Below are 92,625 nucleotides of genomic sequence, written 5' to 3'. Positions count from 1 at the left end.
GAACCTGTACCCTTCTAAGAGCCCGATTGAATGCAACCTCACCTTGATCATTGATACCGTGAATTTGAAAAACATTCTTAGCCAAATCTAGGCCGATTGTTGTAACCTGCATTGGGTGGCTCCTCTCATAAGCAGTTTATGACAACTGCACTATGGCGCATTGCGACGCCGGTTGATGCAGGAGCCATCCACCCCATCCGCTCTGCTGACCTTTGCGCACCGTGCAGCAAAGGTCAGCAGAGCGGACTTTTCGAACTTTCAATGCGGGTTCTCCAATGGCAGATATCTGCACATTGCGACCGCAACGAAAGACCGCGCGCGCAGAAGTAGGCCTTCGCAATTATCGGCTTTCTACTAATCTCGACCGGGCATAGGTGATTTTGGGCTCCTTCCTGCGGAATTCAGGTGACCTCGAACAACGCTGCAGCGCCCATGCCTCCGCCAACACACATGGAGGTCACCACGTATTTTACGCCACGACGCCTCCCCTCAAGCAGAGCGTGCCCGACTTGTCTCGCACCTGTCATGCCATAGGGGTGGCCGATGGAGATAGCTCCGCCGTTTACATTGTAAATCTCGGGGTCAATTCCAAGATGATCGCGGCAATAGAGAACCTGGCAAGCGAAAGCTTCGTTGAGCTCCCAAAGCCCTATGTCTCCGATACTGAGCCCTGCGTTCTTTAGTAACTTGGGTATGGCATATATCGGGCCGACCCCCATTTCTTCCGGTGCGTTGCCTGCAACGACCATGCCTCGGTAAATGCCAAGTGGCATGAGACCGTGCTGGTCAGCCATTTTCCGTTCCATCAGTACACAGGCCGAAGCCCCATCTGAAAGCTGACTTGCGTTGCCAGCGGTGATCACACCTCCTTCGACAACCGGGTTCAGAGCCGCGAGTGTTTCGGCCGTCGTACTCGGCCGGTTCCCTTCGTCTTTCGATAAGGTCACCTCTTCCGGAGTTTCCTCCCCGGTTTCGCGGTTCTTGACCCGTTTGGTCGAGGTAATCGGAACGATTTCGTCGTCGAAAGCGCCAGCCGCCTGTGCCCGTGCGGTCCGTTCCTGAGAAAGAGCAGCGTACTCATCCTGAGCCTCGCGGCTTATCCCATAAACTCGCGCCACATTTTCTGCCGTCATCAACATGGGCATGTAGGCATGCTCAGACTGAGCGATGACGTCCGGATCTTTTTCGTCTCCGGCCCATTTCAGATAAGCATTCTGAACCGCTGAAATGTTTTCCTGCCCACCGGCAACGGCGACGTTCTGTCCATCCACGATGATCTGTTTTGCAGCCGTCGCAATGGCCGTCAGCCCCGATGAGCATTGCCTGTCGATCGTCTGGCCTGCCACGGTGTTGGGAAGGCCAGCCGCAAGCGCGGACAACCGACCAACATTTAACCCGCCCGTTCCACCTGTCAGGACCGACCCGATGACGACATCTTCAATCGTTCCTGGGTCAACACCAGCGCGGTTAACCGCATGCGCAATGGCATGGCCCATCATGGTCGGTGACTTGATGTTGTTCAGCCCACCCTTGAAGGCGACTCCTATTGGTGTTCGAGCGGTCGAAACGATAACGGCTTCTCTCATGGTTTTTCCTTTTTGGCATTAAAGTGCCCAGCAAGTGTCATACCCTTGGAACCCAGTTCTTTCAGCAAACTCGCTGGGGTGAACCACATCTCGCCGTAGGCACCAAGCGACTGCCGATAGTGGTGCATTCTCTCCAGAACATGGCCCAAACCAATCTCATCGGCGAAGTGCATTGGACCCCCGCGCCAGTTCGGGAAGCCATAGCCATTGACCCAGATCAAATCACAATCACCGGGCCGCACCGCGATTTCTTCTTCAAGGATTAGAAAGCCCTCGTTGATCAAGGGATACAGGCACCGTTCAAGGACCTCCTGATCCCCGATTTGTCGGCGCGTCACGCCATGCCGTTCTGCCAATTTTGTGCTGATTTGAACAATCTCGGTGTCTTCAACCCGTGTTCGGCCCTCGTATATATAGCTTCCACGTCCGGTTTTCTGACCCAGTCGACCCAATTCAAAGAGTTTATCCTGAACTGCCTGGTATGTTGGATCATGTGCGATTTCACTTCGCCGTTCCTGGCGCACGCGGGCGCCCACATCGACCCCGGCCAGATCCGCCATCGCGTGAATGCCCATGGCCATGCCGAAGTTCTCAAGGACGTCATCCACGCGTTTCGGCGTCGCCCCCTCAAGCAGCATACGGGACCCCTCGCGGAAGTATGGCTCCAGCATCCGGTTTCCGACAAAGCCGTAGCAGACGCCAACCGTGACAGGGAGCTTTCGGATCTTCTTGGCAACCGTGATTGCCGTTGCAATGACGTCAGGAGCGGTCTTGGCGCCACGCACCACCTCCAGCAAGCGCATGACATTGGCCGGGCTGAAAAAATGGAGACCAATCACATCCTCCGGGCGGGACGTGACCGCAGCGATTTCATCAAGATCCAATGTCGATGTGTTCGAGGCCAGCATCGCGCCAGGTTTTGCGTGCCGGTCCAGGGCCTCAAAAATCTGGCGTTTGACAGTCATGCTTTCAAACGCCGCTTCAATGATCAGGTCAGCTTTCGCAAGGTCGCCGTAGCTGAGCGTCCCGGTGGCGTTGGCGGCGATTGCCTCTGCCCGATCGGCACTGAGCCGCCCTTTTTGGGCCGCACGCTGGAAATGCTCCCGGACCTTTTCCAGCCCCAGTTCGAGCGCGCCTTGCGTAGTTTCAAGAAGCGTGACCGGATACCCCGCCTGCAGAAAGGCAATGGCAATGCCGCGCCCCATTGTTCCGGCACCGATCACGGCAACCGATGAAATGCTACGTGGTCGGTCAGCACGGGTAACGCCCGGAGCCTTGGTGCATTCACGCTCTGCAAAGAACAGGTGCCGCCCCGCGCGCGATTGAGGTGTGTCGAGTAGTTCGGCGAAACCTGCCTTCTCTTGTACCAACCCCTCGGCCAGCGGCAACTCGCACGCGGCCTCGATGGATACCAAGCATCGTTCAGGGGCGACAAGGTTTTTGGACTTTGGTGCTTTCTGGTCTCGGAAACCCGCGAGAAACCCCTTTGGATCAGGGTGTGTGACGGTCATATCCGCGCAACTGCGTTTCGGATCGCCCTTATGGCTGACACGGGTGGCGAAACCCAAAACATGCGCACGAAAATCCTGGTCGTTCTCAAACAGCGCATCGACCAGCCCACACGACAGGGCATATTCGCCTTTCACCGGATCACCCGAGAGGATCATTTTCGTTGCCACTTCCAGCCCGGCAATCCTTGGCAATCTCTGGGTCCCACCGGCGCCGGGCAGCAGACCCAGCTTGATTTCGGGGAGGCCCATCACCGCATCCGGAGTGGCAACACGGTAGTCACAGGCAAGCGCGATCTCCAGAGCGCCTCCCATCGCGGCACCACCAATAGCCGCAACAACGGGTTTCCTGCACGCCTCAATCGCCAGACACAGGTCCGGTAGGTCGGGTTTGTCCCACACTTTCCCCGTGCGAAATTCCACGATGTCAGCACCTCCACAGAAGAGCGGCAGGGCTGAGCACAGAACGACAACCGCAATCTGGCCATCGGCTTCCAACTCGTGAATAGCAGAAGAAAGCGCCTGTCGCATCTTCTGGCCAAGTGCGTTCACAGGCGGGGCATTCAGTTCTACGAAAGCGACGTCACCCGTGCGTTCAATGGAAATCATGTTCGGCAACCTTAATTTTTCTCTTGGGCGAGATCTTTTTCGATCTCTGCCCAATCGTCGAAATGGATCACGTTGCAGCGTGAATTTACGTTCTCAAGCCAGACAAAGACCGAGATGAATGGCTGGTCATAGACACGGGTGGCATGTGGCTCGCCCGCTTCGTTCCAGATAAGCGACCCGGCCGGATAGTCCTGCCATTCGCCAGATTTGAACCGCCAGCCCGATTTTTCGGACAGGTTCAGGTATAATTCGGGCGCGTCGTGGTCATGGTCCCGATAAAGTGTGCGCGGTCCAAGCATGAATATGCCCAGGCTGAAGTCCGGATGGTGATATCCGCAAGCGTCAGGCCCGATGAGCAGAGTGTGCAGGTTGCACTTTGTGTATCCCTCCCCCAAATCAGCGCCGGGGGGATAGAACTGAGCGTTGTCTTCGCGCCAAACCAAATCATCTCTGGAGGCCGCCAGACAGCTTGCGATTTCGTGCAATTCGGGGGCCGCAATCCCGGCGATGGCGTCTTTCAGGATCTCATCATGCCTGGTTCCTTGAGGCGGAGTGTCAATGAGCCGGCTTTCGCACAGGTCCATGCCTGCCAGCTTTTTCAACGTGAGATCAACTCCGCACGCGTTACTGCGGCGAGTTTCCAAATACCTGATGATTGAATGGATGAGCGCCTGAATTCGGGACTGTTTGTCTGTCATGCTTTTATGTCCGAACGACTTGAAATATCTTGCCGAACGACCTTTTTGTCGAGTTTGCCGACGCTGGTTTTGGGAAGTTGCTCTACGAAAAAAATCTCGTCCGGAACCGCCCATTTCGAAAGCTCGCCAAGGCCGACACGTGACTGAATTTCTTCCATGACAACGTCGCGCACGAGGTCCGGGTCTGCATCTTTTGAAAGCTGAGCGACCAGAACCGGCCTTTCGCCCCACTTAGCATGAGGCAGTCCAATCGCAGCAACTTCTTCAATGCCGATGCAAGAAGATGCAAAGCCTTCAAGTGCCAGCGAGGATATCCATTCGCCACCGGTTTTGATCACGTCCTTGAGGCGGTCGGTGATCTGCAACGATCCATTCTCGCGGATATATCCAACATCCCCGGTGTGCAGATACCCACCCGACCAAAGCGCATCCGAGGCTTGCGCGTTGCCCAGATAGCCTTGTGTCAACCAGGGAGCTCGAGCAACAACTTCGCCGGTTGTTTCACCGTCATGAGGTACATCCTGCATATCAGGTGTCACAACGCGCAGATGGACAAGCGGGCCGGGAAAGCCGGTTTGCGCCTGTACCTCGGGATCATCGCTGGACAAATCCGCCACCGTTAGAAACGGACAGGTTTCGGACATCCCATAGGCTGCATGCAATGATATGCCCACCGTCGCAGCGCGGTCCTGCAGGCTCCGTGGCAAGGCAGCCCCGCCAATGATAACTTTCCATTGACTCAGGTCAGTTTGCCGGCAATCGGGATGATCAAGCACCATTGACAAAATGGTGGGCACGCAATGGGAAAAGGAGACACCTTCGGCCGCAATCAATCGCAGAATTGTATCAGGCGTGTAGCGACCGGGATAGACTTGACGCAGCCCCAACATCGTCGCGGCATAAGGAAATCCCCATCCATGGACGTGAAACAGGGGCGTCAGCGGCATGTAGACATCACCGCGATGAAATCCGCCGTTCCCGGGACATGCGCCAAAACCAGCGATCAGCCCTAATGTATGAAGCACCAGCTGACGGTGTGAATAACTTACCCCCTTGGGGTTGCCAGTGGTTCCGGTCGTATAGAACAGCGTGGCGGTTCGGTTTTCATCGAAGTCCGGAAAGTCAAAGTTGGACGGTGCATCCCCTGTCCAGTCTTCGTATCCTTCACCGTTTCCGATCGGGACAATGGTGATGTCCCGATCAAAGCCTGATTTGATTTCATCAATGAGCGGCATGAAATCCTGATGCACAATGATCAGGTCCGGCTCGCCGTGATTGATCGTGTAAAGAACCTGCGTGGGTGACAAACGTACGTTGATGGTGTGCAGGACCGCGCCCATCATCGGAACCGCGAAGAAACACTCAAGATAGCGGTGAGTATCCCAATCCATGACGCCGACGCGCATGCCTTCGCCAATCCCGCTGACCTTAAGGGTATTGGCAAGTCGCCCAATGCGTTCGTTGAGTTCAGCATAGCTCAGTCGCATATCGGTGCCGCTGACGATCTCTTGCGTGGCTGACACGAGCCTCGACCGTATCAACAATTGTTTGATCAGCAGTGGGTAGCCATATGCATTTGACGAAGGTAATGTGAGGGCCATGCAGGCGGAATCCTTGGGTTTCTTCGCCTGCCAATCTGGCACTTCTTATTGAGTTGAAGAATTGAAAGATTTTTGCTTTCATCAAGATTTTCTAACCGATTCATTCGCGTTGTAATTTGCGTTTCATCCTGTGAAAAGATAAAAATACAGATGACCATCTGGACTCACAGGTTCAGATGTCAGTTAATCCTGCTAAATGATGAGCGGGGTGCAATTCATCAAGGAGGCCCATTGGTGACTACCCATATGCCCACTTTGGTTTCGCTCCGCGCCTTTGAGGCGGTGGCGCGTCATAAAAGCTTCCGCAAGGCAGCCGACGAGATATGTGTGACGCACGCGGCGGTCAGCCACCAGATCAAAGCACTGGAAACATCAATCGGCGTTAAACTGCTGGAACGCACAAGCCGTTCGGTCGAACTGACACCGGCTGGGGAGCAATATTACCCGCCGATCCGCGAACACATTCAGGGAATCATCAAAGCCACGCGGCGCATCCAGACACCTGAGGAACCGGACGTGTTGCTCGTTCAGTCCTACGCAAGTTTCAACACGATGTGGCTACAGCCTAGATTGGCAGATTTTCTTCAAGATAACCCGGACACGCGCGTGCGCATTATTTCTACCTTTGAGGATGGTGATTATGACATGCACCGATTTGATGTAGGCGTGTTCAATGCGCCACCATTTGACAAACGGTTCGACTATAGCCCCTTTTTCGAAACTGATATCTACCCGGTTTGCGCGCCAGAGGCTTTGGGCTCGTCAAACGGTGGATTGCCGCTGGAAGAGCTAAGAAATTTCCAATTGTTGAGTGTCCCAAGCACATGGAATGAGCCGGATGACTGGGACTGTTGGTTGGATGCGGCAGGCTTAGACCGCGGCACTATGAAATTCGGCTCGATTTTCGACAATTACCCGCTTGTCCGTGAGGCTGTTCTGAACAATCGCGGGATCAGCGTCGCAAGGGCACCATTTTGCGCCCGTGATCTTGAAAGGGGGCGTCTGGTCAGACCGTTCGACATTACGGTGCCAGAGCCAGGCCGCTGGTATCTGGCGACGCAAAAAGAACGTGCACCCAACCCAAAGCTCGATACGTTTGTTGACTGGCTGTTCGAACACATCGAGGCCGACCCAACCATCCGGTTCTTCCGGGCCTGATCTGTTGAATTCCAGCTCTGCCATCAGCGCGCGTCAGGACTGACGCGCACCTGCTTCGGATGCGACGCGAGGGACAAGAGCGCGAACCAGTTCGGTCATATCCAGGGTGCCGACCGTCTGCTCCCCATCTTTGACAACATAGGCGTGTGACGTATCCCCGCCGGACAACGCTTCAACATGCGGGATGACCCCACCATCCACCTTCCCTCTGCGCAGATGCGCGCGGCAATATTGCAGCCAAAAAAAATCCCGTGGCCCTTCAATTCGGACAGTCCGGTATCCAGAATGGCGTCTGTGAATAACGTGTCGTTCTCAGGTGAAGTCCCACTGCCGGTCAGCGCTTTCCGAATCAACGCTGACCGTCCTGGGGTGTCATCAAATCACTCATTTCGTGTGCATGCGCTTTTTGGTTTCGCGCACACGTTCCGTTGCCTCCGGGCTGCCGTCGTGAAAGCTGCCGAACCAGTTGTCCCAGGGCATTTCCGGGCCGCCATAATTGCATTCGAAATATCGGTGATGCAGTTGGTGGTGGAACGACCCGATCTTCAGGTGGGCCTTGTCCCCAAGCACCAGGTTTTCAAACCCGGCATGCGACGTGGCTGAAGCAAGTGCCAATGAATATCCGATGAAGAGGAAGTGGATCGGATGCGCGGGCACAACCAGGAAGATAAGCAGCAGACTCATGTAGCCGACATGCTCGATCGGATGCATGGAAAAGCCCGACCACGGTGCAACTGAAACACTACGGTGATGCACAGAATGCACACGCTTGTAGATCCATGGGATGTGCAGTGCGCGGTGTAGCCAGTAGAAATGGAAGGATTGTACAACAGGCAACAACAGGAACAGGGCAAAAAACCAGATCGGATTGCTCCGGGCCGTGATCATCGGTGCCCATCCGTTGGCGTAAGCCATCCAAACGATGGCATCATACAACGTCCAGACCGTCACGCCAGATAGGAGCGCGTAGGTGACATTGTCCCAATACTGGTCGTTCCACAGGAAGATGCGCGCATTCTTGGCCGGTCCGCGCCGGTCAAACTTGTAATCGTCGCCTTGCTTCTTCCACCCGTAAAGCCACAGGTGCAACCCTTGGGCAAAGAAGGTCATCAGGATCAGGTTGCGCGCCCAAAGCTGTAACACCCAACCCCAACTCAAGCGCTGCATCTGCTCCAAGGGAGGCACCAGCCACGCCCAGATGGCCCAAGCCATCAGCACGTATATCAGGTATTCGGTGATCGGCAGCCAGTTGGTCGCAAACCACCGGAGCGTTGCCATCGGCCGTGGCGGCCAAGAGAACAGCGGCGTTACGGCGACAGGCAGGTCTGGATGCCAGTTCCATTCCTTGCTGGTGCCAGCTTTCAGCTGCTCATCCCTGGCCGACATGTGCGTTCCCCTATCCGTCCAACCAAATCTTATCCATGTGGATTTCAAAGGTCGGGTGCATGCCCATTCCTTTCACGTGAGGGCGGCTGTGATTGTAAAGGGAACGCCAATAAGGTTGCGTCACCACACCTTCCTCCAACATGATGTTCTCCAGCTTGGCCATGATGCCACGGCGCGCGTCTGCATCAGGGGTTGCCAGCGCATCTGCCAAAAGGCTGTCGAACTCGGCATTGTCGAAACCCGTTTCGTTCCAGGCCTCACCGGACCGATAGGCCAGCGCCAGAATTTGAACGCCGAGCGGGCGCATGTTCCAGTTGGTCGAACTGAACGGAAACTTTGCCCAATCATTCCAGAAGGATGCACCGGGGATGACGGTTCGCTTCACCTTGATGCCCGCGTCTCGCAATTGCGCCGCCATGGCATCGGTTGTGTTCTTGCGCCAGTCATCGTCAATCGAGACCAACTCATGCTCGTAGTCGCCCATTCCAGCCTCTTCCAGGAGAGCCATGGCCCCAACGGGATCATAGGGCAGCCGATCTACTTCGGCATATTCAGGATGGATGGGGCAGACATGGTGGTTCTGCGCCGGGATGCCCAGCCCGTTGACACCAAGTTCAAGCAAGACCGAGTTGTCTACCGCCATTGACAGGGCGCGACGCACGCGCGCGTCGGCATAGGGTTTTTCACCGTTTACTTCGGTGGATTGATTGGGCCGGATGACAATGGTTGCCGCCGTCACGGCTTCATTCTGCTCCAGACCCAGCCCGGTCAGAATGGCCACATAATCGCCGCTGGATTCGTAGTTTGCGTCGATTTCCTCGGCTTCGTAAGAGGAAACGATGATGGTCGGGTCAGTGCCGACGTCGATGTATTCGATCCGGTCGAGATATGCGCCATGGCCCTCGTTCCACCACGTGTGTCCGTCTTTGCGGACCAACACGGCCTTCACGCCGACTTCGTGGCTTTCCAAGGTGTAAGGACCAGTGCCCAGCGGTGCCTGAAAAGGATCCGCGCTTCCCGCGTCGGGATGCACGATGGCCGCAGGATAGTCAGCCATGCCCGCGATCAGGGTGATGTCCGGTTTGGGTAGATTCAGACGGACGGTCAAGTCGTTGACTACTTCGATGGCACCCTCAGCAGCTTTCCCCGTATTGGTATCAATCAGCGTCCCGAACCGGCCCGCCATAGAGTTACCCTCGGCATCCTTTTCACACCACCGGTCAATATTGTACGCCACGTGCTCTGCTGTCAGAGGATCTCCGTTGTGCCAGGTCACCCCAGGGCGTACGTTCAGAATGTAGGTTGTTGCATCATCGCTGATTTCCCAGCTCTCCAGAAGCATAGGCTCAAAGGTGAACTGGTGCGTGTAGCGCACAAGGTATTCAAGCCAGCCCCGGCTGATGTTGGCTTGTGGGCTGTCATCATAAGAACGCGGATCCTTGCCATCACGTACAACCATTCCGATCCGGATCGTTCCACCGGTCTTAGGAGTTTCAGCGGCCTGCAAAGGTGAGCTCATACCCAGCATGGTGTATGCGGTCGCGGTTGTGGCACCAAACGTCGTCGCCATAGCAAGAAATTCGCGCCGGCTGACATCGTCATTTTTGCGTCTCACATCCCGAGCGGATGCTTCGATGCGGGTTGGCAGGGTATCACTGCCGGACTTGAAAAGTTTCATTTCTTCCTCCCGTGTTTGGCGGGGAGTGTGCGCCTTGACCAGAGCCCGAGACTAGCTGAAATCTTGAACATCTTTTTCCCCTTGCTGTTGGCACATTTAGAATGGAGAGAAACCCCAAACTAAAATCAGCCATGTTTGTAGTGGAAATTTGTATCGGCAGGCATATGTACAAAGAACTGAAAAGAATTTTGAATCATGTACGAATAGTAACCGTTGGCAGATTGATCTTCGGCATATGTGCGAAAAGCGCTCGTTCCAACGAAGCCTCTCAGGCGCAATAATGATTTCAGCCGTTTTCGAGCAAATTTGCATTCACGGGCCGAAGGCTTGTGTTCACAAGCCAGTGACTGGCAGGCCGATCTCATCTTCGGCTTTGCCCGACGGTCGAAAAGAGGCGCTTTTGCACGTGAGGATGTCCGCTTTGCGCTCATCGCGCCCGTTCTTGCGTTACGCAGCAGTCGACACAATGGGCTGATTTTGTTGAAAAAGTCGTTCGATTTTGTGCTTTTGGTTTTGGTTCGGCCCATATTTTGTTTGGCAATTTGAGGTTGTGCTGCCCTGTTATCCTGTGGTGGACACCAACGGCTTGAGCTTTGCCAATTTGCGTAGGTTTTGGGCGGTTGCGGCGAGGGTAAATTCGTCTTGGACGCCACATGGACCTCGTAATCGGAGTCTACCTAACCCGAGGATGCGTTTGAGGTGGGCGAAGAGCATCTCGACCTTCTTTCGTCGCTTCTGAGCGGTGGGGTTAAATTCAGATGCTGTGCATTGTCGGGCAAAGTCTCTGACGATCTCGTATTTCTCGCGGCTGACGCTGCGCGTGGCGGTGTTTGGGCAGCACTTGGCTTTTGATGGGCAAACCTGACATTCGAGTTTGAGACTGCTATATTGGCGACGTCCGGCTTTGGTCTCGCGCCTCGCAGGGTCGGAATAATTTCGTCTGGTGTGGCGGAGCTCTTTTCCTTCCGGGCAGATGTATCGGTCATTGTCTTCGTCCCAGGTAAAATCAGATCGCGACCACGTGCCGTCCTTACGTTTGGAATTGTCGAAGATCGGGATAAAGGGGAGTATTTGCCGCTTCAGTGTCAGCCACATAAGATTATCAGCAGAGCCATATGCCGTGTCTGCAGCTACCCAGTCGGGCTTGAGACCAAAGCGCTCTTCAGTGCGATAAATCATCTTCCGCATCGCGCCCACTTCCGCCTGTCGGATCGACCTTGAGGCATCCACATCCACAATGATCGCGTGATCTGTGTCGATGAGGTAATTGGTAGAATATGCAAAGAATGCTGGGCCTTTGCGGGCAGCAGTCCATTGACTGGCTGGGTCAGCATGAGCGGTAAATTTGGGCGTGACCTCACTTGCTCCGCCAAAGGCCTCATCATCAAGAGTGCTGAGATACTCACGCACCGCGCGCGGCGCATCTTGAGGATCAGCATCTCGGGCCGCCCAGTCGTCGGGATTGCTGGAGTTCTGTTTCTGAACATCCGCAGAAATTAAGCTGGCATCCACGGCAAAGCCCTGACCGCCAACCAACCCTTCTTCCATACAGCGCGCAACCGTCGTCTCAAACACATGGCGCAGCAGTTCACTCTCACGGAAACGCCCGTGGCGGTTCTTTGAAAAGGTAGAATGATCGGGGATGCGGTCCGCCAGATCCAGGCGACAAAACCATCTGTATGCCAGGTTCAGATGCACCTCTTCGCACAGCCGCCGTTCGGACCGAATGCCAAAGCAGTAGCCCACCAGAAGCATCCGGATCAGCAGTTCTGGATCGACAGAAGGACGGCCTGTATGACTATAGAAATCCGTCAGATGGGCGCGGATGCTGCTCAGATCAACAAACCGGTCAATCGACCGCAATAGGTGGTTTTGAGGGACGTGCTCCTCCAGCGAGAACTCGTAAAACAGTGCTTCCTGCGCTTCCTGCTTTGGTCCCATCATCGCAAATCCCCCGTTCAATAAACAGATTGAATCAGCAGCTTGTCCTTTGATCAAGAAATAGTTTTTCAACAAAATCGGCTCAGAGCGGTAGTTCGCTGCTCTCAACATGTATGTTCGCTCAGCGGACTTTGCCGCCGTAGCTCTTTCGTGTGTGTGCTGACGCAGCATTCGCTCGCAGGTGCGGCACAAAACACGCAGCGAAGCGCCAGATTTCTCTAAGCTGGCCGTTCAAGAGCAGCAAACCCGCAGGACTCTAAGCCAACCTCTCGTTGCGATCATTTTCAGCCCGCAACCAATCCAAGAATGCCTCCGAGCCCTGAGACATCGGCTGATCCGTGAAAAGGATAAAGTAGCCCGCGTTTTCAACTCTGACATCGGACAATCTGACAAGCGTTCCGTCGCCGAACTCAGGCGCGACCAGATCATCCCAAAGGGCGATCCCCTGGCCATCCACCACCGCCTGGACGCGGCTGTTGGAGTCCGGAATCGTCAAGCTGGAACGTCTGGGTGCGTACGGCAGCCCTGCAGCTTTGTGCCAGGCCCGCCAACCCGCATCGCCGGAACTGTCCCCCAAGAGCGGAAGCTGCCTGACCGCCTCGGCCAATCCAAGCTGCCTTACCTGCTCTGCGACTGCGCGGTTGGCGGTTGGGACGGCAGGTAAGGACAAAAAAAGCTCACTCTGATAATCTTTCCAACCGCCAATGCCCCAAAGTATTGCCATGTCCACCCTGACGTTCTTCAGCATGCCCGCGGAATTGATCGGTTCGATGCGCAGGCTGATGCCGGGATTGGCCTCGAAGAAGCGTGTGAGCCTTGGCGACAGCCAGCGCAACGAGAAGTAGGTCAGTGCGCCAACGGTCACGGCACCTGAGGCTGTGCCACGCAGGTCTTCGATTTCACGGTCGATCTGGCTCAGGGCCGTTTGGGACACATGCCACAGCCTGCGCCCTTCTTCTGTCAGTTCCAGTTTTGCGTGCGCGCGCTCGAACAGTCGAAATCCGAGCTCCGCTTCAAGCTTGTTGATTTGGTAACTGATCGAGCCTTTCGATTGATGGACCTCGTCCGCCGCCTTGGTCATCGACAGATTGCGGGCAACTGCATCAAAGGTCTTGAGGGAATCATAGGAACGAAAGCGCATAGGAATTGTCTAATTTTTTCGAACGACTTGTGCAAATCATTAGATTTGCGCCAAGCGCAGATGGCCCAATATCTTAATCACAATGCGTGGCATCCATCTGTCCTTGTCGAAGATCACCCGCAGATGTCTAATAACTCTGAACGGTGAACAATATGACAACCGACCTCTCGCACTATCGTTTCGTCGCCAAGGCTTTGCTGAACAAGGGCGCGCGTCCGCGCGAGCTTGCCCGCACCATGCCGGCCCATCCGCTGAGCTACATGGAACTGCCCTATGATCCCGAATACACGCTCTACAATTCGCGCCTGACACCCGAGAAACTCGACACGGCCACAGATGACGAGATGTATTGGGCCGTACGCACCAATGTCATTTTCCGTCACACCGGTGAATTGCCGATCGAAATCAGCGGCGCTGACGCCGAAACGTTGCTGAACAAGGTGTTCACCCGGAGTGTCAGCAAGGTGAAGCCAGGCCGCTGTTCCTATCAGTTTGCCTGCTACCATGATGGAGGCATGATCACCGATGGGGTCCTGTTGCGGTTGTCGCAGGACAGGTTCTGGATGGCCCAGGCCGACGGCGATCTTTTCAGCTGGTACAAGGCGCATGCCGAGGGTCTGGACGTAAAAATCCACGACCCGAATGTCTGGGTCAGCCAGATTCAGGGTCCACGGTCACTCGAATTACTAGCCGCTGTTCTGGACGGGCCAATGCTCGATCCCTTCCGCTATTTCGACTGTGCCGAGGTTTCCATCGCGGGGCAGACCTGCTGGATCAGCCGGTCAGGCTTCACCAATGAACTGGGCTGGGAAGTCTACTTGCTGCCTGACACTGACATAGCAGCCATCGGCGACCGGATCATGGAGGTAGGTACTGCGTTCGATATCCTGCTGACCGGCACGCCGGTGTTTCGGGCGCGGCGGATCGAAGCCGGGTTGCTCAATGCCGGGTCGGATTTCGGGGCGGACACCACGCCGTTCGACGCAGGGCTTGGCGGTTTTGTCGAGTTCGACGACCGCGATTTCATTGGCCGCAAGGCGCTGGAGGCCGCTGATAAACCCTGCCGCACCTGGGGCATGCGGGTAACTGGCGGCGTGGCGCAGCTTGGTCGCGTTATGACCGTCGGTGGCAAGGATGTCGGTCGAGTTTGTTCCTCGGGCTATTCGCCTTACCAGGGCTGCGGTGTTTGCATGGTACGAATGGATGACCCCGCACAGGGTCCGGGCACCCAGGTCGATGTGCTCTGCACTGATGGCTCTACCCGACGCGGTGAGCTCTGCACCCTGCCGATGTACGACGCCGACCGCCTGATCCCACGCGGCAAGTTGGTTGACATCCCGACCAAACGGGTCGCGGCGGAATGACCATGTATAACCTAACGCTCTCCACCTCGCACTTCCCGGCGCAGAATGACGCGGAAATTCGCGACGTCACGGTTGGCGGGCTGCTGCGAGAGGTGGCTGCCACCCATCCGGATGCCGTAGCAATGGTGGATGTCGCGGACGGTGGTGACTGTGGCCAGTCATGGACCTATGGCGAGCTGCTGACGCGGGCCGAGAGCCTTGCGAATGCCCTCGTCACCCGGTTTGAGGCGGGTGAAAGGGTCGTCGTCTGGGCACCCAATATCCCTGAATGGATCTTCATGGAATATGCCTGCGGATTGTCGGGGCTGGTTCTGGTTACGGCCAACCCGTCCTTTCAGGCCTCCGAGCTCAAATATGTGCTGGAGCAATCCGGCGCCGTCGGCCTGTTCATGGTTGATACCTTCCGAGGCAATCCGATGGCGGCAATTGCGCGCGAAGCAACAGACGGCAACACAGCATTGCGCGAGGTCGTCAATCTGGAAGATGCGGGTGCGCTTTTCACCATCGGAGGCCGACCCGCCAAACTGCCAGATGTCCAGCCGGATGATCCCGCGCAGATCCAGTACACCTCGGGGACAACTGGTTTCCCAAAAGGCGCGGTTCTCAGCCACAAGAACCTGGTGAACAACGCGCGGCTTTTCTGCGCGCGCAAGCAGGTTGGGCCGCAGTCTGTCTGGGCCAACTTCATGCCGCTCTTTCATACGGCAGGCTGTGCAACGGGGGCATTGGGGTGCCTTCAGGCCGCAGCCAAGATGCTGCTGATCAAGCGGTTCGACGCGGATGTCTTTGCGCGACTGATCGAGGAACAAGGCGTCACAACCTGTTTCGCCGTTCCCACCATGCTGTTTAACCTGCTGGAATCGCTTGACCGGACCCCGCGCGACATGTCCTCGCTTGAGGTCATCACGACAGGCGGCGCGCCAGTGCCACCCGATTTGGTCCGCCGGGTGCGGGACCGTCTGGGCTGTCACCTGCTCAGCGCTTTCGGGCAGACGGAGCACAGCCCGATGATCTGCCTGAACCCTGTCGAGGCAACGTTGGAGCAGATCGTGGAAACGGCTGGCCAGCCGCTGCCACAGACCGAAGTTTCAATCCGTTCGCCTGAAGACAATCGGGTGCTCCCAATAGGTGAAGTAGGCGAGATTTGCGCGCGATCCTACGCAGTGATGATCGGGTATAACGATAACCAGGAGGCCACTGCCGCCGCCATCGACGCAGACGGTTGGCTGCATACCGGCGACCTGGGCACGATTGACCGCCAAGGTTTCGTGCGCGTGACGGGACGTGTGAAAGACATGATCATTCGCGGCGGTGAAAACCACTTCCCGGCCGAGATCGAGGCGGTTCTTGTCACCCATCCGGACGTGGCACAAACGGCCGTGGTCGGCCTGCCGGACGAGAAATGGGGGGAAGTGATCGCGGCGTTCATCCTGTCTGACACGGCACCTAACGTGGAACATCTGCGCACCCACTGCCGGGCGCATTTGTCGGCGCAGAAAACACCGTCGGTTTGGGTGCATGTGCCGTACTTCCCCCTGACAGGCTCTGGCAAGGTGCAAAAGTTCGTCCTTCGTGAGAGGTTCCTCGAAGGCAGTTACGGAGAACGTCTGGAATGAGCGTACGCATTGAAAAGAACGGCCCCGTCTGGACCGTAATCCATTCCCGCCCCGAGGCGCGCAATGCCATGGACCCGGAAAGCGCCGAGGCGCTCTATGACGCATTTCGTGCCTTCGACGCCGACGATACCGCAAGCGTTGCCGTGTTCTGGGGCGAAGGCGGGGTCTTTTGCGCCGGGTGGGACCTGAAACATGCAGCCTCCCTTGCCGGGGCAGAGGCGCTCGATCCGTTTGACTTTCCCGACGAGGACGAACTGCCGATGGCGGCCATGGGCCCCAGCCGGTTGGAGTTGTCCAAACCGGTGATCGCCGCTGTTGCTGGACCAGCAGTTGCGGGCGGTATGGAACTGGCCCTCTGGTGCGATATCCGGGTTATGGAAGAGACCGCGTTTATGGGTGTCTACTGCCGCCGTTGGGGCATTCCGCTGATCGACGGTGGCACGGTGCGCCTGCCGCGCTTGGTGGGCGAAGGTCGCGCGATGGATCTGATCCTGACCGGCCGCCGCGTGAATGCAGACGAGGCTCTGCGAATTGGCCTGTGCGAATACGTGGTGCCTGAAGGCAACGCGCGGACTAAAGCCGAAACGCTGGCCCATGACATCGCCCGTTTTCTCCAAAGCTGCATGCGCGCGGATCGCCGGTCCGTGCAGGCACAGCACGGGTTGCCGCTGCGCGATGCGTTGCGGCAGGAGTGGCAGGGCAGCAAAGCCGAGGTCACCAAAGGCATCGAAGGCGCCTCCCGCTTTTCCGGTGGCAAGGGGCGGGGCGGCGATTTTAGCGATGTATGACCTGACTCTCACCACCTCCCATGTTTTGGCCCAATCCGACATAGAGGCGCGCGAGATCACTATTGGCACATTGCTACGTGAAGTCGCCTCGGCGCGGTCGTTCTGTTCCTTGTCGACGAGTTTCGCGGCAATCCGATGGGCCGGATCGGGGATGAGATCGCGGCGAATATCCCAGCGATGCACGAAGTCGCAGACATGGAAAGCGCCGTCCTTAACGCGCAAGGGTCGCACAAACATGTCCCCGCAGAAAACCCCGAATGTCTGGGTGCAGGTCGAAGACTTTCCCCTGACCGGCTCGGGCAAAATCCAGAAATTCATCCTCCGCGACCGGTTTGTCGCAGGGGAATTCACCGAACTCTGAACAACAGGACACGCCATGCAAGATTCCACACAACATTACATTAATGGGCAATGGGTTGCCTCTATAGACGGGCGCGAGATGGCCGTGGAAAACCCCTCCACCGAAGAGAAGATCGCAACAATCACGCTGGGCGGTGATGCGGATGCCGATGCGGCTGTTGCCGCGGCCAAGACTGCCTTTCCGGGGTGGGCGGCGACAGAACCCGAGGCCCGGATCGACGCGCTGGAACGGCTGATGGACATCTACAAGGAACGTGCGGGAGAAATGGCAGAGGCGATAAGCCACGAAATGGGCGCTCCGATTGCTTTGGCGCAGATGGCTCAGGTGGGGGCCGGGGCCGGGCATCTGAAAAACACCATCCGCACGGCGAAGGGCTTTGCCTTCGAACGGCCACTGGGCGACCACGCGCCTGATGACATGATCCTCTATGAACCGGTCGGCGTCTGCGCGTTGATCACGCCGTGGAACTGGCCGATGAACCAGGTAATGCTCAAGGTGGCTCCGGCGCTGGCCGCAGGATGCACGATGGTGCTGAAACCAGCTGAACAGGCACCGCTCAGCGCCATGCTGCTGGCCGAGATGATCGAAGCAGCCGGTTTCCCGCCCGGTGTGTTCAACCTTGTGAACGGCGATGGAGCGGGTGTGGGCGCGCATATCACAGCGCATCCGGATGTAGACATGGTCAGCTTCACGGGTTCGACGCGAGCAGGTGTGGCGATCACCAAGAGTGCCGCGGATACCGTCAAACGCGTCAGCCTCGAACTGGGTGGCAAGGGCGCCAACATCATCTTCGCTGATGCAGATGAAAAGGCGGTCACTCGAGGTGTACGCCATTGCTTCAACAATTCGGGCCAGTCCTGCAACGCACCCACCCGGATGCTAGTGGAAAGGTCTGTCTATGATAAAGCCATCGATACAGCACGGAGGGTCACGGAAAAAACCGAGGTCGGACCTGCAGAAATCGAAGGGCGCCAGATCGGTCCAGTCGTATCCGAAACCCAGTTCAACAAGATCCAATTCTTGATAAAACGCGGCATTGATGAAGGCGCCACTCTGGTTGCGGGTGGTCTGGGTCGCCCCGACGGATTGAATCGGGGGCACTTTGTCCGCCCCACCATCTTTGCTGATGTGACGCCAGAGATGACCATTTGGAAGGAAGAAATCTTCGGGCCGGTCCTTTGCATCACACCCTTTGACGGTGAAGACGAAGCCATCGCATTGGCGAACGACACACCCTATGGCCTGACCAACTACGTCCAGACCACTGATAAGTCCCGCGCCCGCCGTGTAGCTCGTCAACTGAGGTCCGGTATGGTCGAGATGAATGGCAAGCCCGGCGGGGCCGGGTCTCCATTCGGCGGAATGAAGCAATCTGGCAATGGCCGTGAAGGCGGGGTCTGGGGGCTGGAAGAGTTCCTCGAGGTCAAGGCCGTCAGCGATTGGGGATGAGTATGGCAAAGGTTCTGCACGGGCGAATGACGGGAAAGTCCCGCGGCCTGTGAATTGGCGATCGGACACACGCTGCAATGTGCATCAACGACCGGTCTTTTCGCCGCAATGCGGAACGATCCATAATGCGGTTGCAGCATATTTCGTGCTACGAGCGCACGTAGCGCGAAAATCGAATTCACGGAGCGGGCTCCAAGCAAAAGTTCGCCGCGTTCAACACCAACGTCCGCTCAGTGCCGAAAACAGCTATGGGCATCGAGTAGTGAAAACAGCTAAGGGACGAATTTAGTTTTCAAAGGCCGATTAATTCACAGGTGCTTATTGACCATGCCGATACAGTGGATTATGCACTGCTGAGCACGAGCGGGCGTTGTGTAGTGGTAAGACCTTAGCCTTCCAAGCTAATGACGCGGGTTCGATTCCCGCCGCCCGCTCCAAAAAATATTTTCCGACACATTACCTACAAAGAAACTTTATTAAGTTACCCATCTAATTGTAATTAAGGATAAATTAAGGATTTGCGCGCAAGTCTTCCAAGCTAATGACGCGGGTTCGATTCCCGCCGCCCGCTCCAGAAAACTAATCCCCTTGCAGCAGAGTTAAGATCAGTTTCAACTTTTTGATATTAAAGGTGGAATTTTTGCGCTCCGCCAGACTCCCATGTCCTGAAACATGGTTTCGTTTTCAACATCATTCCATTCTCAAGGTGCACTCTAACCATATCGTCTTGTTGATTGGACCCATGGGTTCTAAGACGTTGTTTGAGCAAAGGGAAAATGACCATGGCAGCACCCGAAGTGCACAGCGAAAAAGAGCGTGCAAAATCCAAGAAAATTGGACCGATAGCGGGGCTATTGCCTTTCATCACACCTTACAAAGGCCTTGCGATGCTTGCGGGTTTTGCGCTTGTCTTGACGGCCGGACTTTCTTTGGCAATGCCTTTGGCGGTGCGTCGCGTGATCGACGGTTTTGGCTCAGACGATCTTTCCCTGCTCGACAAATATTTTTTCGCGGCTCTTGCGATTGCCGGGTTGTTGGCGCTGGGTACGGGCCTGCGGTACTACATGGTGACACGGCTTGGTGAACGGGTGGTTGCTGACATTCGAAAGGCTGTCTTTGCGCGCGTCATCGGGCTTAGCCCTGGTTTCTATGAAAATATCATGACCGGCGAAGTTTTGTCCCGGATCACGACAGATACAACATTGATTTTGTCGGTAATCGGCTCTTCCGTTTCTGTGGCCCTCAGGAATGTTCTGATCTTCCTCGGAGGAATGGTTTTGATGCTTTTAACCAGCGCAAAACTAACCGGTCTTGTGTTGTTGATCGTGCCAGCAGTGCTTGTGCCAATCATTGTGCTCGGCCGTAAGCTGCGCGGTCTGAGCAGGGACAATCAGGACTGGATCGCCGCCAGTTCCGGAAATGCATCGGAGGCTCTGCTGTCGGTTCAAACGGTACAGGCGTTCACGCACGAAACTCAGACACGGGAGAGTTTTTCGGAGGTGACAGAGCGTGCGTACCATTCTGCGAAAAGTCGTATAGGTACGCGTGCCCTTATGACTGTAATCGTAATATTTCTGATTTTTTCCGGTGTCGTTGGCGTGCTTTGGATAGGTGCGCGTGATGTACGTGCTGACCAGATGAGCACCGGAGCACTTGTGCAATTCGTAATTTATGCGGTTCTGGTTTCTGGTGCAGTGGCGGCATTGTCTGAAATTTGGGGAGAGTTGTTACGGGCGGCAGGTGCAACAGAACGTCTTGTTGAGCTTCTGAACGCCGAAGATCAGGTGACTGACCCAGCATCGCCCGTTCCTTTGCCTGCGGATGTTAAGGGAGCGATCACATTTGAGGAAGTGACTTTCCACTATCCGGCGCGTCCGGAACAGGCGGCCCTGAACGGCATATCGGTTGAGATTAAGCCAGGAGAGACCGTGGCTTTGGTTGGTCCGTCAGGTGCGGGAAAGTCAACGGTCCTGCAGCTTTTGCTTCGGTTTTATGACCCGGAACAAGGCACAATCCGGATTGACGGAGTTAAAATAAAGGATATGGCACGCAGCGATTTCCGCCGCGTACTGGCGCTGGTTCCGCAGGACCCGGTGATATTTGCGGATACAGCTCGGGAAAATATTCGCTTCGGGCGCCCCGACGCAACGGACACCGAAGTGGAAAATGCAGCTAAAATGGCCGCAGCACATGATTTTCTTACGGCATTGCCGGATGGGTACGACAGCTATGTTGGTGAGCGTGGCGTGATGCTTTCTGGTGGTCAGAAACAGCGTATCGCAATTGCTCGCGCTGTTTTGCGCGATGCAGCCATCTTGCTATTGGACGAGGCAACTTCGGCGCTTGATTCAGAAAGCGAGCTCGCTGTTCAAAAAGCGGTAGAGGAAATGTCTGCGTCCCGGACAACGTTGATTGTGGCGCACCGACTGGCGACAGTTAAAAAGGCCGATCGCATTCTGGTGTTCGATCAGGGTAAAATTGTTGCGAGCGGCAGCCATGACGATCTTGTTGCAGAAGGGGGGCTTTATGCGCGTCTGGCACGGCTTCAATTCACCGAAGGTCTGGCCGCTGAATAGGAGTCGCGCAGCGTCACTCTTGCACGATGTTAAAAATCCCCGCATCTTCGAGATAAGAATACAGGACCCGGAGAGGAAACGGGACAGGGGAGGAAACAGCCTATGGGCAAATTTGCGACCAAAGCGGATCGTGATGCAATTGAGAATGAATCTGCGTGGGAAGATAGGAACCTTCCTACAACGCTCTATCAGTTTGTAACGAATGCCAGAGACAAATACGGTGCGCGCAATGCCGTGAGTTACCAGATAACATCTGGTCCAAATGATAAAGCTGAAACGCTGACATGGAACCAGTTGCACAGCAAAACGGTTCAGGCTGCAAATCTGTTTCGGAGCTTGGGTATCGGTGAGAACGATGTCGTCGCTTACTTGCTTCCCAATGCGGTTGAAACGGTTCAATCGCTACTTGGTGGCGGAATTGCGGGCATTGTAAATCCAATCAACCCACTAATGGAACCCGAGCAAATTGCTGCAATATTGCGTGAAACCGAGGTGAAGGTTTTGGTCACGCTTAAAGCTTTCCCAAAAACAGACGTGCCACAAAAAGCAGCGGAAGCTTTGGCTATGGCACCAAATGTCGAAACAGTACTTGAGGTAGACCTGCTGAGGTATCTGAGCCCGCCGAAAAGCTGGATCGTACCACTAATTCGCCCCAAGAACCCTGTAAAGCATAAAGCCAGGATTCTTAATTTTAACGCAGAAGTCGAAAAACAAAACACGACCTTGGACTTTGAGGACAAGTCAGAAGATCGTGTCGCGGCTTATTTTCACACTGGCGGGACAACGGGTATGCCGAAGGTTGCGCAGCACAAGTATTCAGGCATGGTTTACAATGGTTGGCTTGGGCATACGCTTCTTTTCTCTGAAACAGACACCATCATTTGCCCGCTTCCATTGTTCCATGTGTTTGCAGTCTATCCAATCCTGATGTCGATGATCGCGTCCGGAGCGCATGTTGTTTTTCCGACACCTGCCGGTTACCGCGGTGACGGTGTCTTTGACAATTTCTGGAAACTCGTTGAGCGTTGGAAAGTGACCTTTATCATCACCGTGCCGACCGCATTGTCAGCCTTGATGCAGCGTCCGGTAGACGCGGATGTTTCATCGCTGCAAACTGCGTTTTCCGGATCGTCGCCTCTGCCGATCGAGCTGTTTAATCGGTTTGAAAAAGCGACCGGCATTGAAATCGTTGAAGGCTATGGATTGACTGAAGCAACCTGTCTAGTGTCATGCAACCCACCGGCAGGATTGAAAAAAGTCGGATCTGTCGGTTTGCCGTTCCCGCATACAGATTTGAAAATAGTGCGGAATTCTGCGAACGGCCCGGTGGAATGCGAGATAGATGAAGTCGGTGAGATCTGCGTAAGTAACCCCGGAGTTTTCGCAGGGTTTACCTATACGGAATCTGAAAAGAACCTCGATTTGTTTCACGATGAAAAATTCTTGCGCACGGGTGATTTAGGGCGGCTGGACGCGGATGGATACCTTTGGATCACCGGACGCGCCAAAGACCTTATTATTCGAGGTGGGCACAATATAGATCCGGCTGAGATTGAAGAGGCGCTGGCCGGGCATCCAGCTGTTGGCTTTGTTGGTGCCATTGGGCAACCAGATGCGCATGCAGGTGAGTTGCCATGCGCTTATGTTGAGCTTGTTGCCGGTGCAAGCGTTACGGTTGAAGAACTGAGGGCCTTCGCAAAAGAAAACATTCACGAACGCGCGGCGCACCCTAAGCATGTGGAGATTTTAACAGAGCTGCCAAAAACAGCTGTTGGAAAAGTCTTTAAACCGGATTTGCGCAAAAGAGCGATCACGCGTGTCTATGATGATGCGTTGGAACAACTTGGTCTGGCCGCAGCTATCGATGAGGTCGTCGAGGATAAAAAGAGAGGTCTTGTTGCGCGTGTGCGTAGGAAGGACCATGTTGATGAAGAGGCTGTTCTGCACTGCCTTGGGAATTTCACAAGGCCATGGGAGTGGGTGGATTAACGCGGGCCTTAAACGAATAAAAAACGGGCGCTCGATTGAGCGCCCGTTTTTTTTACTGGGAAGGGAAAGGATCAGTTTGTACAGGTGATCGGAATTTCCACAACCTCGGCGCCTCTGCGCGTGCGAATGGTGCAAACACGTTCCTGCTCGACTTCAACCCGCTGTTGTTCAACGATGCCGAGCAGCCTGTTCTGATCTACCTCAATTGCTGTCGCCAGTGTGTCATCATTGTTCCCAACTAATGAAAGAGAGAGCCTGCCCGTTGCTTGAGCCTGAGCGAGTGATGCAACCTGTTGCGGCGTGATTTGTACGGTTACGGTCCGTGCAACACGGGCGCTCTCGCGCTCTTCGTTTGCAGATTGGTCAATTGCGATAACGTCAATACCAGAGTCGATAAGTTTTGTGACCTCCTGGTTTTGGCTTTGGCCAGACCAGTAAACGTCAACACGGTGACCGGGGCGCAAGAAGCCCGAAACACCTGTGCTGGCATCCACGTCAATCGTGAAAGCGCGCATTCCAGGCTGAAGACGTGATGTAATGCCAGCAATCTGGCCAGTTTCCGTCAGCTTAGATTGCATGACAGCTTCGTCTTTTTCGATCGTGCGAACGGCAGTCCGATACTTGGCTTCACCTTCGGGGAAGATTTCTTCCATTGTATGAAATGTTCCCTCAGGGATAGCCGTTTCAGGCCACTTAACGGCGCGCAGGTCTTCAACGGTGACGCGCTCTCCGTATTTGATTTCGCGGGTTACAACGTAAACATCCACGGTGGGGACAATCGCAGCCCGCGCAGCCCGCTCACGTGCGAGTTCTGCCTGGTAGGTACCCATATAGCCTTTGGCCATATAGACCGCAAAGCCAGCAAGGCCTATTCCCAAAATCAAGACCAATCCAAAAATTAGCCGCATAGCGAACCCTTTCCACTCTCAATATTAGATCTCAGCTTTTTTAGCTGATTGTTCGATCCTTTGTTGCCCTTATTGTTTCCAACAAATACGGCAAAACGATGGTCAAAGGATGATGTTATGGCGAAGTTTTTAAACAGTTTTTGCAAGAAATCTTGCAATAAAATTTAGGGGTTGATCAGAACCGATTGGTGATGGCCTGAGAACTGATCGTACCGGAAATATCACCTGACATGTCGGTTGTGCCTGCCCCTACGGCAACCATGACGCTAATGCAAAGGCCGACAATTGCGGCAGTTATCACAACCCAATCAACAGTGACTGCGGCGCTCTCTTCCTCTTTGAACTTTGCAATCCGTAATTGCATATTGTTCTCCAGTAACTGGGTTTTCCGCCATTCGGTCACTTAAGTTTCACTCAGCTTACACGCGATATCGCTTTAAAATATGGCGATTTATTGGGTAAAACAGGGTTTCATTAAGCATTTCATCTGCTAAAGGCTCTTAAAAATATGAAAGGCCGCGCTAGTGAAGCACGGCCTTTCAATGTCTTATGTATCAACTTAGTAAGTTGCGATGCCCTGAGTTGCGAGGCTACCAGAGATCAGGTCACCGAGATCCGCAGTTGCACCACCAACAGTGGTCATGATTGCGATACCGAGGCCAACGATGGCAGCGGTCAGAACAACCCAGTCAACAGTGACTGCGCCGGATTCGTCTTTTGCGAAGTTTTTGATGAAGTTCAGCATTTTATTGCTCCTAGTGAGTGTATATTGGCGTTCGGCCAAAGATTAGTAGGTTGCGATACCCTGAGTTGCGAGGCTACCAGAGATCAGGTCACCGAGATCCGCAGTTGCACCACCAACAGTGGTCATGATTGCGATACCGAGGCCAACGATGGCAGCGGTCAGAACAACCCAGTCAACAGTGACTGCGCCGGATTCGTCTTTTGCGAAGTTTTTGATGAAGTTCAGCATTTTTTAGCTCCTAGTGTGTTGAGTGGCGCTCGGCCAAAGATTAGTAGGTTGCGATACCCTGAGTTGCGAGGCTACCGGAGATTACGTCACCGAGATCCGCAGTTGCACCACCAACAGTGGTCATGATTGCGATACCGAGGCCAACAATGGCAGCGGTCAGAACAACCCAGTCAACAGTCACTGCGCCGGAATCGTCCTTTGCGAAGTTTTTTGCAAAATTGAACAGTTTCATTTTGTATCCTCTGAAGTCTGGTTCGTCGTTTCCACTACCTAGACGGAGACTTAAATTGATATGATCAACTCGGTTCCGCTTTGGTATGAGAGAATAAAGCCCTCGGAATGGGGCAAGAGTTTGGCGCGCATCGTACTTTTTTGGTGTTCCTTAAGATTTTTGCGAAAAATTATTAATACGCTGAAAAATAATAACTTTTTTTTTACTTAAAGTGCCCGCACTGTGTCAAAGATGCTAAATATTGAGCAAATATGTCGAATTTGCCTAAGTGTGGTGCCTTAAAACTGGTTTCGGCGGCTTTTTTTTGCGAGAACAAACATGCAAACAACAACGGGGCAGAGCAGGTACCGCATGAAGCGGCGCTTCGTATCATCAATATTAATAGTCGCTTCGATATTGGCGACTGAGGCACTTGCTACCGAGCCAGTGTCAGGGACAGATTTTACCTTTCGGCGCGTTAAAGTACCCGAAGCTGGCAGCACAACGCCACGCATCAATGTTCAGATCGATCCCGAGGCTCAGATAGCGGCGCAAGCGCTGCGTCAGCCGGAACCTTCTGAAACAGAGGCGCCAGAGCTCGGCGTGCTGGAATGGTACTGGGCAGAAGTTTCACCGGATCTTGCTGACGCGAGTCCCGGTCGATTAGAGGAAGCTGTTTCTCACCTAGGCAATGCGCCAGAAGGACAGGCTGTTGCTGTTCCCAGGATTCAAAACCTTCAGAACATCGCTGAAGCCCACGGAACGGAGATTCTGCTGGCGACAGTTGGAACAAATGTCTCTCCGGCACTCGTACTGGCGGTGATCGGAATCGAATCTTCTGGACGCATAGATGCTTTAAGCAGTGCCGGTGCAGCAGGTCTGATGCAGTTAATGCCGGCAACCGCTGAGCGTTTCGGTGTTGCAGACCGCAACGTTGCATCTGACAATATTAGAGGAGGCGTGGCCTATCTGAACTGGTTGATGGAAGAGTTTGACAACGATCCAGTAATGGTTCTTGCCAGTTACAATGCCGGCGAAAACGCTGTGCGAACGCATAGCGGCGTTCCTCCTTTCGCTGAGACCCGCGCATATGTGCCTAAAGTTTTGGCAGCATGGTCTGTCGCAAAGGGTTTATGCGTGACCCCACCTGAGTTAATTTCGGACGGATGTGTTTTTGCAGTAAGAGGCGCGAGCACAAATGGCTGAAGTAAAACCATTGGTGCTGGATGTTGATGGCACCTTCCTGCGAACTGATATGCTATACGAGTGTTTTTGGGCCGGCTTAGGCAAGCACCCGATTAAGACTCTCAAAACCGCAATGCGGTATTTCACACGACCGGCAAAGCTTAAAAGCGCTTTACTTGAGATTGCAGACATTCGAACTGATTTGTTGCCCGTGAATCAAGAAATGAAAGCCTTGGCAAACAAAAGTATTGCAGTAGGACGGGACGTGGTTCTTGCTTCTGCTTCAGATCAGCAATTGGTCGCGCGCCTGGCGTCGGATCACGGCCTAAGCACGCGTGTATTCGCCTCGGACGGCGAAACCAATCTAAAAGGGAAGGCCAAAGCAAAGGCCCTGGTTGATGCGTATGGCGAAGCTGGATTTGACTATGCGGGCGATAATAAAGCAGATCGTGCAATCTGGGAGCATGCGGAAAATGCGCTTGTTGTAGGGCATCATGATGCGATCGTCGCCAAGCTGAGTGCGATGGGGAAAACGGTTACTGAATATCCCAATCGTTTGCACATCACGGATTTGTTTCGAGCGATACGCCCCCATCAATGGGTTAAGAACATTCTGCTGCTTTTACCAATGATTGCAGCGCATAGCTTCAGGCTGGATAATTTGTTCATGGTCCTTCTGGGCATGGTATCTTTCTCAGCAGCGGCGTCATCTATCTATGTTGTCAATGATCTTCTTGATCTTGAGGCTGACCGTTTGCACCCCACCAAATGCCGTCGCCCGTTTGCTCAGGGGACCGTTCCGATCAGCGTTGGAATGGGGATGCTTGTTGTTCTCGGTGTTTTAGCGATTGGCCTTGGCGCGTTGCTTGGCCCTGCATTTCTTGCTGTTGTAGTTGTCTATATAATACTGTCGCTGGCCTATTCGCTTCGGCTGAAACGCATGCGATGGGTGGATATCGCGGCGTTAGCGGGGCTTTATACATTGAGAGTCGTTGCCGGAGCCGCAGCAAGCAAGGTCGATGCATCTTCTTTTATGCTTATCTTTATCTTTCCGGTCTTTATCACGCTGGGATGTGTGAAACGACTGACGGAACTTTCGCTCACGACGACGGACGATAATTTGCCTGGGCGAGGCTATGGTCGCCAGGATCGTGGTGATTTACTTAACATCGCGGGTCTCGGGATGTTTTTTGCGCTGCTGATTTTCTTCCTTTACAGTTTTAGCGAACAGGCACGAACATTATACCCAAGCCAATGGGTGCTGTGGATTGCCCTTGTTCCGATTGCTGCCTGGCTGTTTCGCATGGTGCGGTTGGGCTACTTTGGTAAGCAGGATTACGACCCAATCGTCTTCGCGATGAAAGATAAACGCGGCGTTGGCCTGCTACTGCTCACACTTTCGCTCATGTTTTATGCCGCAGGTTTGTTTCACCAATGGTTTGGAATCTGATCGTGCAAAATTCTAGACCGACAGTTTTTTGAATATCCCTTCGGGGATCGAGCGAATGATCAGCATAATGTAGCGCCAGAAGAACGGTGTGTAGATCACGTTCTTTTTCTTATCCACGGCACGCAGCAGGTCGCGGGCAACCTTCTCTGGCGGCGCAACAAGAAACATTCCCTCTATGCCCCATGTCATTGCGGTGTCCACAAAGCCGGGTTTCACGGTAACAACGTGGCCCCCGGATCGGTTAAGCCTATTACGCAGACCCGACAGATAGGTGTGAAACCCAGCTTTGGCTGCACCATAGACATAGTTGCCAATCCGGCCCCGATCACCTGCAACAGACCCAACACCGATAACAGTGCCAGATCCGCGTTCTTCCATAAGAGAGGCGAGACCTTGCAAGAAACGGGCAGGGCCTGTGAAACTGTCCGTCACGGTGCCGTCGATCAGGCTGGGTTCTGCGTCAATCGCGTCTTGTGGTGGCATTGAGCCGACGAAAACGGCCACATTGATTATTCCTTCTTCGGCGGAGACGCGGTCGTAGATCGCTGAAAAGCTCTCAGGCTTGCGTGCGTCAAAGAAAACGGGTTCCGCCACCCTGGCGCCTCTGACGGCGCTATCAGTGGCGCTGCGCTTTAGGTCATCCATGTCGCGGCCAGCAAAAAACACTGCGTCACCGCGTTCTGCAACGGCGCGTCCGAAGGCTCGTGCCATGGAAGATGTTGCGCCAAGAATAATCCAACTCTGCATCATAGTGTCGTCCTCAGGTCTAGTCGGCGGATCAGGTCGGTTGCGAATTGTCCCTCAGGGTCTGCTTTTTCAACTTCATCAACCCACGCAGCATGTTCCGGATACATCGACTTGATACGCGCACCCGTCGCCAGAGAATCTTTCGCAAGATAAAGGCGCCCACCCGCGAGTTGGGTCATCTCTTCAAGCCGGCTGATCAGAATTTCGGCTTGTGGACGGTTCGGAAAGTCGACGGCCAGCGTATACCCTTCCATCGGGAAGGACATATTGCCAGCCCGGCCAGCGCCCATACGTTTTAAAACAGCCAGGGGTGACGCAAGCCCGGACCGTGCGATCAGCTCAAGCATCTCTCGCAGGGCAGCTGCCTTCTCAATCGGAACGACACATTGGAACTGATGAAAGCCGCGTTTTCCGTAAAGCTTGTTCCAGTCATGAATTGCATCCAACGGAAAGAAGAAGTCGTTTATCGGCTTGACCGAAGTGCGCCCGCTTTCAGGAACACGCCGATAGTAGGCTGCGTTAAATGCCTTTACGATTGGTTTTGAAAGCGCGAAAGCAGGTGCATTGAATGGAACGGACTTGGGCTTCTTTTGTGCGGGCATCAGGCCAGAGCCTGTTTCAGCCTCTTCAAGTATACCACGCCCAAGGTTATTCCCTTTGGCCGTTGCATCAATCCAGCCGACTGAATATGTCGCTGTTGAATTGTCGAGAAGCGTCAGGAAGTCCTCGTAAGATTCCGCACGACGCTCTGTCACCATCATGACATCACCCTTGCAGGGCAGCATCTGTAACTTGACCGATACAATAATGCCGGTTTGTCCAAGACCACCGACTGTGGCCTGAAACAGCTTTGCAGATTTCTTCGGCCCAATGACTTTCTTGCCAGAAGGTGTCATCAGAACAAGACTAATCACATGTTGCCCGAATGAACCGTTGCCATGATGGTTTTTACCGTGCACGTCATTTGCGATACAACCAGCAACGGTGGCAAATCCAGTGCCTGGCATAACGGCAGGCAGCCAGCCACGTGGTGCAAAGAGGCGTGCAAGTTCACCAATCTGGCATCCCCCTTCGACCTCTAGAGTGCCTGAATCAGGATCAAAGCCGATGATACGGTCCAACCGGGTCATATCTATTGCGGCCCCACCATCATTCAAAGAAGCGTCGCCATAAGACCTGCACATGCCTATTGCAGGTGCGGGCGTCTCCTTTAACGCAGCAACTAGATTGGAGACGCGCTCCGGTCGTGCAACCTGGCCAGTTGCAGTGTGGACCCGGCCCCAGCCAGCGTATTCAGTTGTTTTCCAGAGCATACTTAACCTTTAATGAATGGCGTTCCGCCAGTGGAAAAATGAGAAGCCCAACGCAAACCACGCAACAGATAGTTGATAACCGATAATCCGAACAGCGCCAGAAACAGTATGAAAGACAGGCGCAAAATCTGCGCTTTGATCTCTTCCCATTCAGTTGTCGTTGCAAGCGCGACAAGGCCGGTCAGAACCAACGCAAGTAATCTGCCAAACAGCAGAGTATCGCGCCATAGCCGTGCGGCACGCGGTAGGGAAGGGCCTGTATTTGCGTTGCTCAATGTCATTGCCTGCGAACTAGCGACACAATAGGGCGAGATTATGTAGCTGATTGGGGCGAGAATATGGACCAGAACCTTAAAAAACAACAGGTGCAGGCGTTTAAAGTGCAGATCGAATGAAGGTTCGGGCATTATTAATGCACTGAATAAAAAACCGGGAGCGATTGGCCCCCGGTTCAAGTATTCGCGATGATATCACTAAATCAGTTCACGAGCGTCGCTTCTGTTGCTGCGCGCGCTTCTTCCTCGCTGACGCCGTCTGCAAGCTCAACCAACTTCAGTCCACCTTCGACAACATCAAAAACACCCAGGTTAGTTATGATCCGATCAACAACGCCTTGGCCGGTCAGCGGAAGCGTGCATTCCTTAAGCAGCTTGGACTCGCCGTGTTTTGAGGTGTGATCCATCACAACGACAACACGACCGACACCAGCCACCAGATCCATTGCACCACCCATTCCCTTGACCAGCTTGCCCGGGATCATCCAGTTCGCAAGATCGCCGTTTTCGGCAACCTCCATCGCACCCAGAATGGCCATCGCGATTTTCCCGCCGCGGATCATGCCAAAGCTTTGCGCCGAGTCAAAATACGAGGTTTGCGGAAGTTCGGTAATAGTTTGTTTTCCGGCATTGATCAGATCAGCGTCAATGTTTTCTTCGGTCGGAAACGGGCCCATGCCCAACATTCCGTTTTCTGATTGCAGCGTTACTGTTACACCTTTTGGAATATAGTTTGAAACCAGCGTCGGAATACCGATGCCAAGGTTCACATACCAACCATCCTGAAGCTCTTGCGCCGCACGGGCGGCCATTTGATTTCGATCCCACATGGTCTGTCCTCCCCTTAAGCTGCGCTGATGGTGCGTTGTTCGATACGTTTCTCATGCTCACCCTGAATCAGGCGGTGCACGTAAATTCCGGGCAGGTGAATGCTGTCCGGGTCGAGTGAGCCGGTTGGCACAATCTCTTCGACCTCTGCCACGCAGATTTTGCCACAGGTTGCGGCGGGTGGGTTGAAGTTGCGTGCTGTCTTGCGAAACACAAGGTTACCGGTCGCATCCGCCTTCCAGGCCTTCACAATCGAAAGATCAGCAAAGATGCCGCGTTCTAAAATGTAGGTTTCACCGTTGAAATCCTTGTGCTCTTTGCCGTCAGCAATAACTGTTCCAACGCCCGTTTTTGTGTAGAATCCCGGGATACCGGCGCCACCGGCACGCATCCGTTCAGCGAGTGTGCCTTGTGGGTTGAACTCCAGCTCAAGTTCACCGGACAGATATTGACGCATGAACTCTGCATTTTCACCAACGTAGGAGGAGATCATTTTCTTGACCTGTTTGGTTTGCAGCAAAATGCCAATCCCAAAATCGTCAACACCTGCGTTGTTAGAAGCAAAGGTCAGATCCTTGGTGCCGGCTTCCTTGATCGCTTCAAGCAAAAGTTCCGGAATGCCGCAGAGGCCAAAACCACCAGCTGCAATAAACATGCCATCGTGAAGGATACCTCCAAGTGCTTCGGCCGCCGAGCCGTAGACTTTTTTCATCTTTGTCTCCTTTGCAAATTTTGCGTTGGATGGATTTGTGGCGACAGCGTGAGCGAGAGTCAATGAATTGCCGCACCGCAGCGTCAGTTTGCTGCGCTCTAAATAGTTGCTGCTATCCGTCCGGGTTTATTTTGCAGCAGCCTTTTTAGCGGGCGCCTTCTTTGCCGCTGGTTTTTTCTTCGGAGCAGCCTTTTTACGTGTTGGCTTTTTACCCGCTTTTTCGGTGATCAGTTGCAGTGCAAGCTCCATTGTTACTGATGTGGGTTCCACATCTTTGGGCAATGTTGCGTTGACTTTCTGCCATTTTACATAAGGGCCATAGCGGCCCTCCATGACATTAACTGGTCCGCCTTCGGGGTGTTCTCCAAGTTCAACAAGGGGTTTCGCCGCTTTGCGTGCGCCGCCTTTTGCAACTTTCTGCGCCAATACCTCAACAGCCCGGTTCATACCTATTTCGAAAACCTCGTCGATGTTTGGTAAGTTCGCATAAACCTTGCCGTGTTTGACAAAGGGGCCATAGCGGCCAAGTCCGGCCTCAACCATTTCGCTGTCATCCGGGTGCGGACCAAGTTCGCGCGGCAGGCTTAGCAACTGCAATGCTTTCTCAAGATCGATGTCTTCCTGCGTCCAGCCTTTTGGAAGCGATGAACGTGGTGGCTTTGGCACCTCATCTGTCGCGTCGCCGCGTTGAACATAGGGGCCAAATCGCCCTTTTCGCAATGTGATCTTATCGCCTGCATCTTCGCCCAGGTATTTGCCATCTGGTCCAACTTCGCTTCCTTCAATGCCGGGGGGGCCGAAGGGGCGGGTAAAACGGCACTCTGGATAATTTGAGCAGCCGATAAATGCACCACCGGAACGCGCCGTCCGCATCGATAAGCGGCCAATCCCGCAGTTTGGACAAAGACGTGGGTCACCGCCGCCTTCGGTTGGGGGGAACAGGTGCGGCTCTAACACCTCATTGATTTTTTCCAGAACATCCGTGATGCGAAGTTCGGATGTTTCTGCAATAGCGGCTGAAAAATCGCGCCAAAACCGAGCAAGCACTTCTTTATAGTCAGCATTCCCCGCAGAAACATCGTCTAGCTGTTCTTCAAGGTCTGCGGTGAAATCGTATCCAACATATTTTCTGAAGTAGTTTGTAAGAAAGACAGTGACCAATCGGCCTTTGTCTTCTGGAATCAGGCGATTTTTTTCTTTTCGAACATATTCACGGTCCTGAATCGTCGTCACGACCGACGCGTAGGTTGACGGCCGCCCGATACCAAGCTCTTCCATCCGTTTCACCAGTGTTGCTTCGGTGTATCGGGGTGGGGGCTGGGTGAAGTGTTGTTCAGGTGTGACAGATTTTTTGTCAGCGGCTTCGCCCTGCATGATTTGGGGCAGGCGCTTGTCGTCATCATCTACGACAGTGTCATCACGACCTTCTTCATAGACTTTCATAAAGCCATCGAACATCACGACCTGACCAGTTGCCCGCAATTCAACCTGGCCGTCCGCACTGGCGACATCCACCGTGGTGCGTTCCATCCGGGCTGATTCCATCTGGCTCGCAAGTGTGCGCTTCCAGATCAAATCATAAAGCTTGCGTTGATCCGCTTCCAGACGGGCGAGTTTTGCAGCATCAACAGACATATCTGTCGGGCGGATACATTCATGCGCTTCCTGCGCGTTTTTGGCTTTGTTCTTGTACATGCGCGGATTCGCAGGAACGTAGCTGTCGCCATAACGGCTTTTGATTTCATCGCGGGCGGCGGACGCGGCTTCCGGGGCCATATCGATTCCATCGGTCCGCATATAAGTAATGTACCCGGCTTCATACAGGCGTTGCGCAGTGGACATGGTTTGACGCGCGCCAAAGCCAAATTTGCGGCTTGCTTCCTGTTGCAGGGTCGAGGTCATGAAAGGAGGTGACGGGTTGCGGCTGGCGGGCTTTGCCTCAACCGATTTAACCGTCAAATCGCGTGACTGGACGGCATGTACGGCAAGCTCGGCGGCTTCGGAGGTTGCGATGTCATGCTTATCGAGTTTCTGGCCTCCCAGAACGGTTAGCCGGACTTCGTAATCCTGACCGCGCGGCGTGGAAAGCTGTGCTTTTACAGACCAGTATTCGCGGGCGTTAAAGACCTCGATTTCCATCTCACGCTCAACGATCAAGCGCAGGCAGACAGATTGAACACGTCCGGCTGACTTGGAACCGGGCAATTTGCGCCACAACACCGGTGATAGGTTGAAACCAACAAGATAGTCAAGCGCGCGCCGTGCAAGATAGGCCTCGACCAAGGGGGCGTCGATCTCACGTGGGTGCGCCATAGCCTCTGTTACGGCTGATTTTGTAATGGCGTTGAAAACCACTCGTTTCACAGGCGTGGTTTTCTTTATTGCTTTGCGTTTTGTCAGGGCTTCCTGCAAATGCCAGCTGATCGCCTCGCCTTCGCGATCAGGGTCGGTTGCGAGGATCAGATCGTTGTCATCTTTCAGCGCATCAGCGATGGCTTTCACGTGTTTGCGGGAATCTGCGCCGATCTCCCAGATCATTTCAAATCCGTTGTCGGTATCGACGGACCCATCCTTTGGCGGCAAGTCACGCACGTGACCGTAAGATGCCAGAACGGTGTAATCATCGCCCAGATATTTATTGATAGTTTTGGCTTTCGCCGGGGATTCAACAACAACGACGGGCATGAAATTCCTCTCAACAATCCACTCAGAAATCAACGCGACTCGAGGGTGAGCTTATGGCGGCGCAAGATGTGGTGTGTTGCTGTTGAATGTCAATGGTATCTAGCGAGCTGATTATCGAACGATGGATAATAACCCTCCGGCACGACGTTCGATGCGGCCTTCCAGCTCCAGTGTTGTTATCTCTGGATTAATAGCTTTTGCAGGTAAAGCGAGGTCTCGGATGAGCTGATCTTCGGCAATCGGGCTCGGGCCGAGCCGCGATAAAATTTCTGTGTGTAGCTTCGAAATTTCCCTGAGACTGCGCTTTGGCAGTTTCTTTTTTGCCACTGGCTGAGGTTCCGGCGGTTGGTTGTTTACAGTGTGCGACTGGGAAATCGCTTCTATCACATCTTCCGCTGAGCGGACGAGTGTTGCGCCTTCGCGGATGAGCGCGTTGCAACCAGACGCGCGTGCGTCAATCGGATGTCCGGGAACTGCGAGAACTTCACGACCTTGGTCCAATGCGTTGCGCGCCGTAATCAGGCTGCCGGACTTGAGAGCTGCCTCAACCACGACAACTGCGTGGGACAGACCAGAAATAATGCGATTGCGCGTAGGAAAATGCCGCGCCTGTGGCCGCATCCCCATGGGTTGCTCGGACAGGCAAAGTCCTGTTTTGAAAATCTCGTCGGCTAATGCTGCGTTTTCCTGTGGGTAAATTACATCGACGCCACCGCCGAACACAGCAACGGTTCCGCTTGGCAGGGCCGCGAGATGAGAGGCCGTGTCAATACCCCGGGCGAGGCCTGAAACCACAACAAACCCGGCTTCTCCTAGTTCTGCGGCCAGTTTTCGGGCCATGCGCGTCCCGAGGCTAGAGGCATTTCTTGCACCAACAAGGGCGATCATAGGGCTGCTTAACAGCGTCGTGTCGCCCCGCACCCAAACAATTGGTGGCGCATCCGTAATATCCATAAGCGCGGCCGGATAATCCGGCGTGCCGTAACAGATCATCCGGACGCCCAGTTTTTGTGCCAGTGACATCTCTGCTATCGCCACGTTTTCCGGGCAAACCTCGTAGTCTTTAACGCCTGCACTGCGGGCAACTTCGGGCAATGCGACAAGCGCATCATCGGCTGTTTTATGTTCCCGCAGCAGCTTGAAGAAAGTGGTTACACCTACCCGACGCGAACGGATAAGGCGAAGCCACGATAACAAATCTTCGTCCGTCTGAGGGGGATGTAGGGTGTGGTTAGAAGAAAAAAGATCCTCTGCCATCGTGACTCCGTCTGCTAGTGGACTCACTATGCGCACGCTCGGTTAACACCGCGTAAACATCAGGAATGATCAGTTTAGCCACCAATACCGCGAGACTCTGTTACAGCGATGCGGGTGGCTGATCAGGCCGCAGAACCACCAACAGTTAGACCGCCAATCATCAAGGTTGGTTGGCCAACCCCGACTGGCACCCATTGCCCCGCTTTCCCACAGTTTCCTATGCCGGGATCAAGCGCCATGTCGTTGCCGATGGCGCGAATTTGTTTCATCGCTGTGGCACCGTCGCCTATCAGTGTTGCACCTTTCACAGGTGCGCCAACTCTTCCGTTCTGAACGCGGTAGGCTTCTGTGCAGGAAAACACAAACTTGCCATTCGTGATATCGACCTGGCCTCCACCAAAACCAACAGCATAAATGCCGTCTTTCAGATCGGCCAAAATGTCGGTGGGATTTGCATCGCCACCCAGCATGTAGGTATTCGTCATGCGTGGCATTGGGGCATGCGCGTAAGATTCGCGCCTTCCGTTGCCCGTTGCCTTAACGCCCATTAGCCGGGCGTTCTGACGGTCTTGCATGAAGCCGACCAAGACCCCGTCTTCAATTAGGGTATTTTTGCCGCTGGGGGTGCCTTCGTCGTCAAAGGTGATGGATCCACGCCTGTCGGGAATCGTTCCATCATCCAGCACTGTCACGCCCTTGGCGGCAACTTGCTGTCCCATCAGGCCGGCGAAGGCTGATGTTCCCTTGCGATTGAAATCCCCTTCAAGGCCGTGCCCGACCGCCTCGTGCAACAATATGCCCGGCCAGCCCGCACCGAGCACGACATCCATGACACCAGCCGGGGCAGGGACGGCAGACAGGTTCACCGCTGCGATACGCAACGCTTCACGAGCGGTGGTCTGCCAGTTGTCGCGAACCATGAGGTCTGAAAGGCCGGTACGCCCGCCGCCGCCGGTGGACCCAGATTCGCGTCGCCCGTTTTCTTCCACAATGACCGAGATGTTCAGCCTGGCCATTGGGCGTACGTCCCGAAGCAAAGCGCCCTCAGGGCGTAAAATCTCTACTTCCTGCAAAGACGCCGCAATCGTTGCCGAGACTTGTACAACGCGCGGGTCGAGCGCACGTGTGAACTCATCAATCTCACGCAGCACATCCAGTTTTACTGTAAATTCCGCCTGTTCAATCGGGTCTAGATCGGTATAGAGCCGCTTGTTTGTGAGAGCTGGCGCATCTGCGAGCGCTCCGCCGCCTGTACCAACCGCGAGCCGGGCCGTTTCGACAGCGCGTTTAAGCGCCGCTTCGCTGATATCGGTCGAATGAGCGTATCCGGCAGTTTCACCACAAACCGCACGCAAACCAAACCCTTCTGACGCATCGTAGCTTGCGTTTTTTACGCGCCCATCGTCAAATACCAGTGCTTCGGAGCGGCGGCGTTCCAGAAACAGTTCACCATCATCCGCCCCTCCGGTTGCTTGGCGAAGTAAAGCCAGTGCCACTGATTGATCCAAAGAGGTGTCAAAAGGGCGAAAGGGGGTATAAGACATACGGGCACTCCGGCTGAATTCGTTGCAAAAACGCAAAAGCGGCTGTTTGCCGCGCATGATTTGCTTGTTCCATCTCGCTTAATATGGTTTCAAGCGCACCGGACACAATGGGAATCCGGCTTATATTTGAGCCGGGCCTCCGGGCGGGTTGTTCCGTCGGGACGCGAACAGGATACAGATATGCGACTTCTGAGCTATTTTTCTGGCCTTATGGCCGCCACACTCGCAGTTTTCACCAGCTTTGCAGCGTTTGCCCAAGATGGAATCGATGGGCTGGAAATCGTTGGGGCACCAATTGACGGTGCTCTTGGGTTTCAACCTGCGGCGACTGAACTGGCCCGCGATCAACAATGGCTCGATGGTATGGTCCTCGTGATCATCACTGCGATTGTTGTTTTTGTCACAGCTTTGCTGGCGTACATTATCGTTCGTTACAACGCCCGTATGAACGGCACCCCAGCGCGGTTTACCCATAACTCCCCTCTGGAAGTTGCGTGGACACTGATTCCAATTGTGATTCTGGTTTTCATTGGGGCGTTTTCGCTTCCTGTATTGTTCAAGCAGCAGGAAATTCCAGAAGCTGACATCACCATCAAGGTCACCGGCTATCAGTGGTACTGGGGTTACGAATATGTCGACGAAGGGTTTGGCTTTGACAGTTATCTGCTTGGCCACCCTGCAACATTGGGTGACGAAGACGGCGATGTGGAGCCTTACGTGCTGAACGCTGCAATGGAAGCGCGTCTGGAACGTGACGGATACTCGCGCGATGAGTGGCTTCTTGCAACTGACAACGCGGTGGTTGTGCCGATCGGAAAAACGATCGTGATGCAGGTCACCGGAGCGGACGTGATCCACAGCTGGGCTATGCCTGCCTTTGGTGTGAAGCAAGACGGCGTTCCGGGCCGTTTGGCAGAACTTTGGTTTGCTGCAGAGCGCGAGGGTATCTACTTTGGCCAGTGTTCTGAATTGTGCGGAAAAGACCACTCTTACATGCCGATCACAGTTAAAGTGGTAAGCCAGGCTGCCTATGATGCCTGGCTACAGCGCGCAAAAAGCGAATTCGCGGGCGTGCCACAGAACGTCAACGTTGCATCGAACGACTGACACCTATCAGACGGGGCGTATAACAACGCCCCGCCTCTAGGAAGAGGAACGCCATGAGCGATACAAGCATCAACATGCAGGCAGGCTCTGACCCGGTGGAAGCCGGGTTTGGCGATTATTTCGCGTTGCTGAAACCGCGCGTGATGTCTTTGGTTGTTTTTACTGCTTTTGTCGGTCTGCTGGTTGCGCCGGTATCCGTGCATCCGATGGTTGGTTTTGCTTCTATCCTGTTTATCGCAATTGGCGGGGGCGCATCCGGCGCTCTGAACATGTGGTGGGATGCTGACATTGATCGCGTGATGAAACGCACGCAGTCACGCCCCATACCTTCCGGCAAAGTGACCGAAGGTGATGCGTTCGCAATAGGGATCACACTTTCTGCTATGTCTGTTGTGATGCTGGCGCTTGCCTCGAACATTGTGGCGGGGGCCTTGTTGGCTTTCACAATATTTTTCTACGTGGTGATTTATACCATGTGGCTGAAGCGCTGGACGCCGCAGAACATTGTTATCGGCGGCGCTGCCGGGGCTTTCCCTCCGATGATCGGGTGGGCCGTTGCCACGGGCGGTGTTTCAATTGAAAGCGTCCTGATGTTTGCGATTACTTTCATGTGGACGCCACCTCATTTCTGGGCGTTGGCGCTGTTCATGAAGGGCGACTATTCGAAGGCAGGTGTCCCAATGTTGACTGTCACGCATGGTCGCAAAGTGACGCGCACGCATATCCTCGTTTACACGCTGCTTCTTGCGCCTGTTGCGCTGGGCGCCGGATTTACATCTATCGGTGGTCCGATTTACATGGCGACGGCTATTGTCCTGAACCTGCTTTTCATCAAAGGTGCATATGGTATCTGGCGTCGTGACGAAACCGCCGCCGAGGCTGATCAATACCGCGTTGAAAAAGCGTTTTTCAAACTTTCGCTTCTCTATTTGTTCCTGCATTTCGGAGCGCTTTTGGTTGAAGGCGCTTTGAAACCCTTTGGTTTAGGGGGTTGGTGATGGCGATTGGACGCGAGCACGAATTGCACAAACGCCGGATGGGTCGCAATATGGGCGTCGGGCTGGCACTTGCCGGATTTGTCGCAATTGTCTTTGGTCTGACGGTGGTTAAAGTCAAGGTTATTGATGTGCCTTCTGCCTATGAGCAGAACACCGGGCTAGGGGCTGCAACATCTGGGGCAAGCGAATGAGTAAACTGACAAGCATTCAGAAAACCGTTTCGTTGTTGGTCGGAGTCGTTCTTGTCATGGGTGCGCTCGCCTGGGCGTCGGTCCCGCTTTACAACTGGTTTTGCAAAGTAACGGGTTACGGCGGCACGACAAATACTGCGACGACCTCATCAGACACGATTCTCGATCGAACAATCTCTATCCGGTTTGATGCCTCCGTCGACCGGAATATGGCGTGGGAATTCAAACCTGTTGCGCGCGAAATGGAATTGAAAATCGGCGAAACTGGGTTGGCCTTTTACGAAGCGTATAATCCCACGAACCGTGTTATCGCCGGTACGGCGTCGTACAATGTTGCACCCTACGCCGCAGGTTCTTTTTTCACCAAGATCGACTGTTTTTGCTTTGAATTGCAGGTTTTACAGCCCGGCGAACGGGTCATGATGCCCGTAAGTTTTTACGTTGATCCAGAAATGGTAGACGACCGCGAAGCAAAATATGTGCAGCACATCACGCTGTCTTACACATTCTACGAAACCGAATTACCCGAAGAGACGGCAAGCCTCTCGACTGCGGCTTCGGCCCCTGTTAACTAAGCCTCCAACGAGGGAACACGCATGGCACACGAAAAAAACCACGACTATCACATTCTACCACCGGCGATTGAGCCACTGCTTGGGGCACTTGGCGCGTTTGTCATGCTCTTTGGCGCAGTTATGTGGATGGCAGAAGGCATTCCCTATCTCTTCTTTATCGGCCTTGCGCTAGTGCTTTATGTCATGTTCGCATGGTGGTCCAAAATGGTCACCGAAGGCCAGACCGGTGATCACACACCTGTAGTGCGGATCGGCCTGCGTCTTGGGTTCATCATGTTCATCATGTCAGAAGTCATGTTCTTCTCGGCATGGTTCTGGACGTTCTTTAAACATGCAATGTACCCGATGACCGAAGGTTCGCCAGCTATTGATGGAATTTGGCCACCTGCCGGGATTGAGACGTTTGACCCGTTTCACCTGCCATTGATCAACACGCTGATCCTGCTGTGTTCCGGTGCGGCTTGCACATGGGCACACCACGCACTGGCTCATGAAAACAACCGCAAAGACCTGATCAATGGCCTTATCCTGGCGATTATTCTTGGGGCATTGTTCACGTTCTTTCAGGCCTACGAGTACAGCCATGCGGCATTTGGGTTCACCGATGGTATCTACCCATCGACCTTCTACATGGCGACTGGCTTTCATGGATTTCACGTTTTGCTTGGTACCGTCTTCTTGTTCGTCTGCTTGATGCGCGCATTGAAAGGTCACTTTACACCGGATCATCACGTAGGGTTCGAGGCTGCAGCCTGGTACTGGCACTTCGTTGATGTGGTCTGGCTGTTTCTGTTCGCTGCCGTTTATATCTGGGGCGCCTGAGCAAGGTCAGAGGTTGAAAAACCTGCACTAAAACAGATAATGCAAAACGCGGAGCCATCGGTTCCGCGTTTTTCAATTTGGGAGCTTCCGTTTGTCCAGACCAATGATTCTGCCTTTTCTTTTTGGAGTGATTGGCGTGGCGATTTTGTTGGGGCTTGGAACCTGGCAGGTGCAGCGTTTGGCCTGGAAAAACGGAATTCTGAACGAGATTATAACCCGAATCAAAGACACCCCGATTGCCATACCGTCCGAGCCAGATCCGGAGCGTGACAAGTACCTGCCGGTTCGGGCAACTGGAACTATTACGCAGGACGAGCTGCATATTTTGGTCAGCCTGAAACAAGTTGGCGCAGGCTATCGCATCGTTTCAGCGTTTGAGACGGATGGGCGGCGCATACTACTGGACAGAGGTTTTGTCGGCGTCGAACAAAAAGACGCCCCACGTCAGGCACTGGACGTTGAGGTAAAGGGAAATTTACATTGGCCGGATGAGGTAGACGGATACACCCCTGCGCCTGACTTAGCAGAAAACATTTGGTTTGCGCGCGATGTCGACTCTATGGCTCAAGCCCTGAGAACGGAGCCAATTTTTCTTGTGGTACGTGAAACGTCGGAATCGGACCCATCCGTGACGCCCTTGCCTGTCGACATTTCAGGCATACCAAATGATCACTTAGGCTACGCGATCACATGGTTTTCACTGGCTTTTGTGTGGTTGGGGATGACAGGCGCCATTCTGTGGCGTATCAGGCAACGAACGAAGTAAAGGCACCATTCAGGATGCGATATATCTCGACCCGGGGCAGCGCCCCGAGCTTAAGTTTTGAAGAAGCGATGTTGACAGGGCTGGCGCGTGACGGCGGGCTATATGTGCCCGAATCCGTACCGACGATGCCCAAGAGCGAAATCGCGGCGCTTGCCGGATTGTCGTATGAAGAGGTCGCCTATCGCGTCATGCGTCCGTTTATCGGTGATACCTTTTCGGATTCAGAATTTGGCGAGATTATTGAGAAAGCCTATGCAGGTTTTGGGCATGACGCTCGTGCACCGCTGGTGCAGCTCGCGCCAAACCATTTCCTGCTTGAACTGTTTCACGGCCCGACACTGGCGTTCAAAGATTTCGCAATGCAGCTTATTGGCCAGATGTTTCAAAAGGCTTTGGCGCGTCGGGGAGAACGTATCACGATCGTCGGGGCGACATCGGGCGATACCGGTTCTGCAGCGATAGAAGCGTTTCGTGGTCTTGAGGCGGTTGATGTATTTGTCATGTTCCCCCATGGCCGCGTCAGCGAAGTACAACGGCGTCAGATGACAACTCCGGTAGAAGGCAACGTTCATGCCCTTGCGGTCCACGGCGATTTTGACGACTGTCAGGCGCGTCTCAAAGACATGTTCAATGATTTTGAGTTTCGTGATGGCGTACGCCTTGCCGGCGTGAATTCGATCAACTGGGGTCGTGTACTGGCGCAGGTGGTTTACTATTTTAGCTCGGCCGTGTCTTTGGGTGCGCCGCATCGCAAAGTCAGCTTCACTGTCCCAACCGGCAACTTTGGCGATATTTTTGCAGGCTACATTGCCAAGAAGATGGGCCTGCCTATCGACAAGCTGGTGATTGCGACCAATCAGAACGACATTCTGCACCGCACACTGACCAGCGGGGCTTACACCACTATGGGTGTTACACCGTCAATTAGCCCTTCAATGGATATTCAGGTGAGCTCGAATTTTGAGCGCGCACTGTTTGATATATATGATTGCGAAGGCTCGGCAGTTGCACAGTTGATGGATGAATTGAAATCTGGTGGTAGCTTCAATGTTTCTCAAGGTGCATTGGAGCGACTGCGCGGACTTTTTGTTTCTGGTCGGGTCTCCGAAGAGGAAACCTCGGCAATGATAAAATCCGCCTTTAAACACACTGGCGAAGTACTTTGCCCCCATTCTGCGGTTGGTGTGAAAGTCGCTGCTGACCATTTGGGTGTGACGCCAATGATAACGCTTGCAACGGCGCACCCGGCAAAATTCCCAGCCGCAGTGAAAGCGGCGTGCGGACAGGATATTTCGCTTCCGCCGCGAATGGCTGATCTATTTGAACGAGATGAACGCGTGACCGAGGTTGCGAATGACCTTGGTGCGTTAGAAACTTTGATATGGGAGCGTTTGGCCCTTTGAGCGTAGAACTTCATACACTGTCTAATGGTTTCCGCATTGTCACAGAGAACATGCCGGGGCTTCAATCGGCTTCTCTCGGTATCTGGGTCATGGCGGGTGGCCGTGATGAGCGGCCCGAACAAAACGGCATTGCGCATTTTCTGGAACATATGGCCTTTAAAGGCACCAAAACCCGAAGCGCACTACAGATTGCCGAGGCCATCGAAGATGTTGGCGGATATATAAACGCTTACACCAGCCGCGAGATGACGGCCTATTATGCGCGGATACTGAAGTCAGATGTGCCTTTGGCGCTCGATGTGATCTCGGATATTTTGCTCGACCCCGTCTACGACCATGACGAAATAGAGGTCGAGCGCGGCGTGATCCTTCAGGAAATCGGCCAGGCGCTTGATACGCCCGATGACGTGGTCTTTGACTGGCTGCAGGAAGAGGCCTATCCAGACCAGCCTCTGGGACGGACAATTCTTGGCCCCGCAGAACGGGTCAGTGCTTTTTCGCGTAACGATCTTTCCGGGTTTGTAGGGGAACAATACGGGCCCGATCAGATGATTCTGGCGGCAGCAGGGGCAGTGGACCATGCAGACCTTGTTAGACGGGCTGAGGCATTGTTTGGCCACCTTCAGGGCAGTCAGTCACCTAAATCGCAACCCGCACTTTACACGGGTGGCGAAAAGCGTGTCGTAAAAGACCTTGAGCAAGTTCACATGGCGATGGCGCTTGAAAGCCCGGGCTACAGGGACGACGATATTTATACTGCGCAAATTTATGCGGCTGCGCTCGGTGGTGGGATGTCATCACGTCTGTTTCAGGAGATCCGCGAGAAGCGCGGGCTTTGCTACACGATCTTCGCACAGGCTGGTGCCTACGCTGACTCGGGCCTGATGACCATCTATGCGGGCACGAGTGCTGAGCAGATCGGTGAACTGTCCGGATTGACCATGGACGAACTGAAACGCTCTGCGGATGATATGTCCGAAGCAGAAGTCGCCCGCGCCCGTGCACAGATGAAAGCAGGGCTGCTGATGGGGCTGGAAAGCCCGTCATCGCGTGCAGAGCGCCTTGCGCGGATGGTCGCTATCTGGGGCCGGGTGCCGCTTGTTTCGGAAACGGTTGAAAAGGTAGATGCAGTTACGACGCGCGCGGTTCGGGAGTTTGCTGGCGCACTGGCGACCGGCATCAAACCGACCCTTGCCCTTTATGGCCCGGTTGATCATGCACCAACGCTTGAAGAACTACAGAACAGGCTTGCTGCCTGATGCTTGGATTGCGGCGCAAGGTTCGTATCGAGACGGAACGGATGACATTGCGTCCGCCCGTTCATAGCGACCATCGCAGTTGGGCTTCCTTGCGTCGTGAAAGTGCTGAGTTTTTAAAGCCGTGGGAGCCGACGTGGTCCACTGACCACCTAAGCCGCAAGGGGTTTACCAATCGGGTCTACTGGGCGCAAAGATCAATCGCGAACGGCTCGGCGGTTCCGTTGTTTCTTATTCACCGCGCAGAGAACAGATTGATCGGCGCTGTCACCTTAGACACCATTCGACGGGGCCCTGCGCAGGCGGCAACGCTTGGGTATTGGATTGGCGCCCCATGGGCGCGTCAGGGTTTCATGCGCGAAGCGATAGAGGCTGTTACGTTTTACGCCTTTCACGAACTTGACCTTAGCCGAGTGGAAGCTGCATGTTTGCCTGAAAACATCGCGTCGCGTGGTGTTCTGGAAAAGACCGGTTTCAAATATGAAGGCGTTGCGCAAAGTTATTTACAGATCAATGGGCGCTGGCGAACGCATGTTCTCTATGCGAACCTGCGTATTGACCGGCGTGGCAAGACCGAAGCTGGATAAGGGGTCCAGCATCGGATGTAAGCTTTGAGAGGCAGGAGTGTAGGATGCTGACCCCCGCAAATGACGCCTTTGAAACATTGCTTCGCGCTCAGCTCCCCGAGTCATCGTTCCGCCCGCTGACCCCCGCTTATCTGGAAGAACCCCGAGGAAGGTTTTCAGGTCAAGGGGGCTTACTGATTGCGCCACGTGATGTGGAACAGGTTTCGATAATCATCCGGGCCTGTGCGGCTGCGAAGGTCGGGATTGTACCCTATGGCGGCGGCACAGGGCTGGTCGGGGGGCAGGTCCTGCCCGAAGGTCCGGCACCCGTTATTTTGTCGCTCGAGCGTATGACGCAAATCCGTGCGGTGTATCCGGAAGAGAACGTGCTTATCGCCGAAGCGGGTGCGATTTTGCAAAACGTGCAGGCAGCCGCCGAAGAGGCTGGGCGTCTGTTCCCTCTTTCACTGGCGTCAGAAGGAAGTTGCCGTATTGGTGGTAATCTCGCGACGAATGCGGGGGGTGTAAATGTGCTGCGCTACGGAAATATGCGGGATTTATGCCTAGGGCTTGAAGCGGTTCTTCCAGATGGTGATATCTGGAATGGGCTCACGCGGCTTCGCAAGGATAACACTGGTTATGACGTTCGGAATTTGCTGATCGGGGCTGAGGGCACGTTAGGCGTTATCACCGCTGCGACATTGAAACTTTTTCCAAGGCCTGCAGAGCAGGGAACTGCACTTTTTGTCGTCACCAACCCGTCCGATGCACTGAAACTGCTCGCAATCGCGCAGGATATTTCGGGTGGTGGCGTCAGCGCATTTGAATTGATCCATCGCACGGGACTCGATTTTTTGGCGAAACATATGCCGGATGTTCGTGTTCCATTTGACCAGATGCCAGAATGGTCGGTTCTTGTTGACCTGGGTTTGCCAGCCGCTATGGGCGCGGCCGGAACTCTTGAAAATATCTTTGAACAGGGTCTGGATGCTGGTCTTGTCACCGACGGGCTTGTCGCGCAATCAGAGACACAAAGGCAGGAATTCTGGTCTGTACGTGAACATATTCCGCAGGCAAATTCACGGGTGGGCGCAATATCCAGCCATGATATTTCACTGCCGCTTGGCGCGATATCCGAGTTTTTGGAGGTGGCGGGGCAGGCTGTCTCTACCTTGGGCAAGTTCCGCATCAACAGTTTCGGACATCTTGGCGACGGAAACCTGCACTACAATGTGTTTCCGCCAGAGGGGCAGAAGAAAGAAGCGTACTCTGAGCGTCGGGACGAAATCAAAGGGTTGGTGCATGATCTTGTGCACGAATTCGAGGGTTCATTTAGTGCAGAGCACGGGATTGGGCGCCTAAAAACGGACGATCTGTTGCGCTATGGGTCACCTGCGAAAATTGCACTGATGCGCATGATTAAAACATCGCTTGATCCCCATGGAATAATGAATCCCGGTGTGATTTTTTCGAAGAACGATTAGCAATAAAAATGATCGCCCTGATGGCGAAACCAACAGGGCGATCAATGTCTTACGTGTGTACAAGCAGCGCCTGTTACTGTCAGGCAAGATCAGCTTTAGGTGGGTTTAGTTAATTTACGGTTTACAGCCCCGAGAATTCACAAAGGGCATAGACGTCCATTCCCATTGCTTCAAGCTTTTTGCGGCCACCCAGATCTGGCAAATCAATTATAAAGGCGCAACCAACAATCTCTGCGCCAAGACGCTCGATCAGTTTGATACCGGCTTCCGCTGTACCGCCAGTTGCAAGCAGATCATCCACAACCAAAACCGTTTCGCCGGGCAACAGTGCGTCATCATGAATTTCGACAATCGCTTCGCCATATTCCAGCTTATATTCCTCTGAAATCGTGGTTCCCGGCAGTTTACCTTTCTTGCGGATAGGGACGAAACCTACTGAAAGCTGGTGGGCAATCGCACCACCCAAGATAAAACCACGTGCTTCAAGACCAACAACCTTGTCGATCCGCATTCCCGCGTAGGGGTGCAACATCTGGTCAATTGCCATGCGAAACCCGCGCGGGTCAGCGAAAAGCGTTGTGACATCGCGGAACATGATCCCTTCATGAGGAAAGTCGACAATCGTGCGGATGTAGTCTTTGACAGTTTTGTTGTTGTTCATCCTGATCCCTAGTTAACAATTGTGCGGTATTGGGCGATAGTTGCGCTTAATTCCTGAACTGTCCAAAGGACAAGCATAAATATCACGATACACAGCAAAAAGTTCACAAAGCTTTGCAAAAGCCGCTTCCAAAGCTGATCCCGTGTTTGGAAAATTCGCAACTCCGGACGGAGAAGGAAGCGAGAGGACAAGTATCCGAACAGCAGCATCGCAAGCGCCCAGTAAAGCAAATCTAGCAGGGGCGAAGGAAACTCTGTCGCAAGAAACCGGGCAAAGCCAACCATCAACGTCCAGCGAAAAACGTGAAACACCTCGTCTGTCAGCGCTTCCAGGTGACGGCCAAACTTGTAGCGTCTGTCAGGTTGAGTCATCTGATCTAACCATCCAAGCATGAGCTAAACGAGAACCCGAGCAGCAACGGCATCCAGTTTGGCAACCAGCGCCGGATCGCGCGCATCGGGATGGGTCAGGATGGCATATTCAAGCGCCCGATCACAGCCATGCGGGCAGGGGGGCCGTTGAGCGCCCAAAAGCGCGGGTAGACGACGAACCATTTCCCGGCCTTTATCGGCGTTACCCATAAGTGTTTTGATAATCTCACTTACGTCCACTTCGCCGTGATCCGGGTGCCAGCTATCGTAGTCTGTAACCATTGCGACTGAGGCATAGCAAAGTTCTGCCTCGCGGGCGAGTTTTGCTTCGGGCATATTGGTCATCCCAATCACATCACACCCCCAGCTTTCCCGGTACACCTTGGATTCAGCAAGCGTTGAAAACTGTGGCCCTTCCATCGCCAGATAAGTGCCGCCCCGGTGTACATTGATACCCGCGTCTTTTGCAGCAGTTTCACAGGCGTCTGACAGGCGCGGACAGGTTGGGTGCGCAACACTTACGTGTGCTACAAACCCGGTTCCAAAAAAGCTTTTCTCACGGCCAAAGGTGCGGTCGATAAACTGGTCAATGACGACAAAATCACCAGGCGCCATTTCTTCGCGGAAAGATCCGCAGGCAGAAACAGAAATCACGTCTGTGACGCCAATACGCTTCAGCGCATCAATGTTGGCGCGGTACGGCACTGTTGTCGGGCTGTGGACATGACCCCGGCCATGCCGCGGTAAAAAAGCCATTTCCACCCCATCAAGAGAACCCGTCAAAATTTCGTCTGAAGGGGTGCCCCAGGGGCTTTCTACTGCCTGCCACTCAGCGTCTTTGAGGCCATCTATATCATAGATGCCCGAGCCGCCAATTATGCCGATTATTGTCTTTGCCATGAAGAATCCTCAGTCGTCCGGCCTGTTAAGGCTAAAGAGCTCTGTAACGCGTGCATAGTCACGATAACCAAGACGTGCGAGAGGGTGAAAGCTGGTGATGTCAAACCGGCCATCCTTCATGCAATCGTCACGCATATGAATGCCTGTGACCTCTCCGAACACAACGATATTTGCGGCACCGGGCAATCTTACAATCTGGGTCAGTTTGCACTCCAGATTTGCGGGCGCATTCGCAACGCGGCTGCATTTAATTGTCTCGCATTCGGATTTTTCGACTCCGGCAAGCAGAAACTCGTCTTTGCCAGCGGGATGTTCCCCTGAGCTTATGTTCATTGCATCGCGCGCCGCATATTCAACGATGTTCACGCAGAAAACCCCGGTATCCCGGATATTTGCAACACTGTCTTTCGTATCTCCACGATCCGCCTTTGCGCTGGAAGACGCGAACATGACTTGCGGCGGGTCATAGGCGACCGCGTTGAAAAAGGAATAAGGCGCAAGGTTATCGACCCCGGCACTGTCCCGTGTTGATATCCAGCCAATGGGTCTTGGGGTAACAATGGCGTTAAATGGATTGTGGGGAAGGTTGTGGCCATCTTCAGGTCTGTAGAACATCTTTGCTCCCAATGTTTGCCCAACTGGTAACGTCGTGTTAGGGGCGTTTCCAGAGAAAAGTTTGGTGACTTTAGGAAAGCGCTAGCGGTGTATCGGCTAACTGAAGAAACAGCAACGGATTGGTGGGAAGTAGAAGCGATCTATGACCTTTGCTTTGCACCGGGGCGTGAGGCGCTTTCGTCCTATCGTTTACGTGACGGGATTTCGGCGGTGCGTGAGCTATCTCTTGTTGCTCGGGACGAAGATGGAATTCTGGCAGGGGCAATTCGGTTTTGGCCAGTTCGTATCGGGAAACGCCCCGCCTTGCTGCTAGGGCCTGTCGCTGTCCACCCGACCCGACAGGGCGAAGGACTTGGGGGATATCTCATTCAGGAAAGCCTTGAAACTGCACGCGAAAATGATTGGAAACGCGTTATGCTTGTGGGGGATGCGTCCTATTACGGCCGTTTCGGGTTTAACAAACTCGAAGGTGTTGAGATGCCGCCGCCCACCAATCCAGAGCGGGTTCTAGGGCAAGAGTTGGTTGAGGGAAGCTGGGTAGGTGTTACAGGGATGGTCCAGAAAGCGGACGCTGAGTAGAATACGAGGTTCACCAGCCTGCAGATCGTATCTGCATTGTGCGCGACGCCCTCAGCTCTCTTTTGTCAACCAATCCAAGATCGCCGGGCGGACGGATTGATCGCCACGTGCACGTGCGGTTTCGATCACTTCTTTAACTTCAGCAAGGTTTGAACGACGCAGAATTGATTTTACTGGCCCAATTGAAGCCGGTCGCATCGAAAGCGCGCGAAGGCCTATCGCTGCAAAACACAGGGCTTCAACAGGCCGTCCTGCATCCTCTCCGCAAAATGAGAGAGGTGTGTCTGTCTCGTTGCAGCGTTGAACGATTTGCTCAAGAAACGTCAGGAAACTAACGTTCAATGTGTCATAGCGTCTTCGCACGCGTTCATTTTCGCGGTCAGCGGCAAAGAAAAACTGTTTAAGATCATTGCCCCCGATGGAAATAAAGTCTGCCATTTCGAAGAATTGGCGCGGCGCAAAGGCAAGCGAAGGTGTCTCAAGCATCGCTCCCACTTCCAAAGATTCTGGCAAGACGTGCCCAAGCTGGCGCTCTCTCTCCACTTCTTTGTACACAAAGGACCGAGCTTCTTTAAACTCTTCAAACTGCGCAACCATTGGAAACATAATATACATTGGGCGGCCATTTGCGGCGCGCAGAAGCGCCTGAAGCTGCATCCGCATCACACCGGGTTTATCAAGCCCGACCCGGATGGCGCGCCAGCCAAGCGCGGGGTTTGGCTCGTCCTGCGGTTTCATATAGGGCAGTACCTTGTCAGACCCTATGTCAAGCGTGCGAAAAATAACGCGCTTGCCGTGCGCTGCATCCATGACGCGCCCGTAAAGTGCAGCAAGTTCCCCACGGCGCGGCACCTTGTTTCGGACAAGAAATTGGAGTTCGGTACGGAATAACCCGACGCCATCTGCACCTGAATTGTCCAGTGACGGCAAATCCGCCATCAGGCCAGCATTCATTGTCAGGCTGATATTTGTTCCACAAAGAGTTTCGGCTGGTTTGTCCCGGATAGAGGTATAGCGTTCCTGTGCCTGAGCTTGCATTGCCATCTTGTCACGAAACGCGCTGACGACAGTATCGTCAGGCCTCAGATGCACAATACCTTGTTCGCCATCAACCATCACGTGGTCGCCATTCAGCGCTTCGTTGGTGATACGTTCTGCGTGAATAATTAGTGGAATAGCAAGCGCGCGCGCAACGATCGTGGCGTGCGAGCCAACGGACCCCTCTTCAAGAATGATACCTTTCAGCGATCGACCATATTCCAAAAGCTCTCCGGGGCCGATGTTGCGCGCAACCAGAATTGGGTTATCCGGCATTTCGGCACCAGTGTCCTTGCCTTGCCCGGTCAGGATGCGCAACAGACGGTTCGACAGATCGTCAAGGTCATGCAACCGGTCACGCAGGTAAGCGTCAGGAACCTGAGACAGGCGCGCGCGGGCCGTTGATTGTTCTTTTTCAACCGCGGCCTCTGCAGATAGGCCGCGCGCGATATCCTCCTCCATGCGGCGCATCCAGCCTTTGGAATTGGCAAACATCCTGTAGGCTTCAAGCACCTGCATCTGCTCTTTGTCACCTGTCCCTGCACTCGTCAGCATTTGATCCACGGAAACGCGCAACTGATCAATTGCTTCCTGCAGGCGTTGCAATTCGGCATGTGGATCGTCAGCGATAGGGTTTGTTACGACGACGCGGGGTTCGTGCAGAAATACATGACCTTCAGCCGTTCCTTCCTGTCCAACCCCACCTTTGAGCATGACGGGTTGCTGATGCCGCGCGGACAATGCTGCGCCTTCGCCAATGAAAGCACCAAGTTCGGTCATTTCAGCCAGAACCATTGCGACCACTTCCAGCGCGTAGACTTCGTCTTCAGAAAACTGTCGGGCTTCTTTGGATTGTACGACCAATACGCCAAGGCGTTCGCCCAGCCGCTGGACGGGTACACCCAGAAAAGAAGAATAAATTTCTTCGCCAGTTTCGGGCATAAAGCGAAAGCCCTTTTCCTGAGGGGCGTTCGCCGTGTTGATCAATTTTGTGAATTTCGCGACGCGCCCAACCAGACCTTCTCCAAGTTTAAGCCGAGTCTGGTGAACAGATTCAGGGTTCAAACCTTCTGTCGCACAAAGTTCCAGCGTCTCAGCGTCACGGAACAGATATATTGAGCAAACTTCCGTCTGCATCGAATCCGCAGTCAGATGCATGATCCGGTCCAGACGGGTCTGACCAGCACTGTCTTCCGCCAATGTATCGCGCAAACGTCTGAGAAGTTTGCGGCTTTCACTTTCTGTTTGTTCGGCCATGGGCCCCTTTAAGCGCTTTTTTCCAGTTCAAAAGCATCATGCAGGGCTTGGACGGCAAGTTCCATATATTTCCGATCTATTAGTACGGAAATCTTGATTTCAGAGGTTGTGATGACCTTAATGTTTATTCCTTCAGCATGAAGCGCATGAAACATTTGCGCGGCAACACCAGCGTGCGAGCGCATTCCGATACCTACAACCGACACTTTGGCAACATCCTGATCAGCAACAAGATCGTGGTAATTTATGCTGCCTTCCGCCTTGGCCCCCTGCAGGGCTTTCTCGGCACGCAAAACCTGATCTGTCGGGCAAGAGAAGGTCATATCGGTACGACCTTCTTCGGATATGTTTTGCACGATCATGTCAACGTTAACGCCAGCATCCGCCAGCGGTCCAAAGATGGCAGCCGCAATACCGGGCCGGTCAGCGACCGAGATCAGGGTCATTTTCGCTTCATCACGCGAATAGGCGACGCCGGAAACTGCATTTGATTCCATAATTTCCTCCTCGTCACAGACATATGTGCCGGATGTTTCTGTTTGTTCATCAAAACTGGACAGGACGCGCAGCTTAACCTTGTAGCGCATTGCAAGTTCTACCGAACGCGTCTGAAGAACCTTGGCGCCCAATGAAGCGAGCTCCAGCATCTCTTCGAATGCGATCTTGTCGAGTTTGCGGGCTTTTTCGCTGATCCGCGGATCGGTCGTATAGACGCCGTCAACATCGGTGTAGATGTCGCAGCGTTCAGCGCCAAAGGCAGCGGCGAAGGCGACGGCTGTCGTATCCGATCCGCCCCGGCCAAGTGTGGTGATGCGCCCTTCCGGGCTGATCCCCTGAAAACCAGCAACCACAGCAACGCGCATGCCTTCGTCAAACTTGGCATTCAGGTTTTCTGTTGGAATATCCTCTATCCGTGCTGCGGAATGGGCAGAGGTTGTCATCACCGGCACTTGCCAGCCCTGCCAGCTTCGCGCCGGGACATCCATTTCCTGAAGTGTAAGCGCCATTAAACCAGCGGTTACGTTCTCGCCAGAACTGACCACGGCGTCATATTCGCGCGCATCGAACAACGGTGACGTTTCGCCAACCCAGTTGACCAGTTCGTTGGTCTTTCCGGACATCGCTGAAACGATGACTATGACGTCATAGCCCCGTGCGACTTCAACGCCGACGCGTTTTGCAGCGCGGCGGATTTTGTCCAGAGAGCCAACAGAGGTACCCCCGAATTTAACTACCAAAAGCGGCATGGAATATCCCTTAGCCCTAGCTTTCTATAAACCGAGGTTTTCTTAGGGGGGATACGCTCCAAGAGCAAGTGCGGTGCGTTGTCTCTGCGAACCTTAAAAGGGATGTGTCCGGCCGTCCCAGGTCAGAAAGGACCCAGTGGTTTCAAGCGAAAGCTCTGCAAACCGGCTTTTCAAACCTGAGACAGATTCGGTTTCAGTAATTTCAGCACTTGCACCGCCCATATCGGTTTGAACCCAGCCAGGATGATAGATACCGACCGCGATCCCAAGTCCTTTTAGATCTGCCGCTAAGTTCCGGCCTAGATTCAGCGCAGCAGCTTTTGATGCTCGATAAGCGTATGAGCCGCCAGGGGCTCTTGTGTCAGAGCCCATCTGAGACGAAATAATCGCAATTCGCGGAGTGTTTGCAAGCTGCAGATTTGCAAGCATTGCCTGCACGGTAAGAAAAACACCCGTCACGTTTACCGCAAAGCTTTCGGCCCATGTTTCGGCGTCATAACCGTCTGCAAGGCTATGGCCTTTATCGAGATATACCCCAGCGTTGCAAACCAGCAGTTCAACAGGTTTATTCTCAAGCCTTCGCGCCACGTCTTGTTGCGAAACGGGATCTGCCACATCTAGGGTAACCCAACTCTCGTCAGGAATTGCGCCTCTTGTGGTTCCAATAACTTCAGTGCCATCAGTCTTATAAAGTTCAAAGAGAGCACGGCCAATTCCCCGGTTTGCCCCGGTAATAAGTACAGTCATTGGCTAACCCCTTAGTTTGTTTTTCTGTTCGGTGTGAAGGGTAGGGGGGCTACTGGCACCCCATCCTCTATAAGCGATTTGGCCTCTTCAAGCTTTGCTTCGCCATAAATTGCGCGTGCCGGCGCATCACCATCGTGAATTGCCCGTGCTTCCTTGGCAAAATTCATACCGACGTAATCTGAATTGGCTTCAATTTCCGACTTCAGCTTTGCAAGTATTGTTTCCTGCTCGGTCGTCGGTGTGGAAAGGGGTTTCTTAATTTCCTCGACGGGAGTTTGCGCTGCACCGCGCGCTGTGCGTACTTTCGGGGCCATTATTGCCTTTGTAACAGCGGTATCACCACAATCCGGGCAGGCCACCAAATTGGCAGCCTTGACCTTGTCAAAAGCGTCAGCCGACTGAAACCAGCTTTCAAACTGGTGATCATTGGCGCATTTGAGAGTATACCGGATCATTGAGCCTTCCTTAGCATCGCTGCAAAGATAGTCGTTTGTTATTGTTTTAACAATGACGAGATAGGCACTTAGCGCGGAAGCAACGCAGGTTCAAATGCGCGAATGATCTGCGCAAGTTCGGGTTCGCTGACCATGGAAGCTGCTTTTTTGACACTGAACCACCGGCGGTTTCTTTCTTTCGCCTCGGGAAATTTTCTTAGCAGCCGTTTCACCTTCATCGGAAAGACTGCGACGACGCAGGGAAGTTCGTCTTCTACATTCCTGCTTTTCACATATGAAAAGATACCAAGGCAGATATTTTCGATTTTGCCTTCAACACCCGCCTCCTCAAAGGCTTCCTGTGCCGCAGCGCTCGCCGGTGTTTGCTGATCCATGGGCCATCCCTTTGGGATGATCCAGCGTCCGGCACCGCGGCTGGTAACCAGCAAGACCTGAACCTTATCGTTATTTACACGATAGCAAAGTGCTCCGAATTGGGTTCGTACGCCGTGTTTTTGCGACGCGTTCAGCTGTATCGGCTGTTGTTTTGTATTCACTATCGTCACTTTAGAGCCGCCGCGCTTGCCTGTCGTATGCTGATTTCGCAACTTATTGTTCATTTTGTGGAAGCATAGCAAAGCAAAAGTTGTCCGAAAAGGGTGAATGAACAGCCTTTTTTCTTATCAAGCGAATCTGTTGCCTATTTTCAGGGTGGTTTTTAAAGCAGTGAAGCGACTTTAAAAGTGATTTCGTCCAACATTTTGCCTTTTGCACCGTTTTTGAAAAGGGATTTTTTACTCGCCGCTATCTGAGTGTTTCGTGAGTTTTCATCAAGAAGTTTTATCCAGGCAGTTGCAATTTCATCGGCGGTGTCAGCCTGTATTGAGCCGTTGTTACAAACGAGTTGCTCGTAAATTGCTTTGAAGTTTGAATATTGCGATCCGTGGATAATAGCAGATCCATATACGGCTGGCTCAAACGGCGTGTGCCCACCAACGGGAACCAGAGAACCTGCAACAAATGTCGTTGCGGCAGAAGAATACCATAGTGGCATTTCCCCCATAGTATCAGCGAGATAGATATCATCTGATGCTTTTGGAAGCGTATCTTGCGAACGGACTGCACAGGAGAACCCTGCCTGATCAACCAAACCTCTTATCTCATGCGACCGTCGTGGGTGGCGTGGAACCAGAATAAGTTTCAGATTGGGTTGGGTTTTGCGGGCCGTCCTGAAGGCATCAAGGATAATCTGGTCTTCTCCCTTGTGGGTAGACGCTGCACACAGTGTAAAAAGTGGATCAAAAACAGACCGAAGCTTGTCGACGTCTGGATGCGTGATTTCAGTAGACTCTTGAAATCGTTTGAGATTTCCTAACAACTTTATCCGGTCAGGTGCTACACCCAGCTCAGAAAAACGAACAGCGGAGCTTTGATCCTGAGGAAAACAGAAATCGATACATTGGAAAACTTTTCTGGCAAAGGTCTCGTCTTTTTGCCAAGAGCTAAAACTTTTCGCAGACATCCGGGCATTGACGAAGACAATCGGTATGTTTTCTTCTGAACATTTTAGGTTTCGGTTTGGATAAACTTCGTTTTCAATCGTGATCAGGCATGTTGGCTTCCAGCGTTTGAAAAACCTGTTCAACACACAGTTGAAATCTAATGGAGCTATATCGGCGTGCAGGGAAGGCGAGCGTAAACGCAAACGCTTTACTTTTTCGAATGTGAGCCGGTTCGAAACCGTCACGAGAAAATCATAGTTTTGAAACTTCCTGCTAAATACGGGCAGCAAAAGTTCCAGCGTATTAAACTCGCCCAGACTCGCTGCATGTAGCCAAATCAATCTGGGATTTGTACATTTCTCTTTGCTATATCCAAGGCGGGCAAGGAATGTTGCTGCAGTGTCTCTTCCGGAAAAAAACCGGTGGACAAAAACAAACGGAAGAACCAGCCATGCCAGCACAAGAATAATGCGGTATTTAAACACGCTGCTGTCCTTCGCTATTAAGATATCATTATAGATTAGTTGCGTTAAACAAGTGAAGCGAGACCTTTCAAAGCCTCAAATGGTACTTGGAGTAGCTTTTATAACGTTTAGTTTCATCAGTTTATTGCGCCCAAAGCCCTTCGTAAACTGCGTTGATTCCTGCGACTTCCCTTTCAATGCTGTGCTGCTGTTTGACAAAGCCCGGTGCAATTTCTGACGCTTTAGATAGACGCCCGGGATTTGCAAACCATGCCTCAACCGCCGCCGCAGCTTTGGCAGAGTTTTCTGTCCCAACCACGGTTCCCAGTTGGCCGTCATTCGAAAATTCCTGAAAGTACCCTGTTTCTGTGCCGATAAAAGGCGCTCCGCTTGCCAAAGCTTCCAAAGGTGTCATTCCGTAACCTTCATACCGAGGCAGCGCGACGAGTAGTGTAAGCGCACGCATCAGTGCGGGCATCTTGTCAGGCTTCACTTCGCCCGTAAAAACTAATCGGTTTGAAAGGCCAGCGCTTTCGATGCGAGATTCAAGTTTTCGCTTGAAACTCAAATGTTCCTTTGCGGTCTTGCCAACGATCAGGGCGACAAGGTCAGGGTGCTTTGGCAAAACCTCCAGCATTGCCTCTACAAAAATATCGGTCCCTTTTTCGGGTCTGATTCGCCCTACTGCGGCAAGGCCAAACGTGCCACCGTACCCTAGCATCCGCCAGGCGCTAGAGCGGTTTTGCGCAGGTCTGAACTGATTGGTGTCAACACCATGTGACACGACCGCATGCACATTCGAAACAAAACTGGCGGCTTCGGGCGTTGTTGCAATCACCGCGTCCATATTGGAGATCAGCCAGCGTGGATATGCCGAATGTAACCTTTGCGCCGCCGAGGTGAAAACAATTTTTATAGGCAGCCGCAAAACATCGCGCGCCCACAAGGCTGCCCGCATTTCGGGATTGCGCCGTACATGCCAAATGGAAAATGGCCGGTCGGGCGGTTTTTTACGACTAAGTTTATATGCGAGCTGCTTTGAAATTGGTACCGGACAATGCGGAAGCGGTTGCCCAACAAGGCGCATATCAAACTGGTCTTGCTGAACAGCAACCACCCCTGCCGTAGTCGCAGAGACTCCAGTGAAATTCTTGTTGAAATTTGTTACATAAAGCTCAGGTGGGGGCATGAAAGATGGGCCTCAATCGCGGGCGTATACATCTTCATAGCGCACAATGTCATCTTCACCCAGATAGCTGCCTGTTTGAACTTCAATCAGTACCATGGGTACTTTGCCCGGGTTCTCCATTCGGTGTTTTTCCCCCAAAGGAATGTAAACTGACTCGTTGTCACTTACGAGCTTAACTACGTCACCGATCGTGACTTTTGCAGTTCCTTCGACGACAACCCAATGTTCGGAACGATGCACATGGCTTTGAAGGCTAAGAATTCCGCCGGGCTTTACAACAATGCGTTTCACCTGAAACCGGGGGCCCATGTATAGACTCTCGAAACTTCCCCAAGGGCGATGATCGCGGGGGAATTGAACGGCCTGGTTGGATTTCTTCTGTTTTAGCGCGTCTACTGCGAGTTTGACGTCTTGCGCGCGGGACTTGTCTGCGACCAGTACTGCATCTGGCATTGCAATCGCGACAATGTTTTCTAAGCCAATCCCGACTATTTCCGTACCCTTGGCTTCCGAACGCAAAAGCGTGTTCTTGCAATCTATTCCGATTGCGGCGCCAGAGGTTACAAGACCATCATCATCGCCTTTCGTTTCGCGCCAGACACTGTCCCAGTCTCCAAGATCGGACCAGCCTCCACTAAATGGCACAGCCGACAGATTTTTAGCTTTTTCCATGACCGCATAGTCAATCGATATATCCTCAGCTTCTGACCAGGGCTCGGGCGCGAGACGCAAAAAACCCAAATCAGTCTCAGCTTCGTCAATCGCGCGTTTGACCGGTGTCATCAGATCTGATTTATTTTCTTTGAAGGCGTCTACAATTGTCTGGGCTTTGAACAAAAATATTCCCGCATTCCAGAGGAAATTCCCAGCATCCAACATCTTTTGTGCTGTGGCTACATCTGGTTTCTCCACAAAACGGCGCAGTTTTACGGCTTCGCCATTCGCTGAAGGGCTTTCCAGTTCTAAGTAACCGTATCCGGATTCCGGTCGTGTTGGACCGATGCCAAAAGCTACCAGATTGCCTGCAAGTGCCGCATCTTTACCCGTTTGGACCGTTTTAGAAAAATGGTCAGCATCCGGTACATTGTGGTCTGACGGCAAGACCAGTATCATTGCGTCTTTGTCTTTTTCAAGCAAATAGAGAGCGGCCGCCAGAATCGCCGGGGCAGTGTTGCGCCCTTCGGGTTCGATCAGAACAGCACCTGGGTCGATCCCGATTTCTGTAAGCTGTTCCGCGACAATAAACCTGAAATCAGAATTGGTCAGAACCAAAGGAGCAGTATATCCGTCGCCCTTTACGCGCGATGCTGACATCTGAAACAGGCTCTGGTCGCCAATTAGTTTTGAAAACTGCTTTGGATAGCTCTTTCGCGACAAAGGCCAAAGACGCGTTCCCGAACCACCGCAAAGAATAACTGGTGTGATCATTTTTTTGTCCACTGCTCCCAAACAAACGGATAGCTCCAATCAGAGCGGAAATTTTCTTCAATTCTGCTTACAATGCCAGTGCGAACTGCAATCAAACTTTCAGAGTAGAGATGAAACTGCACCTGCAAAATACCTATTTTGTTAATAAACCCGGTGTCGAGCAATGCCGGTAATAGATCGTATTCACCACCTTCAATGTTGATCTTTGCCAGAGAAAAGTCGGTGTCTGGGTGTTCGTTGAAAAATACAGAAACAGGCTGAATCTTTCCTTCCACCGCGTTCTTGTTTTCATGTAGCGCTGAAGAAGCGTCTCCGTCGTCAGAAAGTTTCAAAACACCTTCTTCTGAACCAAGTGCAAATTCGTGGATGAATATTTTGTCATTACCTGAAAACCGGTTGCGCAATTCTTCTGCAAATCTGGGGTGAGGTTCAAACACATGTACAGAGCATTTATAGCGTTCATGAATGTCGTGTGCCCAGTTCCCTTCGAATCCCCCGAAATCCAGCACAACAGATTTTTCACCCAACCCATCAAAATCTTGCCGGATCGCCTCACGCCGATCTGTTTTGTAACGCTTGAAAGAGTCGTAAAAAATCTTGAGCCACGGCGAGCGTTTTCGTCTAAGCCAATGTTTTAGGGAAATTCTCATAACTCTTACGCTTTCAGTATCGGTTTTTTTTACAATTTGTGACCGTATCGCGAGTATTCAGCTTTTCCTTCGTTTATCTTGTCCCAAAAAGCAAGCTGACGACCCAAGACTAAAGACTGATTGTGGTAGGTTTTAGGAGAAAGTTCAAACTTGCCGTAGTATTGACATTTTTCTACATCTTTTGGAGCGATTGCTGCCTTTTACTTTCATATCTATCAGCGGAATGCTGAACCCGAGTTATTTTAAGTACTTAGTTATGCAAAGTCGTTAAATGCTTTGAGAGCTTGCCCACACATGTTAACGCGAGTGCATAAGAATACTTAGGTATTTATGGTGTTTTGGAGAGAAAGATGGATGTCGTCATCGCGCGTTTGTTTGGTGGCCTTGGCAACCAGTTGTTTCAATATGCGGTGGGCAGGGCCGTTGCAGAGCGTAACAAATGTGGGCTTTTACTTGATACGCGCGAGACGGATGAAAAAGGCGGGCACTGGAAATATGCTTTGTCACATTTTAACGTCAATGCAACGATCGGTGATGACAGCAACCTGCCACCTGCGCGCTCTGACACTTTGCGTTACTATTTTTGGCGCTATCTAAGCAAGAACCCGGAATTTATTCGCGAGAAGCATTTAGGGTTTAACGAAAACATCAACCAACTGTCCGCTAACACATACCTGCATGGGTATTTTCAGTCTGAGAAATATTTTACTGACTACGCAGAGGTCCTGCATCGCGAACTGGCGATAAAAACGGCACCCACCAAAGAAAACGAACGATGGCTACAGCAAATTGACGCCTGCAATTCAGTTTCGTTGCACGTTCGCAGAGGCGACTACGCAGCCGCAGGAAGCACGTATGCGGTGTGTGACAAGAATTACTATGATCGCGCACTTGAAATCATAGCAGAGAAAACCGCTTCGGAACCTGAAGTTTTTGTGTTTTCGGATGATCCGGTTTGGGCGAAGCAAAATATGAGGTTTGGAGTCAAAACGCATTTTTCAGATCATAACGAGAGCGCAAAACATTACGAAGACATGCGTCTCATAAGTTGTTGTAAACACAACATTGTTGCGAATTCAACGTTTTCCTGGTGGGGCAGCTGGTTAAACCGGAACCCTGATAAAATTGTGGTTGCGCCGAAAGACTGGTTCGGAAAACAAAAGATGCAGAATCCGGACATTGCACCCGAAAGCTGGATACGTCTTTAGCAGAAAGCACCCTTTAATGCGGTACGCAGAGCTTCCATTTCCTTTTCCAGCGGGTAGTGGTGGTTTCCAATGAATAATCCAGCGCCATCGATGTATTCAGCGTTTTTCAGGTTTCCTGAAATCTCATAGTCAAAGTACTTTTCAACAACTTTGTTCTTTGCAAAGTTGCCAGCAACGATCGGCCTGCATTCGACACCTGATTTTTGCAAACTGTTTAGTAGAACGGAACGGTCAATGTTGCATTCCGGATTTACCACCATCGAAAATCCGAACCAACTGCTTTCACCAATTTCTTTTTGCGAAATCACGTCACCGAATTCTTTGGTGAGGTCCTTGAAAAGAACGGCATTCTTGCGCCGATTTTCCACAATCATCGGCAATTTTAAAAGTTGTTCTTGCCCAATGGCACCGCTCATTTCCAGAGGTCGCAGGTTGTAACCCGGAAGGACGAAACGGAAAGATTCTTCAAACGCATCCGTGCTTTTCTGCCCTGTCACCAGATTGGTTTCAGGCAAATTACGCGTCCAACCGTGGGCGCGAACAGATAGCATGATATGGTATAGTTCTTCGTCATTTGTTGTGACCATACCCCCTTCCATGGTGGAAATATGGTGCGAGAAAAAGCAACTGTAACTTCCGGCAATGCCAAAAGTACCCGTTTGCTGGCCACCCAGAGTGGCCCCTAAAGATTCACAATTGTCTTCGATCAAATAGATGTCGCGCCCCGCAATCATCGCATTGATCTTGTTATAATCATTTGGGTTACCCAGCAGATTTACCGCCATGATCAGTCGGGTTTTCGGGCCAATGGCCTTTTCCAGTGCATCAAGGTCGAAGTTTAGAGTTTCAAGGTCAATATCCACGAACTTCAGTTTCAAACCGTATTGATAAAGTGGCGAATAGGTCGTGCTCCACGACACAGCAGGCACGATCACTTCATCCCCGGGCTGAAGATTTGCTTTGGAATGGTATCGCAACGCGGCAACCATCAACAGATTGGCAGAAGAGCCGGAATTGACCATCACCGCATAGGGCGTGTCGGCAAATGTCGCGAACTGTTTTTCAAATGTTGCGACTTCCTTCCCCATAGAAAAAAAGCCAGAGGCAACGACCCGGTTTATCGCCTCAATTTCGTTTTCATCCCAGGAACTTGTCGCAAGTGTAAATACGGGATCTGTCATTGGGATGAACTCCTTAGCTCTGGCTATCCAGAAAAAACTGGTATGTCTGCTGGATGCCTTCTTCAAGCGATGTTTTCGGGGCCCAACCCAACTCTGTCTGGCGGCTGACGGACAACAATTTTTGTTTCATACCAACGGGTTTGCTGAGGTCATGGGTAAATTTACCTTTCCAGCCAATCACCTTTGCTGCCGCCTCATAATACTCGTTGATCGAATAATCATGGCCGACGCCAAGGTTCATCATGTCGGGTAGTCTTTCGAATCGATCTACCATGTACCATGTGCCATCCGCCATATCGGACGCGAACATAAACTCTCGTCGTACCGTTCCGTCGCCCCAGATTTCGACGCTGTCCAAACCTTGTGTTTTGGCGTCATGCATCTTTTTCACAATTGCGGGCAGTAGATGCGACACCTTGGGGTCGAACTTATCGTGCTTGCCAAAAAGGTTGCAGGGCATCAGTGTTTTATAATGGAGATTTGGTTTTGTCGCTGAAAGATAGCTACATAGCCTGGCGACGGTGATTTTTGCCAAGGCATAGCCTTCATTGGTCGGCTCCAGCTCTCCGGTCAAAACCTGTTCTTCGCGAAGCGGGTTTTCTGCAAGGCGGGGGTACATACAGGAACTGCCAAGATTTAGCAGCTTTGAAACGCCGGCTGCCTGCGCTGAAAGAACAATATTGCGGCCCATATCAAGGTTGTTGACAAGAAACCCAGCTGGATCAGCGATGTTGGCATGAATGCCGCCGACTTGCCCCGCACAATGAATAATCAGGTCGGGTGTGTGGGCTTTGACCAAATCCGACGTTTTTTCATAAGACAACAGATCCAACTCTTCGCGGGACGGGACGACCAGTTCGTGTTGCTTCGCTGCAGCGTGTTCGATCAGGTTTTTCCCGACCATTCCACTGCCACCTGTAATGAGAATTTTCATCAGGCTTGGGCTTTGCGTTTCTCGGCCTTGAAATCTTCGGCGACCATTTCAGCAACGAGTTCGTCAAAGGACGTTTGCGGTACCCAGCCCAGTTTTTCCTTGGCCTTCGTTGCATCGCCCAACAGGGTCTCAACCTCGGTAGGGCGGAAGTAGCGCGGATCAATCGCGACAATCACCTTGCCGTTGGCGTCACGCCCGACTTCGTCCGTTCCTTCACCCTCAAATGTGATCTCCATGTCCAGTTCTTTGGCTGCCGCCAGAACAAAATCGCGGACTGAATATTGCACGCCTGTTGCGATGACAAAGTCTTCTGGCACCTCTTGCTGGAGCATCAGCCACATCACTTCGACATAGTCGCGCGCATGACCCCAGTCGCGTTTCGCATCTAAATTGCCAAGCTTCAGCGTTTTTTGCATGCCCAGTTTGATCCGGGCGAGTGCCATTGTGATTTTCCGGGTTACGAAGGTTTCGCCACGTTTTGGGCTTTCGTGGTTAAACAGGGTGCCGTTACAGGCGTACAACCCGTAAGCCTCACGATAGTTGACTGTAATCCAAAAGGCGTAAAGCTTGGCAACCGCATAGGGGCTGCGGGGGTAAAATGGCGTTTTTTCAGTTTGCGGGGTTTCCTGAACCAAGCCGTAAAGCTCGGATGTTGAGGCCTGATAATATCGCGTCTTTTCACCAAGTTCCAGAATACGGATAGCTTCCAGCATACGAAGCGCACCAAGCGCATCAGAGTTTGCTGTGTATTCCGGTTCTTCAAACGAAACCGCAACGTGGCTTTGTGCAGCCAGGTTGTAGACTTCGTCTGGTTTCACCTTTTGCAGGATATGGGTGAGGCTGGTGCTGTCTGTCATGTCGCCATGATGCAGAACAAAGCGCCCTTCCTTACCTTCAGGACCTTCAAACAGGTGGTCGATGCGGTCAGTGTTGAATAACGATGTCCGCCGCTTGATGCCGTGGACTTCGTAACCCTTTTCAAGCAGGAATTCGGCAAGATAGGCACCATCCTGACCCGTTACACCCGTAATCAATGCCTTTTTTGCGTTCATAGTCTTTCCTGTTTTTTGTCGATTGTTTTCCGGATTAGCAAGGCAGCCCGTTCAATGTTGTTCGCGTGATGTCGAGCAGCTTGTTCGTTCTTTTCGATCCATTTTAACCGTGCTTCGTAGTCCGAAACGCTCATGTTTTTCAAAGCTGTATTAATTTCAGCAGCGTTGTTGCATATTATCATACCACGCACGTCGAAATAATCGCTGATGTTTGGTGCACCCCAGTAAATTGGCACTGTTTTACACAGGCAAGCGTCTACAAGTTTCTCTGTGAAATAACTCTGTTCACGTACATTTTCAATTACCACTGAGTAGCGGTAAGGCGCCAATCCATCTGCCTTTTCTTTAAAAGGTCTGTAGCCCCGCCCCATAATATCAACATCAAGGCCTTCAGATCGGATGTGGTCTACCGTTTGATGCCGAAGTTTATGACCCTCCAGATCGCGCCTTGCAGAAGCGATTAGTGATGCCATCTTTGATTTTGTAAGGTCAATCTGGGATTCTTCATTTATAAATGTCGAACCTAAATAGTAAAATTCACCGTTTTCTATTTTTTTAAGTAGTGACGCATTTTTTGTCAGAACTTTGTAGAATCGCCAGTGAAGCCATTTAGCCCAATTTACGTATCGTTGGTGTACGGCGTCAGGCTCAACAATCATAACTGAAATTTTTGCTTTCACACCAAATCGGGGGAACAAGAACACCGGTTTTCTCGGAAAAGTCAAAAGATGATCATCACGGCGTAAATTTCTGACGCGACCGCTCAGCAACCTCTTCGGTCTGCCGATGGGCCAGGCCAGGACGTCCAGAGAAAGGTTCGCAAGATTACATGTCGGCCATTTACCATAGGGCACGACAGCTATCGCAGGCGCATCATCAATTTGAGTCATGGCATTAATTCATAAAAAGAGTTATTTCTGCTTCGCCCCACGAGAACATAACTCAACTTGGCGAACACTTTAGTACACTCTGGATAATCAGAATCTGGTTCGGGATGTTCGATCACGATCTTTTTCGGCAATTGTGCTTTCGGTGCATTCATCAAGAATGGCGCGAGGGCCTTGTCTTCGTGGCCTTCTATATCAATTTTTAGACCGTAAATGGTTTTTATTTTCTGTTCATTTAAGATTGCACCCAAGGTGCGGATTGGAATTTCGCCTCCTGAGGTTTCTTCCACCGCAACAATTGCCACATCGTCTTTGCGAATAATTAGCGAACCCTGCCCATCCGCGTCGCTAACTGCCGCTGAAACTATTTTCAAATTGTTTAGGCCTGTCGCGTTTGCGTTAAATGCCAACCTTTTAGCCATTAACGGATTGGCATCAATGGATATTGTTTTGCCGATCGGAGCAGTTTTTGCCATCGGTTGCGAGTACAAGCCAATATTAGAGCCCAAATCGATAAAGTTCGCGTCAGGCGAGGCATCTGTCAGCAGAAAATCCAAATCCGCTCTGTTATAGTCAGGGTTTAGTAACAGCCCATATTCAATCAGATTGTTTTCACCCCAAATGCGGTACGCACAATCCCGGAAAAAAATATCTAGAGGTCCTTTGGAAAGCGCCAATATAATTTGAGTGTATTTACCGCGAAAAAGGCCTCGTTTTAAGATCGTTTTCTTACCAATGCCAATCAAGATTCGTTGCAGATAGTTCGGTGCAAATGTACCAAAGGGCGCAGTTTCGTGATTTGTACCGCCGGTCAGTTCGTCGCTCGTCAGCGAACGCCAAGTTCCAGACATTAATTCTTTTCCTTACAAATTTAGTTACTCACTAACTAATACGCGCCAGAAATCCAATGAGTTAGTGTTACGCATTTCAACCTATAACATCGGTCGAGCGAGCAGAGTACTTTCGTATCTGCGTTTTGTAACGATTGCGTTTTAGTTCCCGCGCAAGTTTTTTGATCAGCGGCTGCTTGGCTGAAAGCGTGCTTCCGCCTGTCTCTGCTGTACGATCGGATACACCTGAAGGTACAACGCAGCTTAAATGAACGCCTGTTTCCCAATGTAATTGCAAAAAACCATCTATAGGCCGGTCTATTTTTTGTGTCAGGTTTAATAGTCTTTCAGCCGCAGCGCGGCTTACAAACTGGGCAGACGTGCGTAGCGGCGTTACAATGGGCTGGACGATCTTAGCATTTAGAGTTTCCGCCAAGACTTGATTCTGGTCTGGCACGATGCGTACCTGAAACTGAATGTAGCCCAGTTTTTCGATGTTGCGTTCCGCAATCGCGACAGCCGGACCAAACTGGCCCGGTAAGATCTGAACGTCATCTTCAAAGATAAGCCCTGCATCTAAATTTTGCTCAACAATGGCGTTCCAGACCTTTCGGTGGCTCAGAAAACAGCCAATTTCGCCAACGTTAAGTTTAAAAGGATAGGCCGGCTTGAACAGTGTCTTACCTGAATAATAATTTGTAAGAACTGTTTGGGGTAATTTTGCGCCATCCACAGCATCTATTATCTGAGCGTCATAAGGCGCTTTTGAAACCAGATCCTGCACCTGCGCCTTGCGCCCTGTCGCGCGTTGAAGATGCACTATGAAGGTTTTATATGCCGCCATTCGCTGAACCCCAATCGCCTTTAATCCTCTGAAACTGCTAAAGCAAAATCACTGGTGCCTCCAGCCTTTGTTTTGCTCATGACTTTGAAGTTTGTTTGTTTGGAAAAGCAAAAGCATTCAAGCTATTGTTGTTTTTTGGCAATCCACTTAGAGAACGGTGATGCAACCGATTCATAAGAAAACCTTTGCAAAGTTTTTGCAGTACATCCCGATCTGGATCGGCCTTAAACTGGGAAGGTTGATGTCGTTTCGTTTGCGCAGTGCATTTTTCGCAGGTGTTTGCGGGTTTCTGATTCCGATAATACCTGGTTCGCGTCGACGGGTTTGGAATGGCTTGAAACGCGTTTTTCCGGACATGCCCGAAAACGAAGTTCGGGTTCTTTGTAAAAAGATAGGGGAAAATACTGGACGTACGCTTTCCGAAATACTTTTTAGCGCTAGTTACAGCAAACGTCTGGATCTGTTTGATGCGACTGGCCCGGGTTTGGATGTATTGCAAAAAGCGAAAGAATCCGGAAAAGGCGCGATCATCGTTTCAGGCCACTTTGGTCAATGGGAAGCAGTTCGTCATTTTTTGAAATCCGCCGGAATGGAAACGGGGGCTGTTTATCGTGAAAACAGCAATCCATGGTACGAACCGCATTTTCTTGCCGGAATTAAAAAGGGTGGTGAACCAATCGTCGCTAAAAGTGCGGCAGGAAACATGAGGATGGTTAAGCATCTGCGCAACGGGGGTTTTTTTGCACTGCTTGTCGACCAGAAGTATCAGCAAGGTCATCTGATCCCGTTTCTGGGCATTGACGCATTGACACCTACTGCAGCTGCGGTAATGGCCTTGCGCTATGACCTGCCTTTGGTTCCTGCTTTCGGAACGCGAGATGAAAATGGGAAAAATATTCACGTTGAATTCGAAGAACCAATTCCACCGTCGGATGCCCTGACTATGACGCGCGAAGTAAACGACAGAATAAGCGCGCGTATTATAGAGAAACCAGAGCAATGGTATTGGTTGCACAACCGCTGGGAAGATACGTTCCTTTATGAGCGGTTCCACGGTGGTCAAGCCTGATAGGTGTAGCCGCTTTGCATCACTTTTATGGGTGTTGTCGTTGCTAAGAGAGCGGGCGGTAAGCGAAGACTTCGATCTCGACATGAACATCGACGAGCAAATCGCTGAGGGATGCTTGCGCGATCAGTTGTCGGCCACGCGCTTCCGGCAAGAAATCGAAATTGAAATACTGGACGACGGTTTGCCCTACTTCGACTTACCCATCATCGAAGCTGCAACCCCAAAGTAACCAAATTGAGATAAAAAAGTTCGCTTCGTCCGGCGGTTTCAACGGATCGACGCAGACCTTGGGCCATTCCCGAGAACCCTCTTCACGCCACATCTCAATTAGCAGTTAATCAGCCGGGTTTCGTCGCGTTCGTTGATCACGCTCAAGGTTTAATCTGGGGAATCTGCATAAGGTCCTTTTGTCAGAATGAGCGAGGTCAAAATGGAATCCAATGCACTTCCCCGCTTCGACGACACGGTCAATACAACCGGCTGTTGCCCCTTATTCAATCCGGACGGTTGAGACGGGGCCGAGCTGCATTTCGAGGACAAGAGCTTCGTGCGTGCGATGACGAACTCGGTTTTGCACATCGCGGTCAATATGGGCAAAGTGTTTGAACGGGTTCAAAAGAATATTGAATCCGCAGGTGCATATGACACAGACAACTACATTGTCCTTAGCCGGGATATTTCCCGTGGAAGGCTGAACACCTCTTCGCGATATCTGCGCCTGTGCCAGAAGAAGAAGCGACGACGATAACTGGAAACTTCGTGACGAAGGTCTTTGAGGGCCCATATAAAAACGCAAAACTGGCATCAGGAAATGCAGCAGATAACAAAAGAAGCCGGATTCGAAAGTGACGAAGTATATTTCTTCTACACGACCTGCCCTAAATGCGCGAAAGCTTACGGCAAGAACTACGTCGTTGGGGTCGCGAGGACATCCTGAACGGTTATTGCTTCGAGCTCCGAACTGAAACTCAACGCCCCAAAAGGCCACGATTGTGAAACGATCCGCGAACCCCATGCCCGACTACATAGCGCTGGCTCTCAAGGTGGAAGTGCTGTGGGACTTTTACGATCGACGCCCTTGGTACCAACGCAATGATTATGTTGGCAGGATAGACAGCGCCAAACGCGAAAAAACGAAGTTGAAGCGGTTGCAGCAAATGCTGGACGAACTCCGGGCCGGTGCCGTCTATTTGAAAATGACATGGCAGTTCGTTCGCTTTAAAATGAACGAGACACCTTGTTTGAATGCTTGGAGATGTTGGTGCAATCAACATTTGGATCACTGTTTTGACAGCCTTTGCAAATTGCTTAGAGAAAGCGATTTCTACAATTTGCCATCTCGTTTTCCGGGGCAGAGCGTGCCTTGATAATACACGGCTCCTCTAAGGTTTGGCGAACGATCTCTAGTGCCGGACGGCCTTTTGATGCGCGGACTGATAGTCATTTATGCGCGGTGTAAACACCTATTCTCAAGGGCATTTTCGCGGGTTCCGCTCCAAACCGCTCTCTTAGACGGGTAAGAACGCGTTGCACCACATCAATGGGGTCCACGCCACCCCTGTCTTTGATTTCATCAAACACTGGATTTCCGAGAACAAGTCCGCGCGCGAAGGCTTCTAGGTCGGTGACTTCTCTCTCGTGATTCATTTCTTCGTGTGAAGCGTTTGTAAGCCCCGCCTCGGCAAGGTCGCTCAGCACAACATCCGGATCATTGTAAAAGAATGGAATCTTGTAAAATCCGGGAGGGTTTTCAGGGGAAAACTCGGCGATAGCCTCGTGTGCCACTTCAGAGAATGGATTGTCAGCGTTTTTGCACCAGGCAGAAAAGATATATTGCCCCCCTGGCCTGAGCACGCGCGCGACTTCGCGGTACGATGCGACAATGTCCGGAAAGAACATCACTCCGAACTGACAAACGATCTGATTTATCTGATCATCTTCGAATGGCAACGACATTGCATCGACTGGCTTGAACATAACCTTTTCGTCTGCATGAAATTTCTTCGCTGCAATTTCTAGCATGGGTGCATTCAGATCAGTCACGAGCAGCGGAACATCATCTGGCAAGGCGTCGCGTAAAAATCTGCTCACAAATCCTGTACCAGCTGCTATCTCGAGCACCATTTGCGGAGAAAACGCCGCGCTTCGTTTGGCAACTTGCGCAGCAAAATACTCGAAGATGTTAGGGCCGAGCCCTGAGTCATAATGTTTGGGAATATCACCGACAAACCGGCTTGCATCATTACCCATTCGCACATCCACCTTTTTTAAAACAAGAACCGAATACACAAAGAATCGCGAATATGGGATGAGATAACAAGTATTACTTGGAACCATCCAGGCCAATCATGCACCAGCATTCAAACTGGGTCACTTAGGTAGGGCCGACCAAAATTATTGGTCTGGCTGACTAGTCGTAGGAAAGGAAACTTGGGCATCATTTGGGAGTTCTTGTTTTGAGAAATATATCCAAATCGCGATCGTACTGAGTATTACGCAAATTATAGCCACGAGTACCCCAAGCGGTTTTTCTTTCGCCATTCGATTTAACAATGTTTGATCGTATTCAAAATAAATCATGTTAACCCAAATCTGTGGCGATTGGTCGAGCTATGCATCGTACAAGTTTAAAGCGAAGGGCTCGGTTTATTCGATTTCCTTCTTGTTGAAGATCAGCACGCACCACGGAAACAACGGGCGATGTCCCTACTGAGGACGCCAGTTCAAACCGTCCTCAGTAGCGCCCCGGGGGTGGTATTCACAACCGATCCAGCCGTCGTATCCAAGCCTTTCCAAGTTAGAAAAAATGATTGTGTAGTCGCAGTCGCCGTGATCCGGTTCACGCCGATCCGGGACGCTTGCAATCTGAATGTGAGCGATGTCAGTAAAGCTCTCTTTAAGCGCGCCAAGCGCATCGCCGTTCGTAATCTGCGCGTGGTAACAATCAAACTGAAGGCGCAGATTGCGGGCGCCAACCTGTTCAATAACGCGTCGGGCGGCATCGGTATTGCTCAGGAAATACCTGGGCATATCATTTGTGTTGATCGGTTCAATTAAGGCAGTAATCCCGGCGTCAGCAAAGCGACTCGCAGCATGACTAAGGTTCTCCAGATAAACATCCCCAGCATCAGAGAGCTCGGCTTCGCCGACGCATCCGGCCATGACGTGCATTTGTTTCAGGCCGGTCGCCTGTGCATAGATCAATGCGGTTTCGACGGTTTCTCTGAATTCGCCCTGCCGCCCGGCGATCGCAGCGAGGCCACGGTCGCCAGCGCGCCAGTCTCCGGGTGGGAGGTTGTGGAGGGCAAGGGTTACTCCAGCGCGCTGTACAAACTCAGAGATTTCGCTCGGAGAGTATTGATAAGGAAACAGAAACTCCACGCCCCTAAAGCCCGCTTTTGCCGCGGACATAAACCGCTTTGGAAAAGGCAGCTCGGTAAACATAAAGCTAAGATTCGCCGCGAAGTTTAGAGCCATTTTTTGTCCTTAGTGCTCATCTGAGAAATTTGAAAAGGGCATAATTTGTCTGTTCAAGTTTTGGGTTCCTGGTCCGATTCCACGAATTGGAAGTAGCCGGATTGATCCAGATCGCCCAGACCTTCATCGACCATTTTGATCCAGAGATCACGGCTTTGGCGCATAAGTGGTAACGAAAGGTCGACCTCCTCGGCCAGTTCAATGGCTTGGCGCATGTCCTTTTTCTGGGTTGTCGCGCGGGCACCAGGGGTGAAGGCGCCATCAATCATTCTTTGCCCATGTAGTTCCAGGATGCGGCTTGCCGCAAAGCCGCCCATCAAAGCCTCGCGGACCCGGTCCAAGTCGGCCCCTGCAGCCTTCGCAAGGGAAAGAGATTCTGCGATTATTCCGACCGTCGCCCCGACGATAGCTTGGTTGGCAACCTTCGCGGCCTGGCCTGTACCGACAGGGCCAATGTGGGTAAGCGAGTCGCCCAAAACGTCAAACACCGATTTTACGCGTTCGATATCCGTAGGTTTACCACCCGCCATAATGGACAAGGAGCCAGCCTTTGCTCCAGCCTCGCCGCCCGACACCGGCGCATCAACGTATCGTCCGCCCGCTTCCTCAACAATATTTGCCAATTGCCGGGTTGCGGTGACGGACGAAGAACCCATGTCGATTACAGTTGCGCCGTGAACCAGCCCTGGCAGCACGCCGTTTGTGTCGCAAATTGCCGCCTTGAGGGACGGTGTATCGCTCACACAAAGAATTATGAAACCCGTGCCTGTGCATTGTGCAATTTCCTTCGGTGTGGCAGCAACCGAGGCGCCCTTTTCGGCCAATCCAGCACATTTTGAGGCCGTTCGATTGTAAATCGTCAGGGTGGCATTTGCTGCGAGAAGGTTGGCAGCCATCGGGCTACCCATGAGCCCAAGGCCGATAAACCCTACTTTGGTGTCTGTAAGCGGCACGCATTTCTCCATCGCTGATATCTATTAACCGCCACCAGCGTGAAAAGAGACATCATCATTGGTCAATCTCTTCCATGCGGGTCTGCATATCTTCGTTCCAGAAGACTTGTTCTCGCCCACCACCAAAACATCGCCGACGTGCTTATTACGTAGGGGCAATTTGACCCGTTTTTGTGTTCAGAAGTGGCGTGTGCGGCCTGTGTGCTGTTTGACTGAAAGATTGCACCGGTCAGCGACACGTGCCTGACAGGTTCTTATCATCTTGCCCAATTGGCATCTCCACGGAATTCTATGCTTACGGCCGCGAAGCAATCGGCCCCGTGACGCCTTTGTTCTGAAGAATTCAGGTCAGCTTATCTCTAACACGAGCGCCGTCTTAATTCGTGCGAGAACTTTGAACTGAACCGCGCTGTTGCTATGATAGAGTAGTATCCGCTTTGTTCAGCATGGTTTCCGCCATTTGGCGGCGAAACTGAGACTGGATCGAATTCATCTGACACCGCCGCGACAAATAAACGCGAGACCGAGCTGCTCGAAAGCGGGTGTCAAGGAATACGCGCGCCTCCTGATTTTACACGCCGCAGCGGAATAGAGGATTCGATGGAAGCCACGCCCGGCACTTTGGTCAACCGCCCGACCAGGAATTGCTCGAACTCTTTCAGGCCGGTCGTGGCAATGCGCATCAGGTAGTCGCGATTGCCGGTCATCAGCCAACAATCCACCACTTCAGGAAACTTCTGCACGGCGGCCTCAAAACTTGCCAGCGCATCATCGACCTGTTTGTCGAGCTGAACTGAGACAAACACGGATACGCTAAACCCAAGCGCGTCTTCATCAATCAATGAGGAGTATCCGGTGATGATCCCACTTTCTTCCAGCCTTCGGATGCGGCGCGAGGTCGGTGTGGTGCTCAGGCCAATGCGGTCACTCAGATCCTGCACGGAAATGCGCCCGTCAGCGCAGAGTGCTCTGAGTATTTGAACATCAAATGCGTCAACTGTAGCGGAATCGGACATTAAATTTAACTTTCGTGGCGGATAATGGTTTGAATTTCCGAAATAGAACGCGATAAAGCCGGGAAGCTGCAAGGTAAATCGACTAGTCTCTGCGCGAATTTCACCAGACGTTGTTGAGACACGGTGGAGAAAACCCAAAGGACCGACAATGAGTGCCGAAGATAAAACCACCCAACAGCAACACCTTAAGACTATCGAACAGCGGCTTTTGTGGTTGTCTCACTGGATGATCCACAACGCCAACCATATTCGCCCCAAGGTCGACGGAATTAAGGTCGGTGGGCATCAGGCAAGTTCTGCTTCGATGGTGTCAATTATGACAGCACTCTATTTCTCGGCACTGCGGCCAGAGGATCGGGTGGCGGTAAAGCCACACGCATCACCTGTGTTCCACGCAATCCAATATTTGATGGGCAATCAGACTCGCGAAAAAATGAAAAATTTCCGCGGCTACGGCGGTGTGCAGAGTTATCCAAGTCGCACCAAAGACATTGATGACGTGGATTTCTCAACCGGATCCGTCGGCCTTGGTGTCGCCGTCACGTCATTTGCATCCATTATCCAAGACTACATTCAGGCTAAATCATGGGGCAGGGACCAGAAACTTGGCCGTATGATCGCGTTGGTTGGTGACGCTGAACTGGATGAGGGCAACATTTATGAGGCTCTGCAGGAAGGTTGGAAAAACGATCTGCGCAACTGTTGGTGGATCATCGATTACAACCGCCAATCTTTGGACGGGGTTGTGCGTGAAGGGTTGTTCCAGCGAGTTGAACAGATATTTGATGCCTTCGGCTGGGATGTCGTGCGCGTCAAATATGGTCACCTGCAACGCGCAGCTTTTGAGGAACCGGGCGGAGAGAAATTACGCCAGTGGATCGATGAGTGCCCGAACCAGCTTTACTCGGCCCTGACCTATATGGGCGGCGCTATTTGGCGGGAAAGGTTGCTGGATGCATTGGGCGATCAGGGCGACGTAACCGCGCTTTTTGAGCGGCGCAGTGATGAAGAACTGGCTGCATTGATGGAAAACCTTGGCGGTAACTGCGTGTCGACCATGGCAGATATTTTTGCGGCCATTGACCATGATCGACCTGTGTGCTTCCTCGCCTATACGATCAAAGGCTGGGGCACGCCTATCGCTGGTCATAAAGACAACCACGGCGGCCTTATGAACAAGACACAGATGGCCGAGTGGCAGAAGTTCATGGGCGTGGCAGACGGGGAGGAATGGGAAAAATTCGCCACCATTTCAAATCCGAAGGCCTTTGAAGATCGATTGGCCCAAACACCATTCTTTGCAAAAGGCCGCCGCCGGTATCGAGACGATATCATCGATGTGCCTTCAATTGGAATCTCATCGGATCGCGAAATCTCGACCCAGATGGCATTTGGTAAAATCCTTGATGACCTGTCCAAAGGCGACAGCCTGTTGGCCGAACGGATTGTGACAACTTCACCCGATGTGACGGGAACCACAAACCTCGGGCCATGGGTCAATCGCCGCAAGCTGTTCGCACGGTCGCATCAGGTCGATACCTTCAAGGCCGAGAATATCCCCTCCACCGCGAAATGGGAATTCACACCAGACGGCCAGCACATAGAACTTGGCATTGCCGAGATGAACTTGTTCTTGTTGCTGGCCGCTGCGGGCCTGTCGCATTCGGTGTTTGGCAAACGCCTGATCCCGATTGGGACGGTTTACGATCCTTTCGTTTCTCGCGGCCTCGATGCGCTGAACTATGCCTGCTACCAGGATGCGCGGTTCATGATCGTTGGTACTCCGTCTGGTGTTACGCTCGCGCCTGAAGGCGGCGCCCACCAATCCATCGCGTCACCGCTTATCGGCATGTCGCAGGACGGCTTGGCGGCATTTGAGCCAGCCTTTGTAGACGAACTGGCCACCATCATGGAATGGGCCTTTGCCTATCTGCAAAAAGACGGTGAAGGTGATCCGGACGAACGTACATGGTTGCGGGATGAAACGGGTGGTTCTGTCTATTTGCGCCTGACCACCAATCCGATTGAACAGCCGGGTAAGCGAGTGGATGATGATTTTCGCCAAGGTGCAATTGATGGGGCCTACTGGCTACGCAAACCGGGCCCGTCCTGTGAAGTCGTGATCGCCTATCAGGGTGCGGTTGCGCCGGAGGCAATCAAAGCTGCTGGGATGATCGCCGAAGGACGACGTGATGTTGGGGTTCTGGCCGTTACATCCGCAGATCGCCTGAATGCAGGCTGGACAGCGGCGCAACGCGCAAGATCCAATGGCACAGATGGGGCTCAGTCACATATCGAAAAACTGCTAAGCGACCTGCCACGCAACTGTGTTCTCGTGACAGTAATCGACGGTCATCCAGCCACGTTGTCATGGCTTGGTGCAGTTCAAGGACATCAAACCGTCCCACATGGGGTTGAGCATTTTGGGCAAACCGGGACAATCGCGGACCTTTACCGTCATTTCCGTATTGATGCCGCTGCGTTGGTGCGGTCCGTCAGTGAACTGACGCATGGCAGGAAAATCTCTCGCGTTTCGGCAGCGGTCTGATCAAGAGTGCCTTTGAACAAAGTGGTGCAGCTGTTCCGTAGGTTCTGAGCAGGACGGACATTGGATGCATCGGAGCATTCGGCAAATTTGGGCGGATACTGTTGAAACAGTCAATTTTTGAGCATTGGCGAATTTTGTTGAAAAGTTCTTGTCGATCGAAGGCGCTACCGCTGATTCAATTCCCATATTACTTTGGGGAATTTGGTGTCTGAGGTCAGCACTCGTGGGTGGAAACCAAGGGTGGGAGCGCTTCGGGTTGCGGTTTCAACTGGCCAATGCAACACTTTAATCTTTTAGGAAAGATGGAGTGAGCAAACTAAAACAGCTGCTCAGCAGGATATGGTCCGGCGCTCGCTTTTTTGCGTTGCCTCCCCAATTAGCTGAAAAGAGTTGGTCGGAAACGAAGCGAAATGTGATCCCAAAGCTCGGTGGCCTGCGGCATATGATTTTGCCGTCTATACCAACTGTATCCTGCGATACGATAGACATTTCCTCCGGCCTGTTTTGGACGGGGATTTATCAGGTATTCTTAATCAGGGGGCGTTGGGCGACATCTACTAGCCCCACGCCATACGAAATGCAGAGCGCCGCGTGATTTCTGGGCCCCGGACTGGGGGTGACCGCCAGAAGACCCGTGACTTCTTCGACGTTGAGCACCGCAGGCAGCTACGCGGCTCGGTGCGAACGCGCACTGACATTGTGCCTTCTTTGAGCAGGGGCCGCTGAGATCAGCAATAGTATTCGTAATGATCCTTTCCAAAATCTATGGCCCCGTTTGGGTGTTAACACCCGACAGCGTTGCTTTCCCGATCATCCGTCCTGTCTCAACGCGAGCGTGAGCCTTTCTGATGTTTGCAGCTGAAATTTCGCCCATATCTTCGGTTCTAGAGTGCAGGATCGTTCCGGCATCAATCATGCCAGCGACCTGTCGCAAGACGTCAGCCTGGATAGGCATTTTGTCTGTTGAATACAGCGAACGGGTAAACATCAGCTCGTAATTAATGCGCACACTTTTTCCCATGAACAGGTCAAGATCCAGTTTCGCCTTGGTGCTGGCGACCAAACAAATTGCACCTTCGGGAGAGACTATATCAGCCATGACTTCCCAATACGGAATGTTGTTGCTGAGGTTCAAAATCAAAGGAACAGTATCATGGCCCAAGTCGACCAGTTGGTTCTTTATGTTTTTTGAATGGTCGATGACGTGATGCGCGCCCATTTTGAGGCACCAATCTTTGCTCTCTTTGCGCGATGCTGTCGCAATGATTTTGCACTTGGAGAGCTGGCGAGCAAATTGAATGGCCATTGACCCAAGCCCTCCAGCACCGCCAATTATCAGAAGTGCGGTATTCTCGTCTGTTATGCGGTCAATCTCCAGACGGTCAAACAGCGCCTCCCATGCCGCAAGTGTGGTTAGCGGAATGCAGGCGGCCTCCTCTGGTGTCAGGCTCTCAGGTTTTGGACCGACAATACGCTCGTCAACGAGCTGCAGTTCCGCGTAGCAACCTGGACGATTAATCTCACCAGCATACATGACCATGTCGCCTACTTTGTATGTTTTGACGTCATCACCGACGGCCAAAACCTCGCCACAGGCATCCCACCCCAAGATAAGCGGGTCGGCCAACCTGCCGACAATATCGTGCCTTTCTTTGAAATCCACAGGGTTAAGGGAAATTCCGTTAATACGCACAAGTAGATCTTTGCCTTTGGCAACAGGGGTTGCCAGTTCAAAATCAACGAAGCTAGCTTCATCGCTTGTGGGAAGATTTTCAAGGACACCAACAGCTTTCATTTCTTGCTTTCCAATATATGGCCACAACCAACGCGACGTTTAAGTTTGTCTAGCGCAAACCCGGAAATTCTGTTCATTTGAAAAACTAACTGAGGGGTTAGAATTTCTAATGGTATAGGTTATACAAAGTGATTGGTTTATCGGTAGGGAAGTATTGGGTGGGGCCTATGACGACACTGCAATCGTCGCCAAATAATGACTCGTTAAGGTCTGCGATATCGGCAGACCAACATCGGCACGGTTGGTGAACCACCCCCCGCCCTGCTGTTACTGACATTGTGATGCATCGCGAATTCAACAATTATCTTTTTGGTTTAGGAGATTCATAAATGAGAAAACTGCCACCTTTGAATTCACTACGGGTTTTTGATGCTGTGGCGCGGAATGGTAGTCTGTCAAAGGCAGCTTCAGAGCTCTGTGTAAGTCCATCTGCCGTCAGCCAGCAAATCTCTAACCTAGAAAACTGGTTGGGTGTACGGTTGCTGGATCGGTCTTCTAACAAAACCAGTTTAAGCCAGAATGGCCACCAGTTTTCCAAGCAGATAAAAGATACTTTTGATAACCTTGAGGAGGATGTATCGCAGATACATGAGATCAGAAATGATGAGGAAATCAGGCTAAGTGTATTACCGTCTTTGGCGTCCCGATGGCTGATACACCGACTGCCGCAGTTCCGCGCCTTGCATCCGCGCTATCGAGTGATGGTTGAGGCCTCTTTTGATCAGGCAGACTTCAATCAGCGCGAACTGACACTTGCAATAAGATCGGGAACGGGTTTGTACCCCGGATGCCATGCAACAAAGCTATTCGACGAATATGTGGCTCCAGCTTGCAGCCCTGATTATTGGAAAAAACACGCCGTCGCCTTGGAGGACATAGGGAATCGGACGCTTCTTGCAGATCACACTGTCGGGACAGAAAAGACTAATCTGGATTGGGGTACGTGGATGTACCGCGAGAACGTCCAGCCGACTGGTAACCTAGAGCCAAGTCAATTGTTTACAGACAGCAACCTAACAATTCAGGCCGCGATCAATGGTGAAGGGTTCATGCTTGGTAGAAGCGTTTTGATCAACGAGGAAATCGCACGAGGCACTTTGATCACACCTTTCTCAAACAGACAGCTTTCTGATTGGCCATATTTTGTAGTTTACCCTGAAAAGTATCATCCACCACGAACTGCCCTGAAACTAATCGTCAATTGGCTCTGTGAGCAAGCCAACGAAACGCCAGGAAGTATCAGACACAACGTCACGACGGCCTAGAGTTTTCTGAATTCCCTCGCATGGAACGGTCCTGCGGACTGCAGTCATCAAACCTGATCACGGCGGCAGTCCGCTTTGCGACAACAAGCAGCCTTACGTCAAAAGGCACCCCACTACCCTTAACCCAACCTCAGCTCTTCAAGCCTTTTCAAGAATTGCTCCTTCGCATCCTTTGGGACCCATGATTCAATCCGTTTCGTATTCTTGGGTCCCGGTGCCCCCGTTGGCCACGGTTCAGGTGGCGCAAGCATCAGATGGAATCATGTCCACAAAGAATTACTTGGGCGGTACTTTCGCTGCCATCGGTAGCATAACGTGAGCTAGCGGGGTTTCATCCCACGTAACATAGGGACCACCTACAAAGGGGTTGCGCGGAAGGTCCGCAACAACGTCCATGTCAGGAAAAAGTATCATGATATGAGGCCCTTCTTGCCTCCACACTCCGTCATCGTTTGGGTCGGTTGCCATCGGGTTGTCGTTGTTCATCATCGGATCACCGGCCATCATGTACGCAACACCAATAACGTCGGTTGTGAAAGCAGTTCCCGATGCGGCGGCCGCCATCCACTTCATCCAAACAGCATCATTGCACATTGGGTGCTGATCATCTGGGATCAGTCCAACACCTGGCAAACAAATCCACCCATTTGTTCCAGCGCGCAAAATGGTTCCATCGACGTCCATAATCGTGGCGTCGTTCGTGATATCCGATGGGGCTGCGGTGATGGCGCGTGCAATTTTGGCCTCTGCGGTTTCGGCGTTGGAAACTGTGGCAGCGCTTAGCAGCACAACCGATATTATCGCAGTGGTGAAACGCCTTTGAGAGCGGGTTATGGTGTTCAACATGTTGGGATCCTCATTGATATGTTGTCAAATTTGCGTAGGTCGATTTATCGAAGCGGCACGCCAATTCGTGGGGGCGTCATTTTTTGCTGTTTTCCTGCGCCTTTGCTGCGCCGCAGAATGGTCCTGCATAAAAACTGACGCATTGATTTGTGAGCTCGACTGCAATTGATGCAGATACCACAGCTCGCTCCGTGGCCTGTAGAAGCCGCGCTACACTTGCTGATCAAGAACACCTGATAAATCCCCGTCCAGAACAGGCCGGAGGAAATGTCTATCGTATCGCAGGATACAGTTGGTACAGACGGCAAAATCATATGCCGCATTACAGTCTGAATCGGATGCGCTTTCTGTCCGATAGGTTTCGTAAGCAGCCAGAGACGGGAATGAAAAAGCCGCAAACGCTAAATCATTCGGCCCTTCGTGTGGGAGAAAGTATCCATGATGCGTGCCACCAAATCGCTCGACGAGCGGGATCCATGCTTTTGCATAGACCTCAAAGTCCGTGGTTTTGGCAGGGTCAATTTTGTAAGTTACATGACAGGTTATCATGGTTTTTCCAATTTGATTATTGTGCTGTTGTCGGTCGACAGGGAATTTGGACCCATAGGCTCTGATCCCAGAGGTTCTGGGAATGTCGCGTGCGCCGCGACTTGCTCCAGATCCGACGCCCACGCAGGTTGCTCCGAGGCGAATATTCTGACCCGTTCGGCAACGCTAACGGGTCTGTTCAGTGATCCGGCCGGAACGATCATCTTTGTGCCGTTACCATTTGCCCAAGGAACGCCAGACCCGCAGACCCGGCAGAACGACTTGGAGATATCTCGCTCCGGCACCTGGTAATTGACGATATCGCCCACGCCGCCCAGCCAGTCGAACCCCTCAATGCCCACGAACAGGTTCGATGCAAAAGCCGAACCGGTGATCTGGCGGCACTGGTCACAGCTACACAGAAATAGTTTCTCGAACGCGTTGACCACCTCGAATGAAACTGCTCCGCAAAGGCAACCGCCTATGACCCTCCGGAGTGAGGGTGCGTTTTGTGGGGTCATTAGTTTTACCTTTCGTATTGCATCACGCCGCAAGTTTTCGCCAGATACCAGCCGAAACACGACCGCGGGCAGAGCGCTCTGGCGAGATCAGGCGCGGCCAGACGCAAGCCCGCAACTTCGCCTGCTACTTGGCCGCTTCGATCAACTCGATGCTGTATCCATCGGGATCCTCGAGAAACGCGATGACTTCCTTTTCTCCGGTTTCAGAGGGTGCGAATTTCATGGGGCCAGCTGGCCTCGTTACCTTAACTCCCATTTCCGTCAGACGCTGAGAGGCCGCATAGATATCCGGCACTTCAAGCGCGATATGTCCGTAGCCGGTGCCGTGCTGATAGCTGGTTTCGTCCCAGTTCCATGTCAATTCAACCGTCGGGGCCGATGGGCTTTTGCCGTATCCCATAAAGGCGAGTGTGAAACGACCTTCGGGGAATGTCTCGCGCCGGATCTCACGCATACCCAAAGCGTCCTGGTAAAAAGCTATAGAGCGATCAAGATCGCCCACGCGTACCATCGTGTAAAGAATGCATGTGGGAAGGCTGGTTTGTACAGTCATTTGAATTGTCCTTGCGAGCGATAAGGTGCCGACAAGCCGCGACGCGCGGCTTGTCGGCTAAAGAAAGTTACCTTGGCTTATTGGCAGACTTCGCCGCTGTAGCGGACCAGTCCTTCAAGGTTGTTACCGTCCCGCAAGTCAACCAGACCATAGCTGTTGAAAGAACCGTTGGCACCCTTCATCGTGCCGCGTCCAGTACCTTCTTGGATGTCATAGGTGATCTCAATCATGAAACGTCCGGGTTTGCCCGGCACAGCTGTCAAAATTCCAAGATCTTTGGTTTGGAACGCGCCACCATCGGCACGGCCAAAGTAATGTTCCATATCCATTTCGAGGCCTGTGGGCGTTTCGCGCTGACCGGTGATTTTGCCTGCGGCGTTTTGCACGCTGCCGATCAATGTAGCAGAGATGATGATCGGGTTGCCTTCGCCTTCGGCAAAGAAATTAGGGATTGCGACGCCACCGATAGGTGAACAGATGCCGGGATCGGCGGACGCGCTTGAGGTGCCTGAAAGGGAGATACCGGAAGCAAGTGCCAGTGCGACAAGAGATAGTCTAATCATGCTATATTCCTTAGGATTAGTTGGGTTGAGTCGTAAGAGTTTCGTTTGGGTGCAAGCAACCGCGCGTTGGCCCAAATTTCTGGGGCAACAGCCTGTTCTAACTGCGATATTGTAGTTTCTTTGTGTCTTATGCGACCTTGATATCCATCGCGTGTTGGATGTCACCAAGGCGGAAAACCTGTCCTGCCCCAGCCCAGCCGCCGTCAGTCACCTCATAAAGCATGGCCCAGTGGTTGAGCCTGCCTTCGTAGGGGCCGACAATATCATCAACGATACGACCGATTTCAGCGACCAGACTCGTTCTAGTTTCGTCGTTCAATGCTCCCTGCGGCGTCGTCACAGCGATGCGAAATGGGGGTTTTTCCAATGGCGCACCGCCGACATAGAACGTGCCTTGAGGCTTTTCAATGAAATGGGCCCAGACCAAAGACTGTGCGCCTGCGCTTTCCATTGGGGCACCTTCGGCTCTGAGGACGGCATTCGAGAGTTGCGACATCAGCATGTCTTGCTGTGATTTATCCAGATCACCCTGTGGGGCGCCTACTTGAATGAGTGGCACGGATATTTCCTTTTATCTTCTTGGGTTACGTTAGGTGTAATAAGGAGAGTGGAGGCCACGGCTGGCGGCCTCGGCGATGCTTGCGTCGAACACACGCGTGTAGAAGGCCGCATTGAGTTTCGCGGCTGTGTTCGGGAAGTCATCAACCGCGAAAGCACGCGCGTTTTCTACCGTATCGAACGCATCGACCCCGCCGAGCGTATTGGTGTTCAACCCGCTGAGCCAAAGTTTGGAGATCAACCCTTTTTGCTGTTTCAAGACCGGGTTGCGCGCTTGCCACGGGGCTTTTTCAAACGGGACGTTGATTTGCACTTCGGTGTAGACAAAGGCACCGGGGGCCTGCGTTGGGGCAGCCCCGAAATGCGGCGAGCCCATGTCGCGACTTGCATCCGAAACTACGGCGGCGTCAAACACGCGGGTCGTCTGGGCGACGCCGAATGCTTTGGCGGCTGCGGGGAAGAAAGTGGTGCAGTAATGCTGGGCTGCCTCAACGCTATCGAAGCTGTAGATGCCACCGACCGAATTATTTCCTACCCCAGAAAACCACGTTTTGTTCAGGAAACCCGGCTCATTGTCGATCTGGTCGTTGAGATCCTGCCACGGCACGTCTGCGAACGGCACAGAGATTTGCAGCTCGGTGTAAACGAATGCCTCGGGGGTCATTTGGTTTTCTCCATTTTTAGGTGCGGTGCTGGCCATTACCAGTTTGCCGCCGAGCGTGAGGTTGGCCGTTGTCACAGCAGCAACTGTGTCCCCGATTTTTTTTTCGTTGGCTGATCCGTTTCTGGTCCTGCGGCTTTGTCTGGTGCGTCATCTGGCTCTCCTTGGTGACCGCAGCGCCGGGTTCGATCGGTTGCGTCGTGGCGGGATTCAATATATAACGGTCCCTATATTTCTATTATATAACGACCACTATATCGTCAACATAAAAATAACGATCGCTATAAAAAATCTGAAAGGACAGTTGATGGCACAGTTACCAACGAAGAAAGAGCAAACCCGGGCGCGCATTCTGGAAGCTGCAAGCCAAAGCTTCAGAAGTAGTGGTTATGCGGGAACCGGAGTTGACGGTATTGCAAAGGCCGCCGGTGTCACCTCAGGCGCATTTTATGCTCATTTCGGATCGAAGGATGGTGCGTTTGAAGCAGCGCTGGCGGCTGGGATGGACGAGGTGATTGAGAGCATTCCTGATTTTCAAAGAGAGTTTGGACCTAATTGGATTGAGGCCTTTGCCGATTATTATCTGGGTGAGGCGCATCGTAATGATCTTGCCTGCGGATGCGCGATGACAACACTGTCACCCGAAGTTGCACGAGCAGATCCCGATATGCACACGGCTTATGAAGCGAAAATGAACCGAATTGTGAGTCTGATTGCCGATGGTTTGGGCGGGAGCTCAAAAGAGGCCCGGCACGCCCGGGCCTGGGCGATGCTAAGCACCCTGATCGGCGGGCTGACACTTACACGCGCCGTTGCAAACCCCGATATCGCGAACGAGATCGCTGCGGCAGCCCGCACTGCAGCCGTGGCCGCGTCCGAGGCCTAAAATTACTGGCCAAAATTCCGAAAGCTAAGTTTGTTCCCAATCTTCTGTTGGGCTGTGCGCCTTGCCGTTTGCGCTCTCTCGCTCAGCTGAGAAGCGGACATTCGAACACTTTGCAGCATCGGCCATTTGGGGCTCGGAGCGGTCTTTCTCTGCACGATGTACCGATGCCCGGTTTGCTGGAATATCGGATATTGCGGCGGCCAATTAAATCTGTGCCTGGTCGTTATCCAAAAACCACAATGCCTTCAATACTGGTATTGTCTCGTCAAAGCTTTGAAGGGTTTAACGGAAATTGACGGATGTTTGATCTGACGATTCCAGCAACTGAAACACGACTGCAATCAGACAGTGGTTGCTGAAACAAAACTGATACCAATGATACCCGGAATGTTTTGATCCTCGACCTGTGTTCTGACCTAATTTGGGTAGAAATTTTAGCAGGAATGAAACCATGCCCGCACGTTATTGGATATTGATTATCACACTTGGCATCGCATTTGGTGGCTCGTTCTTTTTTAATGCCATATTGCTGAAAGAGTTAGGGCCTATGACGATATCCATGGGGCGGGTGTTTCTAGGCGCCCTGGGATGTTGGGTTTGGGTCTCTGCGAAAGGCAAGAACCCTTTCGTAAGCTGGGCAGTGCTTTGTCAATTGATGATCTTGGGGCTGTTTCAATATGCGGCCCCATTTGCCTTGTTGCCGTTGGCGCAGAAATATGTTTCCAGCGGCATGGCAGGCACCGTAAACGGAATGACACCTGTGATGGTCGTGTTGGTTTCACATTTCTGGGTTGGCGGCGAGAAGATATCCCCGGCCAAATCAGTCGGTGTTGTCATTGGATTTTCAGGTATCGTAATTTTGGCGTGGCCTGCATTGCAGGCAAGTGGGTCTGAATTCTGGGCGATACTGGTCGCATTTCTTGCGCCCGTCAGCTATTCAGTCGCGCTGAATTACGTGCGCCGTTTGCGCGGCATTGATCCGACGGTTATGACAGCCTGGGCACTATCCTGTGCCACTATCCTGCTTGTGCCAACCGCTCTGGCCATCGAGGGAGTGCCGGTCATAACCAAAATCGAAACTTGGGTTTCCTTAGCTATCCTTGGGTTTGTTATGACAAGCATTTGCTTTATCGCAATATTCTGGCTGTTGCCTAAAACAGGGGCAACCACAGTATCCACAGTAACATTCATCGCGCCTATTTCCGCAGTGATGTTAGGGATAGCATTTCTCGGTGAAACGCTGACGCAATCGCATGTTGCTGGTATGGGAGTTATTCTGACTGGGCTACTAATGATTGACGGGCGTTTCGTAAAACTGCTCGCCACGCCAAGAAGTCCTAACTCAGCATAGAACCGAGACACGAGTGGCGCTCCCGTTAATACTAAGTAGCAATCACTTTCGAGAGTCGCAACAGACCTAGAAAACGTAACGGATGTTCACTTTTCGAGTTCTTGCTAAGCTGAGAGGCTGGCGAAGGACATTGCATAGCATGGCTTAATGACCGCCTCGGGCTCGAACCAGCCATTCGGTGCGCTTGATACGGATGTCTCCTTTGAACCAGAAGCAGACCGTGTCCATCTCTCTGAGTGCGTTTTCACCCCGTTTTGTCACCCAATCCGAGTGACCGAGAGGTGACCCGGGACCTCTTGTAAAAGAGTGACCGGATACTTCAAAGGTATTGGAGTACCGTGCAACCCATTGAGAATGTTATGTAACATGTACTCGGAATTTGGTGGAGCCTAGACCGGTGAATTTATTAAGTTCCTGATTGCGTCGATTGCCAGAAAAGTATCGATAGTATATTCGGGGATCACGTAGTCAGGCCAGCTGGAAAGCTTGACGACCAAGTAGTCATTTTCCCGATCCACATAGATCATCTGACCGAACACTCCTCGTGCAGCGATGTCGCCACGATCAACATCTCGTATCCACCATTTGTTCTTGTACGCACCATTCGGGGTTACATTGATATAAGGAGCGTGGAATTTCTCGGCGTCGCCCTTCTGGCAATCTTTAACCCACGATAGCGGAACAATGTCGGGTGCTCCTGTCTTTCCGGAATCAAGGATTAAACGGCCAAAACGAGCATAATCTCGTAAAGTGGCGTTGAACCCACCGTCTGCCAGCGCAGTGCCGTGTCGGTCGACGGTGAAAAACCCATCTCGCTCCGCCCCCATAGACTGCCAGATCAACCGACTAACCAAGTTCGGTAAGCTTTCACCACTTACACGTTCCAGTACCCATGCGATAACGTCTGTTTCGATAGAGCGATAATCAAAAACTTCGCCGTGTTCCCTGACTTTGGGAAGGGTCAGGATGATGTCGCGGATGGATTCATATTTGCTGCCGGCTAAGGCCGGTCTCCAGCCACAGGCAACGTCAACACGAGTCATATCTGAATGAGGCAAACCATAGTCTTCGGTGAACTGAACGCCTGCCTGCATAGAAAGCACATGGTCTAGCGTTGCGTCACCGTAACCGCAGACCGCGAGTTCGGGGACATATGTTTTCAGTAACGCATGACGCTCAAGTGTCCCGTTTTCCAACAGTATTCCTGCAACGGCACCTACGATTGTTTTGGCGACTGATTGAGATAGGTGGGGCGTTTCAGGGTGCATGTCGTTGGCGTAATGCTCAAATATCAGCTTTCCCTTGGCGTAGACAAGCATTCCATCTGTGTAGGTCTCTTCGAGAAAGCTATCGAAACCTTTTTCATTCCCCGCAAAATTGGTGAATTTCATATTGGATAGGTCGATGAGAGATTTTTCAAATTCCGAAGCCTCCTGAAGTCCGCGTCGAACTTCGACTGTTGGAAACAGGCTGCGGATGTTTAGAAACGTCCAGCGATTGAACGGCGCAAGATCCCAGTTTTCAAGCGAAGGGCGTTTCTCCGGAGGTGGTGGAAACCCTTGCATGATGCCGAGTTCGCGGGCGGTTTTGGGACGGATGATGTTTCCGTTATTCATACCGACTGTCCGTTACAATGGAATAGCTAGAAGGAAAGGAGGCGCCTTAAGGCACCTCCTTGTGGCAACATCTTACTGCTTCAGGCGCGTCCAGATCACATTGTAGAAATCAACAACACTCTGATCACAGGGTGGTACGAAATCTGGAGCTGGTGCATCTGCCGGCATAACAATCTCAGGGGCTTCGGTCATTTCCGGGTCCATGAACGGTTCCGATCCCATAATGCCGTTGGCATAGCGCGCGAAATTTGAGATCAGTGCTGCGTTTTCCGGATCCATGATATAGTTCACGAAAAGCTTAGCGTTCTCGAGGTTCGGTGCGTCCTTCAGAACCGCAACATTATCCATCCAGCCTGTGAAGCCTTCTTTCGGATATGCGTAGACCAGGGTTGGCCGCTGCGCGCGCGCGCGCATGGACGCGCCGTTCCAGTTTTGTGAAAGGTCCACGTCGCCCGATGTCAGTTTTTCGATGGTCGAGTAATCCATTGTGCGCCAGTGGGTCTTCGCTTCGAGAAGAAGCGCCGTCAGTTCCCTCAATTCATCTTCGTTTGAGTTGCAGCGTGGATAACCCAGATAACGTAGTCCAGCGTTGATCACGTCATTCATGTCATTCAACATATTGATGCGGCCTTGCAGTTCTGCGGGTGGGTCAAAGATCAAGCCCAATGTGTTGATGTCGCCGCTGTAAACCTCGCTGTCGACAACAAACGAGGTGGTGCCCCATTGGTAGGGGACGGAGTACTCCCGGCCCGGATCCCAGTAAACATCAACCCATTTTGGATCCACGTTCCCAAAGTTTTCCATTGTGTTCGCGTCGATGTCTTCAAGCAGGCCCTGCTCAATCATGATCGCAATCATGTAATCACCAGGGACAACAATATCGTAACCCGTATTGCCCTGCTGGACTTTGGCCAGCATGGTTTCATTCGAGTCATATCCGTCTAGTGTGACCGCAATGTCGAACTCTTGTTCAAACTTTTCTATGAGTTCGGGGCTGGTGTAGTTGCCCCAGTTGTAGATATGCAATTCGCCTTCTGCAACGGCACCGCTGCTGCAAAGTGCGACACCACATGCGGCGCTAAAGCCTAGTAGTTTATGTTTCATTTTACTCTCCCGTTGTTAAGTTTTTATGGTCGTTATTTCTTTGTCTTTCTCTGGAAGAGAAAGAAGACTGCGACGAGCAAGATTGAGACCGCCAAAAGGATTGTGGAAACTGCGTTGATTTCCGGTGTGATGCCGCGCCGGATCGCGCCTAGAATAAAAATTGGAAGTGTCGTTTCACCGGGGCCGGCGACCATTAAGGTGATGATCACATCATCCAGCGACACGACAAAGGCCAACATCGCACCCGAAACGACCCCCGGTATCAAAAGGGGGAAGGTCACTTCCCAAAAAACCCTGATCGGCGAGGCATAGAGATCGGCCGCCGCCTGTTCCAGAGTCAGTGTCATATCCTCGAGCCGCGCGCGGATCGGCATGTAGGCAAAGGGAACGCAGAACACGGTATGCGCCAGCATCAGATACCCGATACCGGTCACCCCAGTGATCTGCTTTATCAGCGCAAACAACGATAGCGATGCAATGGCGGTTACAATTTCAGGGATCATCAGCGGCTGATTGATAATCGCATACGCCAGATTCATACCGCGATAGGGTCGGGTTCTCGTTGTGGCAAGCGCGGCCATTGTGGCGAAAATTGTGCCGAAAACGGATGCGACAAGTGCCAGTTTTAGTGAGGTAACCGCTGCAGCACGTATACCGTCATTTGCGAATGCTTCTGTGTACCACCGAAAGCTGAACTCGGTCCACTTCACGACTGAGCGGTTGTCGTTGAACGAAAATAAGACCAGCATAAGGATCGGGGCATAAAGCATGAAAATGCAAAACCAGGCGATCTGCGAAAAGCCGGGCTGTCGGCGAAGGTCATAGCGTTTAGCCATGGCTGTGGCCCTCCTTCGCAGAGTGGCGCACGTACAGCAGCAATGCGACCATCACCACAGCCATAAGGATAAGCGCTGCGGCAGAGCCAAATGGCCAGTTGCGCGATGACCCAAACTGAATCGCGATCAGATTTCCGATCATCAGCTTTTTACCGCCACCCAAAAGTTCGGGCGTGATATACGCACCAAGGCCTGGAATGAAGACAAGAATACAGCCTGCAACAATTCCCGGTTTTGCCAGTGGCAGGATCACGTTAGTTAAAACGCGAAAACGGCTGGCATATAAATCGTAAGCAGCTTCGATCAGGCGAAGATCCAACTTTTCAAGACTTGCATAAAGCGGGAGTACCATGAATGGCAGATAGCTATAGATCAGTCCGATAAAGACTGCGGTGTCTGTATAGAGAATTTCAATAGGTGCTTCGGTGATACCGAGCGACATTAGACCTGTGTTTATTACACCCTGATCGCGAATGATCAGCAACATGGCGTAGGTGCGTATCAGAAGGTTTGTCCAGAAGGGCAAGGTGATCAGAAATAACCAGAAGTTTCGTTGATCTGCTGGTTTTGAGGCTATGAAATAGGCGGTTGGAAAACCCAGTATCAATGCACCTATCGTAGCCCCCAGAGACAAGCCGATGGAACGGCTGAAGATCGACAGATAGGACCAGTTGACTGATAAAGTATCGTCAAAAATATCGCGTTGGGCGATGAACTGGATGTAAGCGTCCAGTGAGAAAACCCATTCAACACCACCGAATGACCCCGGTTTCAGGAATGAATACACGAGTGTTATTGACAATGGCATCAAGCCAAAGAGGCCGATCAAAATTAACGCAGGCGATAACAGTATCCATCGCGCCCTTGTTTTCCGCTGCGCATCTACGCGGCGTGCGTGCGCCAATGTTTCGGATGCACTGAGGCTGATATCTTGGTCAGTACTGGCCATCAGTTCCTCAATACTTTTGCGGCCGAGTCGGCAAAATTAACTGATACTGCATCTCCCAGTGAAAGCCCGGTTTCGCTGCCCTGTGTTTGAACAACAAAATCCACCCCGTCAGAGAGCGACACATGAATGTTTGTCCCTGACCCAAAAAAAACGATGTTGTTGACGACACCAGAAAGGGCGCCGGTGCCTGATTTGGCAAGAGTTGCTTTTTCTGGACGTACCGCTACGAACAGGCTGTCTGACTGTATTCCATCGTCGGGTAAATGAACTTCTGAACCACCTGCGATCATGACCACAAGCTTTCCATTCTGTCTGTGCTTCACTTGTCCAGGCAATACATTGATGTCACCAATGAAGTCAGCAACGAAACGATGCTCGGGCGCGTTGTAAATTTCTTTGGGTTGTCCGACTTGTAAAACACGCCCCGCGCTCATTACAGCGATACGATCAGACATGGTCAGCGCTTCTTCTTGGTCATGCGTGACAAAAACAAACGTGATCCCGGTCTGGTCCTGAAGGCGTTTCAGTTCTATCTGCATTTCCTTGCGCAGCTTCAGATCAAGCGCTGCCAGCGGTTCATCCAATAGCAACACCCTTGGTGCTGGCGCGAGCGCGCGTGCTAGTGCAACCCTCTGTTGCTGGCCACCTGACAATTGATCCGGTTGTCGGTTTGCCAGATCAGACAGGCGGACCATATCAAGCATCTTTTCTACTGCATTTGTAATCTTGGCTTTGTCCCAACCAAGCATTCGCAGCCCAAAGCCGATGTTGTCCGCGACCGATATATGGGGAAACAGGGCGTAACTTTGAAACACTGTGTTGACCGGGCGCATGTGTGGAGGAAGATGCTCTATCCCCTCACCATGCAGCAAAACCGTGCCTGAATCCGGCAATTCAAATCCGGCGATCAGGCGCAGCAACGTTGTCTTTCCACAACCAGATGGGCCAAGTAGTGTGAAGAACTCGTTTTGCTGGATATCAATTGAAACATCATCCAGCGCCGTGATCTGATTGCTGCTGTGACCGAATGTCTTAACTAACCCCTGAACTGAAATTGCGGGGACTTCGTCCGCGTCGTTCTTCGCCAAAACCGTGGGTTTCAACTGGTTCATGTTTTGGGTTACTGGCAAGCCTAACTCTCCTTAGCGAGCCTGGTCTTTGCCAGACTCTTGCTGTGTTCATGCTAGGAGAGTAATCAAAGTTTGGTAAATACCCCCGAAGGGATAGGTGCCAAGTTACTCAAAAACGCTTTCAAAAAAAGCGTGGAAAAGCTCCGCTTGTGACGAAATATTCAACTTACGATAAAGGTTTTTGCGGTGGATTTTGGTTGTTCCAATTGTTGTACCTGTCTGGGCGGCTATCGAATGTGAAGAATGGCCTTTTAGTATGAGCCCAGCGATCTCGCTTTCTCTTGGCGTTAGCCATTTCTCGCCGAAGTTCAGCATAGCTTCATCGACATCGCGCCCCACAGTTTGAGATGAGCCGCCATGCCGGAATCCATCGAAGTGTCGACGACTGAGCGCCTCAATCACGGGGAGGATTTCGCGAAATTTCTTGGTTTCTGCTTTCGAGAAACGTTTTTCATGCGTATGCCGACCCAATGAATAGAAAAGTGTATTTTTTTCTGAAATCTGCACGAACAATCCTATTTCATCTTTTAATTTCAAACCTTTATAGTATCTTTCATAATACGTTGAACTTTGAAACCGGTCAGGTGAAATCTCCACAAGTCTGTGAACTTTGGTTCCCGGCGACTTTAGGTTTGAATTAAAAAAGGGATCAAGCAGATAGTTCCGTTCAATATAGGTATCAACGACATCAAGCCGCCGCTCGCTCCGAACGTTATCGTATATGTGAGTGGGCTGCTTTTTACCTTCCAACTCAGTGACGAAAATGCCTATAAAGCCGACAATTGATTGTAGATACTCAGTCACCCTTGTAAAGAAATCCTCGGTGCCCACCGCAGAGATTGTTGCCGCCAAACTGTCATTTGTGCATCTTCTAATGTTCATAGAATACAGATTGTCTTTGTTGTGTTTTGAAAACCAATCTACGCAAAATGTTGCTGCAATGCCAATGCAGAGACACGATAGCAGAAAAAAAGGGGAGGTAATTCTGTTGCGTTGTAATCTTGTGGCTGCTGTGAAAACGCGAGTTAAACTAAGTGCTGGATATTCGCAGGTTAACTTTTTGGAAGATTGAGGTTTATCCAAGCTTAGCCTGAATTCGCTAACATCGGTGTTTTTGTGAGATCGAGTATCGAACGATCGGGCGCCATTTCAGACGATTGTAGCTCGCCAAAATTTTTTTCAGTGTGTGACAAAGAAAGTTGCAGCAGCGTGGGTTTGAGAATACCCCCACCTAACCCTCTTCAGCGATATCGAGCAGTAGACCATAAACATGATCTGCTTGTTCGGTAAGTTCTTCTCTCGACAATAGATCATCAGGTTTCAGTTCCAAAATGTACGGGTTCCGAGAATTACCCGGTGACACACCACCCAGTGGCCCAACGATTGGTTCACAGCTGAGGTCGACCATTTGAACATAAAAGTCTGAGAAGTCGCCCTGTACGTAGTTGTGATGGATCAAGGACATTACTATTGCTGGCACGTGGCCCGTCAAACGTTCACGTCGAGGATATACCCATCTGAAAATACCGCGATCCCCATCAACGAAATAGTGCTCAACACCCATTGGGATTGTGCGATCCAGATGTCTAGCCCCCAATTTCAGTACCAGTAATTTTCGTTTTCTCTAATAAGGTTTCAAGCACTGGCGGGCGCATGTTCAATGCGTGATGTGGTCTT

At 52.3% G+C, this 92,625-nt stretch carries 91 protein-coding genes, 1 tRNA gene and 1 pseudogene; 32 read left to right on the top strand and 61 right to left on the bottom strand.

The window, feature by feature from the left end; genetic code table 11:
- The 5 genes and pseudogenes from MWU63_RS17975 to MWU63_RS17955 all read right to left on the bottom strand — a co-directional run.
- Positions 1 to 112: pseudogene (locus MWU63_RS17975) on the bottom strand (IS110 family transposase); the annotation flags it as partial.
- Between the two features lie 289 nt (positions 113 to 401).
- Positions 402 to 1,586 (bottom strand): acetyl-CoA C-acyltransferase, encoded by a 1,185-nt coding sequence (locus MWU63_RS17970; RefSeq protein WP_247079150.1) that lies wholly within the window; start codon positions 1,584 to 1,586, stop codon positions 402 to 404.
- Positions 1,583 to 3,703: a 3-hydroxyacyl-CoA dehydrogenase NAD-binding domain-containing protein gene (locus MWU63_RS17965; protein ID WP_247079147.1), complete on the bottom strand. Its 2,121-nt coding sequence runs from the start codon at positions 3,701 to 3,703 to the stop codon at positions 1,583 to 1,585. The genes MWU63_RS17970 and MWU63_RS17965 overlap by 4 nt, the downstream gene beginning before the upstream one ends.
- Positions 3,704 to 3,714: 11 nt before the next feature.
- Positions 3,715 to 4,401, bottom strand: a complete 687-nt coding sequence (locus MWU63_RS17960) for a dimethylsulfonioproprionate lyase family protein (RefSeq protein WP_247079144.1) — start codon at positions 4,399 to 4,401, stop codon at positions 3,715 to 3,717.
- Positions 4,398 to 6,002, bottom strand: a complete 1,605-nt coding sequence (locus tag MWU63_RS17955; protein WP_247079142.1) for a fatty acid--CoA ligase — start codon at positions 6,000 to 6,002, stop codon at positions 4,398 to 4,400. The genes MWU63_RS17960 and MWU63_RS17955 overlap by 4 nt, the downstream gene beginning before the upstream one ends.
- A gap of 234 nt (positions 6,003 to 6,236) precedes the next feature.
- Here MWU63_RS17955 and MWU63_RS17950 point away from each other — a divergent pair, with 234 nt between their 5' ends.
- Positions 6,237 to 7,160, top strand: coding sequence for a LysR substrate-binding domain-containing protein (locus MWU63_RS17950; RefSeq protein ID WP_247079141.1), 924 nt, complete (start codon positions 6,237 to 6,239; stop codon positions 7,158 to 7,160).
- Between the two features lie 33 nt (positions 7,161 to 7,193).
- On the opposite strand, the gene MWU63_RS17945 is transcribed toward MWU63_RS17950, so the two are convergent.
- From MWU63_RS17945 to MWU63_RS17925, 5 genes are all read right to left on the bottom strand, one after another.
- The gene (locus MWU63_RS17945; protein ID WP_247079139.1) at positions 7,194 to 7,361 is read right to left on the bottom strand and encodes a hypothetical protein; all 168 of its coding nucleotides are present in this window, start codon (positions 7,359 to 7,361) and stop codon (positions 7,194 to 7,196) included.
- 183 nt (positions 7,362 to 7,544) lie between these two features.
- Positions 7,545 to 8,546 (bottom strand): sterol desaturase family protein, encoded by a 1,002-nt coding sequence (locus MWU63_RS17940; RefSeq protein ID WP_247079136.1) that lies wholly within the window; start codon positions 8,544 to 8,546, stop codon positions 7,545 to 7,547.
- Between the two features lie 10 nt (positions 8,547 to 8,556).
- Entirely contained in the window at positions 8,557 to 10,224 is a 1,668-nt protein-coding gene (locus MWU63_RS17935; RefSeq protein ID WP_247079123.1) for an ABC transporter substrate-binding protein, read from the bottom strand.
- Between the two features lie 561 nt (positions 10,225 to 10,785).
- The gene (locus tag MWU63_RS17930; protein WP_247079152.1) at positions 10,786 to 12,168 is read right to left on the bottom strand and encodes an IS1182 family transposase; all 1,383 of its coding nucleotides are present in this window, start codon (positions 12,166 to 12,168) and stop codon (positions 10,786 to 10,788) included.
- A gap of 253 nt (positions 12,169 to 12,421) precedes the next feature.
- Positions 12,422 to 13,306 carry a LysR substrate-binding domain-containing protein gene (locus MWU63_RS17925; RefSeq protein WP_247079120.1) on the bottom strand — a complete coding sequence of 295 codons (885 nt, stop codon included), beginning with the start codon at positions 13,304 to 13,306 and terminating at the stop codon, positions 12,422 to 12,424.
- A gap of 152 nt (positions 13,307 to 13,458) precedes the next feature.
- On the opposite strand from MWU63_RS17925, the gene MWU63_RS17920 reads away from it, so the two are divergent.
- From MWU63_RS17920 to MWU63_RS17885, 8 genes are all read left to right on the top strand, one after another.
- A complete protein-coding gene (locus tag MWU63_RS17920; RefSeq protein WP_247079117.1) occupies positions 13,459 to 14,670 on the top strand; it encodes an aminomethyltransferase family protein in 1,212 nt (403 codons plus the stop codon).
- Positions 14,667 to 16,286: an AMP-binding protein gene (locus MWU63_RS17915; RefSeq protein WP_247079115.1), complete on the top strand. Its 1,620-nt coding sequence runs from the start codon at positions 14,667 to 14,669 to the stop codon at positions 16,284 to 16,286. Before MWU63_RS17920 ends, MWU63_RS17915 begins: the two co-directional genes overlap by 4 nt.
- A complete protein-coding gene (locus tag MWU63_RS17910; RefSeq protein WP_247079113.1) occupies positions 16,283 to 17,074 on the top strand; it encodes a crotonase/enoyl-CoA hydratase family protein in 792 nt (263 codons plus the stop codon). Before MWU63_RS17915 ends, MWU63_RS17910 begins: the two co-directional genes overlap by 4 nt.
- Positions 17,067 to 17,435: a hypothetical protein gene (locus MWU63_RS17905; RefSeq protein WP_247079110.1), complete on the top strand. Its 369-nt coding sequence runs from the start codon at positions 17,067 to 17,069 to the stop codon at positions 17,433 to 17,435. Before MWU63_RS17910 ends, MWU63_RS17905 begins: the two co-directional genes overlap by 8 nt.
- 15 nt (positions 17,436 to 17,450) lie before the next feature.
- Positions 17,451 to 18,884 (top strand): aldehyde dehydrogenase family protein, encoded by a 1,434-nt coding sequence (locus MWU63_RS17900; RefSeq protein ID WP_247079109.1) that lies wholly within the window; start codon positions 17,451 to 17,453, stop codon positions 18,882 to 18,884.
- A 363-nt stretch (positions 18,885 to 19,247) separates the two neighbouring features.
- Positions 19,248 to 19,321 (top strand) — tRNA-Gly (locus tag MWU63_RS17895).
- Positions 19,322 to 19,666: 345 nt separating this feature from the next.
- Positions 19,667 to 21,460: an ABC transporter transmembrane domain-containing protein gene (locus MWU63_RS17890; protein WP_247079106.1), complete on the top strand. Its 1,794-nt coding sequence runs from the start codon at positions 19,667 to 19,669 to the stop codon at positions 21,458 to 21,460.
- A gap of 102 nt (positions 21,461 to 21,562) precedes the next feature.
- Positions 21,563 to 23,449, top strand: a complete 1,887-nt coding sequence (locus MWU63_RS17885) for an acyl-CoA synthetase (protein WP_247079103.1) — start codon at positions 21,563 to 21,565, stop codon at positions 23,447 to 23,449.
- A gap of 71 nt (positions 23,450 to 23,520) precedes the next feature.
- On the opposite strand, the gene cpaB is transcribed toward MWU63_RS17885, so the two are convergent.
- From cpaB to MWU63_RS17860, 5 genes are all read right to left on the bottom strand, one after another.
- Complete coding sequence (gene cpaB / locus MWU63_RS17880) at positions 23,521 to 24,357, bottom strand: Flp pilus assembly protein CpaB (protein ID WP_213891119.1); 837 nt, start codon at positions 24,355 to 24,357, stop codon at positions 23,521 to 23,523.
- Positions 24,358 to 24,532: 175 nt separating this feature from the next.
- Positions 24,533 to 24,721, bottom strand: a complete 189-nt coding sequence (locus MWU63_RS17875) for a hypothetical protein (RefSeq protein ID WP_213891117.1) — start codon at positions 24,719 to 24,721, stop codon at positions 24,533 to 24,535.
- A gap of 195 nt (positions 24,722 to 24,916) precedes the next feature.
- A complete protein-coding gene (locus MWU63_RS17870) occupies positions 24,917 to 25,102 on the bottom strand; it encodes a hypothetical protein (RefSeq protein ID WP_213890903.1) in 186 nt (61 codons plus the stop codon).
- 42 nt (positions 25,103 to 25,144) lie between these two features.
- The gene (locus MWU63_RS17865) at positions 25,145 to 25,330 is read right to left on the bottom strand and encodes a hypothetical protein (RefSeq protein ID WP_213890903.1); all 186 of its coding nucleotides are present in this window, start codon (positions 25,328 to 25,330) and stop codon (positions 25,145 to 25,147) included.
- Positions 25,331 to 25,370: 40 nt separating this feature from the next.
- Positions 25,371 to 25,562: a hypothetical protein gene (locus tag MWU63_RS17860; protein ID WP_213890902.1), complete on the bottom strand. Its 192-nt coding sequence runs from the start codon at positions 25,560 to 25,562 to the stop codon at positions 25,371 to 25,373.
- Between the two features lie 351 nt (positions 25,563 to 25,913).
- Between MWU63_RS17860 and MWU63_RS17855 the strand changes: the two genes are divergently transcribed.
- Positions 25,914 to 26,747, top strand: coding sequence for a lytic transglycosylase domain-containing protein (locus MWU63_RS17855; protein ID WP_247079100.1), 834 nt, complete (start codon positions 25,914 to 25,916; stop codon positions 26,745 to 26,747).
- Positions 26,740 to 28,176 (top strand): UbiA family prenyltransferase, encoded by a 1,437-nt coding sequence (locus MWU63_RS17850; RefSeq protein WP_213890900.1) that lies wholly within the window; start codon positions 26,740 to 26,742, stop codon positions 28,174 to 28,176. The genes MWU63_RS17855 and MWU63_RS17850 overlap by 8 nt, the downstream gene beginning before the upstream one ends.
- Before the next feature lie 12 nt (positions 28,177 to 28,188).
- On the opposite strand, the gene MWU63_RS17845 is transcribed toward MWU63_RS17850, so the two are convergent.
- The 8 genes from MWU63_RS17845 to tldD all read right to left on the bottom strand — a co-directional run bounded on the left by MWU63_RS17845 (position 28,189) and on the right by tldD (position 37,537).
- Positions 28,189 to 28,926, bottom strand: a complete 738-nt coding sequence (locus MWU63_RS17845) for an SDR family NAD(P)-dependent oxidoreductase (RefSeq protein ID WP_213890899.1) — start codon at positions 28,924 to 28,926, stop codon at positions 28,189 to 28,191.
- Complete coding sequence (locus tag MWU63_RS17840; RefSeq protein WP_213890898.1) at positions 28,923 to 30,236, bottom strand: FAD-binding oxidoreductase; 1,314 nt, start codon at positions 30,234 to 30,236, stop codon at positions 28,923 to 28,925. The genes MWU63_RS17845 and MWU63_RS17840 overlap by 4 nt, the downstream gene beginning before the upstream one ends.
- A gap of 2 nt (positions 30,237 to 30,238) precedes the next feature.
- The gene (locus tag MWU63_RS17835; RefSeq protein WP_213890897.1) at positions 30,239 to 30,643 is read right to left on the bottom strand and encodes a hypothetical protein; all 405 of its coding nucleotides are present in this window, start codon (positions 30,641 to 30,643) and stop codon (positions 30,239 to 30,241) included.
- A 71-nt stretch (positions 30,644 to 30,714) separates the two neighbouring features.
- Positions 30,715 to 31,341 carry a 3-oxoacid CoA-transferase subunit B gene (locus MWU63_RS17830; protein WP_213890896.1) on the bottom strand — a complete coding sequence of 209 codons (627 nt, stop codon included), beginning with the start codon at positions 31,339 to 31,341 and terminating at the stop codon, positions 30,715 to 30,717.
- A gap of 14 nt (positions 31,342 to 31,355) precedes the next feature.
- Positions 31,356 to 32,051, bottom strand: coding sequence for a CoA transferase subunit A (locus MWU63_RS17825; RefSeq protein ID WP_247079097.1), 696 nt, complete (start codon positions 32,049 to 32,051; stop codon positions 31,356 to 31,358).
- Between the two features lie 126 nt (positions 32,052 to 32,177).
- Positions 32,178 to 34,736 (bottom strand): type I DNA topoisomerase, encoded by a 2,559-nt coding sequence (gene topA / locus MWU63_RS17820; RefSeq protein WP_213890894.1) that lies wholly within the window; start codon positions 34,734 to 34,736, stop codon positions 32,178 to 32,180.
- A 111-nt stretch (positions 34,737 to 34,847) separates the two neighbouring features.
- Positions 34,848 to 35,993, bottom strand: a complete 1,146-nt coding sequence (dprA, locus tag MWU63_RS17815; protein WP_247079094.1) for a DNA-processing protein DprA — start codon at positions 35,991 to 35,993, stop codon at positions 34,848 to 34,850.
- A 122-nt stretch (positions 35,994 to 36,115) separates the two neighbouring features.
- Positions 36,116 to 37,537, bottom strand: a complete 1,422-nt coding sequence (tldD, locus tag MWU63_RS17810) for a metalloprotease TldD (RefSeq protein WP_213890892.1) — start codon at positions 37,535 to 37,537, stop codon at positions 36,116 to 36,118.
- Positions 37,538 to 37,747: 210 nt separating this feature from the next.
- Here tldD and coxB point away from each other — a divergent pair, with 210 nt between their 5' ends.
- The 10 genes from coxB to MWU63_RS17760 all read left to right on the top strand — a co-directional run bounded on the left by coxB (position 37,748) and on the right by MWU63_RS17760 (position 46,705).
- Entirely contained in the window at positions 37,748 to 38,644 is an 897-nt protein-coding gene (coxB, locus tag MWU63_RS17805) for a cytochrome c oxidase subunit II (protein ID WP_213890906.1), read from the top strand.
- 53 nt (positions 38,645 to 38,697) lie between these two features.
- Complete coding sequence (gene cyoE, locus MWU63_RS17800) at positions 38,698 to 39,642, top strand: heme o synthase (RefSeq protein ID WP_213890891.1); 945 nt, start codon at positions 38,698 to 38,700, stop codon at positions 39,640 to 39,642.
- On the top strand, positions 39,642 to 39,833 hold the full coding sequence (locus MWU63_RS17795) for a hypothetical protein (RefSeq protein ID WP_213890890.1): 192 nt from the start codon (positions 39,642 to 39,644) through the stop codon (positions 39,831 to 39,833). Before cyoE ends, MWU63_RS17795 begins: the two co-directional genes overlap by 1 nt.
- A complete protein-coding gene (locus MWU63_RS17790; protein ID WP_213890889.1) occupies positions 39,830 to 40,408 on the top strand; it encodes a cytochrome c oxidase assembly protein in 579 nt (192 codons plus the stop codon). The genes MWU63_RS17795 and MWU63_RS17790 overlap by 4 nt, the downstream gene beginning before the upstream one ends.
- A gap of 21 nt (positions 40,409 to 40,429) precedes the next feature.
- The gene (locus MWU63_RS17785) at positions 40,430 to 41,230 is read left to right on the top strand and encodes a cytochrome c oxidase subunit 3 (RefSeq protein ID WP_213890888.1); all 801 of its coding nucleotides are present in this window, start codon (positions 40,430 to 40,432) and stop codon (positions 41,228 to 41,230) included.
- A 91-nt stretch (positions 41,231 to 41,321) separates the two neighbouring features.
- The gene (locus tag MWU63_RS17780) at positions 41,322 to 41,996 is read left to right on the top strand and encodes an SURF1 family protein (protein WP_247079073.1); all 675 of its coding nucleotides are present in this window, start codon (positions 41,322 to 41,324) and stop codon (positions 41,994 to 41,996) included.
- 14 nt (positions 41,997 to 42,010) lie between these two features.
- The gene (gene thrC / locus MWU63_RS17775; RefSeq protein WP_213890904.1) at positions 42,011 to 43,399 is read left to right on the top strand and encodes a threonine synthase; all 1,389 of its coding nucleotides are present in this window, start codon (positions 42,011 to 42,013) and stop codon (positions 43,397 to 43,399) included.
- Positions 43,396 to 44,658 (top strand): pitrilysin family protein, encoded by a 1,263-nt coding sequence (locus MWU63_RS17770; protein ID WP_247079072.1) that lies wholly within the window; start codon positions 43,396 to 43,398, stop codon positions 44,656 to 44,658. The genes thrC and MWU63_RS17770 overlap by 4 nt, the downstream gene beginning before the upstream one ends.
- Entirely contained in the window at positions 44,658 to 45,242 is a 585-nt protein-coding gene (locus MWU63_RS17765; RefSeq protein WP_213890886.1) for a GNAT family protein, read from the top strand. Before MWU63_RS17770 ends, MWU63_RS17765 begins: the two co-directional genes overlap by 1 nt.
- 44 nt (positions 45,243 to 45,286) lie before the next feature.
- Positions 45,287 to 46,705, top strand: coding sequence for an FAD-binding oxidoreductase (locus MWU63_RS17760; protein WP_247079070.1), 1,419 nt, complete (start codon positions 45,287 to 45,289; stop codon positions 46,703 to 46,705).
- A gap of 121 nt (positions 46,706 to 46,826) precedes the next feature.
- Here the strand turns inward: MWU63_RS17760 and MWU63_RS17755 are convergent, their stop codons facing one another.
- From MWU63_RS17755 to MWU63_RS17740, 4 genes are read right to left on the bottom strand one after another with little or no spacing between them, the layout of a single operon-like run.
- A complete protein-coding gene (locus tag MWU63_RS17755; protein ID WP_213890884.1) occupies positions 46,827 to 47,366 on the bottom strand; it encodes an adenine phosphoribosyltransferase in 540 nt (179 codons plus the stop codon).
- Between the two features lie 8 nt (positions 47,367 to 47,374).
- Positions 47,375 to 47,737, bottom strand: a complete 363-nt coding sequence (locus tag MWU63_RS17750; RefSeq protein WP_247079067.1) for a hypothetical protein — start codon at positions 47,735 to 47,737, stop codon at positions 47,375 to 47,377.
- Between the two features lie 24 nt (positions 47,738 to 47,761).
- Positions 47,762 to 48,637: an S-methyl-5'-thioadenosine phosphorylase gene (locus MWU63_RS17745; protein WP_213890882.1), complete on the bottom strand. Its 876-nt coding sequence runs from the start codon at positions 48,635 to 48,637 to the stop codon at positions 47,762 to 47,764.
- 9 nt (positions 48,638 to 48,646) lie between these two features.
- Positions 48,647 to 49,252: a flavin reductase family protein gene (locus tag MWU63_RS17740; RefSeq protein ID WP_213890881.1), complete on the bottom strand. Its 606-nt coding sequence runs from the start codon at positions 49,250 to 49,252 to the stop codon at positions 48,647 to 48,649.
- An 87-nt stretch (positions 49,253 to 49,339) separates the two neighbouring features.
- On the opposite strand from MWU63_RS17740, the gene MWU63_RS17735 reads away from it, so the two are divergent.
- Complete coding sequence (locus tag MWU63_RS17735; protein WP_213890880.1) at positions 49,340 to 49,831, top strand: N-acetyltransferase; 492 nt, start codon at positions 49,340 to 49,342, stop codon at positions 49,829 to 49,831.
- Between the two features lie 51 nt (positions 49,832 to 49,882).
- Here the strand turns inward: MWU63_RS17735 and ptsP are convergent, their stop codons facing one another.
- The 9 genes from ptsP to MWU63_RS17690 form a co-directional block, all read right to left on the bottom strand.
- Entirely contained in the window at positions 49,883 to 52,126 is a 2,244-nt protein-coding gene (gene ptsP, locus MWU63_RS17730) for a phosphoenolpyruvate--protein phosphotransferase (RefSeq protein WP_213890879.1), read from the bottom strand.
- An 8-nt stretch (positions 52,127 to 52,134) separates the two neighbouring features.
- The gene (locus MWU63_RS17725) at positions 52,135 to 53,373 is read right to left on the bottom strand and encodes an aspartate kinase (protein WP_213890878.1); all 1,239 of its coding nucleotides are present in this window, start codon (positions 53,371 to 53,373) and stop codon (positions 52,135 to 52,137) included.
- A 93-nt stretch (positions 53,374 to 53,466) separates the two neighbouring features.
- A complete protein-coding gene (locus MWU63_RS17720; protein WP_247079065.1) occupies positions 53,467 to 54,120 on the bottom strand; it encodes an SDR family NAD(P)-dependent oxidoreductase in 654 nt (217 codons plus the stop codon).
- Between the two features lie 11 nt (positions 54,121 to 54,131).
- Entirely contained in the window at positions 54,132 to 54,575 is a 444-nt protein-coding gene (locus tag MWU63_RS17715) for a DUF1178 family protein (protein ID WP_213890876.1), read from the bottom strand.
- 68 nt (positions 54,576 to 54,643) lie between these two features.
- On the bottom strand, positions 54,644 to 55,174 hold the full coding sequence (locus MWU63_RS17710) for an NUDIX hydrolase (protein ID WP_213890875.1): 531 nt from the start codon (positions 55,172 to 55,174) through the stop codon (positions 54,644 to 54,646).
- Positions 55,175 to 55,272: 98 nt separating this feature from the next.
- Entirely contained in the window at positions 55,273 to 56,541 is a 1,269-nt protein-coding gene (locus tag MWU63_RS17705) for a glycosyltransferase N-terminal domain-containing protein (RefSeq protein ID WP_213890874.1), read from the bottom strand.
- A gap of 121 nt (positions 56,542 to 56,662) precedes the next feature.
- Positions 56,663 to 57,709 carry a glycosyltransferase family 4 protein gene (locus tag MWU63_RS17700; protein ID WP_213890873.1) on the bottom strand — a complete coding sequence of 349 codons (1,047 nt, stop codon included), beginning with the start codon at positions 57,707 to 57,709 and terminating at the stop codon, positions 56,663 to 56,665.
- A 12-nt stretch (positions 57,710 to 57,721) separates the two neighbouring features.
- Entirely contained in the window at positions 57,722 to 59,137 is a 1,416-nt protein-coding gene (locus MWU63_RS17695; RefSeq protein WP_247079062.1) for a mannose-1-phosphate guanylyltransferase/mannose-6-phosphate isomerase, read from the bottom strand.
- Positions 59,134 to 59,664 carry an FkbM family methyltransferase gene (locus tag MWU63_RS17690; RefSeq protein ID WP_213890871.1) on the bottom strand — a complete coding sequence of 177 codons (531 nt, stop codon included), beginning with the start codon at positions 59,662 to 59,664 and terminating at the stop codon, positions 59,134 to 59,136. The genes MWU63_RS17695 and MWU63_RS17690 overlap by 4 nt, the downstream gene beginning before the upstream one ends.
- A 473-nt stretch (positions 59,665 to 60,137) precedes the next feature.
- On the opposite strand from MWU63_RS17690, the gene MWU63_RS17685 reads away from it, so the two are divergent.
- A complete protein-coding gene (locus MWU63_RS17685; RefSeq protein WP_213890870.1) occupies positions 60,138 to 60,995 on the top strand; it encodes an alpha-1,2-fucosyltransferase in 858 nt (285 codons plus the stop codon).
- Here MWU63_RS17685 and MWU63_RS17680 read toward each other — a convergent pair.
- The 6 genes from MWU63_RS17680 to MWU63_RS17655 form a co-directional block, all read right to left on the bottom strand.
- Positions 60,992 to 62,176: a DegT/DnrJ/EryC1/StrS family aminotransferase gene (locus tag MWU63_RS17680; RefSeq protein ID WP_247079060.1), complete on the bottom strand. Its 1,185-nt coding sequence runs from the start codon at positions 62,174 to 62,176 to the stop codon at positions 60,992 to 60,994. The genes MWU63_RS17685 and MWU63_RS17680 overlap by 4 nt on opposite strands.
- A gap of 13 nt (positions 62,177 to 62,189) precedes the next feature.
- Entirely contained in the window at positions 62,190 to 63,110 is a 921-nt protein-coding gene (locus MWU63_RS17675) for a GDP-L-fucose synthase (protein ID WP_213890868.1), read from the bottom strand.
- Entirely contained in the window at positions 63,110 to 64,162 is a 1,053-nt protein-coding gene (gene gmd / locus MWU63_RS17670; protein WP_213890867.1) for a GDP-mannose 4,6-dehydratase, read from the bottom strand. The genes MWU63_RS17675 and gmd overlap by 1 nt, the downstream gene beginning before the upstream one ends.
- Positions 64,159 to 65,052, bottom strand: a complete 894-nt coding sequence (locus MWU63_RS17665; RefSeq protein ID WP_247079050.1) for a glycosyltransferase family 10 — start codon at positions 65,050 to 65,052, stop codon at positions 64,159 to 64,161. The genes gmd and MWU63_RS17665 overlap by 4 nt, the downstream gene beginning before the upstream one ends.
- On the bottom strand, positions 65,049 to 65,900 hold the full coding sequence (locus MWU63_RS17660) for an FkbM family methyltransferase (RefSeq protein ID WP_213890865.1): 852 nt from the start codon (positions 65,898 to 65,900) through the stop codon (positions 65,049 to 65,051). The genes MWU63_RS17665 and MWU63_RS17660 overlap by 4 nt, the downstream gene beginning before the upstream one ends.
- Positions 65,901 to 65,976: 76 nt before the next feature.
- On the bottom strand, positions 65,977 to 66,723 hold the full coding sequence (locus tag MWU63_RS17655) for a glycosyltransferase family 25 protein (protein ID WP_213890864.1): 747 nt from the start codon (positions 66,721 to 66,723) through the stop codon (positions 65,977 to 65,979).
- Between the two features lie 160 nt (positions 66,724 to 66,883).
- Between MWU63_RS17655 and MWU63_RS17650 the strand changes: the two genes are divergently transcribed.
- The 5 genes from MWU63_RS17650 to MWU63_RS17635 all read left to right on the top strand — a co-directional run bounded on the left by MWU63_RS17650 (position 66,884) and on the right by MWU63_RS17635 (position 69,159).
- Positions 66,884 to 67,792, top strand: coding sequence for a lysophospholipid acyltransferase family protein (locus MWU63_RS17650; protein ID WP_213890863.1), 909 nt, complete (start codon positions 66,884 to 66,886; stop codon positions 67,790 to 67,792).
- The gene (locus tag MWU63_RS17645; RefSeq protein ID WP_247079039.1) at positions 67,764 to 68,021 is read left to right on the top strand and encodes a hypothetical protein; all 258 of its coding nucleotides are present in this window, start codon (positions 67,764 to 67,766) and stop codon (positions 68,019 to 68,021) included. Before MWU63_RS17650 ends, MWU63_RS17645 begins: the two co-directional genes overlap by 29 nt.
- 318 nt (positions 68,022 to 68,339) lie before the next feature.
- Positions 68,340 to 68,540, top strand: coding sequence for a hydrolase (locus tag MWU63_RS17640; RefSeq protein WP_247079036.1), 201 nt, complete (start codon positions 68,340 to 68,342; stop codon positions 68,538 to 68,540).
- Positions 68,513 to 68,641 (top strand): hydrolase, encoded by a 129-nt coding sequence (locus MWU63_RS20500; protein ID WP_348646251.1) that lies wholly within the window; start codon positions 68,513 to 68,515, stop codon positions 68,639 to 68,641. The genes MWU63_RS17640 and MWU63_RS20500 overlap by 28 nt, the downstream gene beginning before the upstream one ends.
- A 164-nt stretch (positions 68,642 to 68,805) precedes the next feature.
- On the top strand, positions 68,806 to 69,159 hold the full coding sequence (locus MWU63_RS17635) for a YdeI/OmpD-associated family protein (RefSeq protein WP_213890861.1): 354 nt from the start codon (positions 68,806 to 68,808) through the stop codon (positions 69,157 to 69,159).
- A 73-nt stretch (positions 69,160 to 69,232) separates the two neighbouring features.
- On the opposite strand, the gene MWU63_RS17630 is transcribed toward MWU63_RS17635, so the two are convergent.
- The 4 genes from MWU63_RS17630 to MWU63_RS17615 form a co-directional block, all read right to left on the bottom strand.
- Positions 69,233 to 70,042: a methyltransferase domain-containing protein gene (locus MWU63_RS17630; RefSeq protein ID WP_247079033.1), complete on the bottom strand. Its 810-nt coding sequence runs from the start codon at positions 70,040 to 70,042 to the stop codon at positions 69,233 to 69,235.
- Between the two features lie 456 nt (positions 70,043 to 70,498).
- The gene (gene otnI, locus MWU63_RS17625) at positions 70,499 to 71,269 is read right to left on the bottom strand and encodes a 2-oxo-tetronate isomerase (RefSeq protein WP_213890859.1); all 771 of its coding nucleotides are present in this window, start codon (positions 71,267 to 71,269) and stop codon (positions 70,499 to 70,501) included.
- Between the two features lie 53 nt (positions 71,270 to 71,322).
- Positions 71,323 to 72,222, bottom strand: a complete 900-nt coding sequence (locus MWU63_RS17620; protein WP_213890858.1) for an NAD(P)-dependent oxidoreductase — start codon at positions 72,220 to 72,222, stop codon at positions 71,323 to 71,325.
- 545 nt (positions 72,223 to 72,767) lie between these two features.
- Entirely contained in the window at positions 72,768 to 73,238 is a 471-nt protein-coding gene (locus MWU63_RS17615; RefSeq protein WP_213890857.1) for an Lrp/AsnC family transcriptional regulator, read from the bottom strand.
- 148 nt (positions 73,239 to 73,386) lie between these two features.
- On the opposite strand from MWU63_RS17615, the gene MWU63_RS17610 reads away from it, so the two are divergent.
- The gene (locus MWU63_RS17610; RefSeq protein ID WP_213890856.1) at positions 73,387 to 75,786 is read left to right on the top strand and encodes a 1-deoxy-D-xylulose-5-phosphate synthase N-terminal domain-containing protein; all 2,400 of its coding nucleotides are present in this window, start codon (positions 73,387 to 73,389) and stop codon (positions 75,784 to 75,786) included.
- 763 nt (positions 75,787 to 76,549) lie between these two features.
- On the opposite strand, the gene MWU63_RS17605 is transcribed toward MWU63_RS17610, so the two are convergent.
- Positions 76,550 to 77,581: a zinc-binding alcohol dehydrogenase family protein gene (locus tag MWU63_RS17605; RefSeq protein ID WP_213890855.1), complete on the bottom strand. Its 1,032-nt coding sequence runs from the start codon at positions 77,579 to 77,581 to the stop codon at positions 76,550 to 76,552.
- 329 nt (positions 77,582 to 77,910) lie between these two features.
- Between MWU63_RS17605 and MWU63_RS17600 the strand changes: the two genes are divergently transcribed.
- On the top strand, positions 77,911 to 78,846 hold the full coding sequence (locus MWU63_RS17600; RefSeq protein ID WP_247079030.1) for a LysR substrate-binding domain-containing protein: 936 nt from the start codon (positions 77,911 to 77,913) through the stop codon (positions 78,844 to 78,846).
- A 276-nt stretch (positions 78,847 to 79,122) separates the two neighbouring features.
- On the opposite strand, the gene MWU63_RS17595 is transcribed toward MWU63_RS17600, so the two are convergent.
- The 7 genes from MWU63_RS17595 to MWU63_RS17565 all read right to left on the bottom strand — a co-directional run bounded on the left by MWU63_RS17595 (position 79,123) and on the right by MWU63_RS17565 (position 83,154).
- Positions 79,123 to 79,692 (bottom strand): hypothetical protein, encoded by a 570-nt coding sequence (locus MWU63_RS17595; RefSeq protein WP_213890853.1) that lies wholly within the window; start codon positions 79,690 to 79,692, stop codon positions 79,123 to 79,125.
- A gap of 210 nt (positions 79,693 to 79,902) precedes the next feature.
- Positions 79,903 to 80,241 (bottom strand): NIPSNAP family protein, encoded by a 339-nt coding sequence (locus tag MWU63_RS17590; RefSeq protein ID WP_213890852.1) that lies wholly within the window; start codon positions 80,239 to 80,241, stop codon positions 79,903 to 79,905.
- The gene (locus MWU63_RS17585; protein ID WP_247079027.1) at positions 80,238 to 80,741 is read right to left on the bottom strand and encodes a GFA family protein; all 504 of its coding nucleotides are present in this window, start codon (positions 80,739 to 80,741) and stop codon (positions 80,238 to 80,240) included. Before MWU63_RS17585 ends, MWU63_RS17590 begins: the two co-directional genes overlap by 4 nt.
- Before the next feature lie 124 nt (positions 80,742 to 80,865).
- The gene (gene gloA, locus MWU63_RS17580; protein ID WP_213890850.1) at positions 80,866 to 81,294 is read right to left on the bottom strand and encodes a lactoylglutathione lyase; all 429 of its coding nucleotides are present in this window, start codon (positions 81,292 to 81,294) and stop codon (positions 80,866 to 80,868) included.
- A gap of 77 nt (positions 81,295 to 81,371) precedes the next feature.
- Positions 81,372 to 81,857 carry a hypothetical protein gene (locus tag MWU63_RS17575; RefSeq protein WP_247079025.1) on the bottom strand — a complete coding sequence of 162 codons (486 nt, stop codon included), beginning with the start codon at positions 81,855 to 81,857 and terminating at the stop codon, positions 81,372 to 81,374.
- Between the two features lie 127 nt (positions 81,858 to 81,984).
- Positions 81,985 to 82,416 (bottom strand): tautomerase family protein, encoded by a 432-nt coding sequence (locus MWU63_RS17570; RefSeq protein ID WP_213890848.1) that lies wholly within the window; start codon positions 82,414 to 82,416, stop codon positions 81,985 to 81,987.
- A gap of 30 nt (positions 82,417 to 82,446) precedes the next feature.
- Positions 82,447 to 83,154 carry a YdhR family protein gene (locus tag MWU63_RS17565; RefSeq protein WP_247079022.1) on the bottom strand — a complete coding sequence of 236 codons (708 nt, stop codon included), beginning with the start codon at positions 83,152 to 83,154 and terminating at the stop codon, positions 82,447 to 82,449.
- Between the two features lie 229 nt (positions 83,155 to 83,383).
- On the opposite strand from MWU63_RS17565, the gene MWU63_RS17560 reads away from it, so the two are divergent.
- Positions 83,384 to 83,962, top strand: a complete 579-nt coding sequence (locus MWU63_RS17560) for a TetR/AcrR family transcriptional regulator (RefSeq protein WP_213890846.1) — start codon at positions 83,384 to 83,386, stop codon at positions 83,960 to 83,962.
- Between the two features lie 451 nt (positions 83,963 to 84,413).
- A complete protein-coding gene (locus MWU63_RS17555; protein WP_213890845.1) occupies positions 84,414 to 85,313 on the top strand; it encodes a DMT family transporter in 900 nt (299 codons plus the stop codon).
- 389 nt (positions 85,314 to 85,702) lie between these two features.
- Here the strand turns inward: MWU63_RS17555 and MWU63_RS17550 are convergent, their stop codons facing one another.
- The 7 genes from MWU63_RS17550 to MWU63_RS17520 all read right to left on the bottom strand — a co-directional run bounded on the left by MWU63_RS17550 (position 85,703) and on the right by MWU63_RS17520 (position 92,413).
- Positions 85,703 to 86,929, bottom strand: coding sequence for a serine hydrolase (locus tag MWU63_RS17550; RefSeq protein ID WP_213891501.1), 1,227 nt, complete (start codon positions 86,927 to 86,929; stop codon positions 85,703 to 85,705).
- 72 nt (positions 86,930 to 87,001) lie between these two features.
- Positions 87,002 to 88,033, bottom strand: a complete 1,032-nt coding sequence (locus tag MWU63_RS17545; RefSeq protein WP_213891503.1) for an extracellular solute-binding protein — start codon at positions 88,031 to 88,033, stop codon at positions 87,002 to 87,004.
- Positions 88,034 to 88,065: 32 nt separating this feature from the next.
- Entirely contained in the window at positions 88,066 to 88,869 is an 804-nt protein-coding gene (locus MWU63_RS17540; protein ID WP_213891504.1) for an ABC transporter permease, read from the bottom strand.
- Positions 88,862 to 89,818, bottom strand: a complete 957-nt coding sequence (locus MWU63_RS17535) for an ABC transporter permease (RefSeq protein ID WP_213891506.1) — start codon at positions 89,816 to 89,818, stop codon at positions 88,862 to 88,864. Before MWU63_RS17535 ends, MWU63_RS17540 begins: the two co-directional genes overlap by 8 nt.
- On the bottom strand, positions 89,818 to 90,948 hold the full coding sequence (locus tag MWU63_RS17530; RefSeq protein WP_246531878.1) for an ABC transporter ATP-binding protein: 1,131 nt from the start codon (positions 90,946 to 90,948) through the stop codon (positions 89,818 to 89,820). The genes MWU63_RS17535 and MWU63_RS17530 overlap by 1 nt, the downstream gene beginning before the upstream one ends.
- A 105-nt stretch (positions 90,949 to 91,053) precedes the next feature.
- Positions 91,054 to 91,830, bottom strand: coding sequence for a helix-turn-helix transcriptional regulator (locus MWU63_RS17525; protein ID WP_213891508.1), 777 nt, complete (start codon positions 91,828 to 91,830; stop codon positions 91,054 to 91,056).
- A 349-nt stretch (positions 91,831 to 92,179) separates the two neighbouring features.
- A complete protein-coding gene (locus MWU63_RS17520; protein WP_247079019.1) occupies positions 92,180 to 92,413 on the bottom strand; it encodes a hypothetical protein in 234 nt (77 codons plus the stop codon).
- Between the last annotated feature and the right edge of the window lie 212 nt (positions 92,414 to 92,625).

It is taken from the genome of Pseudohalocynthiibacter sp. F2068 (assembly GCF_023015645.1).
Lineage (GTDB): Bacteria > Pseudomonadota > Alphaproteobacteria > Rhodobacterales > Rhodobacteraceae > Pseudohalocynthiibacter > Pseudohalocynthiibacter aestuariivivens.
Note: the sequence above shows the minus strand (reverse complement) of the source record. Positions and strands in the feature narration are given on the sequence as shown.

Excerpts from the sequence above, each read along its gene's own strand:
- gloA (WP_213890850.1), bottom strand. The coding sequence starts at position 81,294 with ATGACTGTACAAACCAGCCTTCCCACATGCATTCTTTACACGATGGTA.
- MWU63_RS17860 (WP_213890902.1), bottom strand. The coding sequence starts at position 25,562 with ATGAAACTGTTCAATTTTGCAAAAAACTTCGCAAAGGACGATTCCGGC.
- MWU63_RS17525 (WP_213891508.1), bottom strand. The coding sequence starts at position 91,830 with ATGAACATTAGAAGATGCACAAATGACAGTTTGGCGGCAACAATCTCT.
- MWU63_RS17875 (WP_213891117.1), bottom strand. The coding sequence starts at position 24,721 with ATGCAATTACGGATTGCAAAGTTCAAAGAGGAAGAGAGCGCCGCAGTC.
- MWU63_RS17545 (WP_213891503.1), bottom strand. The coding sequence starts at position 88,033 with ATGAAACATAAACTACTAGGCTTTAGCGCCGCATGTGGTGTCGCACTT.
- MWU63_RS17825 (WP_247079097.1), bottom strand. The coding sequence starts at position 32,051 with ATGAAAAAAGTCTACGGCTCGGCGGCCGAAGCACTTGGAGGTATCCTT.
- MWU63_RS17890 (WP_247079106.1), top strand. The coding sequence starts at position 19,667 with ATGGCAGCACCCGAAGTGCACAGCGAAAAAGAGCGTGCAAAATCCAAG.
- MWU63_RS17630 (WP_247079033.1), bottom strand. The coding sequence starts at position 70,042 with ATGGGTAATGATGCAAGCCGGTTTGTCGGTGATATTCCCAAACATTAT.
- MWU63_RS17905 (WP_247079110.1), top strand. The coding sequence starts at position 17,067 with ATGTATGACCTGACTCTCACCACCTCCCATGTTTTGGCCCAATCCGAC.
- coxB (WP_213890906.1), top strand. The coding sequence starts at position 37,748 with ATGGCCGCCACACTCGCAGTTTTCACCAGCTTTGCAGCGTTTGCCCAA.
- MWU63_RS17645 (WP_247079039.1), top strand. The coding sequence starts at position 67,764 with ATGAGCGGTTCCACGGTGGTCAAGCCTGATAGGTGTAGCCGCTTTGCA.
- MWU63_RS17885 (WP_247079103.1), top strand. The coding sequence starts at position 21,563 with ATGGGCAAATTTGCGACCAAAGCGGATCGTGATGCAATTGAGAATGAA.
- MWU63_RS17755 (WP_213890884.1), bottom strand. The coding sequence starts at position 47,366 with ATGAACAACAACAAAACTGTCAAAGACTACATCCGCACGATTGTCGAC.
- MWU63_RS17605 (WP_213890855.1), bottom strand. The coding sequence starts at position 77,581 with ATGAAAGCTGTTGGTGTCCTTGAAAATCTTCCCACAAGCGATGAAGCT.
- MWU63_RS17900 (WP_247079109.1), top strand. The coding sequence starts at position 17,451 with ATGCAAGATTCCACACAACATTACATTAATGGGCAATGGGTTGCCTCT.
- MWU63_RS17925 (WP_247079120.1), bottom strand. The coding sequence starts at position 13,306 with ATGCGCTTTCGTTCCTATGATTCCCTCAAGACCTTTGATGCAGTTGCC.
- MWU63_RS17910 (WP_247079113.1), top strand. The coding sequence starts at position 16,283 with ATGAGCGTACGCATTGAAAAGAACGGCCCCGTCTGGACCGTAATCCAT.
- MWU63_RS17575 (WP_247079025.1), bottom strand. The coding sequence starts at position 81,857 with ATGATTAGACTATCTCTTGTCGCACTGGCACTTGCTTCCGGTATCTCC.
- MWU63_RS17870 (WP_213890903.1), bottom strand. The coding sequence starts at position 25,102 with ATGCTGAACTTCATCAAAAACTTCGCAAAAGACGAATCCGGCGCAGTC.
- topA (WP_213890894.1), bottom strand. The coding sequence starts at position 34,736 with ATGCCCGTCGTTGTTGTTGAATCCCCGGCGAAAGCCAAAACTATCAAT.
- MWU63_RS17590 (WP_213890852.1), bottom strand. The coding sequence starts at position 80,241 with ATGATAACCTGTCATGTAACTTACAAAATTGACCCTGCCAAAACCACG.
- MWU63_RS17765 (WP_213890886.1), top strand. The coding sequence starts at position 44,658 with ATGCTTGGATTGCGGCGCAAGGTTCGTATCGAGACGGAACGGATGACA.
- MWU63_RS17920 (WP_247079117.1), top strand. The coding sequence starts at position 13,459 with ATGACAACCGACCTCTCGCACTATCGTTTCGTCGCCAAGGCTTTGCTG.
- MWU63_RS17750 (WP_247079067.1), bottom strand. The coding sequence starts at position 47,737 with ATGACTCAACCTGACAGACGCTACAAGTTTGGCCGTCACCTGGAAGCG.
- MWU63_RS17700 (WP_213890873.1), bottom strand. The coding sequence starts at position 57,709 with ATGCCCCCACCTGAGCTTTATGTAACAAATTTCAACAAGAATTTCACT.
- MWU63_RS17535 (WP_213891506.1), bottom strand. The coding sequence starts at position 89,818 with ATGGCCAGTACTGACCAAGATATCAGCCTCAGTGCATCCGAAACATTG.
- MWU63_RS17600 (WP_247079030.1), top strand. The coding sequence starts at position 77,911 with ATGAGAAAACTGCCACCTTTGAATTCACTACGGGTTTTTGATGCTGTG.
- MWU63_RS17970 (WP_247079150.1), bottom strand. The coding sequence starts at position 1,586 with ATGAGAGAAGCCGTTATCGTTTCGACCGCTCGAACACCAATAGGAGTC.
- MWU63_RS17685 (WP_213890870.1), top strand. The coding sequence starts at position 60,138 with ATGGATGTCGTCATCGCGCGTTTGTTTGGTGGCCTTGGCAACCAGTTG.
- MWU63_RS17710 (WP_213890875.1), bottom strand. The coding sequence starts at position 55,174 with ATGAACAATAAGTTGCGAAATCAGCATACGACAGGCAAGCGCGGCGGC.
- MWU63_RS17650 (WP_213890863.1), top strand. The coding sequence starts at position 66,884 with ATGCAACCGATTCATAAGAAAACCTTTGCAAAGTTTTTGCAGTACATC.
- dprA (WP_247079094.1), bottom strand. The coding sequence starts at position 35,993 with ATGGCAGAGGATCTTTTTTCTTCTAACCACACCCTACATCCCCCTCAG.
- MWU63_RS17790 (WP_213890889.1), top strand. The coding sequence starts at position 39,830 with ATGAGTAAACTGACAAGCATTCAGAAAACCGTTTCGTTGTTGGTCGGA.
- MWU63_RS17610 (WP_213890856.1), top strand. The coding sequence starts at position 73,387 with ATGAGTGCCGAAGATAAAACCACCCAACAGCAACACCTTAAGACTATC.
- MWU63_RS17720 (WP_247079065.1), bottom strand. The coding sequence starts at position 54,120 with ATGACTGTACTTATTACCGGGGCAAACCGGGGAATTGGCCGTGCTCTC.
- MWU63_RS17850 (WP_213890900.1), top strand. The coding sequence starts at position 26,740 with ATGGCTGAAGTAAAACCATTGGTGCTGGATGTTGATGGCACCTTCCTG.
- gmd (WP_213890867.1), bottom strand. The coding sequence starts at position 64,162 with ATGAACGCAAAAAAGGCATTGATTACGGGTGTAACGGGTCAGGATGGT.
- MWU63_RS17785 (WP_213890888.1), top strand. The coding sequence starts at position 40,430 with ATGGCACACGAAAAAAACCACGACTATCACATTCTACCACCGGCGATT.
- MWU63_RS17830 (WP_213890896.1), bottom strand. The coding sequence starts at position 31,341 with ATGTGGGATCGAAATCAAATGGCCGCCCGTGCGGCGCAAGAGCTTCAG.
- tldD (WP_213890892.1), bottom strand. The coding sequence starts at position 37,537 with ATGTCTTATACCCCCTTTCGCCCTTTTGACACCTCTTTGGATCAATCA.
- MWU63_RS17955 (WP_247079142.1), bottom strand. The coding sequence starts at position 6,002 with ATGGCCCTCACATTACCTTCGTCAAATGCATATGGCTACCCACTGCTG.
- thrC (WP_213890904.1), top strand. The coding sequence starts at position 42,011 with ATGCGATATATCTCGACCCGGGGCAGCGCCCCGAGCTTAAGTTTTGAA.
- MWU63_RS17675 (WP_213890868.1), bottom strand. The coding sequence starts at position 63,110 with ATGAAAATTCTCATTACAGGTGGCAGTGGAATGGTCGGGAAAAACCTG.
- MWU63_RS17520 (WP_247079019.1), bottom strand. The coding sequence starts at position 92,413 with ATGTCCTTGATCCATCACAACTACGTACAGGGCGACTTCTCAGACTTT.
- MWU63_RS17550 (WP_213891501.1), bottom strand. The coding sequence starts at position 86,929 with ATGAATAACGGAAACATCATCCGTCCCAAAACCGCCCGCGAACTCGGC.
- MWU63_RS17845 (WP_213890899.1), bottom strand. The coding sequence starts at position 28,926 with ATGATGCAGAGTTGGATTATTCTTGGCGCAACATCTTCCATGGCACGA.
- MWU63_RS17695 (WP_247079062.1), bottom strand. The coding sequence starts at position 59,137 with ATGATCACACCAGTTATTCTTTGCGGTGGTTCGGGAACGCGTCTTTGG.
- MWU63_RS17855 (WP_247079100.1), top strand. The coding sequence starts at position 25,914 with ATGAAGCGGCGCTTCGTATCATCAATATTAATAGTCGCTTCGATATTG.
- MWU63_RS17615 (WP_213890857.1), bottom strand. The coding sequence starts at position 73,238 with ATGTCCGATTCCGCTACAGTTGACGCATTTGATGTTCAAATACTCAGA.
- MWU63_RS17680 (WP_247079060.1), bottom strand. The coding sequence starts at position 62,176 with ATGACAGATCCCGTATTTACACTTGCGACAAGTTCCTGGGATGAAAAC.
- MWU63_RS17865 (WP_213890903.1), bottom strand. The coding sequence starts at position 25,330 with ATGCTGAACTTCATCAAAAACTTCGCAAAAGACGAATCCGGCGCAGTC.
- MWU63_RS17660 (WP_213890865.1), bottom strand. The coding sequence starts at position 65,900 with ATGTCTGGAACTTGGCGTTCGCTGACGAGCGACGAACTGACCGGCGGT.
- MWU63_RS17635 (WP_213890861.1), top strand. The coding sequence starts at position 68,806 with ATGCCCGACTACATAGCGCTGGCTCTCAAGGTGGAAGTGCTGTGGGAC.
- cpaB (WP_213891119.1), bottom strand. The coding sequence starts at position 24,357 with ATGCGGCTAATTTTTGGATTGGTCTTGATTTTGGGAATAGGCCTTGCT.
- MWU63_RS17760 (WP_247079070.1), top strand. The coding sequence starts at position 45,287 with ATGCTGACCCCCGCAAATGACGCCTTTGAAACATTGCTTCGCGCTCAG.
- MWU63_RS17960 (WP_247079144.1), bottom strand. The coding sequence starts at position 4,401 with ATGACAGACAAACAGTCCCGAATTCAGGCGCTCATCCATTCAATCATC.
- MWU63_RS17715 (WP_213890876.1), bottom strand. The coding sequence starts at position 54,575 with ATGATCCGGTATACTCTCAAATGCGCCAATGATCACCAGTTTGAAAGC.
- MWU63_RS17915 (WP_247079115.1), top strand. The coding sequence starts at position 14,667 with ATGACCATGTATAACCTAACGCTCTCCACCTCGCACTTCCCGGCGCAG.
- MWU63_RS17935 (WP_247079123.1), bottom strand. The coding sequence starts at position 10,224 with ATGAAACTTTTCAAGTCCGGCAGTGATACCCTGCCAACCCGCATCGAA.
- MWU63_RS17740 (WP_213890881.1), bottom strand. The coding sequence starts at position 49,252 with ATGTTCTACAGACCTGAAGATGGCCACAACCTTCCCCACAATCCATTT.
- MWU63_RS17560 (WP_213890846.1), top strand. The coding sequence starts at position 83,384 with ATGGCACAGTTACCAACGAAGAAAGAGCAAACCCGGGCGCGCATTCTG.
- MWU63_RS17940 (WP_247079136.1), bottom strand. The coding sequence starts at position 8,546 with ATGTCGGCCAGGGATGAGCAGCTGAAAGCTGGCACCAGCAAGGAATGG.
- MWU63_RS17540 (WP_213891504.1), bottom strand. The coding sequence starts at position 88,869 with ATGGCTAAACGCTATGACCTTCGCCGACAGCCCGGCTTTTCGCAGATC.
- MWU63_RS17655 (WP_213890864.1), bottom strand. The coding sequence starts at position 66,723 with ATGGCGGCATATAAAACCTTCATAGTGCATCTTCAACGCGCGACAGGG.
- MWU63_RS17555 (WP_213890845.1), top strand. The coding sequence starts at position 84,414 with ATGCCCGCACGTTATTGGATATTGATTATCACACTTGGCATCGCATTT.
- MWU63_RS17585 (WP_247079027.1), bottom strand. The coding sequence starts at position 80,741 with ATGACCCCACAAAACGCACCCTCACTCCGGAGGGTCATAGGCGGTTGC.
- MWU63_RS17835 (WP_213890897.1), bottom strand. The coding sequence starts at position 30,643 with ATGCCCGAACCTTCATTCGATCTGCACTTTAAACGCCTGCACCTGTTG.
- MWU63_RS17795 (WP_213890890.1), top strand. The coding sequence starts at position 39,642 with ATGGCGATTGGACGCGAGCACGAATTGCACAAACGCCGGATGGGTCGC.
- MWU63_RS17595 (WP_213890853.1), bottom strand. The coding sequence starts at position 79,692 with ATGTTGAACACCATAACCCGCTCTCAAAGGCGTTTCACCACTGCGATA.
- MWU63_RS17965 (WP_247079147.1), bottom strand. The coding sequence starts at position 3,703 with ATGATTTCCATTGAACGCACGGGTGACGTCGCTTTCGTAGAACTGAAT.
- MWU63_RS17745 (WP_213890882.1), bottom strand. The coding sequence starts at position 48,637 with ATGGCAAAGACAATAATCGGCATAATTGGCGGCTCGGGCATCTATGAT.
- MWU63_RS17665 (WP_247079050.1), bottom strand. The coding sequence starts at position 65,052 with ATGACTCAAATTGATGATGCGCCTGCGATAGCTGTCGTGCCCTATGGT.
- MWU63_RS17725 (WP_213890878.1), bottom strand. The coding sequence starts at position 53,373 with ATGCCGCTTTTGGTAGTTAAATTCGGGGGTACCTCTGTTGGCTCTCTG.
- otnI (WP_213890859.1), bottom strand. The coding sequence starts at position 71,269 with ATGGCTCTAAACTTCGCGGCGAATCTTAGCTTTATGTTTACCGAGCTG.
- cyoE (WP_213890891.1), top strand. The coding sequence starts at position 38,698 with ATGAGCGATACAAGCATCAACATGCAGGCAGGCTCTGACCCGGTGGAA.
- MWU63_RS17930 (WP_247079152.1), bottom strand. The coding sequence starts at position 12,168 with ATGATGGGACCAAAGCAGGAAGCGCAGGAAGCACTGTTTTACGAGTTC.
- ptsP (WP_213890879.1), bottom strand. The coding sequence starts at position 52,126 with ATGGCCGAACAAACAGAAAGTGAAAGCCGCAAACTTCTCAGACGTTTG.
- MWU63_RS17840 (WP_213890898.1), bottom strand. The coding sequence starts at position 30,236 with ATGCTCTGGAAAACAACTGAATACGCTGGCTGGGGCCGGGTCCACACT.